A 115343-nucleotide genomic window follows, 5' to 3' on the forward strand; every position below is an offset into this window, starting at 1 on the left:
AGTTATGTCTAACTTCTCTGGGTCAGTTCACAGGCAGGGGCGATGCCGTTCGCGCGTATCGTTCGTTCAGGCCGCGCGCGTCAGCGCATCGTTCCCCAGCCACTCCAGCAGCGCCTGCGGCGCCAGCGGCCGCGCGAACAGGTAGCCCTGCGCCAGCGGGCAGCCGAGCGACTGCAGGATCTGCGCCTGGCGCTCGTCCTCGACGCCCTCGGCGATGATCGACAGGCCCAGGTTGCGGCCCAGCTCGATAACCATCTCGGCGATGCTGCTGCCGCGCGCCGATCCCGTGATCTCGGTGACGAAGGCGCGGTCGATCTTGAGCCGGTCCACCTGCAGGCGCTGCAGGTAGGACAGCGAGGAAAACCCCGTCCCGAAGTCGTCGATCGCGATCGATACGCCGGTACGCTTGATCTCGGCGAGGCGCTCGATCAGCAGGTCCGGCTCTTCCATGGCCATCGATTCCGTGATCTCAAGCTCGACCCGTTCCGGCGGGGCGCCCGTCTCGTGCAGGGCGCGGCGCAGCATGTCGATGAAGTGCGGATGGCGGAACTGCACCTGCGACACGTTGATCGACATCGTGAAGTCGAGGTGGCCGGCCGCGCGCACGCGCATCAGTTCGGCGCAGGCCTCGCGCAGCACCCAGGCGCCGATGTCGATGATCAGGCCGGAATACTCGGCGATCGGAATGAAGCGGTCCGGCGGCACGAAGCGGCCGTCCTCGGTGCGCCAGCGCAGCAGGGCCTCGGCGCCGAACGCGCGGCGCGCGCCCAGCTCCACCTGCGGCTGGTAGGCGAGGAACAGTTCACCGCGCGCGAAGCCGCTGCGCAGCGCATGCATCAGGCGCACGCGTTCGCGCGTCTCGACGCCCATCGCCCGCGAAAAATAGAAGTGGCCGCCGCGCTGCTTGGTCTTGGCGCGCTTGAGCGCGATGTCCGCATCCTTCAGGGCGTCCGTGCCGTTGCCGTCGTGCTCGCGCAGGCGCACGAGGCCCAGCGTGGCCGAGACCTGCACGTCCTGGCCCTCGATCGAGAACGGGGTATCGAACTGCGCGTGGAGCAGGGCCGGGTCGAGCTGGCAGCATGGGCCCAGCACGCAGAAGATGTCGCCGCCGATGCGCGCCAGCGCCAGGCGCGCGTCCAGGCGCGTACGCAGGCGCTGCGCCACGGCCACCAGCAGCGCGTCGCCGAACTGGTGGCCGAGCGCGTCGTTGGTTTCGGCGAAATGGTCGATGTCGACGAGGCACAGGGTGGCGTCGCTGTCCTGGCGCAGGCGCAGGCTGTCGTCGATCAGCTCGACAAGGCGGGTGCGGTTGGGCAGGCCGGTCAGGCCGTCGTAGAAGGCGGCGCGCTGCAGGTCCGTCATCAGCGCCACGTTGTCCAGGCCGACGGCGAGGCTGCTGGCGAACACGTCGAGCAGGCCGCGGCGCAGCGCGTCGACGGGGCGCTCCAGGCGCAGGTAGGCGGCGAAGTCGGCGTGCGACTTGCCGCGGAAGTACAAGGTCAGTTCGTGCGCGTCGTAGACGTTGGCCCGCCGCTCGAGCGTGCGCGCGATGGCGGCGGCGGGGCCGTGGGCCGTGCGTGCCAGCATCCCGTCGGCCACCAGGCCCGCGCAGTCGCCGCAGCTCGCCAGCACGTGCCAGGCTTCCGGACGGTCGCCGGGCGCGCTGGCGCACAGCAGGCCGTGCGCCGGCTGGCCCAGCAGCAGGGCCGCTTCGCGCAGGATGCCCTGGGTCATCTCGCTGATCGAGTGCAGCGCCATCAGCTCCGTATTCGCGCGCACCACCTGGGCCAGGCCGGCCCGGCTGTCCTCGAGCGCGTGGATCTGCTCGTAGGCGCGGATCGCCGCCGCCACGCTGGTGTACAGCTTGGTGCGGGTCAGTTCGGACTTGGTGCGGTAGTCGTTGATGTCGTAGCCGCGGATCGCATCCATTTCCGGCGCATAGCCGGGCTGGCCCGTGCGCAGCAGGATGCGCACGTCGTGCATGCCCAGCACGTCGCGGATGTGGCGTACCAGTTGCAGGCCGGCGTCGGCCTGTTCCATGACGACGTCGAGCAGGATCACGGCGATGTCGCGTTCGCGCTCGAGCAGGCGCTCGGCCTGGGCGCGCGAATAGGCATGCAGGAATTCCAGCGGGCGCCCGTGCAGCTCGAGGCTGCCGAGGGCGAAGGTCGTGGTCGAGTGGACGTCGGCATCGTCGTCCACGATCAGCACCCGCCATGCGCCTGCTGCGCCAGGTTGCGGCGCGGCAGGCGTTTCGTCGACGAATACCAGATCGTCGTCCTGCGCAGCGCCCGAGGGCGCGTTCGGTGCGGGCATGTGCTACTTCTCCAGTGAGCGCGGTTCTTTGAACCTAGTATATATGCAATACTCAAGGCCCAGGAAAAAATTCTTTGAGGCAACAGTTGCGATAGTGACAGGTGTTGTCAAATGACCGCGCCGGGCCCGATACTGTAGAATCTTCCTTTCCCTTCTTACAAGTCCAGAGTTCTCAATGTCCGGCAACACATTTGGCAAGCTGTTTTCCGTTACCACCTTCGGCGAGTCGCACGGTCCCGCGATCGGCTGCGTGATCGATGGCTGTCCCCCGGGGATGGCGCTGTCCGAGGCCGACATCCAGCCCGAGCTGGACCGTCGCAAGCCCGGCACGTCGCGCCATGTGACGCAGCGCCAGGAAGCGGACCGCGTGCAGATCCTGTCGGGCGTGTACGAGGGCGTCACCACCGGCACGCCGATCGCGCTGCTGATCCCCAACGAGGACCAGCGCAGCAAGGACTACGGCAACATCGCCGAGACCTTCCGTCCGGGCCACGCCGACTATACGTACTGGCACAAGTACGGCGTGCGCGACCCGCGCGGCGGCGGCCGTTCCTCCGCGCGCCTGACCGCGCCCGTGGTCGGCGCCGGCGCCATCGCCAAGAAGTGGCTGCGCGAGCGCTTCGGTACCGAATTCATGGGCTGCATGGGCGCGCTGGGCGACATCGACGTGCCGTTCCAGGGCTGGGAGCACGTGCATGCGAATCCCTTCTTCGCCGCCACCGGCGACGCGGCGCTGATCGCGCGGATGGAAGCCGCGATGGACGAGCTGCGCCGCGCCGGCGACTCGATCGGCGCGCGCATCGACGTGGTGGCGAAGAACGTCCCCGTGGGCCTGGGCCAGCCGCTGTACGACAAGCTCGATGCCGACATCGCCTATGCGATGATAGGGATTAACGCGGTCAAGGGCGTGGAGATCGGCGCCGGCTTCGCGTCGGTGGCGCAGAAGGGTTCCGAGCATGGCGACGAACTGACGCCGCAGGGCTTCGTCGGCAACAACGCCGGCGGCGTGCTGGGCGGGATCTCGACGGGGCAGGACATCACGGTCTCCATCGCCATCAAGCCGACGTCGTCGATCCGCACGCCGCGCCGCTCGATCGACAAGGCCGGCAATCCGGTGGAGGTCGAGACCTTCGGCCGCCACGATCCCTGCGTGGGCATCCGCGCCACGCCGATCGCCGAGGCGATGCTGGCGCTGGTGCTGATCGATCATGCGTTGATGCACCGGGCGCAGTGCGGGGATGTCAGGGTCGATACCCCGAAGCTGGCGTAAACAAACGGTCTAAACCAACGTCGTCCCTGCGCAGGCAGGGACGACGTCGTTGACGTTCAGGTCCTGAGCGCCGCCGCTTCCGCCTGCTGCCTGCGCTCGACCGTCTTCACGACCAGCCCGCGCAAGTCGTTCAGCATCGCGAACTCGGTCTGGCTCAGGTACACCGTCGGATAGCGGTCGTCCCAGTCGCCGTAGATGAAGCCGACCGGCTCGCCGTGCGTGCACAGCGGGATGATGACGAAGCAGCGCGCCTCCTGCAGCGACGCCTTCCACCAGTCGGGCAGCTTGCTCGAGAACTTGGGATCGCGCGCGTTCTCGATGAAGATCACGCGGTCGCTGCCGAGGGCGGCGAAGAACACGTTCGGGTCGTAGGCGTCGTCGAAGGCCAGTTGCGGCAGCAGGGCCTTGGCATGGTCGCCCAGGCCGATCTTGGCCGTGTACTTGCCGTCGCGGCGGCTGCGCAGGAAGCCGAAGGCGCGCGTGAACGACAGGCCGTGGTAGGCCGTCTCGATGGCCATCGACATCATCTGCCCCGGCGTGGCGCCGGCGGCAGCGTCGCGCATGTCGGCCACGCCGCTCATCAGGATCTTGTTGCCGGCCTCGCGCATGCGCGTGGCGGCCGCTTCGCGCGCGCGCTTCTCGGGCGGGTTGGCCAGCGGCGCGATCGACAGGTCGGCCGCCGCTTCTTCCTTGGCCTTCTCGATGGCGCCGACAATGGAGTCGGGCTCGATGCCGATCATGGGCGCGAAACTCTCCGCGATCTTCTGCACCTCGTCGGCGCCCGTGTCCTCGTCATGCCACAGCGAGTCCGCCGTCTGCGACGCCATGGTGCCCAGCGCGGCCAGCCAGTCGTCGTGGCCGAACTGCTCGCCGCGCTCGCCCGGCTCGACGCGGCGCATGCCGGCGATCAGGTTGCGCGGCAGGCCCCAGTGCTCGGCCGTCGCGCGGCCGATCTGTTCCAGCGGGAGGCCGAGCTGGGCGTGCGCCGCCGCGTCCTCGCCGCCGGCGCCGCCGGCCTGCTGCAGCAGCACCCATTGCTCGGGCAGGTAGAAGGTCACCATCATGCGGCCCAGCGAGTGCAGGATCGAGCACACCACGGCTTCCTCGGCGTCCTTCACGCGGGCCTGGGCCGCGACCTGGTGCGCGACCATGCCGGCCAGGACCGCCTTTTCCATCTCGATCTGGGCCTGCAGCGAATCCGGCGTCGACTTGCTCAGTTCCTCGATCAGCTTCAGGCCCAGCGCCAGGTGGCCGATCGCCTCGGTGCCCAGCACGAGGATCGCCTTCGACACCGTGTTGATGCGCTGGCCGAACGCCGAGTACATGCCGCTGTTGGCCAGGCGCAGCACCTTCTGCGTCAGCACGGGATCGGACAGCACCGTCTCGGCCATCGAGAAATCGGCCTCGTCCTCGCCGCGCATGGAGGCCAGGATGGCGTTGATCGCGCGGGTAAAGCCGGGCATGTCGCCGCGCCGGCGGACGCGTTCCCACAGCAGGGCGAGGGTGGCGTCGGCCTTCGGCGACCGTTCGAAGTTCAGTTGATTCATGGTTTGCCCACCCGTAGTTCGTCCGGCAGCAGTTCGGCGTACAGGTTTTCCCTGAGCGCGGCCATGGCCACGTGGGCCGGCATCGGCTTGCCGGTCAGGTAGCCCTGCACGTAATCGCAGCCGCGCGACTCGACATACGCGAGTTGTTCTTCGGTTTCCACGCCCTCGGCGACGACCGACAGGTCGAGGTGCTTGGCCAGGTCGAGCACGGCGTTGCAGATGGCGGCGTCCTTGGTCGACGCGGGCAGGTCCTTGATGAAGGCCCGGTCGATCTTCAGCACCGAGATCGGGAAGCGCTTCAGGTAGGCGAGGCTCGAGTAGCCGGTGCCGAAGTCGTCGATCGCGATGCGCGCGCGCCGCTCCGTCATCTTGGCCAGGATCGCCTCGGCGTGCAGCGGGTCGATCATCAGCGTGCCTTCGGTGATCTCGAGCACCAGCTTGTCGCCCGGGGTGCCGGAAAAGGCCAGCGCATCGTCGAGGACGGACAGGAATTTGTCGTTGCGGAACTGGCGCGGGCTGATGTTGACGGAGATGTACAGCTCGCGCTTGGCCACCTCCTCGAACTGGCGCAGCTGCACCAGCGCAGCCTTCAGTGCCCAGGCGCCCAGCAGGTTGATGAGGCCGTTGGTCTCGGCGATCGGGATGAAGCGCACGGGCGGCACCATGCCCAGCACCGGGTGCTTCCAGCGCATCAGCGTCTCGAAGCCTTCGATCTGGCGCGAGCGGCTGCTCACGATGGGCTGGTAGTACAGCAGGAATTCGCCTTCGCGCACGGCCTGGAACATCGCCGCTTCCAGCGAGATGTCGTGCTGCGGCGGGCCGCTGTCCTTCAGGTTGTAGACGACGCTCCTGCCGCCGCCGGTTTCCTTGCAGCGGCCCATGGCGGCATCGGCCATCGCCAGCAGGCGCACTTCGTCTTCCGCATGTTCCGGGTAGATCGACACGCCCACCGACGCGCCCAGGTAGATCGTGTGGCTGTCGATCTCGAACGGCGACTGCAGGGCCGCCAGCAGGCGGCCCGTCACGAGCTTGATCTGGGCCGCGGTATAGGTGCCGGGCAGCACCGCGACGAACTCGTCGCCGCCGACGCGGGCCAGCGTGTCGCTGTCGCGCAGCGTCTTGCGCAGGCGCGCCGCGGCCTGGCGCAGGATGGCGTCGCCGACCGGGTGGCCGAGGCCGTCGTTGACCTTCTTGAAGCCGTCCAGGCCGATGGTGGCGACCGAGAAGCCCTGGCCGGAGCGGCGCGCGCTGGCGATCACCATGCGGATGCGGTCGGACAGCAGCAGGCGGTTGGGCAGCTCCGTCAGCGCGTCGTGCGTGGCCATGTGGCGCAGGCGCTGCTCGGTGGCACGCTGGGCGGACATGTCGCGCCCGATGGCGAGCAGTTCATGGCTGCCGGGCAGGCTGCTGATGCGCAGCTCGTACCAGGTTTCCTTGTCGCCCATGTCCTTGTCTGCCGCGCGCAGCCGTACTTCGACCAGCACGGGGTCGGCGATGGCGACCGCGCTGGCGTCGATGATGGCATTGCGCAGCGCCGGCTGGTCCGCTTCCGGGGCCAGCGCGAGCATTGGCCTGCCGGCGAGCGGTGCGGCGTCGCTGCTGCCCAGCGTGCGCAGCGTGCGCTGGCTGGCGAACTGGATCAGTCCCCCCGGATCGAGCCGGAACACGATGTCGCCCGCCGCCTCCATGAAGCCGTCCAGGCTCGCGGCGGGAAGGGCATCGCGGGGCTCCTCGTGCGGTACTGCGGGTGAACTGGCACGCATTGTTGAAATATCTGCTTTCTGTTAGCTGGGCAGGAGCCTGGATTTCAGTGAAACCGTACGAGTGTACCAAATCGACAAACAATGTATCACTGAAAAATTCCGTGAAGCATCAAACATGACAATTTCCTCGTGGCGCGTTCACACCTGCTTGATGCATCGCAGTCGGGATTTTGGGACTGCCATGCTTGCCCGGCATGAGGCTTTGCGCTAGCCTTGTTGCCTTATCGTTAAGGCGAGGCAAGCGCGGAACTGGTGCATTGTCGCTGATATAGTGCAGCAAGGAAACTTTTTCATATTGAAGATGATGCTACGTTGCAACAAATATAGCCCCGCCCCCCGATCGATGGAGGAGACCGCCATGAACCGCTTCGACACCCACGACGTCATCAACCAGGCGCCGCCGTTCGGCGACGTCAACCTGTTCCGCTGCGACGCGGCGCTGCGCGAAGGGCTGGAGCGGGAGGGCGGCGGCTGGGCCGCGGCCGAACTCGACCGCCTGGGCGAACGGCTGGGCGCGCGCGACCTGCAGGAACTCGCGCGGCTCGCCAACGAACACGGTCCGCGCCTGGTCGGCTACGACCGCCAGGGCCGGCGCGTCGACGAGATCGAGTTCCATCCGGCCTGGCACGCGCTGATGGCGCTGCTGGTCGAGAACGGCGCCCATTCGCTGCCGTGGGAAGCCCCGCGCGGCGGCGCCCAGGTGGCGCGTGCCACCGCTTACCTGATGTTCGGCCAGGTCGAGAACGGCAGCCAGTGCCCGGTGACCATGACCTACGCGGCCGTGCCGGCCCTGCGCCAGGCGCCGGCGCTGGCCGCGCGCTGGCTGCCGAAGATCCTGTCGCGCGATTACGATCCGCGTTCGCTGCCCGTCGAGCAGAAGCGCGGCGCGCTGGTGGGCATGGGCATGACGGAAAAGCAGGGCGGCTCGGACGTGCGCGCCAACACGACGCGCGCCGCGCCGATCGATCCGGCGCAGGCACGGGAGCGCTTCGGCGACGAGCATGCGCAGGCCTGGAACATCGTCGGCCACAAGTGGTTCTTCTCGGCGCCGCAGGCCGACGCCCACCTGATCCTGGCGCAGACCGATGCGGGCGGCGGCGCGGGCCTCAGTTGCTTCTTCGTGCCGCGCTACCTGCCCGACGGCAGCCGCAACGCCGTGCGCGTCCAGCGCCTGAAGAACAAGCTGGGCAACCGCTCGAACGCGTCGTCGGAGGTGGAGTTCTGCGACGCCGTCGGCTGGATGATCGGCAAGGAGGGGCGCGGCATCCCGACGATCCTCGAGATGGGCAGCCACACGCGCCTCGATTGCGTGCTGGGCAGCGCCGGCACCATGCGCGCCGCGCTGACGCATGCGCTGCACCATGCGCGCGGACGCGTCGCGTTCGGCCGGCCGCTGGCCGAGCAGCCGCTGATGCAGAACGTGCTGGCCGACCTGGCGCTCGAGTCGGAGGCGGCGACGGCATTCGCGCTGCGCCTGGCGCGCTGCTTCGACCATGCCGACGATCCGCACGAGGCGCTGCTGGCGCGCGTGCTCACGCCGGCCGGCAAGTACTGGATCTGCAAGCGCGGCCCCGCGTTCGGCGCCGAGGCGATGGAAGTCATGGGCGGCAACGGCTACGTCGAGGACGGTCCGCTGGCGCGCCTGTACCGCGAACTGCCCGTCAATTCGATCTGGGAGGGGTCGGGCAACGTGATGTGCCTGGACGTGCTGCGCGCCCTGTCGAAGGGCCCGGAAGTGCGCGAGGCGCTGGCGGCCGAGCTGGCGCCGGCGGCCGGGCGCGACGGCCGCTACGATGCCTATTGCGCCGACCTGCTGGAAGCGCTGGCGCACGCGGCCGGCGACGAGGGCGGCGCGCGCCGGCTGGCCGAGCGTCTCGTGGTGGCCGTGCAGGCGGGCCTGCTGCTGCGCCATGCGCCCGCGAGCGTGGCGGACGCCTTCCTGGCGTCGCGCATCGCGCGCGACGCGGGCGGGGCGTTCGGGCGGCTGCCGGCGGGCGTCGACTGCGCGGCGATCCTGGCGCGGGCGCTGCCGGCGTAGCCATATGTCTTCGACAAAAAGGCGGGACAAACGGGCGCGCGGCTGGGATAATGGCGCCCTTCGCACCAACCAAGATTCCCATGTCGACAATGAAACAAGATCCGCGGTTTCCGAACCTGTTCATCACCAACCATCCCCTGATCCAGCATAAGCTGTCGCACATGCGCGACCGCGGCACGTCGACCCGCACGTTCCGCGAGCTGCTCAAGGAGATCACGCTGCTGATGGGCTACGAGATCACGCGCGACCTGCCGCTGACCACCCGCCAGATCGACACGCCGCTCGAAACCATCGACGCGCCCGTCATCGCGGGCAAGAAGCTGGCCATCGTCCCGATCCTGCGCGCCGGCGTCGGCATGAGCGACGGTCTGCTGGAACTGGTGCCGTCGGCACGCGTCGGCCACATCGGCGTGTTCCGCGACCCGGACACCCACCTGCCGGTCGAATACCTGGTGCGCCTGCCGGACACCAACGAGCGCACCTTCATCCTGTGCGACCCCATGGTGGCGACCGGCAACTCGGCCGTGTACGCCGTGGACGTGCTCAAGAAGCGCGGCGTGTCCGACGACCAGATCATCTTCCTGGCATTGGTGGCGGCGCCGGAAGGCGTGGAGGTGTTCCACAAGGCGCATCCGAACGTCAAGCTGTACGTCGCCTCGCTGGACAGCCACCTGAACGACCACGCCTACATCATCCCCGGCCTGGGCGACGCGGGCGACCGCATCTTCGGCACCAAGTAAGCCATGAGCAGCGGCGCGGACGAGGAATTCTTCGCACGCCTGGCGGAGCTGAACGGCAAGTTCGCCGCCAGCCTGCCGCAAACGCTGGGCCGCCTGTCGGCGGCGCGCGAGGCCTTCGACGTGGCGCGGCCGCAGGGGGCATTGATCGCGCAGCTGCAGGCGGTGCTGCACACGCTGGCCGGATCGTCGGCCACGTTCGGCTTCCGCGGCCTGGGCCAGCACGCGCGCGCCCTCGAGCAGCGCCTGCGCGTGCTGACCACCTTCGACTCCGTCAACCCGACGGAATGGCGCGCCTGGTTGGGCGAGCTCGACACGTTCGTGGCCTGGGGCCTGCGCGACCCGAAAGGGTCCTATCCCAACGATGAGCCCGGCATTTAGATCCTGAACAAAAATACTGTCCGGGAGTCGTTTGATCCAAGACAAACTTGGCAACCATCGATGACCTATATTTTCCGTACTGCCGAAGCAAAAAGAGCGCGTAAAAGTTGGCTTTAGGAATGTTACGTGATCAGGGGTTTTATTTTGCGAAAACTGTATACATTCGGTTTTATTCGGTATAATGCGGGATCGTTGGATTCGAGGTAGCAGTGCAGTTAGTCTGTCATTTGTTTCTTGCTTCTTCAAACGATCATAAACGGACGTTAAGTCCACTTTAACTGAAATAGGAAATTGTAATGGCAACTGGCATCGTAAAATGGTTCAATGACTCCAAGGGCTTCGGCTTCATCACCCCGGACGAAGGTGGCGAAGACCTGTTCGCTCACTTCTCGGCGATCCAAACCCAGGGCTTCAAGTCGCTGCAAGAAAACCAGCGCGTGTCGTTCGACGTGACCTCCGGTCCGAAGGGCAAGCAAGCATCGAACATCCAGCCGCTGTAATGCGCTGAATGACGTGCAAAAAAATCCTCGGAATTTCCGGGGATTTTTTTTGTCCAGCATCTGCAAATTGCTGAGCTGGAATGGCCTGGTTTGCGGATGTTGATTGCTTTTCAGGCGCCGCCGGTCTTGCGCCAATAATCCGGCTGGGCATAAGCCCGCCGCAGGAAATCGACGAATAAACGGATGCGTAGCGGCAAGTGACGCCGTTGTGCAAAGACCGCGAAGATGTCGTTGCCGGGCGCCGCGTATTCCTCCAGCACCGGCACCAGCCGGCCCGACTCGATCGCCACACCCACTTCCCACAGCGAGCGCCACGCCAGGCCGCGTCCCGCCAGCGCCCAGTCGTGCAGTACTTCGCCGTCGTTGCACTCCATATTGCCGGCCACCTTCACCGTGATGGTCTGGCCGCTCTCGCGGAAATTCCAGCCGCGCTGGCTGCCTTCGCTGCTGATCGCAAGGCAATTGTGACGTACCAGGTCGTCCGGCGTGCGCGGCGTACCGTGGCGTTTCAGGTACGCCGGCGCCGCCACGACCACGCGGCGGTTGTCGGCGAGTTTGACGCCAATCAGATTGGAGTCCGTCAGGCCGGCTATGCGCACGGCCACGTCGACGCCTTCGCCGACCACGTCGACGACGCGGTCGTTCAGGTTCAGGTTGACGGTGACGTCGCGGTGTTCGGCCAGGAAGGAGGGCAGGAGGGGCGCGACGTGCTGGCGCCCGAAGCCGGCCGGCGCCGACACCAGCAGGTGGCCGCTGGCGCGCGCGCTACGTTCCGAGACGGCGCTTTCCGCTTCCTCCAGCTCGGCCAGGATACGCTGGCAATCCTCGAGGAAGGCCGCGCCCTCGTCGGTGAGCGCCAGGCGCCGCGTCGTGCGCTGCAGCAGCTTGACGCCGAGGCGGGCTTCCAGCGCATCCAGGCGGCGTCCGATCATGGCCGGGGCGATGCCCTCGGCCCGTGCCGCGGCCGACAGGCTGCCGCGGGCGACGACCTCGACGAAGGTGGAAATCTGGCGGAACTGTCCCATGCTGTCTCCTTCATCTGTGATAAAAACGCACAGATGAATGTATTTTTTGTCTCGTTTAGGTAGGCTGGAGTGAATATACTTGACCGTATAGCAAACGCCAAGCCGCGTTGAACGATTTCAACACTACAGAGGAGCACGCCATGACCATCGCCACCCCCGCCGGAATGGAGATCCGCGCCGAGATCAAGCCGGGATACGACCAGATCCTGACCCCGGACGCGCTCGCGCTGGTAGCCAAGCTGAGCCGCGAATTCGAGCCGCGCCGCCAGCAATTGCTGGCAGCCCGCACCGAGCGCGCGAAGCGCCTGGATGCCGGCGAGCGTCCGGACTTCCTGGCCGAGACGGCCCCTATCCGCGGCGGCGACTGGAAGATCGCCCCGATCCCGAAGGCGCTGGAGTGCCGTCGCGTGGAGATCACGGGCCCCGTCGAACGCAAGATGGTCATCAATGCGCTGAACTCGGGCGCGGACAGCTACATGACCGACTTCGAGGATTCGAACACGCCGAACTGGGACAACCAGATCACGGGCCAGCTGAACATGCGCGACGCCGTGCGCGGCACGATCTCCCTGGAACAGAACGGCAAGCAGTACAAGCTGAACGAGAAGGTCGCCACGCTGGTCGTGCGCCCGCGCGGCTGGCACCTGGACGAAAAGCACGTGCTGGTGGACGGCAAGCGCGTCTCGGGCGGCATCTTCGACTTCGCGCTGTTCATGTTCCACAACGCCAAGGAGCAAATGGCGCGCGGCGCCGGCCCGTATTTCTACCTGCCGAAGATGGAATCGCACCTGGAAGCGCGCCTGTGGAACGACATCTTCGTCATGACGCAACGCGAGCTGGGCCTGCCGCAGGGCACCATCAAGGCCACCGTGCTGATCGAGACGATCCTGGCCGCCTTCGAGATGGACGAGATCCTGTACGAACTGCGCGAGCACAGCGCCGGCCTGAACGCGGGCCGTTGGGACTACATCTTCTCGTGCATCAAGAAGTTCAAGCTGGACAAGGACTTCTGCCTGGCCGACCGCCCCAAGGTGACGATGACGGCGCCGTTCATGCGCGCCTATGCCTTGCTGCTGCTGCAGACCTGCCACAAGCGCGGCGCGCCGGCGATCGGCGGCATGTCGGCCCTCATCCCCATCAAGAACGACCCGGAAAAGAATGCGGTCGCCATGGCCGGCGTGATCGGCGACAAATCGCGCGACGCGACCGACGGCTACGACGGCGGCTGGGTCGCCCACCCGGGCCTCGTCGAGCCGGCGATGACGGAATTCAGGAAAGTGCTGGGCGACCGCCCGAACCAGATCGACAAGCTGCGCCCGGACGTCGACGTCTCCGCCGCCGACCTGCTCGACTTCAAGCCGGAGGCGCCCATCACGGAGGCGGGCCTGCGCTACAACATCAATGTCGGCATCCACTACCTGGGTGCCTGGCTGGCCGGCAACGGCTGCGTGCCGATCCACAACCTGATGGAAGATGCGGCCACGGCCGAGATCAGCCGCTCCCAGGTGTGGCAATGGATCCGTACGCCGAAGGGCGTGCTGGACGACGGCCGCAAGGTCACGGCCGAGATGGTGCGCGCGATGATCCCGGAAGAACTGGCCAAGGTGAAGGACGTGGCGCCGAACGGCGACAACCCGAGCTATGCGCGCGCGGCGGAGATCTTCGAACAGATGTCGACGTCGGAAGACTTCGCGGAATTCCTGACCTTGCCGCTGTACGAGGAAATCTGAGGTTGGTCGGACGGTGGGCAGGTGGTGCCCACCGTCAGAATGCCGGGTACGGTAGAAGTCACCACGCAGGTGGGCATGACTGGCCCACCATGCGCGTCAGAACACGTTCTTCCATTCGCGCAGCGCCGCGAACGCGCTGACGGCGTCCGGCGCCGCGTCCGCGCCCGCCGGCAAGCGTCCCGCCGCGACCAGGCTCGCCAGGATCGCCGGTTGCGTCGCACGCAGGAAGGGATTCGTCGCCTTTTCGATCGCGATATTCGACGGCACCGTCGGCAGGTGGGTGCCGCGCAGCTTGCTGTCGTTCTCCACGCGCATCTGCAAGGCCCGGTTGTCCGGTTCCAGGGCCTGGGCAAACCGCAGGTTCGACAGCGTGTATTCGTGGGCGCAATACACGAGCGTGTCGTCGGGCAGGGCGGCCAGCTTGTCCAGCGACGCCTTCATTTGCGCCGGCGTGCCTTCGAACAGGCGGCCGCAGCCGGCGCCGAACAGCGTATCCCCGCAGAACAGCCACCGTTCCCCCGGCGTTTCCCGCACATAGGCGATATGGCCCAGCGTGTGGCCGGGCACGTCCAGCACCGAGCATTCCAGCGCCAGTCCCGGCACGGCGACGCGGTCGCCTTCGCCCAGCGGATGCGTGACGGCGTCGATGCCGTCGTTGCGCGGGCCGAACACGGGGACCTGATATTCTTGCAGCAGGCGCGGCACGCCGCCGATGTGGTCAGCGTGATGATGGGTGAGTAGAATGGCGGTCAGGGTGAGTCCATGCGCGCGCAGGGCGTCCAGGATCGGCTCGCCGTCGCCCGGATCGACGACCGCCGCGCTGTCGCCGTCGTGGATGAGCCAGAGGTAATTGTCCTGGAAAGCAGGCACCGTCAATACGGCAAGTTCAGGACGTAATGGAGTCATCGTCTGGGTCATATGAGGGATCGAAAAGGGTTAGTCATGGATAGCGCGTCATCCGAAAAATCCATTATAGCGCTCGACCACTGGCTGCAATCGCCGGCGGGAGCCTATGTGCGCGCCTGGGAGCAGGCCTGCCTGGACGAGTTGACGGTCGATATCTTCGGCTTCAATGCGGTGCAGATCGGCCTGCCGCAGATCGACGCCCTGGCCGCCAGCCGCATGCCCAACAAATGGGTCGCGGCCACGCGCACGTCCACCGAGGACGAGCTGGCCATCGCCACGAGCGGCAAGCAGATCTCGGTGGCGCTGGATTTCGCCGACCTGCCGTTCGCCTCGCAGAGCCTGGACCTGGTCGTGCTGCCGCATGTGCTCGAGTTCGCCGAAGAGCCGCACCAGGTGCTGCGCGAGGTCGAGCGGGTCCTGATCCCGGAGGGGCAATTGATCATCTGCGGCTTCAACCCGGCCAGCATGTGGGGCATGCGCCAGGGGATGGGGCGGATCACGAGCAGCGACTACCTGCCGGCGGCCGGCGAGTTCATTTCTTTGCCACGTCTCAAAGACTGGTTAAAATTGCTCAATCTGGGGGCCACGCGCAGCCATTTCGGCTGTTACGCGCCACCGTTCCGCACCGCGCAATGGCTGAACCGCTTCGCCTTCGTCGAAGGCGCGGGGCAGCGCTGGTGGCCCTACCTGGGCGCCGTCTACATCGTCCACGCCATCAAGCGCGTCAAGGGCATGCACCTGATCGGCCCGGCCTGGAACAAGAAAAAGGCCAAGGCGCCGCAAGCGGTGCCGGCCACGAATCGCAACGAACGACATAAATAAAAGTCAACACGAGGGAAACGAACAGCATGACCAAAGTAGAAATCTTCACCGACGGTGCCTGCAAGGGAAATCCGGGCACCGGCGGCTGGGGCGCGCTGTTGACGGCCGAAGGCGGCCACCAGAAGGAAATCTATGGTGGCGAAGCCAATACCACCAACAACCGCATGGAATTGCGCGCCGTGATCGAGGCGTTGACCACGCTGAACCGTCCCTGCCAGGTCGTCCTGCACACGGACAGCCAGTACGTGCAGAAGGGCATCTCCGAGTGGATCCACGGCTGGAAGGCGCGCGGCTGGAAGACCTCGACCAAGGAACCCGTCAAGAACGACGACCTGTGGAAGGCGCTCGACGCCGCCCAGCAGCAGCACGCCGTCGAATGGCGCTGGGTACGCGGCCACAACGGCCATCCGGGCAACGAGCGCGCCGACGTGCTCGCCAATATGGGCTGCGCGTCCGTCAAGCGCTGACCGCTGCCGCCGGCCCGCACTGCGTTCCCCCGACCCCTTTGGTATACTGAGGGGTCTTCCTTTCACGTTTGAGAATCCCCACGCGCATGCGCCAAATCGTCCTCGATACCGAAACCACGGGCCTGAATCCGCGCACCGGCGACCGCATCGTCGAAGTCGGCTGCGTCGAAATCGTCGACCGCAAGCTGACCGGCAATAACTACCACCGCTACATCAATCCCGAGCGCGACTCGGACGAGGCGGCGCTGGCGGTGCACGGTCTGACCACCGAATTCCTGAGCGATAAGCCGAAGTTCCATGAAATCGCCGAAGAGCTGCGCGACTTCATCAAGGACGCGGAAATCATCATCCACAACGCGCCGTTCGACCTGGGCTTCCTGAACCACGAATTCCAGCGCATCGGCATGCCGCCGTTCGTCGAGCATTGCACCAACGTGATCGACACCCTGGTCCAGGCCAAGGAACTGCACCCGGGCAAGCGCAACTCGCTGGATGCCCTGTGCGACCGCTACGGTATCTCGAATGCCCACCGCAAGCTGCACGGCGCATTGCTGGACTCGGAGCTGCTGGCCGACGTCTACCTGGCCATGACGCGCGGCCAGAACACGCTGTCGATGGACGTCGAGGTCGAGACGAGCGCCGGCGGCATCGTGCTGGAAGCGGGTCCGCTGGGCGAGATCCTCGTCGTCGCGGCAGCCGAGGACGAGCTCGCCGAGCACGAGAATGTGCTCGCCGCACTCGACAAAGGGGTGAAGGGAGAATGCGTTTGGAGAAAATATTCTCCGCAGGGGTGACAGAACGCAAATTTCCCCCTATAATGCTCGTCATTGCAGCGATGCATTCGCAGCAAAGCAGGAAAAGTAGGGCGGTTAGCTCAGGGGTAGAGCACAGCATTCACACTGCTGGGGTCGCAAGTTCGAAACTTGCACCGCCCACCAGGATTAGGACAAGAAAGCCAGCTTGATAGCTGGCTTTTTTGCTTTGTGCATCCATCGTGAGTCGGACCCTGTCGTAGTAGAGGCCTCCGCGAGCTCTCCACGTCGGCCGGCATGCCAAGCTGTACACTGGCGGTCTTGCCCTCAAGGAGAAACTATATGATGCACAACTCCCATAAACGCCTTCCGGCATGCGCCGTGTTCGTACTGGCATGCGCGGGCGCGGTCGTTCCTTTCGCCCGCGCGGCCGATACCGATGCCGCCTCGCGCTACCAGGCGGCCATCGCCAGTCCGGCACGCACCGACGCCGATCGGGCCGCCGACGGCAAGCGCAAGCCGGCCGAGTTCCTCGCGTTCGCCCAGGTCCGTCCCGGCATGAAGGTGCTGGACCTGGTGGCCGCCGGCGGCGCGACGTCGGAATTGCTGGCCCTGGCCGTCGCGCCGGGCGGCGAAGTCTGGGCGCATAACCCGAAGGCATCGGACTCGCTGGGCCAGCGCCTGGCGCAGCATCCGCAGGCCAACCTGCATCCGTTCGTGGCTTCGTTCGACGATCCGGTACCGAAGGACGCAGGCCCCTTCGACCTGATCACGCTGGTGATGAATTACCACGACATCGTCAACGCCGGCACCGACCGCGAAGCGATGAACCGGCGCCTGTTCGCCGCGCTCAAGCCCGGCGGCCGCTTCGTCGTGATCGACAATGCCGCCAGGGAGGGTAGCGGCCTCGGCGCGACCAAGACCCTGCATCGCATCGACCGCGCCGCCGTGATCGCGGAAGTCATCAAGGCCGGTTTCGTGCTCGATGGCTCCAGCGACTACCTGCACGTCGCCGACGACCCGCGCGACCAGCCCTTCTTCAAGATGGACGGGCGCCCCGACGACAAGTTCGCGCTGCGCTTCGTGAAGAAATAAGGCGCATCCGGCGAGAATCCGCCGGCGGCCCGCCCGTCATCCGAGGCCGCCGGGGAATACTCAACGGAACGCGTACGTCGCGCTCGCGTAGAACCGCCTTCCGCGCGGATCCGTATAGCTCGGATCGTACCCCGACAGGAAGTAATAGGCCTGGTTCGAATACGGCGGACTGCGATCGAACATGTTCTGGATGCCCAGGCGCAGTTTCAGGTGCGGGTTGAACACGTAGGCGCCCGACAGGTCCCACAATGAATACGACTTGACGTGGTTCTTCGCCACCACGCTGCCGTCGTCGATGTTGATCGCCGTGTTCTGGTCCTCGTAGCCGCTCGAGAAGGTGTTCGACAGGCTGGCCGAGAACGGGCCGCGGTCCCAGTCGAACGTGACCGTATGGCGCCAGCGCTGCACCACGCCGTCCGTGACGAAGTGGTTCAGGTTGCTGACGTAGGGGTCGCCCGGGGCATTCTGGATCTTGGACGACAGCACGTAGGTGCCGTTCAGGCGTCCGCCGAAGCGGCCCACCGGCGTGTCCACGCCGCGCACGGTGATGGCCAGGTCCAGGCCCTTGGCCAGCTGGGCGCCGCGGTTTTCCTTGCGCAGGTCGATGTAGTCGATCAGGCCGTCCTCGTCGCGGTGCACCAGGTCGCCGTACTTGTCGAGGTTCGAGAGGATGATGTCGTCGCCGATCTCGCTGATCAAGTCGGTGCGCTTGATGTTCCAGTAGTCGAGCGAGGCGTTGACGTGGCTGCCGATGGCGGCCACGGCGCCCAGCGAGAACTGGCGGCTGCGCTCCGGCTTCAGGTCCGGGTTGCTGTAGCGGCGCGTGTCCCAGTTGTCGGCGCAGTCGGCGTAGTTGTTCTCGACCGTCGCGCAGTACACGGGGTCGGGCAGGGTGGCCGTGCTGCTGTAGACGGTGGGACGGTGCAGCTCCGTCATCGACGGCGCGCGAAAGCCGCGGCCGGCCGATCCGCGCAGCAGCACGCCGGCTGCGGGGCGGTAGGACAGGCCGATCTTCGGGCTGGCCGCGCCACCCACCTGCTGGTAGTGGTCGTAGCGCGCGGACAGCTGCGCTTCCCATTGCTTGGCGAAGGGCAGCAGCATCTCTCCGTAGACGGCGCCGATGGTGCGGCTGTCGTGGGTGGCGCGGCCGCCTTCCGGCGCCGCGTCGTTGTTGATGTTGTCGCTCAGGAGGAGGGCGGACGGCGTGAAATCGTTGCGCTCGCGCCGCGCCTCGCCGCCGATGGCCACGGCCAGGTCGCCGCCCGCCATCGGGGCCAGGGCGCGCGAGAACTTGAAGTCCCACGAATCCATCGTGCCGCGCGCGTGGCGCACGTCGTCGTTGACCTGGATGCTGTCGATCAGCGCGCGGCCTTCGGCGCTGGAGGGGCCGAACGGGTTGATGCGGCCGTCCGCGATGCCGGCCAGCAACTGGTCGTACAGCAGGTAGCCGTGGGTGTCCTTGTCCTTGACGGTGTTGACGCTGTGGTTCAGCGCCGTGTCGTAGTCCCAGCCGCCGATGGTGCCGGTCAAGCCCACGACGATGCGCACGCCTTCGCTGGTCAGGCTGCTGGTGCGCTGGCCCGCTTCGTTCAGGCGCATGCGCAGTTCGAGTTCGCCGGGGATGTCGTCGTCGAGCTGGTCCAGTCCCGTGCCGGCCAGCTGCGGCACGCGGCTATAGTCGATGTAGCCCGTCACGCGCGCGGACGAACCCGTGTAGTCCGTCTTGGAGCGCGACAGCGCCACCTCGGCATAGGCCTGGTGGCCGTCGCCCAGCTTGATCACGCCGCGGCTGAGGAGGCTGGCCTTCTCCGACTTCGGATACAGCTCCGTGTCCCCCATGTAGTTATACGTGCAGGCGTCGACGCCGCCCGTGCCGGCCGGCAGGTAGACGTTGGCCGGCGGCGCGCAGTTCGGTACCGACAGGTTGATCAGGCGGTTCGTGATCGGCTGGCCGTTGATCGTGAAGCCGATGTCCTGCAGGTGGTCGCGCTGCGCGGACGTCAGGCGGATGTTGGCCGGGCTCGTATAGCCGGACAGCAGGTGGCCCAGGCGCTGTTCGACCTGCAGGCCGGGAATGAAGCTGCGCTGCGACGTGCTGAGCGCGTTCGTGCGCTGGAAGTCGGCGACGGCGAACACGTTGTAGCCGTCGCGCTCGATGTCGCCCTTGCCCACGCCGATGCTGGCCGTGCGCTTGCCGGCGCCGCCTTCGCGGGTCTTGCCGCCGTAGACGTTCAGCTCGAGGCCCTGGAAGTCCTTGCGCGTGATGAAGTTGATGACGCCGCCGATGGCGTCCGTGCCGTACAGGGCGGAGGCGCCGTCCAGCAGCACCTCCACGCGTTCCAGCGCGGCGGCCGGGATGTTGTTCAGGTCGACGCCCGTGTCGTCGCCGGGCGACGCGAAGTTGGCCATGCGCCGGCCGTTCAGCAGCACGAGCGTGGACGAGGTGCCGATGCCGCGCAGGTTGGCGCTGTTGAAGCCGCGCTGGTCGCCGCCGACGTTGATGCTGGCGCCGTCCGTCAGGCCGTTGACGTTGGCGGAGATGCGCGTCATGAGTTCCGACGCCGTGGTCACGCCGGCCTTCTCGATCTCCGCGCGGGTCACGGTCTGCACGGGCAGCGCCGTTTCCGCCTGCACGCGCCGGATCGCGGAGCCCGTGATTTCGACGGTCGGCATCGGAGTTGCAGTATCCGCCGTCTTTTCCGCCGCCGCTTGCGCCGTCGCCACCCCGTCCTGGGCCGCCGCCGGGTTGGCCAATACGCCGGCCGCCATCCATCCACCTGCCAGCAGCACGCCCCGCACGGCGCGCGCCGCCACCTTCATCCTTGGTTTCATTCACTCTCCCTGTCATGGCCCGGTGTCGTCATTCTCTTGGCCGGACGCCTTGGGTTCCGATCATAGTGGAGAGCGTAATTACTTTGTCATTTTTGACAGTGTCCCTTATAACTATGCAGCAATTTAGCAACGCTTCACGGCACGGGAGCAGACATTGTTTACGGCAGCAGCACGGCCAGCTCCTGCGCGCCCCGCTGCAGCACGGGCAGGAATTCCTCCACCATCCGTTCGTGCGACACCCGCGCCGCCTGGGCGCCCACGTTCAGCGCGGCGAGCACGCGCCCGGAGGCGCCGCGCACGGGCACGGCGATCGAGCGCAGGCCCAGCTCCAGTTCCTGGTCGTTGACCGCATGGCCGTCGCGGCGCACTTCGCCCAGCACCGCGCGCAGGCGGTCCGGATCGGTGATCGTGCGTTCCGTCCGGGGCAGCAGCGTCGTGCGGGCCAGGTAGGCATCCAGTTCGCCTTGCGGCAGGTGCGCCAGCAGCACGCGGCCCAGCGAGGTGCAATAGGCCGGCAGGCGGCTGCCGGCGCTGAGCGACACCGACATCACGCGCGAGGTCGCCGCGCGCGCCACGTACAGCACCTGGTCTTCTTCCAGCACGGCGAGCGAGCTCGATTCCCCCAGCGTCTTGCTGACGCCGTCCAGGCAGGGCTGCGCCGCCAGCGTCAGCGGCGTCGACGACAGGTAGGAATAGCCCAGCGTCAGGACCTTCGGTCGCAGGGTGAAGTTGTTGAGCTGCGCATCGACGTAGCCGAGCTGGCGCAGCGTGTGCAGGCAGCGGCGCACGGCGGCGCGCGGGATGCCGGTCTGCTGGCTGATCTGGGCGATGGTCTGCGGCTGGCGCGAATCGGCGAAGGCGCGGATCACGGCCAGGCCGCGCGCGAACGAGGTCATGAAGTCCGGGTCCGTCAACGCGTCGATCTCGTCGGCGATGGTGAGGGCGCCTGGCCGTGCGGGAGTGGTGTCGTTGGTCGATGGCATGGTCGAATTGTAAGCGAATGCGGGTGCCCGGCTGGAGGCGCGCTTGACCGCCCGCCGGGACGGGCGTAGACTTTTTGTGCGGTTAGCGAATATGTGTTCGATAATCGCACACCTTGGGCGAATACGCCATACGGAAGGCACACCATGATCGACAAGACATTCGAATCGCTCCAGCAGGCCGTCGCCGACATTCCGGACGGGGCCACCGTCATGATCGGCGGCTTCGGCAACGCCGGCATGCCGTCGGCGCTGATCGACGCGCTGCTGGAGCAGGGCGCGCGCGAGCTCACCATCGTCAACAATAATGCAGGCAACGGCGAGACGGGACTCGCGGCGCTCATCAAGGCCAAGCGCGTGCGCAAGATCGTCTGCTCTTTCCCGCGCCAGGCCGACTCCTGGCACTTCGACGCGGCCTACCGCGCCGGCGAGATCGAGCTGGAACTCACCCCGCAGGGCAACCTGGCCGAGCGCATCCGCGCCGCCGGCGCCGGCATCGGCGGCTTCTTCTCTCCCACCGGCTACGGCACGCTGCTGGCCGAGGGCAAGGAGACCCGCGTCATCGACGGCAAGCATTATGTCTTCGAGACGCCCATCCATGCCGACTTCGCGCTCATCAAGGCGCTGCGCGGCGACCGCTGGGGCAACCTCGTGTACCGCAAGACGGCGCGCAACTTCGGCCCGATCATGGCGATGGCCGCCAAGACCACCATCGCCCAGGTGGCCGAGATCGTGCCGCTGGGCGAGCTCGATCCGGAAGCGATCGTCACGCCGGGCATCTTCGTACAACGCGTCGTCAAGGAGGCAGCATGAACAACGCGAGCAGATTCACCCGCGACCAGATGGCCGAGCGGGTCGCGCAGGACATTCCCGAAGGCGCCTACGTCAACCTGGGCATCGGCTTGCCGACCAAGGTGGCGAACTACCTGCCGCCCGAGCGCGAAGTCTTCCTGCACAGCGAGAACGGGGTGCTGGGCATGGGCCCGGCGCCGGCGCCCGGGGAGGAAGACGAGGACCTGATCAACGCCGGCAAGCAGCCGGTGACGCTGCTCACGGGCGGCGCCTACTTCCACCATGCCGACTCGTTCGCGATGATGCGCGGCGGCCACCTGGACATCTGCGTGCTGGGCGCGTTCCAGGTATCGAAAAAGGGCGACCTGGCCAACTGGCACACGGGGGCGCCGGACGCGATTCCGGCCGTGGGCGGCGCCATGGACCTGGCGATCGGCGCCAAGCAGGTATTCGTCATGATGGAACACCAGACCAAGACGGGCGAGAGCAAGATCGTCGAGGCCTGCACCTATCCGCTCACGGGCATCGGCTGCGTCAGCCGCATCTATACTGACCTTGCCGTGCTCGACGTGACGCCGGACGGCCTGCGCGTGCGCGAACTGGCGCCGGGCCTGACGCTGGCCGACGTGCAGGCGGTGACGGCGGCGCCGCTGCTGCCCGCATCAAACTGAACAAGGAGATCACCATGCAAGATGCTTTCATCGTCGATGCAGTGCGCACCCCGATCGGCCGCTACGGCGGCGCCCTGAAGGACGTGCGCGCCGACGACCTCGGCGCCATTCCCATCCGCGAACTCGTGCGCCGCAACCCGGACGTCGACTGGAAGGCCGTCGACGACGTCCTCTACGGCTGCGCCAACCAGGCCGGCGAGGACAACCGCAACGTGGCGCGCATGGCGCTGCTGCTGGCCGGGCTGCCGCAGGAGGTGCCGGGCACCACCGTCAACCGCCTGTGCGGCTCGGGCCTGGACGCCGTCGGCAGCGCCGCGCGCGCGATCCGTACCGGCGAGGCTCGCCTCGTCATCGCCGGCGGCGTCGAGTCGATGACGCGCGCGCCGTTCGTGATGGGCAAGGCCGATTCCGCGTTCTCGCGCAGCGCCACCATGTACGACACGACGATGGGCTGGCGCTTCCCGAACCCCCTGATGGAACAGCTGTACGGCACCGATTCGATGCCGGAGACGGCCGAGAACGTGGCGGACGACTACGGCATCAGCCGCGCCGACCAGGACGCGTTCGCCCTCGCCAGCCAGGCCAAGGCCGCGCGCGCCCAGGCCGACGGCAGCTTCGACCAGGAGATCGTGCCCGTGCTGGTCCCCCAGAAGAAAGGCGACCCGGTCCGCTTCGCACGCGACGAGCACCCGCGCGAGACGAGCCTCGAAGTGCTGGCCAAGCTCAAGCCCGTCGTCCGTGCGGGCGGCACGGTCACCGCGGGCAATGCGTCCGGCATCAACGACGGCGCCTGCGCGCTGCTGCTGGCGAATGCCGAGGCGGTGGCGCAATACGGCTTGACGCCGCGCGCCCGCGTCCTCGGCATGGCGACCGCCGGCGTGGCGCCGCGCGTGATGGGCATGGGCCCGGTCCCGGCCGTGCAGAAGCTGCTGCGCCAGCTCGACATGCGCCTCGAGCAGTTCGACGTCATCGAGCTGAACGAAGCGTTCGCGGCCCAGGGCCTGGCAGTGCTGCGCCAGCTCGGCATCGCCGACGACGATGCGCGCGTCAATCCGAACGGCGGCGCCATCGCGCTCGGCCACCCGCTCGGCATGAGCGGTGCGCGCCTGGCCACCGCGGCCACCTGGCAGCTGCAGCGCACGGGCGGGCGCTACGCGCTGTGCACGATGTGCATCGGCGTGGGGCAGGGCATCGCCGTCGCCATCGAGCGGGTCTGAGCGACCGGCCGGCGCCGCGCGGCGCGCCCGCGGGCGCGTCGCTGATGCCGACGCCGATGCCGATGCCGATGTTCGCCCGGCGCGGCCGTGTGCGCATGCGGAGGCGCGGTCCGCCCTATAATCGTGGTTTTGCTGCATCACGTCCCCATCCACCCGGCCGGGGACTGCGGGGCTCCACGCCATGTTCTTGCGCTTTTTCATCGCCATGTTTCTCGCGTCGACCGTCGGCATGACGGCCTTCGGCGCCGGCCTGCATTACCTCGACAACCGGCGCACGCGCGCGACGCTCGCCTCCGAGGAGTTCATGGACCACGCGCGCCAGGCCTTCGACGCGGCCGCGCCGCTGCTGCGTTTCGCTGCCGCGAATCCCGCCACCTGCGAGGATGCGCTGCGCCTGTTCATGTCCGACTTGTTCCCCCAGGGGAGCCTGCCCAACACGGGCGCCAACGCGCTGCGCCAGCTGCTGGCCGACGGCCGCGCGGCGTTCTCGTATGCGAACGCGGACGGCGTCGGCTGCAGCTATCCGCATGGCGCCAAGGTCGACGCGTCGGCCGCCCGCGTGGATGGCGTCGCCCAGCCCGCCAAGCGCAACTACCAGGTGCTGCTGGGCGCCGGCGGCGACCGCCTGGCGCTGCGCCTGCGCCTGCACGGGCCGTTGGGGGCGCTCGCGCATTCGCCCACGTCGGCCTGGACCGTCGGCTTCTCGCTGATCGTCGTGCTGAACCTGGCCTGCGCGGCGACGCTGGTACCGCTGCTCGTGCGGCGCATCCGCCGCGCCCAGCGCGCCGCCCGCGCCTGGACCCAGGGGGACACGCGCATGCGCATCGTCGACACGATCAATGACGAATTCGGCGACCTGGCGCGTTCCTTCAACCGCCTGGCCGATTCGTTCGCGGAAGTCATCCGCGTCAAGCAGCACCTGGCCGCCGCCGACGAGCGCAACCGCCTGGCGCGCGAATTGCACGACACGGCCAAGCAGCGCGCCTTTGCCCTCAGCCTGCAACTGACGGCGCTGAAGTCGAAGGCCGCGCAGGATCCGGAACGGCGCGAGCGCATCGTCGCCACGTCCGTGACGCTGGTGCGGCAGTTGCAGAGCGACCTGGCGGGCGTGATCCAGCGCCTGTCCGGCTCGACCTTGGCCGAAGCGGGCGTACGGGCGGTGCTGGCCGAAGAGGTGCCGGCGCTGCTGGACGGTTCGGGCATCGGCTGGACCGTCGACATCGCGGACGACGTCGACGCGGCGCTGCGCGAGGCGCCCGAGATCTCGCAGCAGGTGCTCCTGATCGCCATCGAGGCCGTCGCCAACGCCCGGGAGCATGCGCGCGCGCGGCGCGTGGCGATCGCGCTGGCCGGCGATCCGTCGGGCTTTGTGTTGGACGTCAGCGACGACGGCGAGGGCTTCGACGTGCGCAATCCCGCGCGCGTGGGGATGGGCCTGGTGAACATGCGGGCCCGTGCACGCGCCCTGCCGCACGGGGCGTTCGAGATCGCCAGCGCGCCGACGTCCGGCACGCGGGTGTCGGTGACGTTCCGGCTCGCGCATGCGGCGACACCGGAACGAACGAAGGAAGGAGCCCCGGCATGAAGCCAAGCGTCCTGCTGGTCGACGACCACGCCGTCGTGCGCGACGGCCTCGCCAGCCTGCTCACCATCGCCGGGAACTACGGCGAGATTCATCACGCGGCCGACGGCGACGCCGCCATCGCCGTCGCCCAGGACACGAAGCCGGACATCGTCGTCATCGACCTGCTGATGCCGAACATGCCGACGGCGGGCGCCATCCGCATCCTGCGCACGGTAGCGCCGGATGCCGCCATCGTCGTGCTGACGTCGAGCCAGGACGAGAAGGCGGCGTTCGCCGCGCTGGAGGCGGGCGCCCATTCCTTCCTGCTGAAGTCGATGTCGGGCGACGAGATCCTGGAAGCGATGGAGCGCATCGCCGCCGGCACCCCCGTGATCCACCCGGCGGTGACATCGCGCATGGTCGACATGCTGCGCACGCGCGGCAGCACGCGCCAGGACCCCTTCCACGCGCTGACGGCGCGCGAGCTCGACGTCCTGGTCGAACTGGCCAAGGGCGCCAGCAACGGCAAGATCGCCACCACGCTGGACATCACGGAACGCACCGTCAAGGCCCACATCAGCAGCGTGTTTGCCAAGCTGGGATTGAACGACCGCACGGAAGCCGTGGCGTTCGCGTGGCGTCACCGCCTCATCACCCCGTCAGACCTCGACTAGGCCACGCCCCATCGACAGGCTGTTGCACCGCACAAGCGGGCACGCATGGGCCGCACGACCGAGGCGGCCTAGTACTTTCGTACAAGGCCGCATTCAATCGTGCGCATTAGCATAATGTCATCAATTCCGCATCGACCTGGATCCATGCGGTGTGTTGACTTAACCAAGAGGCTAATACATCATGACGCGCACCAGCGGTACCCCATCCGTTTCCACCACCTTCCGCATCCTTCCCGTGGCCCTGGCCATCGCTTCGGCCACCCTGAGCCTGGCCAGCGGCTCGGCCGCCGCCCAGGCTTCGCCGGCGCTGGACCGCATCAGCGTGTCGGCCGGCGGCTTCTACGTCGAACCGAAGGTGCGCGCCGAGGGCGATACCGACTATGGCCGCGTGCGCACGCCGGAAGGCGAGGATGGCCACACCACGCTGCCGCGCGTGAAGGCCGAACTGCTGATCGGCGACTCGCACGGCCTGTCGTTCGATTACTTCCGCTACCACAAATCGTATTCGCCGGAATTCGCCGGCAGCACCGTGGTCGACGGCCAGAACGTCTCGGCCACCGCCCGCGCCGACGCCAAGCTGGAACTGGACCTGGCCAAGCTGGCCTATAAATTCTGGATGGGCAAGGGCAACGACGTATTCGGCGTGGGCCTGGGCGCCGCCTACTACCGCGCCGCCATCAAGGGCAGCGGCACCGTGACCGCCAGCGCCACCGGCGTGCCGTCGCAGTCCGTGGACTTCCGCGGCGACGAGAGCGAAAGCGCGTTCGCGCCGCTGGTCGAACTGGCCTGGCGCCATGCGTTCTCGCCGGAGTGGCGCATGGTCGCGGAAGCGTCGGGCATCAAGAAGAACGGCGGCAACGTCAACGGCCATATCTACGGCGGCTCGATCGGCGCCGAGTGGTTCCCGGCCAAGAACGTCGGCCTGGCGCTCGACTACGGCATCCAGAAGATCTCGCTGAACCACGACTCCGACCATGACGCCAGCGTCGACGTGCGCCTGAAAGGCCCGTCGGCCTACCTCAAAGTGCGCTTCTGACGCGCGCGCTCCCGGCCCGCTTGCCGGGAGCCGTTCTCCACTTCGCCGCGCCTCGCATCCGCCATACGGCAGATGCGCGCGTGCCCCCTCATCTGCTGTAATGCCGGTTGCCGACGCGGCCGCGCCCTCTCGCACGTTCCGCTGCGGCCGTATCCACCGTCGAGGCAGAACATGCGCAGGTCCGAACACTCCCTTTCCATGCTCGTCGTGGCCGCCCTGTTGGCCGGCTGCGCGGGCATGGGCCCGCACACGCCGCGTGCCGCGCTGGCCGGCACGGCGGCGTTGCCGGCCGCCGGCGCGATCGCCGAGGCGAGCCTTCCGTCCGCCGGCTGGCCCGGGCAGGACTGGTGGCGTGCCTATGGCGACCCGCAACTGGACCGGCTGGTCGAGCGGGCCCGCGCCGACAGCCCGACGGTGGCTGCGGCCCTGGCCCGCGTGCGCCAGGCCGCGGCGCTGGAAGGCGTGGCCGAGGCCGCGCTGGGCCCGCAGGCAAACCTGTCGGCGCGCAGCAGCCGCCAGCACTTCAGCGCCAACAGCAATATCCCGAAGCCGCTGGCCGGATCCTGGCGCTGGTTCAACGACGCCAGCGTGGGCCTGAGCTACGAGGTCGACTTCTGGGACAAGAACCAGGCCGCCGTGCGCGCCGCCGCGGGCCGCGTCGACGCCCAGGCGGCCGAGGCGCAGTCGGCCGCGCTGGCGCTGTCGGTGTCCGTCGTGCAGGCCTACCTGCGCCTGGACCAGCTCCATGCCCAGCGCGACCTGGCGGAACGGGCGCTGCGCCAGCGCGAGCAGACGCGCGACCTCGTGGCCCGGCGCGTGGCCGCCCAACTGGATGCGCGCGCCGACCTGAAACAGGCGGAGATCGCCGTGCCGCAGGCCCGCGGCCAGCTCGCCGCCCTCGACGAGGCGATCGCCCTGACGCGCGGCCAACTGGCGGCGCTCGCCGGGCAGGGACCGGATGCGGGCCTGGCGCTCGAGCGCCCGCATATCGTCTTGCAGCGCGTGCCCGGCGTCCCGCCCGACCTGCCCGCGGCCCTGCTGGGGCGCCGTCCCGACCTGGTGGCGCTGCGCTGGCGCGTGGAGGCGGCCAGCGGCGACATCGACGTCGCCAAGGCCCAGTTCTACCCGAGCGTCAACCTGAGCGCGCTGGTGGGCGTGCAGAGCCTGGGCTTCGACCGCCTGCTGGAAGGAAGCAGCCGCTCGCTCGCGGCCGGCCCGCTGGTGACGCTGCCGCTGTTCGACGGCGGCCGCCTGCGCAGCAACCTGCAGGGACGCCATGCCGACTACGACCTGGCCGTGGAGCAGTACAACGGCGCCGTCATCGAAGCGCTGCGCGACGTGGTCGCGCAACTGACGTCGCTGCACTGGCTCGAGGCGCGCATGCGCGAGCAGGACGAGGCGCTGGCCGCGGCCGAGCAGGCATGGCAGCTGGCCGACGAGCGTTATCGCGCCGGCCTCGGCAACTTCCTGCAGGTGCTGGTGGCCGACGCGCAGGTGATCGCCGAGCGGCGCAACCGTACCGACCTGGCCGCCCGCGCCAACGAGCTGGACCTGAACCTGGTGCGCGCCCTGGGCGGGGGCTACGGCGCGGCCGACCCCGCGCCGGCGGCCGCCGGCGCACCGTAATGAGGAGCACGATGGAACCGAAGTCGCAAGAAGGACCCGCATCCGCCAACCCCGCACCCGCACCGACGCCCGCACCCGCGGCCGCGCCGACCCGGGCGCGCCGCTACGCCGGCCTGGCGCTGAGGGCGGCGTTGCCGCTCGTCGTGGTCGGCGTCGCCCTGTCGGCGCCCGGCCTGCTGCACTGGCAGCCGCACGGCGAGGCGACCGAGGATGCCTACGTGGAGGGCAACCTGGTGCAGGTCACGCCGCAGGTGGCCGGCACCGTGGTGCGCATCGGCGCCGACGACACGGACTATGTGCGCGCCGGCGACCCGCTCGTGCAACTGAACCCGCTCGACGCCCAGCTCGCGCTCGCGCGCGCCGAGGCGGGGCTGGCGAAGACGGCGCGCCAAGTGCGTGCCCAGTTCGCGAACGTGGAGCAATGGCGCGCCACCGTGGCGCTGCGCGCGACCGACCTGGCACGCGCCGAGAGCGACGTGGCGCGCCGCTACGGCCTGGTGGACAGCGGCGCCGTCTCGGGCGAGGACCTGCGCCACGCGAAAGACGCCACGGCCGCCGCGCGCGCCGCGCTGGCGGCCGCGCGCCAGCAGGAGCAGGCGGCGCGCGTGCTCGTGGACGGCACCACGGTCGAGGACCATCCGGAGGTGGCGGCTGCGATCGCCCAGGTGCGCGACGCCGCCGTGGCATTGTCGCGCACGGCGCTGGCGGCGCCCGTGGGCGGCATCGTGGCGCGCCGCAACGTGCAGATCGGGCAGCGCGTGGGCCAGGGCAGCCCCCTGATGGCGATCGTGCCGCTGGACCAGATGTGGGTCACGGCCAACCTCAAGGAAAACCAGCTGGCCGGGGTGCGCATCGGCCAGCCGGCCACCATGACCGCCGACGTCTACGGCAGCGAGGTCGTGTTCCACGGGCGCGTGGTCGGCCAGGAAGCGGGTACGGGCAGCGCCTTCGCCGCCGTGCCGGCGCAGAACGCGACCGGCAACTGGATCAAGGTGGTGCAGCGGGTGCCGGTGCGCATCGCGCTGGATCCGGCCGAGCTGCGCCGCCATCCGCTGCGCCTGGGCCTGTCGATGCGGGTGGAAGTGGATACCCGCGACCGCGGCGGACCGGCGCTGCTGCAGGCGGGCGTGCAGCGCACCGAATACGCGACTGCCGTGTTCGCGCGCGAGGACGCGGGCGCCGAGGCGATCATCGCGCGCGCCCTCGGCAAGCCGCAGGCGCACGCTCCCTCCGTGGCCGCGCGCTGAGCCGGCCATGCGCGCGCAAGCGATCCCGCGGCCGGCGCTGCTGGCCACGATCTTCGTCTTCAACTTCATCGAATTCCTGCAGTCCGGGATGGTGGTGTTCGCCTCCGCCGCGACCATGGGGCACGTCGGCGCTTCGCCCGAGGAGTACGCGCTGGCGACCGGGCTGTACGCGGCCGTCGCCGTCGTCGCGATCTCGCAGATGTCGGCGTGCGTGCAGCGCTTCGGCTGGCGCGACTTCATGCTCGGGTCGGCCCTGGTGTCGGCGCTGGGCGCCTGGACGTGCGCGGCGAGCACCTCGCTGTTCGGCTTCGCCGCCGGGCGCGTGCTGATGGCGGCGGGCGGCGGCGTCTTCATGACGGCCGCGCGCATGATGGTGAACTTCATTCCGCCGTCGCCGGCGCGCATCATCGGCATCGCGTCGTTCGGCGCCGCGCTGTCCGGCGGGCTCGCGCTGGCCTCGCTGGCGGCGGGCACCCTCGTCGGCGCGGAGGCCTGGAGCGGCATCTTCCTGCTGCTCGCGACGCTGGCGCTGCTGGGCGGCGCGCTGGCGTGGCGCTGGCTGCCGAACGGCGCCGATACCCTCGACGCGTCGCCCAGCCGCTTCGACCTGGGCGACAGCCTGGCGCTGGGCGGCGCCGCCTTCCTGCTGCTGTACGGCCTGCAGCGCCTGGTCTACGACTGGCACCGCGAGCGCGCCGACGTGTTGGCGCTCGTCGGCTGCGGCCTGCTGCTGGCCGTGCTGTTCTACGCGCGCCACCGGCGCCGGCCCGCGCGCTTCCTGCGCCTGGAGATGCTGCGCAGTCCGCGCTACCGCACGGGCTTGCTGATCTTCGCGAGCTGCTACACGCTGCTGGGCATGTTCAACACGGTGCTGCCGCAGCTGGTGCAGCGGGTGCTGGGCGTTCCGCTGCAGCAGGCGGGAGAACTGCAGGCGGCCGGGATGGCGCTCGGCATTCCCGTGTTCGCGGCAATGCTGCTGGTGGTGCGCAAGCATCCGCACGCGACCAAGTTCTACGTCACGGGCTTCCTCGCGCTGGCGGCGTTCGGCTGGCATTTCGCCCATCTCGATCCGGCCGCGCAACCCTGGCGCAGCGTGGCGCCGTGGATCGGCCTGTTCGGCACGTTCGTCATCCTCGCCATGGCGACGACGGCGCTGCACTCGTTCACGGACTTCCAGCACGACAACGTGCTGTTCTCCAATGCCCAGCAGCTGAAGAACATGCTGGGCCAGGTCGGCACGGCGCTCGGGGCGGGGTATGGGGGCGTGCTGCTGCAGGACCGCGGGGCGCTGCATGGAGAACGCCTGGCGGAGCAAGCCTCCGTCGGCGGCGCCGTGCTGCTGCAGCAGGGCAGCCTGCTGGCCGGCATCGACGTGTTCCTGCTGCTGGCCGTGACGGGCGTCGTCGGCGCCGTCCTGCTGGCCGTGCAGCGGCGCTTCGACTAAATAGATCGCTGAATCGATCGCCGAATCGATCGGCGGCAGGCGCCGTGGCCTTGCCGAAGCGGCGATGTTTGCGCAGAATAGGGTCGGGGACACCAGGGACGGCGACGCAGCCGTCCATACGACAACGACACCGGCGCGACGCCGCGACACGCCATGATCATTTCTTCCGCCACCGACTACCGCGAGGCGGCACGCCGCAAGCTGCCGCCGTTCCTGTTCCATTACCTCGACGGCGGCGCCGGCACCGAGACCACGCTACGCGCGAACGTCGACGACCTGCAGCAGGTGGCGCTGCGCCAGCGCGTGCTGAAGGGCTCCGCGCAGCTCGACCTGTCGACCGAATGGTTCGGCACGTCGCACCGGCTGCCGGTGGCGCTGGCGCCGATCGGCCTGGCGGGCATGTATGCGCGGCGCGGCGAGGTGCAGGCGGCGCGCGTGGCGGCGGAGCGCGGCATTCCCTTCATCCAGTCGACCGTGTCGGTGTGCGCGCTGAAGGAGGTGGCCGGCCGCTGCGACCAGCCCCTGTGGTGCCAGCTGTACGTGCTCAAGGACCGCGGCTTCATGCGCGACTACCTGCGGCGCGCCCGCGAACTGGGCATCGAGACGCTCGTGTTCACCGTCGACATGCCCGTGCCGGGCGCGCGCTACCGCGACGCCCATTCCGGCATGAGCGGCAGGAACGGTCCGCTGCGGCGCGTCGTGCAGGCCATGCTGCACCCGCGCTGGGCGCTGGACGTGGGCCTGCTGGGCCGTCCTCACGACCTGGGCAACATCTCGACCTACCGCGGCAACCCGACGGGCCTGGCCGACTACATCGGCTGGCTGGCCGCCAACTTCGATCCGGGCATCGACTGGGCCGACCTGCAGTGGATCCGCGACGAGTGGGACGGTCCGATGGTCATCAAGGGCATCCTCGACGCCGACGACGCGCGCGATGCCAGGGCCTTCGGCGCGGACGGCATCGTCGTCTCGAACCACGGCGGGCGCCAGCTGGACGGCGCGCTGTCGACGGCCAAGGCCTTGCCGGCGATCGCCGCCGCAGTCAAGGGCGACATGACGATCCTCGCCGACGGCGGCGTGCGCACGGGCCTGGACGTCGTGCGCATGCTGGCGCTGGGCGCGGACGGCGTGCTGCTGGGCCGCGCCTTCATCTACGCGCTGGCCGTCGCCGGCGGGGAGGGCGTGCGCAGGCTGCTGGACATCTTCGAGAAGGATATCCGGACCAGCATGGTGCTGACGGGCGTGAAGTCCGTGCGCGAGATCGGGCCGGAGATTCTCGCCTAGGGTCTACCCGACCGGTTTTTCGCTAACGGTAACACCGCCGCCCCTGCGAGAATACCGTCGCCCCTGCGAGAATACCGTCGCCCCTGCGAAGGCAGGGGCCCAAGTTCCTCGCGCCGCCACGTCCGCAAACCCGGGTCCCGGCCCTCATTCGGCAAAGCGTTCGACGCCAACCTGGCCTCCTTCGAACCGCTCCGCCTTCTGCTCGATCCTTGCCAGCTGGTCCAGCGCGGAAGAACAGGCGAAGCCGTATTTCGCCCTGACCCGCTCGCTGGCGATGTGCAAGGCTTCGCGGCTGCGCCGCACGAAATCGTCCACCGGATAGCGGCCGCCGACGTCGAGGTAATCCTTGATGACGAGCGAGGGCGAGTAGCAGTCGTCGACGGTGCCGTCCGGCCAGCGGACGGTGAAGCGCATTTCAGGCATGGGGTGCTCCCTGGGATGGGGTGGCGAGGCAGGCGCGATAGAGCGCGAGGTGGCGCACGGCCGAGCGGTGCCAGCTGTGCTGGGCGCACACGGCCTGGCCGCGTGCGCGCAGCCTCGTCGCCGTGGGCGGATCGCAGGCCTCGACGAGCGCGGCGGCGATCGACGCCGGATCGTCCGGATCGGCCCAGGCGCAGGCGCGTTCCGGCAGGTAGTCGGTAAATGGGGCGATGCGTGGGACGACGACCGGGGTGCCGCTCGCCATCGCTTCCAGCACGACGAGGCCGAAGCCTTCGCGCAGCGAGGGAAACGCCAGCACGTCGGCGCAGCGCAGCAGGGCGGGCATGTCCTTGTCGTCGATCCGGCCCAGCACTTGCAAAGGCCGGCCCGGCCCACGCTCGAGTCCCGCCGCGGCGACCCGGGCCTCGAATTCCCGCGCGTAGGCGCCGTGGTCCAGCAGGCTGGCGCCGCCCGCGATCACGAGCTGTGCGCGCGGCAGGCGGGCGCGCAGCAGCAGGAAGGCCTGCAAGATGCGCAGCGTGTTCTTGCGCGGCTCTATGCCGCCGACGGCCAGCACGACGGGTCCCGGACCCAGGCCCAGCCCGGCGCGCAGGGCCAGGTCGCGTTCGTTCGGCTCCGGCGTCCAGCGCGCCAGGTCGACGCCGTTGGATACCTGCAGCGCAGCGATGTCGTGTTCGCGTGCGAGCGTCTCGCACCACAGGCGGCTCACGCACAGCACGCGGTCGGCGGCGCGGTAGCCGCGCTCCTGCCAGGCGGCCAGCAGCGGATCGTCGAAGTCGTCCAGGTGGTGCACGGTGCGCACGAAGCCCGGGATGATGCCGCGCCCGCGCAGGACGGCGAGGGCGTTGGCGCTGATCGCATCCTGGGCGTGATAGATGTCGAATTGTGGCGCATCGGGACGGGCGAACCAGGCCACGTAGTCGTCGATGCCCTGCCGCACGCGCGCGGCGAGGTTTCCGTCCACGGCGCGCGCCGGCACGCCGGTCCAGCCGCAGCGCGTCTCGCGGAACAGCCCGCGTCCGTGCGGGTCGGGCGCCAGCACCGTCGCGTGCTGGCCCAGCGCATGCAGGGCGTCGCCCAGCTCGATGGCGTGCACGACGCCGCCGCGCGGATTCGTCGAGTGGGTCAGCAGGGCGATGCGCAGCGCCGCCTCCATCTCAGGCTCCCGGCGCGGCGCAGCCGATGAAGCGTTCTTCGGCGAAGTCCCACAGAGGGGCGCTCTCGCCGTCGTGGCGCAGCGTGACGCGCGTGCCGGGCATGACGCGCCCGAAGGCGGCGCAGGCGATGCCCCGCGCCGCGAAGCGCTGCCGCACGGCCTGCAGGTGCGCATCCGGGACGGCGAGCAGGAAGCCGTAGCTGGGAAAGGCGGCGAGCCAGCGTTCCAGCGCTACGCCATCCGGACGGGGCACGAGTGCCGGTTCGACCTCCGCGCCCACGCCGGAGCACTCCAGCAGCATCAGCGCCGTGCCGACGGCGCCGGCCATGCTGATGTCCTTGGCTGCCGCGCACAGGCCGTCCTCGGCCAGGCCGGGCAGGATCTCGAGGTCCGCGCGCAGGCGTTCGGGCGGCGCGCCCGTGCTGGCGTTCCAGTAGGCGTACGGTTCCTGGAAGCGGCCGCGCAGGTCGATGGCGGCGACGAGGTGGTCGCCGGGACGCGCATCGAAGCTGGTCAGGAGCTTGTTCGCCCGTCCCACGATGGCCACCGACAGCTGCTCGCGGTCGTTGCGCCGGTTGCTGTGGCCGCCCACGATGGGCACGCCGTACACGCGCGAGGCCTCGGCCAGGCCTTCCAGCACGGGCGCGGCCGCCGCGCCGCCACGGCTCCACAACGCGTCGACGACGGCCGTGGGCCGGCCGCCCATCGCATAGATGTCGCTCACGTTGACCATCACGCCGCAGTAGCCGGCGAACCACGGTTCGCGCTCGACGAATTCGTTGAGGAAGCCCTCGATGGCGAACAGCAGCCAGCCGTCGCCGTCGGGGATCGCCGCGCAATCGTCGCCCACGAGGACGGCGCTGGGCGCGCCGGCGGCCAGCAGGGGCAGCACGCCGTCGATGTCGCGCTTGTGGGCGAAGCCGCGGGTGTCGCGCAGGAAGCGCGCAAGGGCGCTGGCCGGGCCCTGGGGGAGGTCGGGAACGTTCATGCCGGCCTCTTTTCGTAGGTGGACAGCGTGGAGCAGGCGCCGCAGCGCCCGCAGCCGGCCTTGATCTCGCCGGAGCGCATGCCGTCCGCCTCCAGCATGCCGGCCAGCGGTTCTAGCACGCCGCGCATGAAGGCCGCATCCGGCGCCGGATGGTCTTCGAGCGGCGTGCCGGTGACGGGGACGAAGGGCACGACGAACGGGTACACGCCCATCTCGACGAGGCGCGCCGACGTGTCCAGGATCGCCTGCGGCGTGTCGCCCAGCCCGGCGAGGATATAGGTGCTGACCTGGCCGCGGCCGAACACGGCGACGGCGGCCTCGAAGGCGTCGAAGTAGCGCTCGAGGGGCACGCTGGCCTTGCCCGGCATGATGCGCGCGCGCACCTCCGGGGTGACGGCTTCCAGGTGCATGCCGAGCGCATCGATGCCGGCGTCGCGCATGCGCACGAACCAGGCGTCGTCGTCGGGCGGTTCGCACTGGCCCTGGATCGGCAGGTCGACAGCTGCTTTTACCCCAGCTGCGCTCTCGCACAGGATCTGGGCGCCGCGGTCGGTGGCGTTCGGCGTGCCCGTCGTCATGACCATGTGCCTGACGCCGTCAAGCTCCACGGCGGCGCGCGCCACCTCGGCCAGCTGCTGCGGGGTCTTGCGGGCGATGGTGCGGCCGGCGGCGAGCGACTGGCCGATGGCGCAGAACTGGCACATCTTGCGCCGGCTTTCGTAGCGGATGCAGGTCTGCAGCACGGTCGTCGCCAGCACGTCGGCGCCGTGCAGCGTGGCGATCTTGGAGTAGGGAATGCCGTCCGCGGTCTCCAGCTTGTAGAACCTGGGCTGGCGCGGGAAGGAGACGACGGCCAGCTCCACGCCGTCGCGCACGATGCGGCTGGTGCCGTCGGCCTGCGGCGCCTCGGCGACGTAGGGCGAGCTCCAGGAACCGGCCGTGTGCACGGGGATCATGACGGTGTGGCCGTCGATGGTGACGGCCTTGTGGTCGGTGGGGCCGGCGCCGCCGCGGCGGCTGGGCGCGCCGGCACCCGGGTCGGCCAGGCGCAGGCCGACGGACTGCAGTTCGGCGATCAGGTGGCTGTTCGTGGCGGGTTGCAATGCGAGATCGAGGGGGGCGTTCATGGCTGCTCCACGGGTTGGCGTTGCGGGAAGGCGGTTTCGGCCGGGGCGTCCTGCGCCGGCTCGCGCAGCGGATGCATCGTGGCGGCCGCGCGCCGGTCGATGGCGAGGCTGAGCAGTTCGGGGCGGGCGTAGTGCCCCACCGAATCCATCATGCGTTTGCGCTTCGTGATCAGGGACATGTCCAGGTCGGCGATGACGATGCCTTCGCCGCTGCGCATGGGTTCGGCCAGCAGCTTGCCCTCGGGGCTGACGATGGCCGTGCAGCAGCCTCCGCGCAGGGCGTTCTGGACGGCGGCGTCCGGCGTGATGGAGCGGATCTGCTCGTCGGTGAGCCAGCCGGTGGCGTTGACGACGAAGCAGCCCGATTCCAGCGCATGGTGGCGGATCGTCACCTCCATCTGGTCGGCGAAGATCTGGCCGACCATCGATCCGGGAAACTGGGCGCAGTGGATTTCCTCGTGCTGGGCCATGAGCGCATAGCGTGCCAGCGGGTTGTAGTGCTCCCAGCAGGCGAGCGCGCCGATGCGGCCGACCGCTGAATCGACGACGCGCAGGCCGCTGCCGTCGCCCTGGCCCCAGACCATGCGTTCGTGGTAGGTCGGGGTGATCTTGCGGCGCTTCAGGATCAACGTGCCGTCGGCGTCGAACACGAGCTGGGTGTTGTACAGCGAGCCGTGGTCGCGTTCGTTCACGCCCAGCACGACGACGACGCCCTGGCTGCGGGCCGCCGCGGCGACGGCATCCGTCACGGGGCCGGGCACGACGACGGCGCGCTCATACAGCAGCAGGTGCTCCGGACCCTGCTGGAAGGGCGGGCGGATGAACGAAAAGTAGGGATAGTAGGGGACGAAGGTCTCCGGGAATACGACCAGCCCGGCGCCCCGGGCCGCGGCGTCGGCGATCGCTTCGCACACCTTCGCCACGGTGCCGTCGCTGCTGTCCAGGTCCGGCGCGATCTGGACCGCCGCCGCCCGTACCACGTTCTTCCTTGCATTCATGGCCGCCCTCCAGGCTTACATGGTCCAGGTGTCGATGATCACCGCGTTGTCGCGGATGTGCAGCAGCTTGATGTCCAGCACGTCGAGGGGGCTGATGGGGCGGATGCCTTCGATCAGCGAGGACTCGCCGTGGCCGTACAGCGCCTGCAGCGCGAAGCGGCAGGCGTACACCTTGCCGCCCTCGGCCATGAACTTCATGATCTGGTTGCCGTAGTTCTGGTGGCCCGGGAAGGCGTCGTCGCCGATGGTCGGGAAGCCGCGCTGCACGCCCAGCTGCACGCCGGGGCCGTACAGCAGCACGGAGGTCTCGTAACCCTTGCGCTGCAGCCGGGTGGCCTGCAGCAGGTTGACGAAGCCGATCGAACCTTCGAACGCGACCGTGTGGAACGTCACCAGCGCCTTCTCGCCGGGCCGGGCCTTGACGTCCTCGAACACCTTCTCTTCGTAGTCCACGAAGAAGTCGCCTTTCTTGTGCAAGGGTTGGTTCACTGCTGGCATGGTCGTGCTCCTGTTGGTTGGTTGGAAAAGATCGGTACTGCATCCGGATTGATTGCATGCGGCGTGCCAGTCAATGCGCGACCGGCTCCGGATTGAATGGAGCCTTGTCCATTCAAGGAGGCCGTCCCGCAAGGGAAAGCGCGGGCCGGATTCTGCTGCTGCATACAAGTCATCCATTCAATCCGTGGCGGGCGCAGCGGCGTCCCTGCGCTGGCGCCCGCATTCGCGCGGTGCACGCTTGAAGCGCAGCGCACCGCATTCGTGCGCCGCACAGCGGCTCAAGCGTGCGCCAGCGCCGGCGCGGCATGCTGCTTGCCGGCCAGCGCCGCCGCGATGTGCTGGGCGAGGTAGTGCGCGTCGCGCGCCACGCCGGAAAAGCGGCCCGAGCCCCATGTGTGCAGCCAGGGCAGGCCGAGGAAGTACAGGCCCGGCTGCTCGCTGACGCCGCGCAGGTGCACGGGATGGCCGCGGCCGTCGAACACGGGCGCGTCGATCCAGCCGAAGTCCGGGCGCAGGCCGATGCACCAGACGATGGCGCCGATGCCCTCCGCTTCCAGGTCCAGGCTCGTGCGCTCCGCGTCCGGCTGCCACACGGGCGCATAGACGGAGGGCGGCGGCGCCGCGATGCCGCGCTCGTCGATGTACTTGTCGATGGCCGCGTTGATGCCGTTGTAGACCTTGTCGGCGGCATCCAGGTTGGCCTGCAGGTTCGGTGCGAACGCGAGCCGGCCGTCCTCGATGCCGGTGAGGGCGCCGTACAGCTGCATGCCCTCGCGGGCGAAGGCGCGCAGGTCGATGTCGCGGCCGCCGTCGCGCCCCGTCACGTAGTGGTTCGTGTTGTCGCGCACGCCCTCGCGCAGCGGGTGCTCGAGCACGGATTTCTCGTAGTAGCCCATGTCGGCCAGCCAGTCGACCACGTCGCGGCCGCGGTAGAAGCGGGCGCAGCGCGGCGCGTTGCCCGTCGCCAGGTGGACGCGGCGGCCGGCCAGGTGCAGGTCCTCGGCGATCTGGGCGCCGGACTGGCCGGAGCCGACGACGAGCACGGCCCCGTCGGGCAGCGCTTGCGGATTGCGGTAGTCGGCCGAATGGATCTGCGCGATCCCGGCCGGGAGCGCATCCGCGTAGTCGGGGACGATCGGATCCTGGTAGCAGCCGGATGCGACGACGACCTGGCGCGCCGTGGTCGGGCCCAGCGACGTCAGCACGGAGAATCCGGCGCCCGCCAGCAGGACGACCTTCAGCACCTCCACGCCTTCGCGCACGGGGGCGGCGACCTTGGCGACGAAGCGGTCCAGGTAGGCGACGATCTCGTCCTTCTTCATGAAGCCGTGCGGGTCGTCGCCGTCGTACGGGTGGCCGGGCAGCTGGCACTGCCAGTTGGGCGTGACGAGCGAGAACGCGTCCCAGCGCTGCGTGCGCCAGGCGTGGACCTGCGCATGCTTCTCGAACACGATGTGCCCGATGCCGGCCTGCTGCAGGTACCAGCTCATCGACAGGCCCGCCTGGCCGCCGCCGACGATGACGACGTCGTAGTGCGGCTGCAGCGGCGCGTGCGCGGCGGGCGTGGCGGACAGGGTGGCGGCGGTGCTCATTGCGGTTCTCCTTGGCGTTTGGATGGTTTGGCGAGGCCGCTGAAGCCGGCGTGCGGGTCGCGGCAGGGCGGGTAGCTGGCGAGCTTGGCCTGCATCAGGTGGTGCGGGCGGCCCAGCAGGGTTTCGGCATGCAGCACGTGCCAGTCGAGGCGCTCGAACAGGGGCACGTTCTGGCTCTGCACGTGGGCGCGGAAGGTCCGGCAGCCGAGCGCGTGGGCGCTGCACACGGCCAGGCGGATCAGGGTGACGCCGAGGCGCGCGTGATTGCGCCAGGCTGGATCCACGGCCAGGCGCGAGCCGAACCACAGGCCGTCGTCCGCATCGCCCTCCGCGTGGATGCGCACCGTGCCCACCACCTGGTCCGGCAGCCCGGCCACGCAGGACAGGGCGACGAGCAGCTGGGCGCGCTCGTCGACGGCGTCGCGGTCGTCGCCCGCGAAGATGCCCTGTTCCTCGCAGAACACGGCGCGGCGCAGGGCGTGCGCCTGCTCCGCCTCCCATGGCAGCGTCACCCATTTGACGCGGAATTCGCTGGGCAGGAAGGCCAGCGGCAAGTCACTCATCATGGCGTTACTCCTCGGTGCACATGCCGGGATTGAATGCAGGGGACGTGCCAATCAATGGGCCGTGGACCGCCATTTGTATGGAGGCGCTTGCGGTCAATCGGCCCGTCGCGGCGCATCCCGCACTGGCACGCCCCTTGCATCGATCCTGAGGTATCCGGCGGTTTTCCGGCCTCGGCACGGCCTCCATACAATCGCTGCAGTCAATCGCCGTTCGCCACCCGCACCCGCACGCATCACGGCGGTGCGTTCCATGCACTACAACGTATCGCCACGACCCGGAGCGCTGCATGAGCAAGAAGCACGAAGGCTGGATTCCCAAGCTCAAGAAGGGGACGACCCCCGTCTACCAGCAGATCGCCGGCGCGATCGCGGACGACATCACGACGGGGCGCCTGCTGCCCGAGCAGCGCCTGCCGCCGCAGCGCAAGCTGGCCGCACTGCTGGGCATCGACTTCACCACGGTGGCCCGCGCCTACGTCGAGGCGCAGCGCCGCGGCCTTGTCGATTCCACCGTGGGCCGCGGCACCTTCGTGTGCGGCCGGCGCCGCCCGGCGATCCCACGCGCCGTCGAGGGCCGGCCCAGCATCGACCTGTCGATGAACATGCCGCCCGAACCGGATTCGCCGGAGCTGGCGCAGCTGATGCAGGAAGGCTTCGCCCAGGTGGGCACGCGCCTGCGCGACCTGATGCGCTACCAGGACTTCTGCGGCTCGGCCGACGACCGCGCGGCCGGCGTGCTGTGGCTGCGCCGCCGCGGCCTGGTGGTGCCGGCCGAGCGCATGCTGGTCACGGCCGGCGCCCAGTGCGCGTTGCTGGCGGTGCTGGCCGCGCTGGCGCCGCCCGGTTCCGTGGTCTGTTGCGAGGAGCTGACCTATCCGGGCCTGCGCGCGCTGGCCGGGCAGCTTGGCCTGAAGCTGGTGGGGCTGCCGATGGATGGCCAGGGCATCGACGCCGTCGCCTTCGCCGCCGCCTGTGCCCAGTACGCACCCAAGGCCCTGTATTGCAATCCGACGCTGCTCAATCCCACGACATCCATCATCTCGGCCGAGCGCCGGCGCGCGCTGGTCGAGGTCGCGCGCTTCCATGGTGTGGCGATCATCGAGGACGATGCCTACGGCTTCCTGCCGCGCTCCGGGCCGCCGCCCATGGCCAGCATCGGTCCCGACATCACGTTCTATATCGCGGGTCTCGCCAAGTGCGTCGGCGCCGGCCTGCGCGTCGCGTTCCTGGTGGCGCCGGACGCGCAGCAGACGGCGCGGCTGACGGCATCGATCCGGGCGACGACGATGATGGTCTCGCCGATCACGGCGGCCCTGGCCACCCGCTGGATCCGCGACGGCACGGCCGACCTGATGCTGGGTGCGATCCGCAAGGAATGCGCCGTACGCCTGAAGATCGCGGCCAGGGCGCTGCCGGCCGGGAGCTACGATGCGGCGCCCGAGGGCTTTCACTTGTGGCTGCGCCTGCCCGCCAGCTGGGGCCGGCGCGAGTTCGCCGCGGCGATGGCGGCCGCCGGTGTCACCGTCGTCACCAGCGATGCGTTTACGGTGGGGCAGGGCGAGGGTCCCGATGCCGTACGGGTCTGCCTGGGCGGCACGGCCGACCGCTACGAAGTCCAGCACGCGCTGGAACTGATGGGGGATGCGCTGCGCCATGCGCCGCCGCTCCCGGCACATGGGGTATAAATAGGATCGAGCGTGATCGGACGATCATGACTGCGAGCAATATTTTCTTCGGTGCCAGGCGGTGGCGGCGATGGAAACGCTGTAGGTTAGCGATAACATCGTCCCTGATATCGTGTCGGTATTCCGGCCAGCCGTGGCACCACGTGTGTAATATAGCGGCCTCGGATGCGCCTGCCGCTACCTGCGGGCGCAGCCGCCGGTCCATTCGCAAGAGATCAAGGAGACACATGTTCAACCCATCAGACCATCCGCACCGGCGCTACAACCCCCTGACGGGCGAGTATGTGCTGGTGTCGCCCCATCGCGCCAAGCGTCCCTGGCAGGGCCAGCAGGAAAAGGTCGACAACAGCCCGCGCCCCGCGCACGATCCGACCTGCTACCTGTGCGCCGGCAATACCCGGGTGAACGGCGTGCACAACCCGGACTACAAGGGCACCTACGTATTCGAGAACGACTTCGCCGCGCTGCTGCCGGACACGCCCGACGCGCCGCCGCCCGCCGATCCGCTGTTCCAGGCCGAGAGCGCGCGCGGCACCAGCCGCGTGATCTGCTTCTCGCCGGACCACGGCAAGACGCTGCCGGAACTGGCGCTGCCCGCGATCGAACAGGTCGTCGACACCTGGTGCGACCAGGCCCAGGAGCTCGGCCGAAGCTACCGCTGGGTCCAGGTGTTCGAAAACAAGGGCACCGTGATGGGCTGCTCGAACCCGCACCCGCACGGCCAGATCTGGGCGTCCAGCTTCGTGCCGAACCTGCCCGCCGCCGAGGACCGCAACCAGCGCGCCTATTTCGCCGAGCAGGGCCGTCCCATGCTGCTCGACTATGCCGAGCGCGAAGCGGCGGCCGGCGAGCGCGTGGTGGTGCAGACGGCCCACTGGCTGGCCGTCGTCCCGTACTGGGCCGCCTGGCCGTTCGAGACGCTGCTGCTGCCGCGCTTCGCCGTGCGCCGCCTGGAAGACCTGACGCGGGAACAGCGCGCCGACCTGGCGAAGGCCTTGAAGCTCCTGACGATCAAGTACGACAACCTGTTCCAGACCTCGTTCCCGTATTCGATGGGCTGGCACGGCGCCCCGTACGACGGTTCCGACGGCGCGCCCTGGCAGCTGCATGCCCACTTCTACCCGCCGCTGCTGCGCTCCGCCACCGTCCGCAAATTCATGGTCGGCTTCGAGATGCTGGCCGAGGCCCAGCGCGACTTGACCGCCGAACAGGCGGCCGAGCGCCTGCGCGCCCTGCCGGACGAGCACTACCTCCACCCTTCGAACCCGACGCAACCTTGAAGCCATCCATGAGCGAAACCCTGATTTCCCGTACCCGCGCCGCCTTCGAATCCGCCTTCGGCGCCGCCCCGGCGCTCGTCGTGCAGGCGCCGGGACGCGTGAACCTGATCGGCGAGCATACCGACTACAACGGCGGCTTCGTGCTGCCGTGCGCCATCGACTACCGCACCGTGATCGCGGCCCTTCCGCGCGCCGACCGGCTCGTGCGCGTCGTGGCCGCCGACTACGGCGGCGCGATCGACGAATACTCCCTCGACGCGCCGATCGAGCGGCGCGACGACGCCATGTGGGCCAACTACGTGCGCGGCGTCGTGCGCGAACTGCAGCGCCGCGGCCTGCCGCTGACGGGCATGGACATGGCCATCTCGGGCGACGTGCCGCAGGGCGCGGGCCTGTCCTCGTCGGCCTCGCTGACGGTGGCCGTCGGGCGCCTGTTCGCCACGCTGCCGGGCATGGACGCCCTGACGCCCATCGAGACGGCGCTGGCGGCCCAGCATTCGGAGAACGACTTCGTCGGCACCCAGTGCGGCAACATGGACCAGATCATCTCGGCCTGCGGCGTCGAGGGGCACGCGCTGCTGATCGACTGCCGTTCGCTGGAAACGCGTCCCGTCGAGATTCCCGCCGGCGTCGCGATCATGATCCTGCACTCGCACGTCAAGCGCGGCCTCGTCGACAGCGAATACAACACCCGCCGCCAGCAGTGCGAAGCGGCTGCCCGCCATTTCGGCGTACCGGCGCTGCGCGACGTCGATCCCGCCATGCTCGCCGAGCGCGGCGCGGGCCTGGACGAAGTGACCTTCAAGCGGGCGCGCCACGTCGTGACGGAGGACGCGCGCGTGCTGCAGGCGACCCAGGCGCTGGCTTCCGGCGACCTCGCGCGCATGGGCCGCCTGATGGCCGAATCGCATGCGTCGATGCGCGACGACTTCGAGATCACCGTGCCGCCGGTCGACCGCCTGGTCGAGATCGTGGCGGGCGTGGTCCAGGAACGGGGCGGCGTGCGCATGACGGGGGGCGGGTTCGGCGGCTGCATCGTGGCCGTGGTGCCGGAAGACCTGGTCGAACCGGTGCGGGAAGCCGTGCTGCGGGACTACCGCGCGCCGGGCGGCGAACAGTCGACGATCTACGTCTGCCGCGCCGCCGCCGGCGCGGGCGTGGTCTCGCAGTAGGCGTCGCCGGGCCGGCCGGCTCCTAGTTGATGCTGCGCGTGCGGGCCACGCGCAGGACGCTGGCGGCGCAGGGAACGGCGCGGGCGCCCGGCACGCCGGCCAGGTGGAAGGTGGTGCGCGGCAGCGCCTCCAGGCGCGCGCCGAGCGGATCGGACTGGGATCCGGGCTGCGCTTCCGACCCCAGCATCCAGACGAGCGGCAGGTCCAGCGTGGCCGGCAGCACGGTGTCGAGCATCGACGCCGTGCTCCAGTCGGCGCATTGGACATCGTCGACCACGAGCGCCAGCGGCTGGCGCCGGGCGCGCTGGCGGATCAGCGCGCACAAGGCGGCGGCCTGCAGGACTTGCGTTCCCGGCAGCGGCCAGGACGAGAGCCCGGCTAGCATGCCGAGGCAGGCGTCGACGTGTTCCGCGCACAGGTCGAGCGCGCGGCAGCGGCTGCGTACCAGTTCGTCCATGTCCGCCGCATCTTCGCCAGGACCGATATACAGCAGCGCGCGCACCAGCTGGGCCAGCGGGTGCAGCGCCCGCGCATTGGCCCGCGCCAGCTCGACGACGACGGCGGAAAAGCCGCGCTGGCGCGCATCTTCCGTGCACTCGGCCAGCATCGTCGACTTGTTCGAGCCGGGCGCGCCGCGCACGTCCGCCAGGCGGCCGTGGCCCGTCGCCAGCACGGCGTCGAACAGCGCCGCGCATTGCAGGCGCTCGACCCCGAACGCGCCGCCCTTTGCGGCCGGCACGGCATGGCGCGCCGCCGGCGCGATCAGGGCTTCGACGCCGATCCCGTAGAACGCCGCCAGGTGGCGCACGGTGCGAAAGCGCACCGGCCGGCCCGAGGCGGCGCGCTTCAATGCGGCCCGTGTCAGGCATTGGCGCCGGTCCAGGAATTTCTCCGAGATGGCCGCCGCGCCATCGGCGGGCCGCTGGCGCAGCAGGTTCAGGCGCTGGACGTCGAGCGTGACGCGGACGTCGGGTGCCAGCATGTTCGGGGCGGATTCGGGCTTGTGCATGGTCGTGATTCGCTGGGTCGGTGGGCCGCGGGGCAGGGGCGGCACGGTCTCTGTTGCAAGCGTCATGCCATGCCTGTTTGCCCCGTAAAATGGGGCCTCCCGCTCCCCGCCGCGCGCCGCAGCGTGTAAAATTGCCACGTTTTTTACATGTCAACATTCGCCGCGGCCTTCACCATGCACGATTCCGACTTCACGCTGACTTCGCCGCTGTCCGACCCCGGCGTGTCCGAACGGCCGCTGCTGGCGCTCACGATCGTCTGGCATCCCGACTCGGCGCGCATCGGCGAGCAGTACGTGGGCGACGCCGGCATGCTGGAGCTGAACCGCTACGCGCCGCAGTTCAGCCGCCCGGGCCACGAAGGCCTGCCCTTGGGCCACGGCGGCATCTCGCGCGAGCCGCTGCGCTTCACGCGCAACCGCGACGACGAGGTGACGATCGCGCTGCCGGCGAGCCGCATGACGGTCGACCTGAACGGCCGGGCCGTGGAGGGCAGCGTGCGCCTGGACGCCGATGCCGTGGCCGCGGGCCAGATCCTCACGCTGGGCCGCGCCGTGGTGCTGTGCCTGCACTGGATGAACTGCCTGCCGAAGGATAACCCGGTCCCGGGCCTCGCGGGCGTGGGCAGCGCGGCCATCGCGTTGCGCGACCAGATCCGCATGGTCGCGCCGACCGACCTGACCGTGCTGCTGCTGGGCGAGACGGGCACCGGCAAGGAGATCGCCGCGCGGGGCATCCACGCGCTGGGGCGGCGCAGTGCCGACCGCCTGGTGGCCGTGAACATGGCCGCGCTGAACGAAGCGCTGGCCGCCGCCGACCTGTTCGGCGCGGCGAAGGGCGCCTACACGGGCGCCCAGGCCGAACGCCGCGGCCTGTTCGCGGAAGCCGACGGCGCCACGCTGTTCATGGACGAAATCGGCAACGCGCCGCCGAGCGTGCAGCCGATGCTGCTGCGCGTCCTCGAAGGCGGCGACTACCGCCCGCTGGGCGCGGCCCAGGACCGCCGTTCGACGGCGCGCCTGATCGCCGCCACCGACCAGGACCTGGACAGCGCCTCGTTCAACCATGCGCTGCTGCGCCGCCTGGAAGGCTTCACGATCCAGCTGCCGCCGCTGCGTGCGCGGCGCGAGGACATCGGCGTCCTGATCGTGCACCTGTTGGGGAAGCAGGGCGCGCTGCCGCCGCTGCCGGCGCGCCTGGTGACGGAGATCGCCTGCTACGACTGGCCCGGCAACATCCGCCAGCTGGGCCACACGCTCAAACGCATCGCCCTGCTGGTGGAAAACGGCGGCACGCCGCAACTGGAGCAATTGGTGCGCATGGCGCCCGTCCCGCCGAGCAGCGTCGCGCGCCTGGTGGCCGAGGCGGCGCCGGCGTCGTCCGCATTGTCGGCGGGACCGCGCCGCAAACCTTCGCAATTGACCGAACAGGACGTGACGGACGCGATGGTCGCCAGCGACTGGAATATCCAGGCGGCGTCGCGCATGCTGGGGATTTCGCGTCCGAGCCTCTACAAGCTGCTCGATACGCACGGCGAGATTCGCTGGGCCGAGAAGATCCCGGCCGAGGAAATCGCGCGCGCCATGGCCGCCCACGGGGACGACGTGACGCGCGCGGCGGCTGCGCTCAGGACGCCGACGGAGTCCTTGCGCAGGGAGGTGAGGAGGTTAGTCGTCTGAGCCGGGGCGGTTGCGGATGACGACCTCCGGATCCGGGAGGTAATAGAAAGAGCTGGTGCCGTCGGCGTTGCGAGCGCTGAACGCTAGCGAAAAGCCCCAGCGACCAAGGTTTTTACCAACCTGGAGGGTGGGCGTCTTCGTTAAATCGATCTGGTTGCCCTGGATGAAGGGCGACGAGATTTTCTCGTCACCCATCTGACCGCATAGCATGACAGCTTGATTGACGTCGCCGGGGCCGTTGAAAATGACGTCGACAAGGTCGCCCGGATGGGCGTCACAACATTCTTCGCGATCCACGTTATTGTAGGACCAAGTTGCCCGCTCCTGGTCCAAGGTATAGGTGACGGTGAGCGTGTAGGTATCTTGCATCGGTTTCTCGCTGGTTGTAGGGCGGTGGCCCATGGAAAAAATGTTATTCCGCCTGATATCCTGGATCTCGGCGCAACGCCGCGAGATCCGGCTCGGCATCTATGAAGTTCGATGGATAGCCCAGGCGCTTGGCTTTATTTATCGCCGCGAGCGCTAGCGAACGTTTGCCTAATAGTTCGTAAGCCATACCTGCCCGAAATTGCACTGTCGGGTCATTCGGCGCCAACGTCAGGGCACGTTGAACGAGCGGTGCAGCATCTACTGCCAGTCCTGCGCGTACCGCGTAGAGACCCATCCGCGAATTAAGTACCGGATCACTAGGGGCGCGTGCCAACTTCGGCGTCAGCAGCTGTCGCGCCTTGTCGTAAGCTTGCTTAGCTTGTTGTTCGCGACCTGGCAGCCAGAGAAGCGTGTCAGCGAGATTCGCCCAGTTCAGGTAGTCGCCAGGCGAACCGCGCGTGGGTGACACTGCGTTTTCGAATGCTTTTGCTGCGCCTACAAAATCACCGCGTACGAACAATGCGTTTCCAAGGTTGGTGTAAAGATGCGCGCTCGGGCGGATTTGCAGCCCTTCCTGCAGTACTTGTAGGGCCTCATCACTACGGTCTTGCATCAGGAGAACGCCGTTCAGGTTCGCGTATGGGAATACGGCATCCGGCTGCAGTGCGATACTGTGTCTAAAGGCCTGCTCCGCCGCCGCGTAGTCGCCTTGCGTTACCTTGAATGCACCGAGCTCGCCATAGAAAATCGCTTCTTGAGGGAAACGACGAATGCCTTCATCAATGGCCGCGATTGTCTGCGGCGTTCTTCGGGCATTGCGAAGGGACTCTACTTTGCCGCGCCATGCAAAATAATTGTTAGGATCAAGCCGAAGCGCGCGTTCATAGGCTTCGGACGCAGCTGCAAACTGTCCCTTACGGTCTAGAACGGCACCTTGCGCAACTTGGCTCAATGCCAATTGGTCATTGAGCTTGAGCGCCAACTGTGCGCCAGCGTCAGCTTTTTGTAGCCAGATTTCGTCCTTGTCGTCCGTTGCAAAACGCTGGCTATACACCAGCGAAATGCCTGCGACGGCTGCGGCGTTGTTTGGGCTGCGTACAAGAATCTCGTTGAACCGCTTTTCAGCATCTTGAAGCTCCCCCGAGAGATCACTGCGCTTCAGCGCGGTCAATGCCTGCTCCATTGCTGCTGCTTCCGAATACGGCGCCAGAGGATTTTGAAGCGACTTCATATTGGGCCCCGCCTGCCACCAAGCGACACCCGCTAGCGCTGCCAGCAAAATCGCTACGCTTCCGAACCCCGCAGGGCTCAATAAATGATAGCGACGGTCCTTGAGGTCGGAATCGACGCTCGGAAGGGCTCGTGGTGGATCGATCGACGACGAATCATACTGTTGCAAGATTCGCTTTCCGGCCTCGCCGATCGTCGCGATGCGTTGCTCGGGGACACGCGCCGTCATTCCCCGGACGAGCGCAATGAGCGCAGTATCGAGGCTATCCGGATAGTCCCAACTATCCGACGAAGACTGTATGTGTGCCGCAGCCAGTGCGAGGCCATTCAGCGTGGAGAACGGTCGCTTGCCGACCACCATCTCATAGAGCATCACACCCAGCGAGTAAATGTCGCCACGCGCATCGGGTAGCGCACCGAGCAAGCGCTCCGGCGCCATGTACGCGATCGTTCCCTGCGGCTCGGACTGCGTGATCGTGGTCGTCGCCAGCATGTCGTGGCGCAGCGCCAGCCCGAAGTCGAGGATGCGCACCTTCCCGCTTGGCTCGAGCATGATGTTCGATGGCTTCAGGTCGCCGTGGACCAGCCCGGACGCATGCGCGTCCTGCATCGCTTCGGCCACTTGGCGCGTCCAGTCGAGCGCATCGGCCAGGGCTGGTTTGCCCTCCGCCAGCACTCGCTTGAGCGTGCGGCCGGGAATCAGCTCCATGACGATGAACTGGCCGTCCTCCGTCTCTTCAATCGCATGGACCTTGACGAATGCCGGATGATGGAGCGAGGCGGCCATTCGTGCTTCGCGCATGAGGTCGGCGCCTGCCGCGACGGCATCGTGCTTGACGCGCTTGATCGCGACGCTGCGCTGCAGCTTCGTATCCCAGGACTCGTAGACTTCGCCATGCCCCCCTTCGCCCAGGCGGCCACGAAATGCATAATGTGCCGGCGCGGGAGGAAAGGCGGTGGACGGCACTGAGCTGGAAGGAAGAACGTCGTCGAGAACAGCCATGCCATTGGATACGGAACAAAGTGTTCCTGATTATAGCAATGGGGCAACTAAAAATGGATGCAGAGATGCAATTTTTAGTCGCGTCCCGGCGACACTTTTACACATCCATGGAGCGGGCTTCAGCCCCGCGCCGGCTTCTCCGGCGACACGAACGCCAGCGCTTCCTCGAACGACCTCAGCACGATATCGATATGGTTCTCGATCGCCGATTGCGGCACCGTCGAGCGGTCGAACGGCGGGCGGACCGTGGCCAGCAGCACGGTCGGCAGGCTGTTGCGCAGTTCCAGCGCCGCCGTCAGCCACGTGGCCAGGTGCTCTTCCATCGGGTAGGGCAGGAAGATGGTCGAGATCAGTTCGGCGTAATCGGGTCCCGGGCCTTTCGTTTCCAGCAGCGTGAAGCTGCGCGCGTCGATGTCGCCTTCGCGCAGCGCCCGCACCAGCAGTTCGCTCAGGATGCCGTCGCGCTCGGACGCCAGGCCGGCGCACAGGACGACCGAATGGGCCGGCACGTCGAGCGAACCCTGCCAGCGGCCCTGCCGCTCCTCGCGCATCTGGCGCAGGTGGGCGCCGAGGTTGGCGTCCAGGAGGGAGACGTTGCGCCGGCGCAGGCTGCGGATGGGGACGGGCATGTCCGGCGTCAGCTGCGACGCGACGTCGGCGATGGTGGCGCGGATGCGGGCCAGCTGGGTATCGTCGATCTGGCCGCTGCGGATGTCGGCGGAGGCCGTCGTCAGGCCCGGCAGCAGCACCTGGTCGCAGTAGCGCGCGAAGCTGGCGCGGCGCAGGTAGGCGCGGGCGTCGCGCAGGATGGTCTCCGTATCGCCGGCCAGCACGCGCTGGTACAGGCGCTGGGCGCCGCTGACGCTGGGGGCGTCGCCGAGCAGGATGGTCACCGGTTCGAGGCCGCGCACGTGGCGGCCGGCCACCACGAGGCACAGCGTCAGCGGCGTCGACAGCAGCAGGCCGATCGGTCCCCACATCGCGCCCCAGAATACGGCCGAGACGATCACCGCCAGCGGCGACAGGCCCGAGCTGTGGCCATAGACCTTGGGCTCGACGACGTTGGCGACGAACAATTCCAGCGCCAGGAACAGGGCGATGCACGAGACCGCCAGCTGCCAGCCCGGATCGATGGCGGCGACGAAGACGGCGATGGTGAGCCCGGCGGCCATCACGCCCAGGTAGGGCACGAAGCGCAGCATGGCGCTGAGGGCGCCCCATAGTCCGGCGTGCGGCACGCCGGCCAGCCATAGCAGCAGGCCGATCAGCGTGCCGAACGTCAGGTTGACGACGAATTGCGAGAAGAAGAAGCGCGACACGCCCTGGGCGGCATCGGACAGCGCACGGATCGTCCTGCCGACCTCGGCCTGGCCGGCCAGGCGGATCACGCGGTCGCGCAGCGATTCGTGCTCGAGCGTGATGAATACCAGCAGCACGAGCACGAGGCCCGCTTCGCCGATCGGTCCCCAGGCCACGGAGAACAGGCGCTGGATCTGGTCGCTGGTCGTCAGGCGCGGCTGGCGGATCTCGACGGGCAGCGGCTGCGTCGGGCTGACGGTGACGGTGGTGATGCCGCGCCGGGCCGTGACGGCGCCCCGTTCCTGCGGCGAAACGGCGGTCAGCTCGGCCTCCAGGCGGGCGAAGGGGCGTTCCGCGAATTCGCGCACGGCGGCGACCTTGGTGCGGATCGCGGCGCGGTACTTCGGCAGGTCGTGCGACACGGCGACCAGCTGGAAGGCGAGGATCGTGCCGACGCCGATCACGCAGCTCGCGACGATGATCACCGACAGCAGCGTGGCCGGCATGTGCGACAGGCCGAACCGGCGCATGCTGCGGATCAGCGGCGCGATGACAAGGCTCAGGATGGATGCGAGCGCGAGCGGTTGGATGACGTCGCGGCCGAAGTACAGCAGTCCGAGGACGCAACAGGCCGTGACGATCGAGCCGGAACCCAGGTACTTGAATAAGGATGAATCGCGCATTCGCGGGGTGCGGGGCGGATGGCGGGACGCTGTCGCTGCCATTCGTAAACATGAAACCTCCAATGTAACGAAAAAATGGCACCCAATCAAATTAGCTTATGGAAATAGAAAGGAAAGGACGTTTTGTACGTACGACACGGCCCTGAACCCGAGGAATCAGGCCCTGGACCGCCCGCCGTCCGCTGCCGGCGCCTTCTGGGCCGGTCCGATGGTCCACATATGGATGGTCCGGCCGCCGACGTCCTCCGTGCGCTCCGGCGGCCACTCGGGACCCATGTCGAAGGCGTGCGAGACGACGCGGCTGCCGACCTTGAGCTGTTGCCACAGCTTGGGGCGCAGCTTGACGTTCACGTCGGGCAGCAGGTACAGGGTGACGACCGAGGCGCGCGACAGGTCGGTCTCGAACAGGTTGGCGATGCGGAAGTCGACGCGGGTGCCCACGCCGGCCTTTTTCGCGTTGGCGCGCGCCTCCGTGATGCGTTCGGGATTCAGGTCGATGCCCAGTCCCTGCGCGCCGAATTCGCGCGCCGCGCTGACGACGATGCGGCCGTCGCCGCAGCCCAGGTCGATCAGGTAGTCGCTCTTGGCCACATGGGCCAGTTCCAGCATGCGGTCGACGACGTCCTGCGGCGTCGGCACATAGGGGACGTCCAGGCGCGCCGGCGGCCGCTTGTCCTGGGCGCAGGCGACCGGCGCGGGCAGCAGGGCGATGCCCCCGGCGGCGGCGGCGAGCAGGAAGTGGCGGCGGTGCATGATCGGGTTCATCTTCGCTTCTCCTCGGGTTCGAAGGCGGCGGGCGCCGCGCGCTGGCCGTCGTCGTGGCGCAGCACGACGAGCAGCAGCAGGCCGGCGGCAAGGACGGCGACGCCGATCCAGGCGGCATTCACGCCGCCCAGCGACTGGCTCGCCACGTGGGTCAGGCTGGCCCACAGCATTGCCGTGCAGCTGGCGCAAAAGACCAGCGGCAGCAGCGGATACCACGGTACGCGGAAGGGGCGCGGGCGGGCAGGGTCGCGCCGCCGCAGGACGAACAGCGCGATGCCCGTCAAGAGGAAGAACAGCCAGAAGACGGGCGCCGTGAATTCGACCATCGCACGAAAGCCGTCGCCGCTGCCGCTGCCGATGCCGACCAGCAGCAGCGCGGCCGCGGTCTGCAGCAGCATGGCGCTGGCCGGGCTGCCGCGTGCGCCATCCCAGCGGGCCAGACGGCGCAGGCGCGGCCAGTCGCGGCCGAGTGCATAGCCGGTGCGGGCGCCGACGATCATCGTGGCATTGATCGACGTGAGCGCGGACACCGCCACCAGCAGGGCGATGGCTTCGCTGCCCGCGTCGCCCAGGCCCAGGCGCAGCACGTCGGCGGCGGGCGCGCTCGACGCGGCCAGCGCGGCCATGCCCAGCGCATGCCAGTAGGCCCAGCACACCAGCAGGTACAGCGCCGTGATCAGGGCGACGGAGAGGACCAGCGCCCGCACCATGGCGCGTGGCCCTCCGCGCAGTTCGGCGCTGATGTAGGCGGCCTCGTTCCAGCCGCCGTAGGTGAGGAGCACGAATACCATCGCGAGGCCGAAGGCCGCGGGCGCGCCGCCGGCGGCTGCGGCTGCGGCGGCAGGGGACGGCGTGGCGCCGCCGGCCGCCAGCGCCAGCGGGACGCCGCCGACCAGCAGCAGCCCGCCCACCTCGACGAAGGTGAGCCAGTTCTGGGTGCGGCTGCCGCTGCGGATGCCGGCCAGGTTGACCGCTGCCAGCGCCACGACGGCGGCCGCGGCGTAGACGGTGGCGCCGGCGGCGGGCGCCAGCGACGCCAGCGGCAGCGCCTGTTGCGCGTAGTCGCCGAACACGAAGGCCAGCAGCGCGATCGAGCCCGTCGTGATCACGGCGTAGCGCGCCCAGCCGAACAGGAAGGCGAGCCCGCGCCCGTACGCTTCGCGCAGGTAGTGATAGTCGCCTCCGGCATGCGCATGGCTCGTCGCCAGCTCGGCGTAGCACAGGGCGCCGACGAGGGACAGGGCGCCGCCGAGTGTCCACGCGAGGAACATCCAGCCGGGACTGCCGGTCAGGCCGGCGACGGCGGCGGGCGCCTTGAAGATGCCGGCGCCGATGACGATGCCGACGATCAGCGTGACGGCTTCGCGCTGGCCCAGGGTGGGCCGCGGGGCGTCGCGGCATTCGACTTCGGCGTCGTGCGGTGCATCGGGCATGGTGGCGAACGGCTCGGGTGGCGGGGTCTTGTCCGGTAAGACGAGGCGGGCAGGACGAAGTTCCGGCGCAGGTGCCGGCATGGATACGTATCAAACGTGCGGCGCTGGACGTGGCCGTGACGCCCGGTAACGTGCGGGCCGGGCCCGGTACCCGATGCTAAGCTGGATGTTCGTGCCGGCCCCGGGGCGCGGCGCGCCGTTACCTCCACCCAACGTTACGCAGAGCATCGAAAGGATCGACATGAAAGCCGTTGTATTCCACGACGTCGGCGACATCCGCCTCGAAGACGTTCCCGAACCCCGCATCGAAGGACCGCAGGACGCCATCGTCCGCATCACCACCAGCGCCATCTGCGGCACGGACCTGCACTTCGTGCGCGGCAGCTTCAGCGGCATGGAAGCGGGGACGATCCTCGGGCACGAGGCGGTCGGCATCGTCGAGCAGCTCGGAAGCAACGTGCGCAACCTGTCGATCGGCGACCGGGTCGTGATCCCCTCGACCATCGCCTGCGGCTATTGCTCGTACTGCCGCGCCGGCTACTATGCCCAGTGCGACAACGCCAACCCCAACGGCCCGTCGGCTGGCACCGCCTTCTACGGCGGGCCGAAGGCGACCGGCCCGTTCAACGGCCTGCAGGCCGAGAAGGCGCGCGTCCCCTTCGCCAACGTGAACCTGATCCGCCTGCCGGACGAGGTCACGGACGACCAGGCGATCCTGCTGTCCGATATCTTCCCGACGGCCTGGTTCGGCGCCGACCTGGCGGACATCGAGCATGGCCACACGGTGGCCGTGTTCGGCTGCGGTCCGGTCGGCCAGTTCGCGATCGCCTCGGCCAAGCTGATGGGCGCGGCGCGCGTGCTGGCCGTCGACAACCTGCCGGACCGCCTGGAGGTCGCGCGGCGCCAGGGCGCGGAGGTGATCAATTTTGACGAGGAGGATCCCGTCAAGACCATTCTCGAGCTGACGGGCGGCATCGGCGTCGACGCCGTGATCGATGCCGTGGGCGTCGATGCCGCATGCCCGCACCATGGCCCGGCCGCGCAACAGGCGGCCGAGAAGAAGGAGCAGTTCGAGCGCGAGGTACAGGAAGTGGCGCCGCACCAGCATCCGGACGGCGACAACTGGCATCCGGGCCAGGCGCCGTCCCAGGCCCAGCAGTGGGCCGTGCAGGCGCTGGCGAAGGCAGGCACGCTGTCGATCATCGGCGTGTATCCGCCGTCGGACAACTCCTTCCCGATCGGCAGCGCCATGAACAAGAACCTCACCATCCGCATGGGCAACTGCAACCACCGCAAATACATTCCCGACCTGATCGAACTGGTGCGTACGGGGGCCTTCGACCCGACCTCGATCATCACCCAACGCGAAGGCATGGAATCCGTGATCGACGCCTACAAGGAATTCGACCTGCACCGCCCCGGCTGGCTGAAGGTCGAGCTGATCGAGTCGCGCGACGGCCGGCGCGGCTGACCGGGCCCGCCGGGATCGGCGGGCGGTGGCCGGCGCCGTCGATCAGCGCGCCACGATCAGGCGCAGGCCCAGGCCGATGAACACGGCTCCGGCGATGCGGTCGAGCCACATGCCCGCCGCCGGGCGGCGCCCCAGCCAGGCGCCGATCGTCCCCGAAAAGAAGCCGAGCAGGCCGAACAGCACGGCGGCCTGCAGGGTGAAGGTCAGGCCCAGCAGCGCGATCTGCACGTTGGCGTCACCGCGGCCGGCAGCCACGAACTGCGGCAGGAAGGAGAGGAAGAACAGGGCGACCTTCGGATTGATCGCGTTGGCCAGCATGCCCTTGAAGAACAGCGTGCGCGCGGATTCCGCCACGCCCTCGGCCCGATCGACGCGAGCGCCGCCCCGGCTGCGGATCGCATGCCAGCCCATCCAGGCCAGGTACAGGCCGCCGCACACCTTCAATGCCGTGAACGCCACCGGCGACGCCGCGATCAGGGCGCTGACGCCGACCACGGCCAGCAGCGTATGGCTCAGGCAGCCGAACGCGCAGCCCAGGCCGAAGGCGATCCCGCGCAGGCGTCCCTTGGCGATGCCGATGCTCAGGACCATCATATTGTCCGGCCCCGGCGACAGGGTCAGCAGGACGGCGGCGGCGAGGAAGGCGAGGAATTGGTCGAGGGTCAGCATCGGCGTTGTGATAAAAGTGGAGGCCAATCTTAGCGGCTCTTGATCTAGCGCACTAGTCCATGCACGCCCGGCGGCTAATCTGCGCCGTCCGCGGGACGCTTGGTGTAGAGTGCCAGTTTTACAAGTATCTTACGCATGAGCAAGAACAAGCACGGCCGCCCCATCCGCCACGCCACCGAACGCGTCCTGAACTTCCTGCTGCTGGGCGGCATGGTCGCAGGGCTCAGCTACCGGCTCGGCGGCCAGGGCAGGGTGCGCGTCGTGCGCCAGGACGTCGAGGTCAAGGGCGGCAGGCGCCTGCCGCAGCCGCTGCGCATCGGCTTCGCGTCCGACTTCCATGCGGGGCCGACGACGCACGGCGCCCTGTTCGACGATCTCCTGCTGCAGGTCGAGCGCGAGCGTCCGGACGTGCTGCTGCTGGGCGGAGACTACGTGTCCTTCGACGCGGGCAACGTCCAGGCGCTGGCGGCGTTCCTGCGCCGCGCCGCCGTCCTCGCGCCGCTCGGCGCCTACGCGGTGATGGGCAACCACGACGTCTGGAACGGCCGCGAGACCATCGAGCGGGTGCTGCGCGACGCCGGGGTGGGGGTGCTGGTCAACCGCAGCGTGGCGCTGCCCGGCCCGTTCGACGAGGTCAGCATCTGCGGCATCGACGACCCCTGGACGGGCCAGCCGTCCGCGCGCGACGCCTTCGCCGGCGCCGGGCCGGTGCGTATTTACCTCATGCATTCTCCGGATGGTTTGTGGCGCCTGGAGGGTCAGCATTTCGACGTCGGCTTCGCCGGCCATACCCACGGTGGGCAGATCGCGCTCCAAAATGGTGCGCCGCTATTCCGGCCCAGCGGACCCGTGTCGCGCGACTACTGTTATGGCCGCTACGACATTCCCGGCAACGGACCGTTGATCGTTAGCCGGGGCGTCGGTTGCGCGGGCATTCCCTTGCGCCTGAATGCGGATCCGGAACTGCTCATCTGCACCCTACGCTAGCAAACGTCGCGCTTCACAGGCGGATCGATCGTCATCCGAGGCGGCCGTCGCCAGCATTTCCATCCTAAACAAACGGATTTTTTAAGTAATCCTTTGATTCCCGTTAAGAGAATGGTGATAATGTCACGCCGCTAACGCTGCTGCCCGGCATTGTTTTTGCATGCCGGAAAGCCGCGCAAGCCCGTACCCAAGAGGAGACATCGCGCGTGTGTCGGTCGAGAACGACACGATCGCTCTGCGGCGGCGCACACAATAACGAGGGTCCGGGATCTATCTACTATCGATTGGAGAAAGCAGTGAGTCTTTTCAGAACCAAGAATCTCGACAACATGGTCGCGTCCGCCGCTACCCCTGGCGGACTGAAGAAGGTACTGGGTCCGACCGACCTGATCCTGATGGGCATCGGCGCCATCATCGGTACCGGTATCTTCGTGCTGACCGGCGCGGGCGCGCTGACTGCGGGCCCGGCACTGACGGTGTCCTTCATCGTCGCCGCCATCGCCTGCGGGTTCGCGGCGATGTGCTATGCCGAGTTCGCATCGACCGTGCCGATCGCCGGTTCGATCTATACCTACAGCTATGCGGTGCTGGGCGAACTGGTGGCGTGGATGATCGGCTGGGACCTGCTGCTCGAGTACGGCCTCGCCACGTCGACCGTCGCCAGCGGCTGGTCGGGCTATTTCCAATCGCTGATGGCCGGTTTCGGCCTCGAGATTCCCAAGGTGCTGTCGGCCGCGCCGGGCGCGCTGCCGGGCGTGCAGACCTATATGAACCTGCCGGCCCTGTGCATCATGCTGCTGCTGACCTGGATGCTGTCGCTGGGCGTGCGCGAATCGGCGCGCGTGAACAACGTCATGGTGATCATCAAGACCGTGGTCGTGCTGCTGTTCATCTTCGTGGGCTTCAAGCACGTGGCGCCGGCCAACTGGCACCCGTTCGCCCCGTTCGGCGTGAACGGCATCATGAGCGCCGCCGCCGTCGTGTTCTTCGCCTTCATCGGCTTCGACGCCGTGACCTCGGCCGCCGAGGAAGTCAAGCGTCCGGAGCGTGACCTGCCGATCGGCATCATCGGTTCGCTGCTGATCTGCACCGTCCTGTACGTGATCGTGGCCGGCATCATGACCGGCATCGTCCCGTTCAAGCTGTTCGAAGGCGTCGACCATCCGGTCTCGCTGGCCCTGCAGCACGCGGGCGAGAACTGGTTCGCCGGCTGGATCGACCTGGGCGCGATCCTGGGCATGACCACCGTGATCCTGGTGATGGCCTACGGCCAGACCCGCATCATCTTCGCCATGTCGCGCGACGGCTTGCTGCCGGCCAAGCTGTCGACCGTGCATCCGAAATACGGTACCCCGTTCTTCGCCACCTGGATGGTCGGCATCGTGTTCGGCCTGATGGCCGCCTTCGTGCCCCTGAACGTGCTGGCCGAGCTGGTCAACATCGGCACGCTGGCCGCGTTCTGCCTGGTGTCGGTGGCCGTGATCGTGCTGCGCAAGAAGCGTCCGGACCTGAAGCGCGCCTTCCGCTGCCCGGGCGTGCCCGTCGTGCCGGCGATCGCCGTGATCTTCTGCCTGGCGCTGATGTCCTTCCTGTCGGCCATTACCTGGATCGCCTTCGGCATCTGGCTGGCGATCGGCCTGGTCGTGTATTTCGGCTACGCGCGTTCGCGCTCCAAGCTGCATGTCCAGCAATAAATAAAGTGTGTGCCGCGGCTGCCGCGGCGGACTCGGAAGGGCGGCCGCGAGCCGCCCTTTTTCATGGATTGACGCATTGCCATCAGGAATGAATATAAAAATATCTTTCTTGAAATGAATGCATTTTTTGTAATCATTGTCCGACAACGAGGAGGGGAGCGTACCGATTACGTCCTCATGCACCGGTCCGCATAATCGAGGTAGAACAGTTACCAAAAAGATTTGCCATGACCTCTACGTTTGCCATCGAGAGCACGAATGCGCGTACCACCCCGGAGACACGCGCCGCCATCCCCGCCCTGGATTCGAAAGCACTTTATTTTGCACTGCTGGACAATCCGGCCGAGCATGTGGAAGCCGCGCGCGCCTACCTGCGCGCGCAGATCGAGGCCACCCGCGCCGAACCGGACGAGCTGCCGGATGCGCCGTGGCAACTGCCGGGCTGGATCCAGGGCCGTTCCGAAGCCGTGGGCCTGTCCTACCGCGAATACCTGGCTGCGCGCAAGAACGGCGCGCCGCGCCGTTATTTTTCGAACAAATCGCACGCCCTGTACTTCCTGAAGGGCGCTGCGCCGACCAAGCTGGTCGACGGCGCCTGGCTGTACGGCGTGCTGTCGCGCTGGGAAAACCCGGACTACCACCCGCTGATCAAGACCTATCTCGAAGAGCTCGGCGACGGCGTGCCGGACAAGAACCACGTCACGCTGTACCGCCGCCTGCTGGCCGCCCACGGCTGCGAGCATTGGGAAGGCCTGTCCGACGACTACTTCGTCCAGGGCGCGATCCAGCTGGCGCTGGCCTACTGCGCCGACCAGTTCCTGCCGGAAGTCGTCGGCTTTAACCTGGGCTATGAACAGCTGCCGCTGCACCTCTTGATCACGTCCTACGAACTGAACGAGCTGGGCATCGACCCCTACTATTTCACGCTGCACGTCACCGTCGACAATGCCGGCAGCGGCCACGCCCACAAGGCCGTCCAGGCCGTGCGCAGCCTGGCGGCCCAGTCGAGCGACCCGGCCGCGTTCTGGCGCCGCGTGCTGGACGGCTACCGCCTGAACGACCTGGGCGCCTGCACCACCTCCATCATCGGCTCGTTCGACCTGGAGGCGGAGCTGGTCGAGATCTTCACGGCGAAGGCGGCCATCGGCAAGAACATGCATTCGGATTACTGCCGCGTGGCCGGCCGTTCCGTCAACGACTGGCTGTCCGAACCGGCCGATATTCCCGCCTTCCTGAAGGCGATGGAAGACGCGGGCTGGATCCAGCGCGGCGAACCGGTCGAGAACAGCCGCTTCTGGCGCCTGATCCAGGGCGAGCGCGCCGAGATGTTCGGCGTGTTCTCCGCCTACGAGCAGGAAGTGCTGCGCGACTGGATCACGAGCACCCGCGACGACGTCAAGACGAGCCGCACGGGCCGCGTCCTGTCCCACCGCGCGCGCCAGCGCACGCTGGACAAGCTGAACCAGCAGGGGGAGCGCAGCGGCTACCCCGAACGGGGCCTGATCCGGCGCCGTAGCGCCGGCACGGGCGGCGACAGCGAACTGATCCAGCTGGAAGAGCGCGTTGCCAACGCCGCGGGCAAATCCGAGGCGATGTCCATGCTGGCGCGCCTGATGTCGCCTTCCGTGCATCATACGGCTATCGGCCTCATGGCGACCCGCATGTATTCCAAACTGCTCGACGCCTGACGTTTACAACAGAAGCTTTACCCTGGGACGCGGCCGCCGGCACCACCGGCGGCCGCGTCCCGTTGTCCAGAACGAGGAATCCTGTGCACATACTTGAACAACGCTTCCTGCGTGGCCCGAACATCCACGCGGAATCCCCATGCCTGCTGTCCGTGCTCGACCTCGACGACTTGTACGGCGTCTCCACCCGCGATATCCCCCAGTTCACCGTCGCCTTGCTCGATCTGCTGCCGTCGCTGGCGGACTACCTGGTGCCGACCGGGCAACCGGGCGGCTTCGCGCAGCGCCTGCGCGAGGGCACCTATCTCGCCCGCGTCGTGGAACACGTGACCCTCGGCCTGCAATGCCTGGCCGGCGCGCCAGTCGCCTTCGGCCGCACGCGTCCCGTGACGGGCAAGCCGGGCCAGTACCGCGTGGTCGTCGCCTACCTGCAGGAAAAGGTGGCGCAGCCGGCCTTCGCCCTGGCCGTCGACATCGTCGACGCACTGGCCCACGGCAAGCCGTTCGACCTGGAGCCGCGCCTGCAGGAATTGCGCGACGTGGCCGAACACTATGCGATCGGCACCAGCACGGCAGCCGTGCTGGCGGCCGCGCAGGAACGCGGCATTCCCGTGCAGCGCATCACCGAGGATGCCAACCTGTTCCAGTTGGGCTGGGGTGCGAAGCAGAAGCGCATCCAGGCCACCGTCACGGGCGACACGAGCACCATCGCCGTGCGCATCGCCGGCGACAAGCAGCTGACCAAGCAATTGCTGCAGGAAGCGGGCGTGCCCGTGCCCCAGGGCGAAACCGTCACGACGATCGAGGATGCGCTGCGCGTGGCGCGCAAGCTGGCGGTGCCCGTCACCGTCAAGCCGCTCGACGCCAACCAGGGCAAGGGCGTGACCGTCGACTGCCGCACGGACAGCGAAGTCGAGCAGGCCTACGCGTTCGCGCGCAAGCATGGCCGCCGCGTCATCGTCGAACGCTTCGTCGAGGGCGCCGACTACCGCGTGCTGGTCGCCGGGGGCAAGGTGGCGGCCGCTTCGTGCCGGCGCCCGGCCCATGTCGTGGGCGACGGCATCAGCACCGTGCGTGACCTGGTCGACGCGGAAAACGCGAATCCCGCGCGCGGCGCCGGCCACACGAACATCCTGACGAAGATCGCGCTCGACGCCCACGCCGAGGACCTGCTGCGCAAGCAGGGCTACGTGCCGGACGCCGTCCCGCCGGCCGGCGCCACCGTCTATTTGCGCGGCAACGCCAACCTGTCGACTGGCGGCACCGCCGAGGACGTGACGGACCTGCTGCCGGAATCCACGCGCCGCCTGTGCGTGCGCGCCGCCGCCAAGATCGGCCTGGACGTGGCCGGCATCGACATCGTATGCCGCGACATCGCCGTGCCGCTGGACGAGCAGGGCGGCGCCGTCATCGAGGTCAATGCCGCGCCGGGCATCCGCATGCACCAGCATCCGAGCAGCGGCCAGGCGCGCGATGCGGGCGACGCCATCGTCGAGGGCATGTTCGGCCATGGCGACGGCCGCATTCCCGTCATCGCCCTGACCGGCACCAACGGCAAGACCACCACCACGCTGCTGATGGCGCACACGGTGCGCCTGGCCGGCCGCGTCACCGGGGTGACGACCACGCACGGCGTCTACATCGACGGCAAGCAGGTGGCGAGCGGCGATTGCACCGGCTACTGGTCGGCACGCACCGTGCTCGCCTCGCCCGACGTGGAATTCGCCGTGCTGGAAACGGCGCGCGGCGGCATCCTCAAGCGCGGCCTCGCGTTCGACCGCTGCGACGTCGGCATCGTGCTGAACGTGGCGGCCGACCACCTGGGCCTGGACGGCGTCGACACGATCGAGGACCTGGCCCAGGTGAAGGCCGTGGTGCCGATGTCGGCGTCGCGCGCCGTCGTGCTCAATGCGGAGGATCCGCTGTGCGTGGCCATGGCGCGCCGCATCCACCCGGACGTCGAGATCGTCTACTTCGCGATGGAGGCCGACAATCCCGTGCTGCTGCGCCACCTGGAAGAGGGCGGCCGCGCCACCTATTTCCAGGACAACGCCATCGTCGTCGCCGACGCGACCTACCACCAGGAGCTGCTGCGCGTGGAATCCATGCCCATCGCCTTCGGCGGCCGCGCGCGCTACAACATCGCCAACGCGCTGGCCGCGGCGGCGGGCCTGATGGCGTCCGGTTTCACCAACCTCCAGATCGCGACCGGCCTGTCGACCTTCGTCAGCGACGGCAAGACCAATCCGCTGCGTACCAACGTGTTCGACGTGCGCGGCGTGACGGTCATCGTCGACTATGCGCACAACAAGGCGGCGTATTCCGCCCTCGTCGAGATGGCGCGCGCGCTGCTGCCGGGCCAGTTGGTCGGCATCGTCACGGCGCCCGGCGACCGGCGCGACGCCGACCTGATGGACGTGGGCCGCGTGTGCGGGGCCGGCTTCGACGAACTGGTCGTCTACGATTCGGCGCCGCGCGGCCGGCCCGCTGGCGAGGCCGTGGACCTGATCCTGCGCGGCGCCGAGGAAGTGGTCGGCGTGTCGGACACGCTGCGCCGCGAACTGGACGTGGGCAAGGCGGTGCGCCTGGGCCTGTCGCTGTGCGAACGGGGCGACGTGCTGGTGTTCGCCTGCGGTTCCTCGCTGGACGTGTTCGTGGAAGCGATCCGGGAGATGGATCCGGAGAGTGCGCAAAAGATCGCGGCGCAGGTGGGATAAGGAAGATCGGCAATGAAAAGCCGCCCGTGCTTGCGCAGGGGCGGCTTTTTTTGTGACGCAACCGTTAAAAGACGTCGCCCCCACGCAGGCGGGGACCCAAGTTCCGCGCGCGCCATCGCTGCGCATGAAAACCGGGTCCCTGCCTGCGCAGGGACGACATGTCGGCGTTAACTCAGACCGCTTCGGCCGCAATCCTGCGCGCCGTCTCCGGCGACGTCGGCCGGATCGCCTCCGTCAGTTCCGTGATCGACGAGCCGCAGCCGAACACCAGCACGTCGCCGGGCTCGCAGCGCGCCAGCCCGGCGCGGATCGCCTTGTGCACGTCCAGCTCCACCTGCAGGTGGTCGGCCTCGAACTTGGCCAGTTGCGCGCCCTGCACCAGCAGCTGGGACACGGCGCCGGAGGCGCGGCCGCGGTTCTCCGTCTCGTAGACGACCAGCTCGTCGAAGCCGGCGGCGCAGGTCGCGCCGATGTCGACCAGGTCGCCGTCGCGGCGGTCGCCCGGCGCGGCGACGACGCCGACCAGGCGGCCCGGCGTCATCGCGCGCGCCGTCTCGGCCAGCGCGGCGTAGGCGGCCGCATTGTGGGCGTAGTCGACGATGACGGTAACGCCGTCCACGTCGAAGACGTTCGAGCGCAGCGGATTATGCTTCCAGTCCGAGACGAAGGTGCGCAGGCCGTCGGCGATTTCCAGGTTGCCGAAGCCGGTCGCGGCCAGCGCCGCCGCCGCCGCCAGGCTGTTTGCGATGTTGTAGCGGGCCGCGCCCTTGAGGGTGACGGGCATGGTGCGCACGTCCAGCAGCGCTTCATGGCGGCTGGCGCCGGCCAGCACGATGCTGTTGTCCTGCAGGTACACGGCGCGGCCGCCTTTTTCCAGGTGGCGCAGCAGCACAGGGTTGTCGGCGTCCAGCGCGAAGTACAGCACCTCGACGCCCGGATCCAGCTGGCCGGCCATCGCCACGCAATGGTCGTCCTCGGCATTCAGCACGACGGCGCGGCGCGCGCGCCGGGCGATGACGCTCTTCACGCGCGCCAGCTCCTCGACGCTGTCGATGCCGTCCAGGCCCAGGTGGTCGGCGGAGACGTTCAGGACGACGGCGACGTCGCACTGGTCGTAGGCGAGGCCGCGCTTGAGCAGGCCGCCGCGCGCCGTCTCCAGCACGGCGAAGTCAACGTCGGGGCTGGCGAGCACGGTGCCCGCCGAGCGGTAGCCCGTGCAATCGCCCTTGACGATGCGGTCGCCGTCGATGAACACGCCCTCGGTCGTGGTGACGCCCGTGCGCAGGCCGGCCATGCGGGCTGCGTGGGCCACCAGCAGCGTGGTCGTGGTCTTGCCGTTGGTGCCCGTGACGGCCACGACGGGGATGCGGCCGTCGTCCTGGCCGAACAGCGCCTCGACGATGGCGTCGCCGGCGTCGCGCGGCGTGCCGCGGCTCGGGTACTGGTGCATGCGGATGCCGGGCGCGGCGTTGACTTCGATGATGCCGCCGTCCTGTTCGCGCAGCGGCAGCGCGATGTCCTGGCACACGATGTCGATGCCGGCCACGTCCAGGCCGATGGTGCGCGCGGCGCGGATGCAGATGTCGCGGGTTTCCTCCGGCAGCAGGTCCGTGACGTCTTCGGCGGTGCCGCCGGTGGAGAGGTTGGCGTTGCCGCGCAGCTCGACCACGGCGCCTGCCGGCGGCACGGCGTCCAGGTCGTAGCCCTGCTTGGCCAGGACGTCCAGCGCGACGTCGTCGAGCGGGATTTTCGTGAGGATGTTGGTGTGGCCGGCGCCGCGCGCCGGATTGGCGTTTTCCAGCTCGACCAGCGCGCGCACGGTGGAGACGCCGTCGCCCACCACGTGCGGCGGGCGGCGCCAGGACGCGGCGGCGACCTTGCGGCCCGTGACGAGCACGCGGTAGTCGCGGCCTTGCAGGTGTTCCTCGACGATGATGCGGCGGCCGTACTGGCGCGCGAAGTCGTAGGCGCGCTCGACCTCCTCGGGCGTCGCGCAGTTGACGGTCACACCCTTGCCCTGGTTCGCGTCGAGCGGCTTGACGACGACGGGGCCCTTCATGCGGCGCGCCACGCGCAGCGCCTCGGCCAGCGTGGCGACGGTGGAGCCGCCCGGCACCGGCACGCCGGCCTGGTCGAGCAGGGTCTTGGTCAGCTGCTTGTCGCTGGCGATGCCCACGGCGATGTGGTTCGACGCGCCCGTGATGGTGGCCTGCAGGCGCTTCTGGCGGCTGCCCCAGCCGAGCTGGAACAGGTTCGCATCCTCGGTCAGGCGCAGGCTCGGGATGCCGCGCTTGTGCGCGGCGGCCAGCACGGCACCCGTGCTGGTGCCGATCGCGTGGCGGTGCGCCGTGTCGCGCAGTTCGTCCAGCAGCGCTTCCAGGTCCGGTGCGTCGTGGCGGACGCAGGCCTCGATCAGCGTGCGCGCCGCATCCAGGGCGGCGCGCGCGACCTGCTCGATGGCGTAGCCGCAGGCGATGCGTACCTTGTCCGGGCGGGCCTGGTCTTCGTGCGTCTGGCTGAAGGCGCCGGGCGCGCCGGCCAGGCGCTGCAATTCCATCAGCACGGGTTCCAGGGCATCGTGCGGGGCCTGGCAGGCGGACAGGCGCGCGGACGCTTCCGGGGGCATGCCGGGCAGCAGGGCCAGCAGGCGAGCGCCGAGGCCGGCGACGCCGGCGTCGTGTGCCGACGCGGCGTCGACCACGACCAGCATGCAGGGCGTCGCGGCGTACAGGTTCGGGCCGCGCAGGAAGCGTTGTTCAGTGATTCTCATGAGATCGGATTCCGTTTCGTTACATTTTCCAAAAACTCGAGCAGCGGCGCCGGGATGCGGCGCGCGCCTTCTTCTCGCGCGGCATGCGGCAACACGTACTTGCTGCCGGAGGGCAGCAGGTGCAGGCGCACGTCGATCAGTTCGGGGGTTTCGTTGTTGGCGATCTCGGCGACGTTGGACTCCATCGAGCGGCCGTCGACGATGGTGACGGCGCCCTGGCCCAGCACCTCGATCCCGGCGCCGCGCTCGACGACGAGGGCCGTGTCCTCGTCGATGCCGATGCCCTGCAGGTAGGGGTTCTGCGCGACCACCGTCAACAGGCGCGACAGGCGCTGGCGTTCCGAGAAGTGCTGGTCGATCACGACGCGGTGCAGGAATCCCAGGCCCGCGCCCAGGCTCACCGAACCTTTTTCCGGATGCAGCTCGACGCGTCCCGTGGCCAGCATGTGGCCGGACATCGCGGAAGCGCCCGCGCTGGTGCCGCCGATGCAGGCGCCGCGCAGCTTGAGGGCGGCGTGCATCTCCGCGTCCAGCGCCGTGCCGCCGATGATGGCGAGCAGGCGCTTCTGGTCGCCGCCCGTCATGAAGATGCCGGTGGCGTCGACCACGTCGCGGATGTGCTCCTCGTTGTTGGCATCCTGGCGGCTGGCCAGGTGCAGGTGGACGTGGCGCCGCACGCCAAGGTCGGCGAAGGCCTTGTCGTAGGTTTCCCACATGTCGTCGGCGACCGCGCTGGCCGCCGTGATCACGACGATCTTCGCATCGGCGCCGCCGGACAGCTCGACGAAGCGCTTCAGGATCTCCATGTCGTGCTGCTTGTCCTCGTGCCCGCCGATGATCACGAGGTGGCCGTGGCTGGTCGCCAGGCGGGCGGCCCGGTCCTGCATGTCCTGGTCTTGCGTCGTCATTGCTGGATGATCCTTGCCTGCGGCATGTCGCGGTTGGAGAAGGAACCCGCCTCGGTCTTGCTGACGGCGATCAGGCCGACGGGCACGGCCGGGTCGAACAGCCCGATGCCGCGTTCCAGCGCCTGCTGCAGCGGCATGCCGTCCTCGATCCAGCCGTAGACGGTGCGCGCCAGCAGGTGGCGCACGATCTGTTCGCCGATGCCGGTCGCGGCGACGGCGCCGGCCGGGCCGGCATAGAAGCCGCTGCCGATGATGGGCGTGTCACCCACGCGGCCGAGCAGGGACGGCGCCGAGCCGCCCGTGGACAGCGCCACGGCGAAGTGGCCGTCGGGGCCGCGCACGACGGCGCCGACGGTGTCGCAGGCCGCGTTTTCCGGCAGGTCGAGCGGCGTCTGGTAGTTCCAGAAGCGCAGGAATGCCTTGGCCTGCGGGTCGATGCCGGGCATGGCGGGCAGGGAGCCGGCCAGTTCCTTGACGACCTTGGCGTGGGCGTCGCGCTGGCGCTGCGAGATCTCGGTGTGCACCGGATGCTGGATCGCGGCGGCGAAGCGGTTGGCGCCGTCGCCGGCGAGCAGCCAGTGCGGCGTGTCGGCCACGGCGCGCGCCAGCAGCACGGGATTCTTGACGCCCTGCACGCAGGCGACGGCGCCCAGCCGGCCCTTCGTGTCCATGATCGAGGCGTCCATCTCGACGGTGGCGCCGTCCAGGCACAGCACGGAGCCCGTGCCTGCGTTGAAGCGGCCGTCGTCTTCCATGACGGCCACGGCCGCGATGGCGGCGTCCAGCGCGTCGGCGCTGATCGCCAGCTCTTGCGCGGCACGTTCGGCGGCGCGCTCGCAGCCGTCGTCGTAGTCGCGCGGGCTGCCGGCGCCGCCGTGCACGACGATCGCATATCCTTGTTGGGTAACGCTCATGTTTTTTTATTCTCCAATGCAGGGCCGGGCCACGTGACAAATAAAGTGTGGCCCGGCGAATACCGCATTATGCAAAACATAAAAAATTTGAAACATCGGTACCCTCGCCGTGTGGATGTAAGAGGCGGCTTACACGGATGGGGTCGTCGCCGGGCGGGAGCGGCGCTCAGCGCGCCGTCGTGGAGACGGCCCGCAAAGCCTGGCGCAACTCGTGCGCCACCTGGCGCTTGCGCGCGTCCGTGACGAATTGGCCGACCTCGACCTGCACACCGCGCGCTTCCAGCTGAACGAGCGCCCGTCCCGGTCCATCCGGCAGCAGGACGCGGGTAAGGCGCGGATCGAGGCGCGTGACGCGGCGGCGCTGGGCCTGCACGCACTCGACCACGAGGGCGCCGTCCGACAGGGCGATGCGCTCGTGGTCGGTGGCATGCCGTGCATACAACAGCAGTGCGAGCCCGACGGCGGCCAGCTCGGCCAGGCTGAAGGCGAGCACCAGCCAGACGCCGTTCACGAGGAAGGCGACGGCCACGGCGAGGGACACGGTGCAGACGGCGGCGTAGGCGAGGGCGACCTGGCGCGGCGTCAGGGAGCAGTTGCGCTGCAGAGTCCATTCGCGCTGCATGGTCGCCTCGCGCCGGGGGAAGGTAGGCCGATGATACTGCAAGCCGGGCGTGGCGGCGCGGCCTCGCGGACTCGGCGCCAGGTGCCGTCCGGCCCGGAATCTGCTACACTCTCGCCCCTTTTCCACGAGAGGCTTCCATGGCGAACGCTTGCGGCGTCGACTTCGGCACGTCCAATTCCACCGTCGGCTGGGTACGCCCCGGCCATCCGACCCTCCTGACCCTGGAGGACGGCAAGCCGACCCTGCCTTCGGTCGTGTTCTTCAATGCCGACGAGGATGCGGTGCGCTATGGCCGCGCGGCCCTGGCGGACTACCTGGAGGGCTACGATGGCCGCCTGATGCGCTCGCTGAAGAGCCTGCTCGGCACGAGCCTGATGGAGGGGCAGACGGAGGTCGCCGGGCGCGCCTTGCCGTTCCGTCAACTGCTGGGCCACTTCATCGGCGAGGTCAAGCGCCGCGCCGAGCAGCAGGCCGGCCGCCCGTTCGACCATGCCGTGTTCGGCCGCCCCGTCTACTTCGTCGACGGCGATCCGGACGCCGACCGCCTGGCCGAGGACACGCTGGCCGACATCGCGCGCTCGGTGGGCTTCAAGGAGATCGGCTTCCAGTACGAGCCGATCGCCGCCGCGTTCGACTACGAGTCGCGCATCGGCGGCGAGGAGCTGGTGCTGATCGCCGACATCGGCGGCGGCACCTCGGACTTCTCGCTGGTGCGCCTGGGGCCGGAGCGCGCCGGCCGTCCCGACCGCCGCGAGGATTTGCTGGCCAACGGCGGCGTGCACATCGGCGGCACCGACTTCGACAAATACCTGAGCCTGGCGAGCGTGATGCCCTTGCTGGGCTACGGCAGCCAGCTCGTGTCGGGCGCAGCGATCCCGTCGAGCTATTATTTCAACCTGGCGACCTGGCACACGATCAACCAGGCCTATACCCGCAAGAGCGTCGCCCAGCTGGCCGAGCTCGTCCGCGACGCGGCCGAGCCCGACAAACTGCAGCGCCTGCGCCACCTGATCGACGAGCGCGCCGGCCACTGGCTCGCCATGCGCGTGGAGGAGGCCAAGATCGCGCTGTCCGACGCGCCCGAGGTCGTACTGGACCTGGACCGCCTGCGGCCGGCCGAGCAGCTGCGCATCGTGCGCGCCGGCTTCGACGAGGCCGCGGCCAGCCTCGTCGACCAGGTCGGCGCCACCGTGCAGCAATTGCTGGCGGATGCCGGCGTGGCGGCGGGGCGGGTGGACACGGTATTCTTCACGGGGGGCTCGAGCGGCGTGGCCGCGCTGCGCGAGCGCATCGCCGCCATCGTCCCGGACGCGCGCCGCGTCGAGGGCGACCTGTTCGGCAGCATCGGCGCGGGCCTGGCGCTGGACGCCGCGCGCCGTTACGGCTGAGCCGCGCCGCACACCATCACAGAAAGGATCATCGTGTTCGAACGCCCCATCGTCATGCTCGACTTCGAGACCACCGGCCTGTCGCCGGACACGGGCGACCGTATCACCGAAGTGGCCGCGCTGCGCATCGCCGGCGGCGAGATCGTCGAGCGCTACGTCTCGCTCGTCAATTGCGGCGTGCGCATCCCGTATTTCATCACCCAGCTGACCGGCATCACCCAGCAGATGGTCGACGGCGCGCCGCCGGCCGACGAGGTGGTGCCGGCGCTGCTGGACTTCATCGGTAGCGACACCCTGGCCGCCCACAACGCCAGCTTCGACGAGAAATTCCTCAAGGCCGAGGGGGCGCTGCTGGGCCGCGCTTGCCGCCACACGGGCCTGGTGTGTTCGCTGAAGCTGTCGCGCCGCGTGTTTCCGGGGCTGGCCAGCTACAAGCTGGGGCAGCTGTCGCAATCGCTGGGCATTGTGTTCGGCGGCCGCGCCCACCGCGCCGAGGCCGATGCCGAAGCCGCGGCCCAGGTACTGCTGCACATCGGCCGCCACCTGGGCGAGTCCTACGGGCTGCACCGCGTCGCGCCCGAGCTGCTGGTGTCGCTCAACGGCGTGGCGGCCGCCAAGGTCCCGCGCTTCATCGACGCCTACGTCGCGAGCCGCTCCGGCCACTGACGCCGCCGGCGCCGGCGCGTGGGCGCTTTCGCCGCTGTCCATCCCCTCCCGATTGGTGCAGGTCAAATCCGCAGCCCTGCTCAAATTTAAACTTTTGGCAAGTATCGAGTGCATGGCAAGCCGCTTGGCGCGGTTCGCCGGCCTTGTCCGTCCGAGTTCAACCACGTCAGTCCGGAGAGCGAACATGGAAGGCGACCCCTCACCGCACAAGCCCCCGCATATGCTGCCGAACACGCCGCCGCCTACGCTAACGCACACGTCGCCGCACAAGCCCGAGCTCCTGCTCTGGTTCGCGCGCGCCGCCGAGCGGGGCGATCCGTACGCGCAATTCAATCTCGCGCTGATGTACAAGAACGGCGACGGCACGCCGCGCGACGATGCCGCGGCCTGCCGCTGGCTGCGCCGCGCCGCCGGCCAGGGCCTGGCCTTCGCCCAGAACCACCTGGGCAGCATGCTGTTCCTGGGCCGCGGCCTGCCCCAGTCCGACACCGAGGCCGCGTACTGGTTCAAGCTGGCGGCGGAGCAGGGGGATCCGTCCGCCCAGCAGAATCTGGGCGACATGGCGCGCCACGGCCGCGGCATGCCGCGCGACGCCGAGCTGGCCGTCCATTGGTACGCGAAAGCGGCCGAGCAGGACCTGGCCAGTGCCCAGCAACGCCTGGGCGAATGCTACCTGCGCGGGGAAGGCGTGGCCGCCAGCCATCCGCTCGCGATGGCGTGGTTCCGCAAGGCCGCCATGCTCGAGGATGCTGCAGCCGAGGTCAGCCTGGGCCTGATGTACCGCCACGGCCAGGGCGTGGCGCCGGGCGAGGCCGAGGCCGTGCACTGGTTCCGCCGCGCCGCCGCGCGCGGCCACGCGCCGGGCCAGCGCCTGCTGGGCCAAGCCTGCCTGGAAGGCCGCGGCATGCCGCCGGACCGCACGGCGGGCATTTCCTGGCTGCGCTGCGCGGCCGAGCGGGGCGATGCGGAGGCCGCCTGGAGCCTGGGCCGGCTGCTGGCGGACGGGCCCGCGGGCCAGCGCGACGAGGCGGCGGCCCTCGCCTGGTACGAACAGGCGGCACGGCGCGGCCATGCGCCGTCGCAGTACCAGCTCGGCACCATGTATGCGCAGGGGCGCGGCACGCCACGCGACCCCCAGCGCGCCATGGTCTGGTACCGGCGTGCGGCGGACCAGGGCGCCGCCAACGCCCAATTCACCCTCGGCGTCATCTATGCCAACGGCCAGGGCGTGTGCCGCAACGAGGCCGTGGCCGCCGAATGGTACCGCCGCGCCGCGGAGCAGGGCGATGCCAGCGCGCAGAACAACCTCGGCGTCATGTATGCCAACGGCCAGGGCGTGCGCCAGGACGATGCGCTGGCCGTGCAGTGGTACGGCCTGGCGGCCGAGCAGGGCCATCCGCTGGCCCAGTACAACCTGGGCGGCATGTACGGCGCCGGCCGCGGCGTGGCGCGCGACAGCGTGCGCTCCTATATGTGGATGCTGCTGGCGGCCGACGCCGGCGACGCCGCCGCCAGCGCCACCAAGGCCATCGTCGCCCGCCGCCTGTCGCCGCGCGAGATCGACAGCGCGATCGACCTGCGCCGGCGCTGGCTGCGCGGGCGTTCGAGCGGCGGAACGGAGCGGCGCGCCGCCTGATCAGCCTGCAGTACGGCGTGCTGCGGATCGTGCCCCAACAGCGTCCCTGATTGCCATGAAGTCAACCGCTGGATACACTGGGTCGTGTCGATTCCGCGCTGCGGGCCAGCAGGGGAATATCAACGGCTAAGGTCAATCATCCAACCTCGAGGGTGGCTCTTGGAAACGCAGGAAGAAGTATGTTCAAGATTTGGGGTCGTCGGCATCCCGTCTCGTACTGGTGAACATCTCGGAATTGCGCTTGCAACCGTTGGGAAGCTGCCGATTAACGGGTTACGTGTGCGCCTCGCTGGTACGTGCGGATGGTTTATCTGGTGCGGAAAAGACGCTTCAACCGATCCCGACTTCTATCAGCCGCTGCACGTCCACCATGTCGTCGACTACCTGCCATCCGTAATGCCGTACCTGTCACTGCCTCCTGGCTACCGATTCCAAATCGCGGACGCCTACGAGGATGTGTGGTTCGACTCGACATTATTGTCGGAAAACTGACAGTAGCCGTCGTGACGGATACGCTCGCACCTTGTCCGCCGGCCCCTCGTCGAAAACAGTCATCCGCCTATTCAATGAATGCGATTGCGCTCAGCAATGCCCTGTCATTAAGATGACATCGGAATATCGGCGTCTTGGCGCAACGCCTTGGCTCCGGTTGCGAAGCGCAGACGCTGACGCGCGGGTTGGCAGCACCAAGCAATACCATTCGGTGCATCTTCCAGGACGTCGCGAACAACCAGGTCAATTTCGCGTATTAATTGCATACTGGCCTTGTGCTGGCTTTTGCAGCTCAGCCGCGAGCATCGCTGGATTAAATGCACGGGCCTGTCGACGATCCAAACCGGGAGAGTAAATGAAGCATGTTTTCGTTCTTGCTGGCGCCCTTGCATTGACACCGCCAACGTTATTGGCGAGTGATTCAACCCTGTACGACTTGTCGGTGAAGGATGTCCCGGTGGAGAATGGGAAGCTGCTCGACATGGATTTTCGGGAAATCGAGCGAAGGACGGATTCATCGATTGTTCAGATCATACGTCGGTCCGGCGGGTCGGTTTCGTCATCGATGTTTGTTCTTCGAGGCATGTGCGGGCTAGCACGTTCACGACACGCTCAGTATTTCATACCGCGTCGAATACCAGACGAGAAAATTGAACGCTACCTAGTCACATTTCCAAGTGATGAGCCGGAACCCGGAAAAGGCTTCACCATGACGCAATGCGATCTGATGCGGTACTGATCGCGGAATTACCGATTCGCCGTGCCGTGGTCCGCTACGGATCGGTTTTTCGTGCTGCCTGAGATCCTCGATGTTGCGGCCGTAGCGCTTTGCGGTGCTGAGCATAACGGTCGGTTACCGCGAACATTTCGTGCCGTTGGTGCACGATTTACCTCTCATATCCAGCGGCCAGGCGGCGTCCATGCGACTGTGGCCTTGCAGGCCATGTATTCGAACTCTTACCAAAGGGAACTCACCAACATTCCCATTCGCGCAGCCCGCAACGCGTTTATTCGACGCGCCTTTAGGTCGCATTGGCGATATCGTCGTATTAGCGATTTCGTTCCCAGTATGTCGGATACGAATGTCGGGCGCTTCGAAGTTTCCGCAGATGGGGATCTAAAATATCTGATTTTCATCTTCCATTCCCGGCGCTACACTTTATTTGTCGTCATCGAACAAGACGACCTGCCGGAGAAAATACATCGTCCGGCAGAACCATGAGAAAGGAAAAGAATAATGAAAACCCTGCCGTTGAAAGTGTTCGGCATCATCGTCCTGCTGATCCTGCTATGGTCGCTCGCGCCATTCGGCACGGTTCCGGCCGGGCACCGGGGCGTGATGACGACGTTCGGCAGCCCGAGCGACCAGGTGCTGAGCGAGGGTATCCATTTCCGCATCCCGCTGGCGCAGAAGCTCAACCTGGTGAATGTCTCGATCCAGAAAGGCGAGGGCGATGGCGACGCCGCGTCGCGCGACCTGCAGACCGTCCATACGCGGGTGGCGCTGAACTACCACGTGCTGCCGCAGGGCACCGTGTCCGTGTTCCGCGACCTCGGCAACGAGCCCGGCACGCGCATCATCCTGCCGGCCGTGCAGGAAGCCGTGAAGGCCGTCACGGCACGCTTCACGGCGGAGGAACTGGTGGCCAAGCGTACCGACGTGCGCGACCAGATTGTCGCCCAGCTGCGCGAGCGCCTGGGACGGCACGGCATCGTCGTGGACGAGTTCTCGATCGTGAACTTCAACTTCTCGAAGTCGTTCAACGACGCGATCGAAGCCAAGACGACGGCCGAGCAGTTGAAGCTCAAGGCCGAGCGTGACCTGCAGCGCATCGAGGTCGAGGCCAAGCAGCGCGTCGCCCAGGCCCGCGCCGAGGCGGAATCGCTGGCCGTGCAGCGCCAGCAGGTGACGCCCGAGTTGATCCGCCTGCGCGAGATGGAGAACCAGCGCATGGCGATCGAGAAGTGGGACGGCAAGCTGCCGAACGTCGCCGGCGGCGCGGTGCCTTTCATCAATGTGAAGTGACATGACGTGAAGCAGGGTGAGGTGATGCACGTCATTCAATGAATTCGGGCTAAGATGCTTTGTGGTATTTCCGATAAGCGTTCATCGACTCCGATATTGACAACCATATGCACCTGAGACACCTCACCCTGGCCGCCGCGCTGGCCGCCGCTTTCGGCGCCGGCCCGGCGCTCGCCCAAGCGCAGGCACCGGCCTGCAACGGCACGCCGCTGGCCTATCCGGTCGCCAAGAAGGTCGACCAGACCGACGATTATTTCGGCACCAGGGTCGCCGACCCGTACCGCTGGCTGGAAGATGCGAACAGCGCCGAGACGAAGGCCTGGGTCGATGCCGAGAACAAGGTGACGCAGGCCTATCTCGCGCAGATCCCGCAGCGCGGCGCGATCCGCGAGCGCCTCACCCAGCTGTGGAACTACGAGCGCTACACGGTGCCGTACAAGGAGGGCGGACGCTACTTCTACAGCCGCAACGACGGCCTGCAGAACCAGAGCGTGCTGTACACGATGACGTCGCTGGACGACACGCCCCGGATGCTGCTGGACCCGAACACGCTGGCGGCGGACGGCACCGTCGCGCTGGCCGGCACCGCCGTGAGCCCGGACGGCAAACTGCTCGCCTATTCGACGGCGGCCTCGGGCTCGGACTGGAACCAGATCCGCGTGCGCGACATCGAGACGGGCAAGGACCTGGACGACCACATCAAGTGGGTCAAGTTCTCCAGCACCGCCTGGACCCACGACGGCAAGGGTTTCTTCTACAGCCGCTACGACGAGCCGAAGGAAGCGACCAAGCTGGCCGACGTCAACTACTTCCAGAAGCTGTATTACCACAAGGTCGGCACGCCGCAGAGCGCCGACACGCTCGTCTACGACCGGCCGGACGAAAAGGAATGGGGCTTCCAGGCCATGACGACGGACGACGGCCGCTACCTGATCATCCAGGCCAGCAAGGGGACTGCGCACAAATACCGTATCTTCTACAAGGACCTCTCCAAACCCGGCGCCAAGGTGCTGCCGCTGATCGACAATTTCGACGCGGCCTATGAATTCGTCGACAACGTCGGCCCCGTGTTCTACTTCGTCACCGACCGCAAGGCACCTCGCCAGCGCATCGTCGCCATCGACACCCGCAAGCCGCGGGAAGGCGCGTGGAAGACCGTGGTGCCCGAAGGCCGCGACACGCTCGTGGCCAGCCACCTCATCGACAACCAGCTCGTCAACGAATACCTGGTCGATGCGCGCAGCAGCGTGCGCATCGTCGACCTGGACGGCAAGCCCGTGCGCGAGCTGGCGCTGCCGGGCATCGGCAGCGTGTCCGGCTTCGGCGGCAAGCGGAGCGAGGGCGAAACCTTCTTCGCCTTCACCAGCTACACGATGCCGACGACGATCTACCGCCTCGACATGCAGCGCGGCGCCAGCACGGTGTTCCGCCAGCCGAAGGTGGCGTTCGACCCGGCCGCCTACGAGACGCGCCAGCAGTTCTATACAAGCCGCGACGGTACCAGGGTGCCGATGTTCATCGTGTCGAAGAAGGGCCTGAAGCTGGACGGCGGCAATCCAACCTACTTGTACGGCTACGGCGGCTTCAATATCTCGCTCACGCCCGCGTTCTCGCCGGCCAACCTGGCCTGGATGGAGATGGGCGGCGTGTACGTGGTCGCCAACCTGCGCGGCGGCGGCGAATACGGCGAGGCCTGGCACGAGGCGGGGACGAAGCTCAAGAAGCAGAACGTGTTCGACGACTTCATCGGCGCGGCCGAATGGCTGGTGGCCAACAAGGTCACGTCGCCCGGCAAGCTGGCGATCGGCGGGGGCAGCAACGGCGGCCTGCTGGTGGGCGCCGCGATGACGCAGCGTCCCGATTTGTTCGGCGCCGCGATCCCGCAGGTGGGCGTGATGGACATGCTGCGCTTCCACAAGTTCACCATCGGCTGGGCCTGGACCTCGGACTACGGCTCGTCCGAGAACGCGGACGAGTTCAAGGCGCTGGTCAAGTACTCGCCGCTGCACAACATCAAGTCCGGCACCTGCTATCCGGCGACGATGATCACGACGGCCGACCACGACGACCGCGTGGTCCCGGCGCACAGCTTCAAGTTCGCCGCGGCGGCCCAGGCGGCGCAGGCGGGCGGCAATCCGGTGATCATCCGCATCGACACCAAGGCGGGCCACGGCGCGGGCAAGCCGACGGCCAAGCAGATCGAGGAAGTCGCGGACCGCTGGGGTTTCCTGGCCCGGGCGCTGAAGATGGACGAACCGGCCACCGTGGCGAGCGGCGCGCAATAGGCGATTGTTGTACGCTGCCGACGCCACGGGATGCGCCGGCAGCGAAATCGCCGGCCGGAATGGCAAGCCTTGGCGGACGAGGGCGTCCGCTGAGGCATAATGCAGGAAGTGCATTTGTCCAAATATATCCTGTCGCCCCGAGCGGCGGAATCCCGCATGAAAATCCGCGCGTATTTACTGATCATGGTCGGCGCCATCGTCCTGCCGATCTGCTTGTTCGCCGCCGTCGCCCTGCAGACGCTGTTGCGTGCCGAGCGCGAAGCCGCGCTGCAGGCGCTCACGGAGACCGTCAGCGCCACCGCGCTGCTGGTGGACCGTGAACTGAGCAGCGCGGAAGCCGCGCTGCGCGTGCTGGCGCGCTCGCCGCACCTGGCCAGCGGCGACATCCGCGCCTTCTACGACCACGCCAGGAGCGCCGACCGCGGCGAAGGGGGCAGGACGATCCTGTTCGACGCCGAGGGCCAGCAGATCATCAATACGGTGGCGCCGTATGGGCAGCCGCTGCGGCCCGCGCCGGACTACGTGCGGGCGCGCACGCGCCGCGTCATCGAGACCCAGCAGACGGTGGTATCGGACCTGATCATCGGCGCGCTGCAGCAGATCCCCGTCACGACGATCAACGTCCCCGTGCCGCTCGACGGCGGGCGGCGCTACGTGCTGGGGTCCGTGTTCGCGCCGGATTATTTCAGCAAGCTGATCGCGCGCCGCACCATGCCGCCGAGCTGGACCTTGTCCGTGATCGACCGCGCCGGCCACTACGTCGCCCGCTCGCGCTTGCCGACGCGGCTGGGCACGCATGCCAATCCCGCGCTGATGGACGCGGCGAACGCGCACGCCGAGGGCCAGATCCGCTACAGCAACCGTTCGGGCGTGGACTCCTACCATGCCTATACGCGCTCGCCGATGTCGGGGTGGATCGTCGCCGTCAGCGTGCCCGCGGGCGAGATCGAAGGCGCCGCGCGCCGCGCGACGACGCTGGCGGCCGCCGGCATGCTGGTGGCGCTGCTGTGCGCGAGCGGGGCCGCCGTGTTCTTCGGGCGCCGGCTGCTGCGTTCGATCGCCGGGGCGGCCGCGACGGCCGCCATGCTGGGCCGCGGCGAAGAACCCCGGCATTCCGCCACCGGGATCGCCGAAGTGGACGCCTTGCAGGATGCGATGCGCGACGCCGGACGCAAGCTGGCCGAGGCGGACCGGGAGCGCGGCCGCCTGCTGGCGCGCGAGCAGGACGCGCGCCGGCTGGCCGAGGAGCAGGTGCGCATCCGCGACGACTTCCTCGCCATGCTGAGCCACGAGCTGCGCAATCCGCTCAGCGGCATCGTGGGCGCCGCCCAGCTGTTGGGGATGGAGAGCCCGAACCCGGCCATGAAACGCAACGCCCAGGACATCCTGGTGCGCCAGAGCCGGCACCTGACGCGCATCGTCGACGACCTGCTGGACCTGGCGCGCCTGGCGCGCGGCAAGATCAAGCTGGAGATGCAGCCGGTCGAGCTGTCGGCGGTGGTCGAATCGACGGTGTCCGCGCTGCGGGTGGCGGGCCGGGTCGAGCACGTGCTCGCGTCCCGCCTGCAGCGCCTGTGGGTGCGGGGCGACCGCACCCGTATCGAGCAGGTGGTCGGCAACCTCGTGACGAATGCCCTGAAGTACACGCCGCCCGGCGGGCGCATCGATATCGTGCTGGAGGCGCGCGAGGGCATGGCCTGCCTGGACGTGGCCGATACGGGCGTGGGCATCGCGCCGGAGCTGATGCCGAAGCTGTTCGACATCTTCGTGCAGGGGGCGGTGTCGCTCGACCGCGCGCAGGGCGGCCTGGGCATCGGCCTCGCGCTGGTGCAGCGCCTGGCCGCGCTGCACGGCGGCACCATCGAGGCCGACAGCGCGGGCAGCGGGAAGGGCAGCACGTTCCGCTTGCGCCTGCCCCTGCTGGCCGCGCTGCCGCATGAGGCCGTTCCCGCGGGCGAAAAGGTGCCCGTGGCGCCGGCGCGCAGCTTCTCGACCGTGCTGCTGGTCGACGACAACGACGACGCGCGGCGCATGCTGGCGGGGCAGTTCGAGGCTGCCGGCTGGCGCGTGTCCGAAGCGGCCGACGGCATCGCCGGCCTGGCGCTGGCGCAGCGCGTGCGTCCCGACCTGGCCGTCGTCGATATCGGCCTGCCGGGCATCGATGGCTACCAGGTGGCGCGCGCGTTGCGCGCCGACGCGTCGTTCGACGGCCTGCGCCTGGTCGCCCTGACGGGCTACGGCCAGGAGGCCGACCGCCTGCGCGCGCTGGATGCCGGCTTCGATGCGCACTACGTGAAACCGCCCGATTTCGAGGTGCTGACGCGCAGCCTGGCCGCAGCCTGACCCCCGCCCGGCCGCCGCGAGGGGAGCAGCGCCGCCGATTGACCGAATTCGAGGGATATCGGTCCCAACGCATGGGCTCCGTTTTGGGAAGATCTTCCTGTGACAACGACAGGAGTGCTTCCATGATTCGCGATATCGCGATTGTTGCCTTTCCCGGTTTCCAGCTGGTCGACCTGGCCGCGCTGAACGTCTTCGAGCTCGCCAACCGCCAGCCCGGCGGCCCCCGTTACCGCTTGCACGTGCTGTCGCGCCAGGGCGGGCCAGTGCCCAGCTCGGCGGGCGTCAGCGTCGGCACCGTCGCCTTCGACACGCTCGACGGCCCGCCCGATACCATGATCGTGTTCGGCGGCGACGACCTCGACGCCCAGCCGCGCGCGCTGCTCGACTTCCTGGCGCAGGCCGGCAGCCGGGCGCGCCGCACGGCCAGCATCTGCAGCGGCGTGTTCCTGCTGGCCGCGGCCGGCCTCGTCGAAGGCCGCAGCGTGACCACCCACTGGAACCTCGCCGCCGAGCTGCAGCGCCGCCATCCCGGCGTGCGCGTGGAGCCGGACCGCATCTTCATCAACGACGGCCCGTACTGGACCTCGGCGGGCATGACGGCCGGCGTCGACCTGGCGCTGGCGCTGGTCGAGCAAGACCTGGGCAGCGAGGCGGCACGCGAGATCGCACGCCACATGGTCGTGTACTACCGGCGCAGCGGCGGGCAGTCGCAGTTTTCCAGCCCGGTGGACCTGGCGCCGCGCTCCGAGCGCATCCAGGCCGCGCTGGCCTACGCGCGCGGCAACCTGTGCCGCCCGCTGTCGCTGGAAGAGCTGGCGGATGCGGCGCGCCTGTCGCGGCGCCAGTTCAGCCGCAGCTTCCGCGCCGAGACGGGACAGACGCCGGCGCGCGCCGTCGAGCAGCTGCGGGTGCAGGCCGCGCGCGAGCTCATCGAAACCACCAGCCAGCCCATCGAGGCGGTCGCCCGCGAGAGCGGCTTCCTCGACCCCGAGCGCATGCGCCGCGCCTTCCTGCGCGCCTTCGGCCATCCGCCGCAGGCGATCAAGCGCCAGGCCCGCGCCGGCCGCCTTCCCACCTGAACCTTCACACACTACCGAGGACTCGACCATGACGAACAACGATACTTTCCTGCTCGGCGGCAGCACCCCGATCCGGCGCCTGGGCTACGGCGCGATGCGCATCACGGGCCCCGGCGTGTGGGGCGATCCGCCCGACCGCGACGGCGCCATCGCGCTGCTGCGCAGCCTGCCCGAACTGGGCGTGGACTTCATCGACACGGCCGATTCCTATGGCCCCAACGTGTCCGAGGAACTGATCCGCGACGCCCTCGCGCCGTACCGCGCCGGCACCGTCGTCGCCACCAAGGCCGGCCTGGCGCGCACGGGGCCGGGCAACTGGGTACCGCTGGGCCGCCCCGAATACCTGATCCAGCAGGCCTACGCCAGCCTGCGCCGGCTGGGCGTGGAGCAGATCGACTTGTGGCAGCTGCACCGCATCGACCCGGCGGTGCCGCGCGGCGAACAGTTCGGCGCCATCGCCTGGCTGCTGGAGCAGGGCGTGATCCGGCACGCGGGCCTGTCCGAGGTGGGCGTGGAGGAGATCGCGGAAGCGCGCCGGTATTTTCCCGTGGCGACGGTGCAGAACCGCTACAACCTGGCCGAGCGCCAGAGCGAGGACGTGCTGGCGTATGCGGAGGACCACGGCATCGGCTTCATCCCCTGGTTCCCGCTGGCGGCAGGCAGCCTGCTGCAGCCGGGCGGCGTGCTCGACGCCATCGCGCGCCGCCACGGCGCCACGCCGGGCCAGGTGGCGCTGGCCTGGCTGCTCCGGCGCAGCCCCGTGATGCTGCCGATTCCCGGCACGTCGAGCCTGGCGCACCTGCGCGAGAACCTGGGGGCGTGGCAGGTGGCCTTGTCGGACGAGGAATTCGCGGCGCTGTCGCAACTGGGCCGCTAGTCGTAGCACGTCGTCCCGGCGAAGGCAGGGACCCAATCTTGCAAGCGTTGCCGTGATATTACATTGGGCCCCTGCCTCCGCAGGGGCGACGGCAGCGGCTCAGCGGTGCACCACCACCATCAGCGCCTTCGCCTCGGCCTTGCCCGCGTTGCGGATCACGTGATCCTGGTCGGCCGGATAGCGCGCCGTCGCGCCGTGCTTGATTTTCTTCTTTTCTCCCCCCACCTCGAGTTCCACCGTGCCCGTGACGATGGTGAGGTGCTCCGTGGTGCCGGGGTCGTGCGCCTGCGAGGCCAGTTCGCCGCCCGGCTGCAGCGTCAGTTCGTACCATTCGTACTTGCCCGCCAGCTCCATGGGCCCCAGGATGCGCAGCGAGTAGCCGGCGTGGGCGCCGGGCAGGGTCGGGATCTCGTGGGCTTCCACCACGCGGATATGCTCGGCGGTGCGCACCTCGGACGACAGCAGCTCGCCGATCTGCACGCCCAGCGCATTGGCCAGGCGCCAGGTGATGGCGATGGTCGGGTTGGCCTTCTCGCGCTCGATCTGCGACAGCATCGACTTGGAGACGCCGGCGATGCGCGACAGGTCTTCCAGCGTCAGGCCGCGCGCCAGGCGCAGGCGCTGCAGCGTGGCGCCCACTTCCGGAGGTGCATTATTGGTAACGACGGTATTCATCTAAGCTTATATATTCTTGCTTGCCAAGTTCAATGGCCAGGGGTAAGATTCGATATATTGAATTCGCGTTCGACATAGAGAACAAGTTCAAGACATCGAACGACCCACGGTACAACATCCGCCAACCCCCGGTCAAGCCGGACAGTAAAAAGGACGAAGGTTATGAGCGACCAGGCTTTTTATAGCGCCCTCCAGCAGAAACTCGACACGCTCCAGTGCGAGGGCCTGTTCAAGCCCGAGCGCGTGCTCGCTTCGCGCCAGGGCGCGGAAGTGGTCGCCCAGGACGGCCGCACGCTGATCAATATGTGCGCCAACAATTACCTGGGCCTGTCCGGCGACCTCGAGACGCAGAAGGCGGCGGAAGCCGCGCTGCAGAAATACGGCTACGGCCTGTCGTCGGTGCGCTTCATCTGCGGCACCCAGACCGTGCACAAGGAACTGGAGCAGGCGCTGTCGCGCTTCCTGGGCACCGAGGACACGATCCTGTACGCGGCCGCCTTCGACGCCAACGGCGGCGTGTTCGAGCCCCTGTTCGACGAGAACGACGCGATCATCTCGGACGCGCTGAACCACGCGTCGATCATCGACGGCGTACGTCTGTGCAAGGCGGCGCGTTATCGCTACGCCAACAACGACATGGCCGACCTGGAAAAGCAGCTGCAGGCGGCCACCGACGCCGGCAAGCGCCACAAGATCATCGTCACCGACGGCGTGTTCTCGATGGACGGCACCATCGCCAAGCTGGACGAGATCGTGGCGCTGGCCGAGAAATACGGCGCACTGACCATGATCGACGAATCGCACGCCTCCGGCTTCATGGGCGCGACGGGCCGCGGCACGCACGAGCACTGCGGCGTGATGGGCAAGATCGACATCATCACGGGCACGCTGGGCAAGGCCCTGGGCGGCGCCATGGGCGGCTTCACGTCGGGCCGCAAGGAAGTCATCGAAATGCTGCGCCAGAAGTCGCGTCCCTACCTGTTCTCGAACACGCTGGCCCCGATGATCGCCGGCGCCTCGCTGGCCGTGCTGGAGCGCATCAGCAAGAGCACCGAGCTGCGCGACCGCCTGCACGAGAACACCGCCTATTTCCGCAAGGAGATCGAGCGCATCGGCTTCACCATCAAGCCGGGCACGCACCCGGTGGTGCCGGTGATGCTGTTCGAGGCGCCGGTCGCGCAGAAATTCGCGGCCCGCATGTTCGAACTGGGCGTGCTGCTGTCGGGCTTCTTCTACCCGGTGGTGCCGATGGGCCAGGCGCGCGTGCGCGTCCAGCTGTCCGCCGCCCACACCCGCGAGCAGCTCGACACGGTGCTGGCCGCCTTCGAACAGGCCGGCCGCGAGCTGGGCATCCTCAAGACGCAATAAGAACATCGGAATAATCCAGAAAGACAGGACCAACAGCATGGAACGCATCCTCATCATCGGCGCCAACGGCCAGATCGGCAGCGAACTCGTGACCGCCCTGGCGGACAAGCACGGCGCGGACAACGTCATCGCCTCGGACATCGGCGCCGACAACGTCTACGGCGCCAAGCGCTACACCCGCGTCGACGTGCTCGACAAGGACGCCGTGGCGCGCCTCGTCGCGGACGAGAACATCACCCAGGTCTACCAGCTGGCGGCGCTGCTGTCGGCCACCGGCGAGAAGGCGCCGCTGAAAGCCTGGACGCTGAACATGGACGGCCTGCTGAACATCCTGGAAATCGCGCGCGAGCGCGGCGAGGCCGGCAAGCCGCTGAAGGTGTTCTGGCCCTCGTCGATCGCTGCCTTCGGCCCGAACACGCCGTCGGACGCGCCCCAGTACGCGATCATGGACCCGACCTCGATCTACGGCATCAGCAAGCTGGCGGGCGAGCGCCTGTGCGAGTACTACCACGCCAAGTATGGCGTCGACGTGCGCAGCATCCGCTATCCGGGCATCATCAGCTTCAAGTCGCCTCCGGGCGGCGGCACCACCGACTACGCGATCGCGATCTTCCACGCGGCGCTGCGCGGCGAAGTCTACGAATGCTTCCTGGGCCCGGAAACCACGCTGCCGATGATCTACATGCCGGACGCGATCCGCGCCACCGTCGAGCTGATGGAAGCGCCGGCGGAACAGGTCGGGATCCGCTCCTCGTACAACGTGGCCGGCGTGTCGTTCAACCCGCGCGAGCTGGCCGCCGCCATCGCCGCCAAGCTGCCCTCGTTCCGCATCGACTACAAGCCCGACAGCCGCCAGCAGATCGCCGACTCGTGGCCGAAGAGCCTCGACGACGCCCGTGCCACCGCCGACTGGGGCTGGAAGGCGGCCATCGGCGTGGATGCGATGGTGACGGACATGCTGGCCAATGTCGACGTCGGCCTCGGCAAAGCCGCCTGAAATAACAAATAACGTATAACATCGTCGTTCCCGCGCAGGCGGTAACCCATGCTGAAGGTGATTAGCCCGCCCAGTATGGGTTCCTGCCTGCGCGGGAACGACGTTTGTATCAACACGAGAAACACAGGAGACAGCTCATGGACATGAGCGTATTTGACCTCTTCAAGATCGGCATCGGACCGTCCAGCTCCCACACGGTGGGTCCGATGGTCGCTGCGCGCCGCTTCCTGAACGATTACCAGGCGGAGGCAGGCTCGCTGGACGACGTCGTCGGCGTGGAAGCGCACCTGTACGGCTCGCTGGCGCTGACGGGCGTGGGCCACGCGACCGACAAGGCGGTGATCCTCGGCCTGATGGGCGAGACGCCGCAGGACGTCGATCCGGACCGCGTCGAGGACAAGCTGGCCGAAGCGGAGCTGGACGGCGCATTGCGCCTGCTCGGCACGAAGACGGTGCCGTTCACGCAGCGCGAGAACCTCGTCTGGCACAAGCAGTCGACGCTGCCCGAGCACCCGAACGGCATGCGCTTCGTGCTGCACCTGGCGGACGGCAGCCTGGTCGAGCGCATCTATTATTCGGTCGGCGGCGGTTTCATTACCGCGGCCGGCGAATCGCAGGCGGCCAAGGAGGCGCAGCCCGCCGCCAACGTGCCGTTCCCCTTCAACACGATGGGCGAGCTGCTGGAGCAGGGCCGCCGCCACGACCTGTCGATTCCCGCGATGCTGCGCGCGAACGAGTGCGCGCGCATGAGCAACGAGGAGCTCGATGCGGGCCTGGACCGCATCTGGCACGTGATGCGCGACTGCATCGCCCACGGCCTCGTCACCGAGGGCCAGCTGCCGGGCGGCTTGAACGTCAAGCGCCGCGCGGCCAAGCTGTGGCGCCAGGAGCAGGAAGCGAAGCACGCCGCCAACCACCTGCCGCACGACGCCGTGAACCAGGTCAGCCTGTACGCGATGGCCGTCAACGAAGAGAACGCGGCCGGCGGCCGGGTCGTCACGGCACCGACGAACGGCGCCGCCGGCATCATTCCCGCCGTGCTGCGCTACTACGCCGAGGATTGCCGGCCCAGCGACCCGCAGCGCGGCATCCGCGACTTCCTGCTGACGTCCGCCGCCATCGGCATGCTGTGCAAGAAGAACGCGTCGATCTCGGGCGCGGAGATCGGCTGCCAGGGCGAAGTCGGCGTCGCCTGCGCGATGGCGGCGGCGGGCCTCGTGGCGGCGCTGGGCGGCAGCAACGGCAAGATCGAGAATGCCGCGGAAATCGGCATCGAGCACCACCTGGGCATGACCTGCGACCCGATCGGCGGCCTGGTGCAGATTCCCTGCATCGAGCGCAACGGCATGGGCGCGATCAAGGCCATCACGGCGGCCTCGCTGGCGCTCAAGGGCGACGGCACGCACTTCGTCAGCCTCGACGACGTGATCGAGACGATGCGCCAGACGGGGGCGGACATGCAGGCGAAGTACAAGGAGACGTCGCTGGGCGGCCTGGCGATCCACGTCGTGACGGTCAACCACGCCGCCTGCTGATCCAGCGCCGATGGTGGGCACGGGGCGCCCACCCTAGGTCCCGTGGCGTCCGCACAACGCGGGCCCCTGCCGTAGGGGGAGGGGTCAGAGCCCGGTTTTGTTTCTGAAGGGCTCTGACCCCGGTGTTCCGTCGCGCCGCCCTTCTCTCCGACGATACCAAACAATATTCGGTAAAAGACAATATTTCCGCGGCGGGACTATAATTAACCTCCCACGCCAGCCAACCCGGAATCTTTCTACCGTATGCATTATGTGTCCACCCGCGCGACGAGCGCGTCCGCAGCACGCAATCCCCAAACGTTCTCGAGCATCCTGCTGGGCGGCCTGGCGCCGGACGGCGGCCTGTATCTCCCCAGCGACTACCCCCAAGTGACGTCCGCCGAGCTCGATGCCTGGCGCAGCCTGTCGTATGCGGAACTCGCGTACGAAATCCTGCGCAAGTTCGCCACCGACATCCCGGACGCCGATCTGCGCGCCCTGACGGCCAACACCTATACGGCCGACGTGTACCGCAACGCGCGCGCCGACGAATCGAGCAGCGAGATCACGCCGCTGCGCGTGCTGGAGAAAGGCGGGCAGGGCACGCTGATCCTGCAAGGCCTGTCGAACGGTCCGACGCTGGCGTTCAAGGACATGGCGATGCAGCTGCTGGGCAACCTGTTCGAATATGCGCTTGCGCAGAACGGCGACGAGTTGAACATCTTCGGCGCCACCTCGGGCGACACGGGCAGCGCCGCGGAATACGCGATGCGCGGCAAGCGCGGCATCCGCGTGTTCATGCTGTCGCCGCACCAGAAGATGAGCGCCTTCCAGACCGCGCAGATGTTCAGCCTGCAGGACCCGAACATCTTCAACATCGCCGTCGAGGGCGTGTTCGACGATTGCCAGGACATGGTCAAGGCGGTGTCCTCCGACCTCGAGTTCAAGGCGCGCCAGAAGATCGGCACCGTCAACTCGATCAACTGGGCGCGCGTGGTCGCCCAGGTCGTGTACTACTTCCGCGGCTACCTGAAGACCACCACGTCGAACGACCAGAAGGTCTCGTTCACGGTCCCCTCGGGGAACTTCGGCAATATCTGCGCGGGCCACATCGCGCGCATGATGGGTCTGCCGATCGACAAGCTGGTCGTCGCCACCAACGAGAACAACGTGCTCGACGAATTCTTCCGCACGGGTGTGTACCGCGTGCGGAAGAGCAGCGAAACGTACCACACGAGCAGCCCGTCGATGGACATCTCGAAGGCCTCGAACTTCGAGCGCTTCGTCTACGACCTGGTCGGCCGCGACGCCGAGCGTACCCACGCGCTGTTCCGCAAGGTGGAAACGCACGGCGGCTTCGACCTGTCCGGCGGCCCGGGCAGCGACGGCGACGAATTCAAGCTGGTCGCGAACTACGGCTTCCAGTCCGGCACCTCGCGCCACGAGGACCGCCTGGCGACGATCCGCTCCGTGTTCGACGACTACGGCATCACCATCGACACCCACACGGCCGACGGCATCAAGGTCGCGCGCGAGTACCTCGACCCGGCCGTGCCGATGATCGTGCTGGAGACGGCGCTGGCGGCCAAGTTCAACGAAACGATCCTGGAAGCGCTGGGCACGGACGCCGCGCGCCCGGCCGGCTTCGAGAACATCGAGTCGCTGCCGCAGCGCTTCGTGGTGATGCATCCGAACGTCGCGCAGATGAAGGAATTCATCGCGGCGCACACGGGGTTGGCCGTATGAGCGCCCAGAACCAGGCGCCGGCGCGCAAGCCCATGCTGACCGTGCGCGAGGCGCTGGACTTCCTGCTGGCCGGCGCGCGTCCCGTCGACGGCGTGGAGGTCGTCGACACGCTGGCGGCGAACGGCCGCGTGCTGGCCGAGGACCAGGTCTCGCTGCTGGACGTGCCCTCGGCCGACAACACGCAGATGGACGGCTATGCCGTGCGCGCGGCCGATTGCGCGAGCGGCGCCGCGGTGCTCCGCGTCGCCCAGCGCATCCCGGCCGGCAGCGTCGGCCAGCCGCTCGAACCCGGCACCGCGGCGCGCATCTTCACGGGCGCCTTGATCCCGCCAGGAGCCGATGCCGTCGTGATGCAGGAACAATGCGAGGCGGACGGCGGCCACGTGACCGTCCGGCATGCGCCGAAGGCGGGCGAATGGATCCGCCGCGCCGGCGAGGACGTGCGCGCCGGCAGCGTGATCCTGCCGGCCGGAACCCGCTTGCGCGCCCAGGAACTGGGCCTCGCGGCGTCCGTCGGCCTGGCCACGCTCCCCGTGCGCCGGCGCCTGCGCGTGGCCGTGTTCTTCACCGGCGACGAACTGGCCATGCCGGGCGAGCCGCTGAAGCCGGGCGCCATCTACAACTCGAACCGCTTCGCCCTGCGCGGCCTGCTGGAAAACCTCGGCTGCGCATTCACCGACTACGGCATCGTGCCGGATTCGCTGCAGGCCACGCGCGACACGCTGCGCAAGGCGGCGCGCGAACACGACCTGATCATCACCTCGGGCGGCGTGTCGGTCGGCGAGGAAGACCATATCAAGCCGGCCGTGGAAGCGGAAGGACGCCTGAACATGTGGCAGATCGCCGTCAAGCCGGGCAAGCCGCTGGCATTCGGCGCCGTGCGCCGCGAGGCTGGCGAGGAAGGCGGCGACGGCGAAGCGTTCTTCATCGGCCTGCCTGGCAATCCCGTGTCGAGCTTCATCACCTTCCTGCTGTTCGTGCGGCCCTTCCTGCTGCGCCTGCAAGGCGTGACGGGCACCGTGGAGCCGCGCACGATCGCCATGCGCGCCGACTTCGACTGGCCCAAGGGCGACCGCCGCAATGAATTCCTGCGCGCCCGCATGAACGACGCGGGCGGCCTGGAACTGTTCCCGAACCAGGGCTCGGGCGTGCTGACGTCCACCGCCTGGGCCGATGGCCTGATCGACAACCCGCCGGGGCAAAGCATCGCGCGTGGCGACACGGTGCGCTTCATCCCGTTCGCTTCACTCCAGTACTGAATACCGACATGAACATCAACCTGCGTTTCTTCGCCAGCGTGCGCGAAGCCCTCGGCACCCCGGGCGAGACGGTGGCGCTGCCGGACGGCGTGGCCACCGTCGGCGCCGTGCGCGACTTCCTCATCGCGCGCGGCGGCGCCTGGGCCGACGCCCTGGCCCACGACCGTGCACTGCGCATGGCCTTCGACCACGTCATGTGCGCGCCCGAGACGCCCGTCAAGGAAGGTGGCGAAGTGGCGTTCTTCCCGCCGGTGACGGGCGGCTGATTCACTTCCGCTAAAAAGACCGTCGCCCCTGCGCAGACAGGGGCCCAATTTCTCGGCGCTGCGACTGCGCCGGCAAACTTGGGCCCCTGCCTGCGCAGGGACGACGCATTTGTGGTGCTTTTATCGACCGTGATCAACCGTGATGCGCTTCCTCGCGCACCGCATGCGCCTGGACCGCTGCGCCGTGGCGCATTGCCGCGACGATGACCAGCACCAGCGCCAGCACCGTCAACGCCGCCCCGCCGAACATCACGGCCGCATAGCCCGCGCCTGCGTTCAGCACGGCCGCGCCCAGCGCCGCGCCGATCGCATTGCCCAGGTTGAACGCGCCGATGTTCACTGACGAGGCCAGGCCCGGCGCTTCCGTCGCGGCGCGCATCACGCGCATCTGCACGGGCGGCACCAGGGCGAAGGACGCGATGCCCCAGACCAGCAGGCCGATCGCGGCGCCGGCCTGGCTCTGGGCCAGCCAGGGGAAGGCGATCATGGTCGCCGCTTCCAGGGCCAGGAAGAACACCAGCGTCTTGTCGATCGAACGGTCGGCCAGCTTGCCGCCGACCGAGTTACCGATCGTGAAGCCGATGCCGACGACGGCCAGCATCAGGGTGATGAAGCCCGGCGAGGCCTGGGTAAACGTCTTCAGCGCGGGATTGATGTAGGTGTACAGCGCGAACATGGCGCCCGAGGCCAGCACGGTCGTCAGCAGCGCCTGCAGCACGACGGGACGCATCAGCACCTTCAGTTCCTTGCGCACGTCCGGTGCCTCGCCCTTGCTGCCCTTGGGCAGGAACATCAGCAGCGAAGCCATCGCCAGCACGCCCAGCATGCCGATCGCGCCAAACGACTCGCGCCAGCCCAGGCTGTCGCTGACCCAGGTGGCGGCCGGCACGCCGCCGATATTGGCGATGGTCAGGCCCGTGAACATCGCCGCGACGGCGCTGGCCTGCTTTTCGCGCGGCACGAGGCTGGCGGCGACGACGGAACCGATGCCGAAGAAGGCGCCGTGCGTGAGACTCGTGATGACGCGCGCCGCCATCAGGCTGGCGTAGTTCGGCGCCAGCGCCGAGAGGATATTACCGATGGTGAAGATCGCCATCAGGGCGATCAGCGCGTTGCGTCGCGGCCAGCGCGCCAGCAGCAGGGTCATGATCGGTGCGCCGACCATGACGCCGATGGCGTAGGCCGAGACGAGCATGCCGGCCGACGGGATCGACACGTTCACGCCCTGGGCAATGGTGAGGAGCATGCCCATGGGCCCGAATTCGGTGGTGCCGATGCCGAAGGCGCCGATGGCCAGGGCGAGCAGGGGCAGGGCGGCGCTGTGCGGCTGCCCAGTGGAGGAAGTGCGGGAGGAAGTGCTGGAGGATGGTGTGGATGCGTGCATATTATTCTCGCGTGGTTCGGCCGGGACCCATGTCCGGCCCGATGAACCCGCATTATGCACGCGATCACTTTTTCAGATAAAGCGCCTAATCCTCAAAACACTTTTGAAAATAACGCGAGAATTGACGCGCAAAGCCCGTCACCCCTGCGATGGCAGGGGCGACGCGGTCACGCCAGCGTCTTTTCCGCCAGCGCCATCAGGCGTGCGCAATTGGCATTGCGGTCGGCATAGTCCTTCCACGCCGTCGTGCGGGCCAGGTCCTGCCATTTGCGCAGCGAGACGTCGGTGAGGTCGATCGTGCGGCCGCCGTTGCCCTGGAAGAGCGCGGCCACCGAGGCATCGTCCATCTGGGCCGACTTGCGCGCGAAGCTTTCCAGGTCGGCGCCCACGGCCAGCAGCGTCTTCTGCTGGTCCTTCGTCAGGCGGTCGAACGAGGCCTTGGAGATCAGCAGGGGCTCGAGCATGAACCAGTAGGCGCCGCTGCGCGCCGTCGTCACCGACTTGCTCACCTCGTCCAGGCGGAAGGAGATCAGCGACGACGACGAGGTCATGGCGGCGTCGATGCGGCCCTGCTGCATGGCGCCGCGGATCTCGTTCGAGGGCATGGCGACGACGCTGGCGCCGGCTTCCTTGAGGATCAGGTCCATCTCGTGCGAGCCGCCGCGCACCTTCAGGCCGGCCGCGTCTTCCGGATCGACGATGGGCCGGGCGCGCGACGCCATGCCGCCCGCTTGCCAGATCCAGCTGAGGATCACGATGCCCTTGTCGGCCAGGATGCGGTTGAATTCCCGGCCGATTTCGGCGCTCTTCCAGGCGTAACCCTGTTCGTAGGATGTCACCAGGCCCGGCATCAGGCCGATATTGGCCTCGGGCAGGTCGGCGGCGGCGTAGGACAGGGGTACCAGCGACATGTCCAGGCGGCCCGCGGCCAGCGCCCCGATCTGCGCCTCGCTCTTCATGAGCGTGGAGCGCGGGTAGATCGAGAATTTGACCTTGCCCCTGGTGCGGCGCTCCGTCTCGGCGGCGAACATGCGGCACAGCCGGTCGCGGAAATCGCCTTCGGCAACGCTGCCGCCGGGGAACTGATGGGAGATCTTGAGGTGCGTGGGCTGGGCCCACGCCGTCTGGAGCCAGAGCGGACTGGTCGCGATCGCGCCCAGTAATGTCCTACGGGTCATTACCGACATATTCATCCTCCAAGATGATCAGATCGACGTGTCGAATCGTGCCTCCGTGTCGCATGGCGCCGGCTGCATCGTTCGTATTGTTGTGCGTATAAGAATAGGCTGAGCCAGTGGCATGTCAAGACGAAAATTGAATTTATGCCAAAGCTTTTTGCCACGAACCGTGCCGGCGGCATGCGGCAATGCAGCGCAAGTATCTGCCTTGCGAACGCAGCATTGTTTGCGCTAGCTCTAATGGTGGCCCGGTTCGCTACGTATTGCGGTGCATCGCCCGTACCAGCTGCGGTGTTGCACGAAAAGCACGTCGCCCCGGCGTAGGCCGGGGCCCAATTTCGCCACGCCGCCGGAGCGCACGGAACTTGGGCCCCGGCCTGCGCCGTGGCGACGGTGGCAGGGGATGCGGAAGCTCAGAGGCCGCGCAGGAAAGCGCGGATCGCGTCGCGCACCTTGTCCGGCTGGTCGAACATGGCGAAGTGGCGCGCCGGCGCGATGCCCGTCACCTGCAGGCGCGGCACGCCCTCCAGCAGCGCGCGGTAGTAGTCGAGCTTGGCCGCTTCCGTCAGGCCCTGCTGCTGGCTGTCGAGGTCGAAGTAGGGCGCCAGCACGAGGACCGGCGCGGCGATCGACTTCAGCCCCGGGCGCAGGTCCAGCGCCAGCACGTCCGCCGTGTAGCGGCCCACCGACGCCGGGTCGCTGCGGCCCGTCAGCTTGGCCAGCTCGTCGGCCTTGTCCATGTCCAGCACGCCGATCGTGCGCATATAGCCCTGCTGCTGTGCGGCGAAGGCGCCAGCCGGGATGCCCGCCAGGCGCTGGCGCATCGTGGCGGCTTGCTGGGTGCGCTGCTGGGGCGGGAAGTCCTCGGTGCCGGGGAAGACGGGCAGGCCGTCGATGCTGACGATGCCGCCCAGCAGCTGCGGCCCGTCTTCGGCGAGCGCGAAGCCGAGGATGCCGCCCAGGCTGTGGCCGATCAGCACGGGCTTGTCCAGGCGCCGCTGGGCGATCAGCTTCTTGACGGCGGCCTGCGCGGCGGCGAACGGTTGGTCGCCGGCGGCCGGGCGGCCGTCGAAGCCCGGCAGCGTCAGCACGTACAGCGTGTAGTCGCCGGCAAAGGCGCGGATCGTGTCCTGCCATACCCAGCTGCCGCTCGCCAGGCCCGGCACGAGGATCAGGGGCCGGCCGCGCGACCCGTGGCGTTCGACCAGCACGCCGTCGACCTCGAAGCGTTCTGCCGGGGCGATCGTGGCTGCGTAGCGGCTCGGCGCGGCAGCGGCCGGTGCCGGTTCGATGGCGCGGACTTCCTGGCCGATGCAGAGGACAACGACCAGCAGGGCGGCGATGCGGGATTTCGTGCACTTCATACGGACTCCTCGGGGAAAAAGATGGTTTCGATCGGCTGGGCGAACAGCCGGGATATCGCGAACGCCAGCGGCAGGCTGGGGTCGTACTTGCCCGTCTCGATGGCGATGACGGTCTGGCGCGACACGTCCAGCAGCTCGGCCAGGTGGGCCTGGCTCCAGCCGCGCGCGCCGCGCAGGTCGCGGATCAGGTTCTTCATGGTTCCGGGCGCCGCTCCACGCGCGCCCTGGCGAGCGAGGCCAGCGCCCAGCTCGCGCCCATCACGATCCAGACGGAGAACATCGACAGGCGCGGGAAGCCGGCCGTCTCCAGGAAGCCGTAGCTGAACGTGACGGCGCCCGTGATGGCGAACGCGAGGCCCAGGGTCTCGAGCATGCGCAGGCGCTGGTATTCGTCGATGCGGCGCACGTGGCGGGCGATGGCGCGGATCATCAGGCCGAAACCGGCCATGGGCAGCAGCAGCACGGCCGTGCGCAGCGGACCTTCGGGCAGCGGGCGGCCGAACGCGATCGACGCGCTCAACAGGACCACGTAGACGGCAAGCGCCGTGAACAGCTCGCGGTGATACGCTTTCGTGACGCGTCGTTCGTGCATGGGAGACTCCTCGTCGTGGCGGTGAATGTAAAGGATGCTTGACATCGTAGGCCGATGCCTCCCAGATGTCAAGCTCCCTTTACATCGACCGGCGCGCCGGCATTCGACTACAATGCACGCCTTTCCTCGCACACGCCGCTTCCTGCCATGATCCAGACTCCCGACCCTTCGCGCCGCGCCATCGTCGTCGGCGGCGGCCCCGCCGGCCTGATGGCGGCCGAGGTGCTGGCCGCGGGCGGCGCATCCGTCGACGTGTACGACGCCATGCCGTCGGTCGGGCGCAAATTCCTCCTGGCGGGCAAGGGCGGCATGAACATCACCCACTCGGAACCGCTGGACGCGTTCGCGGGCCGCTACGGCAGCCGCCGCGCCGACGTCGCGCCGTGGCTGGACGGCTTTGCGCCGGACGCCGTGCGCGCCTGGATCCACGACCTGGGTGTCGATACCTTCGTCGGCACGTCCGGCCGCGTCTTCCCCACCGACATGAAAGCCGCGCCGCTGCTGCGCGCCTGGCTGCACCGGCTGCGCGAGGGGGGCGTGCGCTTCCACATGCGGCACCGCTGGCTGGGGTGGGACGGTAGTCCGGCCGCCGGCGCGCTGCGCTTCGCCACGCCCGAGGGGGAGCGCGTCGAGCGGGCCGATGCCGTCGTGCTGGCGCTGGGCGGCGCCAGCTGGGCGCGGCTCGGCTCGGACGGCGCCTGGGTGCCGCTGCTGCGGCAGGCGGGCGTGGACGTCGCGCCGCTCGTTCCCGCCAACTGCGGCTTCGACGCCGACTGGAGCGCGCATTTCGCAGAGCGCCATGCGGGCGCCCCGCTGACCACCGTGGCGCTGGCGCTGGACGACGTCGATGGTGTCCCGCTGGCGCGCAAGGGCCAGTTCGTCGTCACGGCGACGGGCATCGAGGGCAGCCTCGTGTACGCCTTGTCGGCGCCCATCCGCGAACGCATCGCACGCGATGGCCAGGCCACGGTGTTCGTCGACTTGCTGCCGGACCACGACGCCGCGCGCGTGCTGGACGAGGTGGCGCGGCCGCGCGGCACGCGCTCGATGTCCAGCCACCTGCAGAGCCGCCTCGGCATCAAGGGCGTGAAATCGGGCTTGCTGCACGAGTGCCTGTCGAAGGAAGCCTACGCCGACCCGGCGCGGCTGGCGCGGGCGATCAAGGCGCTGCCGCTGGTCGTCAAGCGGCCGCGCCCCATCGACGAGGCGATCAGCAGCGCCGGCGGCGTGCGCTTCGCGGACCTGGACGCCGGCGGCATGCTGCGCGCCGTCCCCGGCACCTTCGCCGCCGGCGAGATGGTGGATTGGGAAGCGCCGACGGGCGGCTATCTGCTGACGGCCTGCTTCGGCAGCGGCCGCGCGGCGGGCCGCGGCGCGCTGGCCTGGCTGGAGCGCACGCGCCCCTGAGGTCGATCATGTTAGGATGGCAATGTTTCGTCACGACCGTCATTCCATGAACAAGACCTTGTCCTGCATCCTTGCCGCACTGGCGGCACTGGCCGCGCATGCCGCCTCGGCTGCCTCGGCCGCCGAACCCTCGTGCGCCCGGCAGCTGGGCGCGAAGCCCGCGGCCCTGCTCGTGGCCCAGTGCACCCGCGTGTCGCCCGCCACCCATCCGCCCTGCAACGTCGCCAACAGCTGCGCCATGGTCGTGGGCGAGATCGAGCGCAGCTGCAACCTGCTCGAGGGCGAATCGTATGCGCCGAAGTTCTGCAAGGTGGCCGACATGCGCAAGGGCACGGCGCGCGCGACGGGCGTGCTGATGCCGTCCGACAGCGGCGACTACCCGCACCTGCGCGTGATGACGGACCAGGGTGTCCAGATGGGCGGTTTTTGCGTGGGCGACAAGGGCTGCGCCGCCTGGTTCGTGGATGGCAAGGAGGGCGAGGCGCCGCTGGCGCTCGACCCGAAGCTGCGCGGCCGCCGCGTGGAAGTGGAATTCGTCACCGAGCCGAATCGCGGCCGGATCGAGAGCGACGAGGAGAACGCCATCCTCACGTTCGTCAAGCGGGCGGCCTTGCTCAAGTAGGCGTCAATCCTTGAACACGACGCTGCCGCTGCCGTGGCGCGTCACGCTGCGCTCGTCCGGATTGCCGTAGACGACGGCGTCGCCGCTGCCCGTGAGCGACACGTTGACGGCGCGGCTGGCGTACACGGCGCTGTCGCCGGAACCCTCCTGCACGAGCGCGGCCTCCTCGGCGCGCAGGTGGCGCGCATCGATATCGCCCGAACCGCGCAAGGTGGCCGCGAGCGAGCGGCTGGAACCGACGAGGGTCAGCCGTCCCGAGCCCTCGACGTCGCCCGTCACCGTGTCGCTACTGCCGCCCGTGACCTCGAGGTCGCCGCTGCCGTGCACATTGGCCGCGATGTCGCGGTAGCGGCCGTTGAAGCGCACGGTGCCCGAGCCGCCCAGCGTGATGACGATGCGCTCGCCGCCGAAGCCGCTGACGGCATGCTCGCCGCTGCCGTTGACGGCCAGGTTGTCCAGCGTCGGCAGCGTGACGGCGACCTCGATCGGCTGGCGGTGGCGCAACAGGATGCCGCGCGGGCCGATGCGCAGCGTATCGCCGTCGAGCGCCGTGTCGATGTTCGCCAGCAGGCGCTGCTCGCCCCGCACTTCCAGGCTGGGGACGGGGCCCTGGCGCAGCGTCAGGTTGACGGGGCCGCTGACCTCGACGCTGGTCGCCGCCCGCGCGAGCGTGCGCTTGTCGGTGGCGACGAGGCGGCTTCCCGGGCTGGACGGGCCGTTGCCGCCGTGGGCGCGCAGCATGCTGTACGAGACGCCGATCAGGACGAAGGCCAGCAGCAGCAGGGCGAAGCCGATTTTCAGGAGTGCGCGCATCGCCGCCTTTCAGCTGCCCTTGAGCAGGGACCGGTTCATCTGCAGGTAGCGCTTGAAGCCCACCCATGTATAGCGCGTGACGACGAGCGAGGCCAGCAGCAGCGCGATCCCGCCCAGCACCATGCCGCCGCCCAGCAGGGTCTGCGTGGTGCGCGATTCCGCGTCCATGTCCGTGCTGATGCGCAGCGTGCTGTCGGCCACCGCCTCGGCGCCGCGCAGCACGCGCGAGCGCCGCGAGGCGGAGGCGGCGTCGGTCTCGCTGCCATCGCCGTCGTCGCCGGCCGGCTCGGCGCGTTCCTGGCGCACGTGGATGCCCTGGTCGCCGATGGTGATCAGCATCTGGCGCTCGCCGCGGTCCTCGTCGATCGTGACGAAGCGGCTCGGCCAGTCGAGCACCAGCTCGTTGGTGCCGGCCAGGCCGCTGGCGGTGGTGGCGATGCCCGCCAGGTAGAACGCGAGCGCGCTCACGTACAGGGCGCACAGCAGCGAGGCGTAGACCATCGCCGGCACGAGCATGAACAGGTTGAAGATGGCCAGGCCGAACGCGGACACGACCATGCGCGCCGCCCCGGCCGGGCTTTTCCGGACCGACAGGCTCGCCATGTGGGCGCTGGCGCGCAGCGTCATCGCGATCTTCTTCGGCTCGTCCAGCTCGCCCGCCACGTCCTGCTCGCTGCGGCCGGCGGCGACGCCGTCGACGAAGCGCTGTTCGTAGTAGGCGAGCGTCCTGGCCTGCACGTCCGGCTGCAGGCCCATCATGGCCCGCTTGAGCGCGTCGAGATATTCCAGCTTGCCCATGCGTTATCCTCCGGCCCCGGCGTCAGTGGTGGCCGATGACCGGCATGGCGTAGAAGGCCGGGTCCGGGGCCGCGCCGGCGCCGACCAGGCCCGGATGGACGAGCGCGACGGTCGCCAGGGCGACGACGGCCAGGAGGGCCAGGGTACGCAAGCCGAGTACGAGGTTCATGTGCATGTCCGCCAACATTCTTGTCGATGCTCCCACTCTACGCAGCGGCGCCCGGGCAGGCCAGCGCGGTGCGACGGACTGCCGTTTTTGCGGGATAGTCCGCACGGGGCTGCGACAGCCGGATGGCAGGAATCGGGACCCGGCTCACGGCGCGCGCCCCTTCAGCAGCGCCTGCGCGGCCTGCACGCCGCTGCGCACGGCCGCTTCCAGCGTGGCCGGATAGTCGCTGGCCGTGTAGTCGCCGGCCAGGAACAGCCCGGGCAGGGCCGTCGCGTTCGCGGGGCGGGCGAGGCCGGGGGCGCAGGCGAAGGTGGCGCGCTTTTCCGTGATGACCTGGCTCCAGCGCGACGCCGCCAGGCCCGGCATGGCGAAGGCGTCCGCCAGCTGCGCCGCCACGGCGCGCGCAAGCGCCTCCTGCGGCTGGGCCGCGGCATCGCCGGCGGCGCTGACGACGACGGCCAGCAGGCCGTCCTGGCCGTCTTTGCCACCTTCGTCGTCGGCGTCGAGCTGGCCGCGGTCGAACGCGAACTGGCCCCACAGGCCCCGCTCGGGGGCATCGAGCAAGGCGCAGAACGGCAGCGGCAGGCGGGTGCCCGGATCGTACTGCAGGTAGACGGTGGAAATCGGCTCGTAGGCGAAGGCGTCGAGCTGCGCGCAGGTCTGTTCCAGCCCCGGCAGCGCGCGCAGCAGGCTGGCGGCCTGCCAGGGCGGCGCGGCGACGACGAGCGCATCGTGGACCAGGCAGCCGGCATCGTTGCCCACGCGCCAGCGCGTGCCGTCCTGCGCGATGCTGCCCACCCGGGTACCCGTCAACACGCGGGCGCCGCGGCCTTCCAGCCAGCCGCGCGCGGCGTCGGGAAACAGCGCGTCGAGCAGCACGCGCGGGAGCAGCATGTCGGAAGCGGCGCGCTTGGCGCCCAGGCTGTCGCGCAGCACGGCCAGGAAGACCCGGGCCGAGGCGCGCTCGGGCGGGGTGTTCAACGCGGCGATGCACAGCGGCGCCCACAGCAGGCGCTGCAGGCGCGGGGTCTGGTCGAAGCGCTCGAGCAGCTCCGTGACGCTGCAGTCGGCGTGCAGCTGCCAGCCCATCCAGCGCGCGCTCGTCGAAAAACGCGCGAGCGCCAGCTTGTCCTCGCGCGCGAGACCCTTGGCGCGCAGCAGTGCCGCCAGCACGTGCAGCGGCGCCGGCAGGCGCGGGGCCACGAAATCCATCAGCCCCGAGGCGGGCGGATAGCGCATCTGCAGCGGCAGGCGCAGGAAGGCGGCGCGCGGGTCGACGCCGACGCGGCGCAGCAGCTTCAGGCTGTCCTTGTAGGCGCCCAGCAGGATGTGCTGGCCGTTGTCCAGCCGCCGTTCTCCGGTCGGGCCCTTGACCTCGACGGCGCGCGCGCGGCCGCCCAGCGTGCGCGCCGCTTCGTACAGCGTGACGCGGCAGCCGGCGGCGGCCAGCTCGACGGCGGCGGCACAACCGGCCCAGCCGCCGCCGACCACCGCCACGTCGGCGCCGTCAGCCGCGCAGTCAGCCTCGCTGTCAGCCTCGCTGTCAGCCTTTAACATACGTCTTCCACGCCAGCCACAGCTTGCGCAGCGGCGTCAGCGAAATCTTCTGGTTCAGCACGTGGTAGCCGTCGCGCGCGATCTCGTCGAGCAGCGTGCGGTAGATCGCGGCCATCATCAGGCCGGGACGCTGGGCGCGCCGGTCGGCCTTGGGCAGCAGGGCGAAGGCCTCGTCGTAGATGCCCTGGGCGCGCTCGGTCTGGAACTTCATGAGCGCCTCGAACTTCTCGCTGTGGCGCGCGTTGAGGATGTCGGCCGCCGTCACGCCGAACTGCTGCAGCTCGTTGACGGGCAGGTAGATGCGGCCCTTGCGCGCGTCCTCGCCCACGTCGCGGATGATGTTGGTGAGCTGGAACGCCAGTCCCAGCTTCTCGGCGTACTCGAGGGTCCGGGGATCGGTCACGCCGAAGATGCTGGCCGACAGGATGCCGACGACGCCGGCCACGTGCCAGCAGTACTTGCGCAGGCCGGCGTAATCGAGGTAGCGCGACTGGTCCAGGTCCATCTCCATGCCGTCGATGATCGCCAGCAGGTGCGCTTCCTTCAGGTCGTACACGGCCAGGTGGGGCTGCAACGCGAGCATCACGGGGTGCGTGGGCGGGTTGCCGTCGCCGTGGCCGTACATGCTCGACACTTCCTTGCGCCACCAGGCCAGCTTGATGCGGGCGACGGAGCCGTCGCTGGTCTCGTCCACGGTGTCGTCGACTTCCCGGCAGAACGCGTACAGCGCCGTGATCGCGCGCCGGCGTTCCGGCGGCAGGAACAGGAAGCTGTAGTAGAAGCTGGAGCCGCTCTGGACGGTCTTTTGTTGGCAGTATTCGTCGGGGGACATAATCAAATTCGGGTCATGCGGCGCGGGGCCGCGCGGTGAGTCCGCTATCTTATCCGATGGTGCGCAATTCCGGTCCACTACATGCGGAGGGCGCGCCAGGCGACGACGATCCAGTCGCGGCGCTTCAGTTGGGGACGGCGCCGGAACACGTCGTACTGCACGCGCTCGATGGCGTCGAGGATGCGCAGGCCGCCCTGCACGATGAAGCGCAGTTCCCAGCCGATGCGGCCCGGCAGGCGCGTGGCCAGCGGCGCGCCCTGCAGCATCAGCGCCCTGGCACGTTCGACCTGGAAGTCCATCAGGGCGCGCCAGGCAGGGCCGGTGCGGCCGTGGGCGATGTCGTCCTCGGACACGCCGAAGCGCGCCAGGTCTTCCCGCGGCAGGTAGATGCGGCCCTTGTCGATGTCGATCGCGACGTCCTGCCAGAAATTGATGAGCTGCAGGGCCGTGCAGATGGCGTCGGCGTCGCGCAGGCTGGCCTCGTCGTCGACCTCGTACAGGCCCAGCATCAGGCGCCCGACGGGGTTGGCGGAACGGCGGCAGTAGTCGAGCAGGGCGCCGTAGTCTGCATAGCGGGTCGTCACGACGTCCTGGCGGAAGGCGCTGAGCAGGTCGCGCAGCGGCTGCAGCGGCAGGCGGTGCGCGCGCAGGGCCGCGGCCAGGCGCGCGAACATGGGGTCGACGCTCGGCTGGTCGACGGCGATCACGTCGAGCTGGGCCTCGTAGGCCTGCAGCGCGGCCAGGCGCTGCTCGGGCGTCGCGTCGCCCTCGTCGGCCAGGTCGTCGGCGCTGCGCGCGAACGCATAGATCGCCTCGACCGCCGGCACCAGGCGGCGCGGCATCAGGAGCGAGGCGACGGGGAAGTTTTCGTAGTGGTCGACAGCCATGGATGAGGAACGGAGCGGGGACCCAAGCAGGATCTAGATTGCTGACTCTAAAGTCATTTATTTCGCATTGTTGCATGATTATAATTGCTCAGCTTCATGCCAAGTAATAAATCGACGCAATGCCCGGCGCGGACCGTCACGCGCGCCGCGTCGCCCATGTGCAGGATCGACCGAGGACTCCATCGTGCTCCACTCGTTTGTGCTTGACCCGTTTTCCCCTCGCTGCGCCCAGCCGCGCGCAGCCATGCTGTCCGCCGTACTCCTGGCGGTATTCCTTGCCGCGCTGCTGGGCGGCTGCTCGAAAGCGCCGCCGCCGGCGCCCGACGTGCGCCCCGTACGGGCGCTGACGCTGGCGGCCGGCAACGGCGGCGCCAGCGCCGAGTTTTCCGGCGATGTGCGGCCGCGCTACGAATCGCGCCTAGGCTTTCGCGTGGGCGGCAAGATCAGCGCGCGCCAGGTCGACGTCGGCACCGTCGTCAAGCGCGGCCAGGTGCTGATGCAGCTCGACCCGCAGGATCTGCGCCTAGGCCAGGCCCAGGCAGACGCCAGCCTGCGCGCGGCGCAGACGACTGCGGAACTGGCGCGCGCGGAGCTGAAGCGCTACCAGGACCTGCGCGCCCAGAACTTCGTCAGCCAGGCCGTGCTCGACGAGAAGATCGCCGCGGCCCGCTCCACCCAGGCCCAGGCAGAGGCGGCGCGCGCGGCCCTGCGCAACCAGGCCAACCAGACGGGCTATGCGCGCCTGCTCGCGGACGCCGACGGCGTCGTCACGGGCATCGACGCGGAAGTGGGCCAGGTCGTGCAGGCCGGCACCCCCGTCGTGCGGGTGGCGCGCACCGACGAGAAGGAGGTCGTGATCGGCGTGCCCGAGGACCAGGTCGACGCGCTGCGCGAGGTGGCCGACGTCAGGGTGCGGCTGTGGGCCGACCCGGGCGCCAGCATTCCGGGCAAGATCCGCGAAGTGTCGCCGGTGGCCGACCCGGCCACGCGCACCTACACGGTCAAGGTCACGGTGCCTGCGCGCGAGGATATCCGCCTGGGCATGACGGCCGTGGTGGCGCTGCAGAAGAAAGGCGACAAGCAGGGCGGCGTCCGCGTGCCGTTGCCGGCCCTGGTCCAGAACGGGGGCGCGACCTCGGTGTGGGTCGTGGAAAACGGGGCTGTGCGCTTGGTGCCCGTGAAGGTCGGCGGCGTGTCCGGCAACGACGTGGTGCTGGTGGACGGGGTGCGTCCGGGCCAGACGATCGTCACGGCCGGCGTCAACCTGCTCAAGAGCGGCCAGAAGGTCAGGATCCTCGCGGCCGACGTGGCGCGCCGCGGCGATGCCGAGCAGGAGGCCATCGGCGGCGCGGCGAACGGTGGCGCAGCGGCGGCCGGGGTCAAGCAATGAGGCACTTCAACCTGTCGCGCTGGGTCCTCGAGAACATACCCCTCACGCGCTACCTGATCGCCGCGCTGCTGATCGGCGGCATCCTCAGCTACCAGCAGCTGGGCCAGGACGAGGATCCGCCGTTCACCTTCCGCATCATGGTCGTCACGGCCTACTGGCCCGGCGCCACCGGCGTCCAGATGGCCCAGCAGGTCACGGACAAGCTGGAGAGGAAGCTGCAGGAAACGCCGCACGTCGACAAGATCCGCAGCTTTTCCAAGCCGGGCGAGACGACGATCCTGATCGAGCTGCGCGAATCGACGCCGCCCCAGGACGTGCCGTCTACCTGGTACCAGGTGCGCAAGAAGGTCGGCGACATCGCGAACACGCTGCCGCAGGGCGTGGTCGGGCCGTTCTTCAACGACGAATTCGGCGACACCTACGGCTCGATCTTCGCGCTGTCCGGCGACGGCTTCACCTACGCCGAGATGCGCGACTACGCCGACTTCGTGCGCCAGCAGCTGCTGGCGGTTCCGCTCGTCGCCAAGGTCGAGCAGTTCGGCGTGCAGGAAGAAAAGATCAACATCTTGTTCTCGCAGCAGAAGTTCGCCCAGCTGGGCGTGCCGTTCGAACAGATCGTGAACCAGATCGCGACGCAGAACGGCATCGAGTCGGCCGGCATGCTGGTGACGCCGCTGGAAAACCTGCAGGTGCGCGTGACGGGCGGCCTGAAGACCGTCAAGCAGCTGGAAGACCTGAGCCTGCGCGCCGGCGGCACCACGTTCCGCCTGGGCGACTTCGCGAAGGTGGAGCGCGCCTACGAGGATCCGCCGCGCGAGAAGATGCGCTACAACGGCCACGAGGTGATCGGCCTGGGCGTGTCGATGGAAAAGGGCGGCAACATCATCGCGCTGGGCAAGGGGCTGGAAGCGACGGTGGAGCGGATCCGCGCCCAGCTCCCCGTCGGCATCGAGCTGGAACGGGTGTCGAACCAGCCGGCCGCCGTCACCGAGTCCGTCGACGAGTTCATGCACACGCTGGTCGAGGCGGTGGTGATCGTGCTCGTCGTGTCCTTCCTCGCGCTGGGGCTGCACAGGAAGCCCAGGCTGCGCCTGGACATCTGGCCCGGCCTCGTCGTGGCGCTGACGATCCCGCTGGTGCTGGCGATCACCTTCCTGTTCATGCACATCTTCGACATCTCGCTGCACAAGGTGTCGCTGGGCGCCCTGATCATCGCGCTGGGCCTGCTGGTCGACGACGCCATCATCGCCGTCGAGATGATGGTCCGGAAAATGGAGGAGGGCATGTCGCGCTTCGAGGCGGCGACCTTCGCCTACACGTCGACCGCCTTCCCCATGCTGACGGGCACGCTGATCACGGCCGCCGGCTTCCTGCCGATCGGCCTGGCGAAGTCCGCCGCCGGCGAATACACGTTCACGATGTTCTCGGTGAACGCCATCGCCCTGCTCGTGTCGTGGCTCGTGGCCGTGAGTTTCACGCCCTACATCGGCTTCATCCTGCTGAAGGTGAGTCCGCATGCGGACGGCGAGGGCGGGGCGCATGCCCACGACGTCTTCGACACGCCCGCCTACCGTCGCCTGCGCCGCACCGTCGACTGGTGCGTCACATGGCGCAAGACGACGATCGCGCTGTCGCTGGGCGTGTTCGCGCTGGGCGTGTTCGGCTTCAAGTTCATCGAGAAGCAGTTCTTCCCCGATTCCAGCCGTCCCGAACTGATGGTCGAAATGTGGCTGCCCGAGGGCACGAGCTTCGCGACCAACGAGGCGCTGGTCAAGAAATTCGAGCGCTTCGTGCGCGCCCAGCCTGAGCTGCACAGCGTGACGAGCTACGTCGGCACGGGCAGCCCGCGCTTCTACCTGCCGCTGGACCAGATCTTCCCGCAGTCGAACGTGTCGCAGTTCGTCGTGCTGCCCAAGGACCTGGCGCAGCGCGAGACCCTGCGGCGCAAGATCGAGGAGGCGTTCAAGACCGACTTCCCGGAAGTGCGTGGACGCGTGAAACTGCTGCCGAACGGGCCCCCGGTGCCGTATCCCGTGCAGTTCCAGGTGGCCGGACCGGATATCGCCGTCGTGCGCGGCGTCGCCGACCGGGTCAAGGACATCCTGCGCGCGAACCCGAACGCCGTCGGCGTCAACGACAACTGGAACGAATCGGTGAAGGTGCTGCGCCTGGACCTCGACCAGGACAAGCTGCGCGCGCTGGGCGTGACGTCCCAGGCCGTGCGGCGCACGGTGGCGACCGTGCTGTCCGGGACGACGGTGGGCCAGTTCCGCGAGAGCAACCGCCTGATCGACATCGTCGTGCGCCAGCCCGTCGAAGAGCGCTCGACCATGTCGGTGCTCGCGAACACCAACGTGGCGACGCCGGCGGGCCGTCCCGTGCCGCTGTCGCAGCTGGCCCGCATCGAGTTCGTGTGGGAGCCGGGCGTCGTGTGGCGCGAAGGGCGCGAGTGGGCGATCATGGTCCAGGCGGACGTGGTCGAGGGCATCCAGGGCCCGACCGTGTCGGCGCAGGTGGGCGACAAGCTGGCGGCGCTGCGCGCCGGGCTGCCGGCCGGCTACCGCATCACGCTGGAAGGGGCGGCGGCCGACAGTTCCGAGGCGGAAGCCTCGATCGCCGCCAACGTGCCGCTGGTGCTGTTCATCGTGTTCACGCTGCTGATGCTGCAATTGAAGAGCTTCTCGCGCGCGCTGCTCGTGTTCCTCACGGGACCGCTGGGCGTGGCCGGCGCGGCGATGGCGCTGCTGGCGCTGCACCGGCCGTTCGGCTTCGTCGCCAACCTGGGCGTGATCGCGCTGTTCGGCATGATCATCCGCAATTCCGTGATCCTCGTCGACCAGATCGAGAAGGACATCGCGGCCGGACATCCGGCCTGGGACGCGATCGTCGACAGCGCCGTGCGCCGCGCCCGACCGATCCTGCTGACGGCCGCCGCGGCGGCGCTGGCGATGATCCCGCTGTCGCGTTCCGTTTTCTGGGGGCCGATGGCGGTGGCGATCATGGGTGGCCTGCTGGTGGCGACGGCGCTGACGCTGCTGTTCCTGCCGGCGCTGTATGCGGCGTGGTTCCGGGTGCGCAGGGCGGACGGCTCGCCGTCCACGCGTTCGACCGGCGCATGAACGCTCCAGCCCCAGCCCTAGGTGGGCATGGCATGCCCACCGTTCGCTGCGGCGCACCATCTGCGTAAACGATTGAAATTTCGCGAGAAAATGGCCGAGTTACGTCATAACGGGGCAAAAACGCGGCCATATGCGCTTCGCACGGATTAAAAATCGCCCAATGGTGTCAGAAAATCCAGTAAAATATCGTGTTGAAGTTGTAGCCCCTAATCAAGCGCATGGCAGGGCGGCCGGTTTCACCGTCGGGCGCCCTTTGTTTTTGCGGGTAGATATGGGGCAAGATGCAGCATCCTGAGCGAGGATGGCGAAATTGGTAGACGCACCAGGTTTAGGTCCTGACGCCAGCAATGGTGTGGGGGTTCGAGTCCCCCTCCTCGCACCACGAATAATTATTTTTTTGGACGATTTTTACAATGGCAACTGCAGTCGAAAACCTGGGTAAACTCGAGCGCCGCTTGACTCTCTCTTTTCCGCTGAGCGACGTACGTACGGAAGTCGAAAAGCGCCTCAAGCAGCAGGCCAAGACCGCACGTGCGCCGGGCTTCCGTCCGGGTAAGGTGCCGCTCAAGATGGTCGCCGCCCAGTACGGCTACCAGATCGAGTCCGACGTCCTGAACGACAAGGTTGGCCAGGCCTTCAACGACGCCGCCAACGAAGCGCAGCTGCGCGTGGCCGGCATGCCGAAAATCGAGCCGAAGCAGGAAGCCCCGGAAGGCATGCTGGCATTCGACGCGACCTTCGAAGTCTACCCGGAAGTCGTGCTGCCGGCGCTGGACGGCATCGAAGTCGAGACCGTCAAGACCGACGTGTCGGACGCCGAGATCGACAAGACCATCGACATCCTGCGCAAGCAGCGCGTGCACTTCCACACCAAGGGTGAGGCAGGCGAGCACGGCGACGGCGGCGAAGCCGTCGCGGCCAACGGCGACCGCGTGACCGTCGACTTCGTCGGCAAGATCGACGGCGTCGAGTTCGAAGGCGGCAAGGCCGAGGACTATCCGTTCGTGCTGGGCGAAGGCCGCATGCTGCCGGAATTCGAAGCCGCGACCGTGGGCCTGAAAGTGGGCGAGAGCAAGACCTTCCCGCTGCCGTTCCCCGAGGACTACCATGGCAAGGACGTGGCCGGCAAGACCGCCGAGTTCACCATCACGCTGAAGAAGCTGGAGTGGGCGCACCTGCCGGAAGTCGACGCCGAGTTCGCCAAGTCGCTGGGCATCGAAGACGGCAGCGTCGAGAAAATGCGCGAAGACATCAAGGTCAACCTGGAGCGCGAAGTCAATGCCCGCATCAAGGCCCGCAACAAGGAAGCCGTGATGGACGCCCTGGTCAAGCACACCGAGATGGACGTGCCGAAGGTCATGGTCGAGCAGGATTCGGAACGCCTGGCCGAGCAGACCCGCCAGGACATGGCCCAGCGCGGCATGGACGTCAAGAGCCTGCCGTTCCCGGCCGATTTGTTCGCGACCAAGGCCGAGCGCCGCGTGCGCCTGGGCCTGATCCTGTCGCAACTGGTCCAGGACAATAACCTGCAAGCTACCCAAGAGCAGGTGAAGGCCCAGATCGAGGACTTCGCGCAAAGCTACGAGGATCCGAAGGAAGTCCTGAAGTACTACTACAGCGACCGTCGCCGCCTGGGCGAGGTGGAAGCTCTTGTATTGGAAGAAAACGTCGTTAACTATGTGCTTGGCAAGGCGAAGGTGACTGCCAAGGACATCGCCTTTGACGAACTGATGGGAAGCACCGCGCAGGCGTAAGCTTCCTTGAGGGAGCCGTGCGACAATACCCTTGCTGTTTTGGGATAGTACGGCTCCGTAATCTTCATTAAGGAAAGTGACAGGTATGAATCGTAATCCGGCATTGGATACCCAAGCCCTCGGCCTCGTGCCGATGGTGATCGAGCAGAGCGGTCGCGGCGAACGCGCCTACGACATCTACTCGCGCCTGCTGAAGGAGCGCGTGATTTTCCTGGTCGGTCCTGTCAACGACCAGATGGCCAACCTCATCGTGGCCCAGATGCTGTTCCTGGAAAGCGAGAACCCGGACAAGGATATTTCGCTGTACATCAACTCGCCGGGTGGTTCCGTGTCGGCTGGCCTGGCCATCTTCGACACCATGAACTTCATCAAGCCGGACGTGTCGACCCTGTGCACGGGCCTGGCCGCGTCGATGGGCGCCTTCCTGCTGGCCGCTGGCGCCAAGGGCAAGCGCTTCTCGCTGCCGAACTCGCGCGTGATGATCCACCAGCCGTCCGGCGGTTCGCAGGGCATGGCATCGGACATCGAGATCCAGGCCAAGGAAATCCTGTACCTGCGCGAGCGCCTGGCCCGCATCATGGCGGACAACACCGGCCAGACGATCGAACAGATCCACAAGGACACGGACCGCGACCGCTTCATGTCGGCCGAGGAATCCGTCGAGTACGGCCTGATCGACAGGGTCTTGACGAACCGCGGTTAAGCATTCGACAAGATGTTGCCCGTACGACGCCCGGACGCGACAGCGCTTCGGGCGTTTTGTTTTCAAATCGGGTAGCATGGAGCCGTGCACGGTTGTTGCACGTACTTGTTGCATACTTGTATTAGCGTTATATTCATAGCAATTCAACGAAAATCTGCCCCATGTCAGACAAAAAATCCTCCAGCGGCGAAAAACTCCTGTACTGCTCGTTCTGCGGAAAGAGCCAGCACGAGGTGAAGAAGCTCATCGCGGGACCATCGGTTTTCATCTGCGACGAGTGCATCGACCTGTGTAACGACATCATCCGCGACGAGACCTCGAACGTGGAATCGGTGGCCGGCGCCAAGTCCGACCTGCCCACGCCGCACGAGATCGCCGAGCTGCTCGACCAGTACGTGATCGGCCAGCAGACGGCCAAGCGCATCCTGTCCGTGGCGGTGTACAACCACTACAAGCGCCTGAAGCACATGGGCAAGAAGGACGAGGTCGAGCTGGCCAAGTCCAACATCCTGCTCGTGGGCCCGACCGGTTCCGGCAAGACCCTGCTGGCGCAGACGCTGGCGCGCATGCTGAACGTCCCGTTCGTCATCGCCGACGCCACCACGCTGACGGAAGCAGGCTATGTCGGCGAAGACGTCGAGAACATCATCCAGAAGCTGCTGCAGAGCTGCAACTACGAAGTCGAGAAGGCGCAGCGCGGCATCGTCTACATCGACGAGATCGACAAGATCTCGCGCAAGTCGGACAACCCGTCGATCACCCGCGACGTGTCGGGCGAGGGCGTGCAGCAGGCGCTGCTCAAGCTCATCGAGGGCACCATGGCCTCGGTGCCGCCGCAGGGCGGCCGCAAGCACCCGAACCAGGACTTCGTGCAGATCGACACGACCAACATCCTGTTCATCTGCGGCGGCGCCTTCGACGGCCTCGACAAGGTGATCCAGAGCCGCTCGGAGAAGTCCGGCATCGGCTTCGGCGCCAGCGTCAAGAGCCAGTCGCAGCGTTCGGTGTCGGACGTGCTGATGGAAGCGGAACCGGAAGACCTGATCAAGTTCGGCCTGATCCCGGAACTGGTCGGCCGCCTGCCGGTCGTCGCCACCCTCAGCGAGCTGACCGAAGACGCCCTGATCCAGATCCTGGTCGAGCCGAAGAACGCCCTGATCAAGCAGTACACCAAGCTGCTCGACATGGAAGGCGCGGAACTCGAGATCCGTCCCGCGGCCCTGCATGCGATCGCCAAGAAGGCGCTGGCGCGCAAGACCGGCGCGCGCGGCCTGCGTTCGATCCTGGAACACGCGCTGCTCGACGTGATGTACGAATTGCCGAGCCAGCAAAACGTGGTGAAAGTCGTGATCGATGAAAATACGATCACGAACGGCGCGAAACCTTTGCTGATTTACAGCGAATCGCCGAAAGCGGCTGGCGAAAACTAAAATTTCCGGGCGCAACCACAACAAAGGTCTTGAAACGCTGAGTTGAGGGCGTACAATCAATCTCAACAAAAGCCGGCTTCAACCGAAAAGCCACTCGCGGCCTGCGCCGCGAAGTGGCTTTTTTGTTTGAATCTCCCGTTTTTGTAGAAACGGCTATTATTTGATTCAAGCGATGTTTTTTTGCTTGCAGAAAATTTTTATTCGGCCGGGCTTGTGTTTTCGTAGGAAGCTCCCACATCGAAAACACGCTTTCTATAAGGTATGCCATGACAACTTCTAAATTGACCGAGCAAATGACGCTGCCCCTCCTGCCCTTGCGCGACGTGGTGGTGTTTCCGCATATGGTGATACCGCTGTTCGTCGGCCGCCCGAAATCGATCAAGGCACTCGAGGCTGCGATGGAACAGGGCAAGAGCATCATGCTCGCCGCCCAAAAGGCAGCCGCCAAGGACGAACCCTCCGCCGCAGACATCTACGAGATCGGCTGCGTGGCCAATATTCTGCAAATGCTGAAGCTGCCCGACGGTACCGTGAAGGTGCTGGTCGAAGGCGCGCAGCGTGCCCGTATCAATCACATCACCGACGGTCCCAGCCACTTCGTGGCCGAGCTCTCGCCCATCAATTCGGAAATCGGCGACGATTCCGAAGTCGAGGCGATGCGCCGCGCGATCGTCCAGCAGTTCGACCAGTACGTCAAACTGAACAAGAAAATCCCGCCCGAGATCCTGGCTTCGCTGGCCGGCATCGACGACGCCGGCCGCCTGGCCGATACCGTCGCCGCCCACCTGCCGCTGAAACTCGAGCAGAAACAGGTCATCCTGGAGATCTTCAACGTCGCCAAGCGCCTGGAGCACCTGCTCGGCCAGCTGGAAGGCGAACTGGATATCCTGCAGGTCGAAAAGCGCATCCGCGGCCGCGTCAAGCGCCAGATGGAGAAATCGCAGCGCGAGTACTACCTGAACGAGCAAGTCAAGGCCATCCAGAAGGAACTGGGCGAGGGCGAAGACGGTGCCGACATCGAGGAACTCGAAAAGAAAGTCATCGCCGCCAAGATGCCGAAGGAAGCCCTGGAAAAGGCCCAGTCGGAAATCAAGAAGCTCAAGCTGATGTCGCCGATGTCGGCCGAAGCCACCGTCGTGCGCAACTACATCGACACGCTGATCGGCCTGCCGTGGAAAAAGAAATCCAAAGTCGTCATCGACCTGGAAAAGGCCCAGCAGGTGCTGGAAGCCGACCACTACGGCCTGGACAAGATCAAGGAACGCATCCTGGAATACCTCGCTGTGCAACAGCGCGTCGACAAGCTGAAGGCGCCGATCCTGTGCTTCGTTGGTCCTCCGGGCGTGGGTAAAACCTCGCTGGGTGAGTCGATCGCCCGCGCGACCGGCCGCAAGTACGTGCGCATGGCGCTCGGCGGCGTGCGCGACGAAGCCGAGATCCGCGGCCACCGCCGCACCTATATCGGCTCGATGCCGGGCAAGGTGCTGCAGTCGCTGACCAAGGTCGGCGTGCGCAACCCGCTGTTCCTGCTCGACGAGATCGACAAGATGGGCGCGGACTTCCGCGGCGATCCGTCCTCGGCCCTGCTCGAGGTGCTGGACCCGGCGCAGAACCACACGTTCAGCGACCACTACGTCGAAGTCGACTTCGACCTGTCGGACGTGATGTTCGTGGCGACCTCGAACTCGTTCAACATCCCGCCGGCGCTGCTGGACCGGATGGAAGTGATCCGCCTGTCGGGCTACACCGAGGACGAGAAGACCAGCATCGCGCAGCGCTACCTGCTGCCGAAGCAGATCAAGAACAACGGCCTGAAGGAAGACGAGATCAAGGTGGACGAGTCGGCGATCCGCGACATCATCCGCTACTACACCCGTGAAGCGGGCGTGCGTTCGCTCGAGCGCGAGATCTCGAAGATCTGCCGCAAGGTCGTCAAGATGCTGCTGCTGAAGAAGGACAACAAGCGCGTGCTGGTGAACGCCAAGAACCTCGACAAGTTCCTGGGCGTGCGCCGCTACGACTTCGGCGTGGCCGAGAAGGAAAACCAGGTGGGCCAGGTGGCCGGCCTGGCATGGACCGAAGTGGGCGGCGACCTGCTGACCATCGAAGCCGTGCAGGTGCCGGGCAAGGGCGCCGTGATCCGTACCGGTACGCTGGGCGACGTGATGAAGGAATCGATCGAGGCGGCCCGCACCGTGGTGCGCTCCCGCGCGAACCGCCTGGGCATCAAGAACGAGGCGTTCGAAAAGACCGACATCCACATCCACCTTCCCGAAGGTGCGACGCCGAAGGACGGTCCGTCCGCCGGTATCGGCCTGACGACGGCGCTGGTGTCCGTGTTCACCGGCATCCCGGTGCGCGCCGACGTGGCGATGACGGGCGAGATCACGCTGCGCGGCGAAGTCCTGCCGATCGGCGGCCTGAAGGAGAAACTGCTGGCGGCGCAGCGCGGCGGCATCAAGACCGTCCTGATCCCCGAGCAGAACGTGAAGGACCTGGCCGAGATCCCGGACAACGTCAAGAACAAGCTCGAGATCGTGCCCGTGCGCTGGATCGAGAAGGTGCTGGAAGTTGCGCTGGAACGCCAGCCCGAGGCGATCGTCGACGTGCCGGCCGTGCCGGTCGCGCCGGCGACGGCGGCCGAGGGGCAGGGCGGCGTGGTCAAGCACTGACCGGGCAGCACTCGTAACACACCGTCGTCCCCGCGTCGGCGGGGATCCAAGCTGCGCTTGCGTATCGACACGCTCGCGGCATTGGGTCCCTGCCTGCGCGGGGACGATGCTTTTGTGGGCCGCGATGACATCGATTTGTTCGGTCCGCGCCCGAATAATCGCTCTATTGTTGCTCGCGAGAAGCATGTTGGCTTGACACAAGGCGGGGCGCGCTTGTCTAATACGCGCTTGCGGTTTTTGCCTGATGTCCGGGTCAGCCGCTTTCAGAACGCACAACGAGGGAAAAGAGTGAACAAAACTGAACTGATCGAAGAAATCGCGAAGTCCGCGGACCTGACCAAAGCTTCTGCGGCACGCGCCCTCGACGCGATGATCGATGCCGTGACCACGACCCTGAAGAACAACGACAGCGTGACCCTGGTCGGCTTCGGCACCTTCACCGTGGGCGAACGCGCTGCCCGTACCGGCCGCGATCCGCGCACCAAGGAAGCCATCACCATCAAGGCCGCGAAGGTCCCGAAATTTAAGGCTGGTAAAGCCCTGAAAGATGCAGTAAACTAATGCCTCGCTGCGCTGACACGCAGCAAGCAGTGCCTGATATTTCGTGGAGCGGTAGTTCAGTTGGTTAGAATACCGGCCTGTCACGCCGGGGGTCGCGGGTGCGAGCCCCGTCCGCTCCGCCCACCCACGGTTGGGTTGCGAAATACAAGAATTTGGAGCGGTAGTTCAGGTGGTGAGAATACCGGCCTGTCACGCCGGGGGTCGCGGGTTCGAGCCCCGTCCGCTCCGCCAACCAACGGTTGGGTTGCGAAATAAAAGAATTTGGAGCGGTAGTTCAGTTGGTTAGAATACCGGCCTGTCACGCCGGGGGTCGCGGGTTCGAGCCCCGTCCGCTCCGCCACCCACCGGTTGGGTTGCGAAATAAAAGACTTTGGAGCGGTAGTTCAGGTGGTTAGAATACCGGCCTGTCACGCCGGGGGTCGCGGGTTCGAGCCCCGTCCGCTCCGCCAAATAGAAGCAAGAAGGAGGGTCGCCCCTGCGGGCGACACGGGCTAGGGCTCGAAGGGATTCGCTTGCAAGCGAATCCGCGGCCTGCAGGATGTAGGCGAGCCCCGTCCGCTCCGCCAGATGCAAAAGAAGAGGCGAACGAGAGTTCGCCTTTTTTTTTAAGGTTTTTTGATAACGCATTTTCAACCTTGAATGGCTGACCATGTTTGAATTTATTCGTAAGCACCAGCGCCTCATGCAACTGCTGTTGCTGCTGCTGATCCTGCCGTCCTTCGTCCTGGTCGGCGTCAGCAGCTACCAGGAGCGCGGCGGCGGCGACGGCGTCGCCACCGTGGCCGGCAAGACCATCACGCAGCAGCAGTGGGAAGAAGCGCAGCGCCGCCAGATCGACCAGGCGCGCCAGCAGATGGGTGCGCAGTTCGACCAGAAGCTGTTCGAGACCCCGGAAGCCAAGCAGGCGATCCTCGACCAGCTGGTGGCGGAACGCGCCGTCAACGCGGAAGTCGAGCGTGGCCACCTGACCGTGAGCGACGCCGTGCTGGCCAAGGCCATCGGCGACATCCAGATGTTCCGCAAGGCCGACGGCAGCTTCGACAAGGACCAGTACATCGCGGCGCTCGCCGCCCAGGGCATGACGCCGGAGATGTTCGACGCGCGCATGCGCCACGACATGGCCGTGCAGCAGCTGGCCGGCGCCGTCAGCCAGACCGCGTTCGCGCCGCGCAGCGTGGCGAACCGCCTGTCGGACATCAACGACCAGGAACGCGAAGTGCAGGAGCTGATGTTCCCGCTCGCGACCTACGCCGCGCAGGTGAAGGTCACCGACGACATGGTGAAGGCCTATTACGACAAGCACGCCGCGCTGTTCCAGGTGCCGGAATCCGTCAAGGCCGAATACGTCGTGTTCAACGCCGACGTGGTGCAGAAGCAGGTCACCGTCTCGGACGCCGAAGTGGCCGACGTGTACAACAAGAACAAGGCCCGCTTCTCGACGCCGGAAAAGCGTAGCGCGAGCCACATCCTGTTCAACGTCGCCAAGGACGCCAAGCCGGCCGACGACGCCGCCGCCAAGGCCAAAGCCGAAGCCGCGCTGGCCGAGGTGCGCAAGAACCCGGGCGACTTCGCGAAGATCGCCAAGGCGCAGTCGCAGGATCCCGGCTCGGCCGAGCTGGGCGGCGACCTGGGCGTGGTCGAGAAGGGCGTGTTCGTCAAGCCCGTCGAGGACGCGATCTATGGCCTGAAGGAAGGCGAAACCAGCGGCCTCGTGCGCTCGGAATTCGGCTACCACATCATCAAGGTCACCAAGGTCGTGCCGACTACCCAGAAGTCGCTGGAAGAAGCGAAGCCGGAGATCGTCGCCGAACTGCAGAAGACCAAGATGTCGGCCAAGTACTCGGAACTGGCCGAGACCTTCTCGAACACCGTGTACGAGCAGGCGGACAGCCTGAAGCCGGTCGCCGACAAGCTGGGGCTGCAGATCCAGACCGCCGATGGCCTGGGCCGCACGCCGAATCCGGCGCTGGGCAACTCGCCCGTCAATAACGACAAGTTCCTGAAGGCGATCTTCTCGAACGACGCGATCAAGAACAAGCGCAATACCGAAGCCGTTGAAGTGGCGCCGAGCACCCTGGTGGCCGGCCGCGTCGTCGAGTTCAGGCCCGCGACCAAGCGTCCGCTGGCCGAGGTCGAAGCGCAGATCCGCCAGCGCGTCACGCAGGAAGAAGCGCTGCGCCTGGCCAAGCAGGCCGGCGAAGCCAAGCTGGCCGCCGCCAGGGCGTCGGGCGACGCCACCGGCTTCGGCGAACCCAAGATCGTCTCGCGCACCAAGGAGCCGCCGTTCAGCGAGACCGCCGCGCTGGCCGTGCTGAAGGCCGACACGAGCAAGCTGCCGGCCTACGTCGGCGTGGACGTGCCGGGCCAGGGTTATGGCGTGTACCGCATCGTCAAGGTGTCGCAGCCGGCCCAGCCCGACCAGGCGCGCCGCAAGCAGGAAGCGGAGCAGATCGGCCGCGCCATTGGCGGCGCCGAGACCTACGGCTACGTCGAGGCCCTGAAGCAGAAGGCGAAGGCGAAGATCAACGTCAAGCCGGCCGACCTGGGCGCCAACGCCGCCCAGTAAGCCAGCAGGCGACGAACAAAAAGCCCGGCCGCGAAAGCGGACCGGGCTTTTTTATTGGCGGCAGGTGTCGGGTAGGGTGGACGGCTCGCCGTCCACGCGTTCGGGCGGCGCTTGCTTCGCCACGCCGCATGCGATGGCGGGACGCGTGGACGGCGGAGCCGTCCACCCTACGGATGCGGTTACGGCACGGCACGGTGGGCACCACGTGCCCACCATGATCACGCCGCGGCGTCTGCGCCGTGAAGCTGGCGCGCCGCCGCGAGGAAATCGTCGGGCGCGATGCCGGACAGCGAGACGACCCGCGCCTGCGGATACTGCGTGAAATTGCGGTCGATCGATTTCAGGTAGGCCGGATCATAGTGCTCCACTAGCAGCTGGTCGACCAGCTCCGGCATGCGGCCCGTATTCGCCATCTCGTGCCAGGCATCGATCTTGGCGCGGCCGTGCAGCTGCACCAGGTGTTCGAGCTGGCCGTTCAGCGCCGCCGCGTCGCGCGCAAAGTGGCGGTAGTCTTCCATCAGCAGGTCCACGCGCTTGGGACGGTCCAGCTCCAGGCGGATGCAGGGCGAGGCGCGCATTCTCTCCATGACGGCATCGGGCACGCGCAGGTTGCCCACCTTCTTGCTTTCCGATTCGACGAATACGGGGCGGCGCGGATCGAAGCGGCGCAGCCGGTCCCAGATGGCGCTCTCGAAGGCTTTCTGGGTCGGCTGCGGCGCGTCCGGCAGGTGGCCCAGCACGGAGCCGCGGTGGGCGGCCAGGGCTTCCAGGTCGAGCACTTGGGCGCCGATCGCGGCCAAG

Annotated in this window: 95 protein-coding genes and 6 tRNA genes (1 of these 101 running past the window's edge); 62 read left to right on the forward strand and 39 right to left on the reverse strand. The window is 68.0% G+C overall.

Going from position 1 to position 115343, the window contains the following annotated elements; all coding sequences use genetic code 11:
• Positions 1 to 66 precede the first annotated feature (66 nt).
• Positions 67 to 2316: an EAL domain-containing protein gene (locus QPK32_RS17275; protein WP_290414035.1), complete on the reverse strand. Its 2250-nt coding sequence runs from the start codon at positions 2314 to 2316 to the stop codon at positions 67 to 69.
• Between the two features lie 175 nt (positions 2317 to 2491).
• Here QPK32_RS17275 and aroC point away from each other — a divergent pair, with 175 nt between their 5' ends.
• A complete protein-coding gene (gene aroC, locus QPK32_RS17280; RefSeq protein WP_290414036.1) occupies positions 2492 to 3586 on the forward strand; it encodes a chorismate synthase in 1095 nt (364 codons plus the stop codon).
• 56 nt (positions 3587 to 3642) lie between these two features.
• Here aroC and QPK32_RS17285 read toward each other — a convergent pair whose 3' ends face one another.
• Positions 3643 to 5133 (reverse strand): HDOD domain-containing protein, encoded by a 1491-nt coding sequence (locus QPK32_RS17285; RefSeq protein WP_290414037.1) that lies wholly within the window; start codon positions 5131 to 5133, stop codon positions 3643 to 3645.
• Positions 5130 to 6896 carry a bifunctional diguanylate cyclase/phosphodiesterase gene (locus QPK32_RS17290; protein WP_290414038.1) on the reverse strand — a complete coding sequence of 589 codons (1767 nt, stop codon included), beginning with the start codon at positions 6894 to 6896 and terminating at the stop codon, positions 5130 to 5132. The genes QPK32_RS17285 and QPK32_RS17290 overlap by 4 nt, the downstream gene beginning before the upstream one ends.
• Positions 6897 to 7254: 358 nt before the next feature.
• On the opposite strand from QPK32_RS17290, the gene QPK32_RS17295 reads away from it, so the two are divergent.
• The 4 genes from QPK32_RS17295 (at position 7255) to QPK32_RS17310 (ending at position 10552) form a co-directional block, all read left to right on the forward strand.
• Positions 7255 to 8934, forward strand: a complete 1680-nt coding sequence (locus tag QPK32_RS17295; RefSeq protein WP_290414039.1) for an isovaleryl-CoA dehydrogenase — start codon at positions 7255 to 7257, stop codon at positions 8932 to 8934.
• 89 nt (positions 8935 to 9023) lie between these two features.
• Positions 9024 to 9674, forward strand: a complete 651-nt coding sequence (upp, locus tag QPK32_RS17300) for a uracil phosphoribosyltransferase (protein WP_290414040.1) — start codon at positions 9024 to 9026, stop codon at positions 9672 to 9674.
• Positions 9675 to 9677: 3 nt separating this feature from the next.
• Positions 9678 to 10052 carry an Hpt domain-containing protein gene (locus tag QPK32_RS17305; RefSeq protein ID WP_290414041.1) on the forward strand — a complete coding sequence of 125 codons (375 nt, stop codon included), beginning with the start codon at positions 9678 to 9680 and terminating at the stop codon, positions 10050 to 10052.
• 296 nt (positions 10053 to 10348) lie between these two features.
• A complete protein-coding gene (locus QPK32_RS17310; RefSeq protein ID WP_036231758.1) occupies positions 10349 to 10552 on the forward strand; it encodes a cold-shock protein in 204 nt (67 codons plus the stop codon).
• 110 nt (positions 10553 to 10662) lie between these two features.
• Here QPK32_RS17310 and QPK32_RS17315 read toward each other — a convergent pair whose 3' ends face one another.
• Positions 10663 to 11577: a LysR family transcriptional regulator gene (locus QPK32_RS17315; RefSeq protein WP_290414042.1), complete on the reverse strand. Its 915-nt coding sequence runs from the start codon at positions 11575 to 11577 to the stop codon at positions 10663 to 10665.
• A 140-nt stretch (positions 11578 to 11717) separates the two neighbouring features.
• Here QPK32_RS17315 and aceB point away from each other — a divergent pair, with 140 nt between their 5' ends.
• Positions 11718 to 13307: a malate synthase A gene (gene aceB, locus QPK32_RS17320; protein ID WP_290414043.1), complete on the forward strand. Its 1590-nt coding sequence runs from the start codon at positions 11718 to 11720 to the stop codon at positions 13305 to 13307.
• A gap of 96 nt (positions 13308 to 13403) precedes the next feature.
• On the opposite strand, the gene gloB is transcribed toward aceB, so the two are convergent.
• On the reverse strand, positions 13404 to 14225 hold the full coding sequence (gene gloB / locus QPK32_RS17325; RefSeq protein WP_290414044.1) for a hydroxyacylglutathione hydrolase: 822 nt from the start codon (positions 14223 to 14225) through the stop codon (positions 13404 to 13406).
• A gap of 24 nt (positions 14226 to 14249) precedes the next feature.
• Here gloB and QPK32_RS17330 point away from each other — a divergent pair, with 24 nt between their 5' ends.
• The 5 genes from QPK32_RS17330 (at position 14250) to QPK32_RS17350 (ending at position 17349) form a co-directional block, all read left to right on the forward strand.
• Positions 14250 to 15035, forward strand: a complete 786-nt coding sequence (locus QPK32_RS17330; RefSeq protein WP_290414045.1) for a class I SAM-dependent methyltransferase — start codon at positions 14250 to 14252, stop codon at positions 15033 to 15035.
• Between the two features lie 26 nt (positions 15036 to 15061).
• Positions 15062 to 15502, forward strand: coding sequence for a ribonuclease HI (gene rnhA / locus QPK32_RS17335; RefSeq protein WP_290414046.1), 441 nt, complete (start codon positions 15062 to 15064; stop codon positions 15500 to 15502).
• An 86-nt stretch (positions 15503 to 15588) separates the two neighbouring features.
• Positions 15589 to 16296 (forward strand): DNA polymerase III subunit epsilon, encoded by a 708-nt coding sequence (gene dnaQ, locus QPK32_RS17340; protein ID WP_290414047.1) that lies wholly within the window; start codon positions 15589 to 15591, stop codon positions 16294 to 16296.
• A gap of 69 nt (positions 16297 to 16365) precedes the next feature.
• Positions 16366 to 16440: transfer RNA gene (locus QPK32_RS17345), tRNA-Val, on the forward strand.
• A 156-nt stretch (positions 16441 to 16596) separates the two neighbouring features.
• A complete protein-coding gene (locus tag QPK32_RS17350; protein WP_290414048.1) occupies positions 16597 to 17349 on the forward strand; it encodes a class I SAM-dependent methyltransferase in 753 nt (250 codons plus the stop codon).
• Positions 17350 to 17409: 60 nt separating this feature from the next.
• Here QPK32_RS17350 and QPK32_RS17355 read toward each other — a convergent pair whose 3' ends face one another.
• Together QPK32_RS17355 and QPK32_RS17360 are read right to left on the reverse strand one after the other, a co-directional pair.
• The gene (locus QPK32_RS17355) at positions 17410 to 20181 is read right to left on the reverse strand and encodes a TonB-dependent receptor (protein WP_290414049.1); all 2772 of its coding nucleotides are present in this window, start codon (positions 20179 to 20181) and stop codon (positions 17410 to 17412) included.
• 158 nt (positions 20182 to 20339) lie between these two features.
• Positions 20340 to 21164: an IclR family transcriptional regulator C-terminal domain-containing protein gene (locus QPK32_RS17360; RefSeq protein WP_290414050.1), complete on the reverse strand. Its 825-nt coding sequence runs from the start codon at positions 21162 to 21164 to the stop codon at positions 20340 to 20342.
• 144 nt (positions 21165 to 21308) lie between these two features.
• On the opposite strand from QPK32_RS17360, the gene QPK32_RS17365 reads away from it, so the two are divergent.
• From QPK32_RS17365 to lldD, 10 genes are all read left to right on the forward strand, one after another.
• A complete protein-coding gene (locus QPK32_RS17365; protein WP_290414051.1) occupies positions 21309 to 21974 on the forward strand; it encodes a 3-oxoacid CoA-transferase subunit A in 666 nt (221 codons plus the stop codon).
• Positions 21971 to 22624, forward strand: a complete 654-nt coding sequence (locus QPK32_RS17370; RefSeq protein WP_290414052.1) for a CoA transferase subunit B — start codon at positions 21971 to 21973, stop codon at positions 22622 to 22624. Before QPK32_RS17365 ends, QPK32_RS17370 begins: the two co-directional genes overlap by 4 nt.
• Before the next feature lie 14 nt (positions 22625 to 22638).
• The gene (pcaF, locus tag QPK32_RS17375; protein WP_290414053.1) at positions 22639 to 23841 is read left to right on the forward strand and encodes a 3-oxoadipyl-CoA thiolase; all 1203 of its coding nucleotides are present in this window, start codon (positions 22639 to 22641) and stop codon (positions 23839 to 23841) included.
• Between the two features lie 181 nt (positions 23842 to 24022).
• Positions 24023 to 25426, forward strand: a complete 1404-nt coding sequence (locus QPK32_RS17380) for a histidine kinase (RefSeq protein WP_290414054.1) — start codon at positions 24023 to 24025, stop codon at positions 25424 to 25426.
• Positions 25423 to 26079, forward strand: a complete 657-nt coding sequence (locus QPK32_RS17385) for a response regulator transcription factor (protein WP_290414055.1) — start codon at positions 25423 to 25425, stop codon at positions 26077 to 26079. Before QPK32_RS17380 ends, QPK32_RS17385 begins: the two co-directional genes overlap by 4 nt.
• Positions 26080 to 26260: 181 nt before the next feature.
• Entirely contained in the window at positions 26261 to 27115 is an 855-nt protein-coding gene (locus QPK32_RS17390; protein WP_290414056.1) for a hypothetical protein, read from the forward strand.
• Between the two features lie 171 nt (positions 27116 to 27286).
• On the forward strand, positions 27287 to 28741 hold the full coding sequence (locus tag QPK32_RS17395; RefSeq protein ID WP_290414057.1) for an efflux transporter outer membrane subunit: 1455 nt from the start codon (positions 27287 to 27289) through the stop codon (positions 28739 to 28741).
• 11 nt (positions 28742 to 28752) lie between these two features.
• Positions 28753 to 29988: an efflux RND transporter periplasmic adaptor subunit gene (locus QPK32_RS17400; RefSeq protein ID WP_290414058.1), complete on the forward strand. Its 1236-nt coding sequence runs from the start codon at positions 28753 to 28755 to the stop codon at positions 29986 to 29988.
• Between the two features lie 7 nt (positions 29989 to 29995).
• A complete protein-coding gene (locus QPK32_RS17405; protein WP_290414059.1) occupies positions 29996 to 31432 on the forward strand; it encodes an MFS transporter in 1437 nt (478 codons plus the stop codon).
• 153 nt (positions 31433 to 31585) lie between these two features.
• Positions 31586 to 32716 (forward strand): FMN-dependent L-lactate dehydrogenase LldD, encoded by a 1131-nt coding sequence (gene lldD / locus QPK32_RS17410; protein ID WP_290414060.1) that lies wholly within the window; start codon positions 31586 to 31588, stop codon positions 32714 to 32716.
• Positions 32717 to 32860: 144 nt separating this feature from the next.
• Here lldD and QPK32_RS17415 read toward each other — a convergent pair whose 3' ends face one another.
• The 8 genes from QPK32_RS17415 to QPK32_RS17450 form a co-directional block, all read right to left on the reverse strand.
• Entirely contained in the window at positions 32861 to 33139 is a 279-nt protein-coding gene (locus QPK32_RS17415) for an MSMEG_0570 family nitrogen starvation response protein (protein WP_290414061.1), read from the reverse strand.
• Entirely contained in the window at positions 33132 to 34313 is a 1182-nt protein-coding gene (locus QPK32_RS17420; protein WP_290414062.1) for an MSMEG_0565 family glycosyltransferase, read from the reverse strand. The genes QPK32_RS17415 and QPK32_RS17420 overlap by 8 nt, the downstream gene beginning before the upstream one ends.
• Before the next feature lies 1 nt (position 34314).
• Positions 34315 to 35301, reverse strand: coding sequence for a sll0787 family AIR synthase-like protein (locus QPK32_RS17425; protein ID WP_290414063.1), 987 nt, complete (start codon positions 35299 to 35301; stop codon positions 34315 to 34317).
• Positions 35298 to 36428: an MSMEG_0568 family radical SAM protein gene (locus QPK32_RS17430; protein ID WP_290414064.1), complete on the reverse strand. Its 1131-nt coding sequence runs from the start codon at positions 36426 to 36428 to the stop codon at positions 35298 to 35300. The genes QPK32_RS17425 and QPK32_RS17430 overlap by 4 nt, the downstream gene beginning before the upstream one ends.
• Positions 36425 to 37426: a Nit6803 family nitrilase gene (locus QPK32_RS17435; protein ID WP_290414065.1), complete on the reverse strand. Its 1002-nt coding sequence runs from the start codon at positions 37424 to 37426 to the stop codon at positions 36425 to 36427. Before QPK32_RS17435 ends, QPK32_RS17430 begins: the two co-directional genes overlap by 4 nt.
• Positions 37427 to 37441: 15 nt before the next feature.
• On the reverse strand, positions 37442 to 37924 hold the full coding sequence (locus QPK32_RS17440; protein WP_290414066.1) for an MSMEG_0572/Sll0783 family nitrogen starvation response protein: 483 nt from the start codon (positions 37922 to 37924) through the stop codon (positions 37442 to 37444).
• A 278-nt stretch (positions 37925 to 38202) separates the two neighbouring features.
• Positions 38203 to 39516, reverse strand: a complete 1314-nt coding sequence (locus tag QPK32_RS17445; RefSeq protein ID WP_290414067.1) for an MSMEG_0569 family flavin-dependent oxidoreductase — start codon at positions 39514 to 39516, stop codon at positions 38203 to 38205.
• The gene (locus QPK32_RS17450; protein WP_290414068.1) at positions 39513 to 40082 is read right to left on the reverse strand and encodes an MSMEG_0567/Sll0786 family nitrogen starvation N-acetyltransferase; all 570 of its coding nucleotides are present in this window, start codon (positions 40080 to 40082) and stop codon (positions 39513 to 39515) included. The genes QPK32_RS17445 and QPK32_RS17450 overlap by 4 nt, the downstream gene beginning before the upstream one ends.
• Positions 40083 to 40369: 287 nt before the next feature.
• Between QPK32_RS17450 and QPK32_RS17455 the strand changes: the two genes are divergently transcribed.
• The 3 genes from QPK32_RS17455 (at position 40370) to galK (ending at position 44219) form a co-directional block, all read left to right on the forward strand.
• Complete coding sequence (locus QPK32_RS17455) at positions 40370 to 41767, forward strand: PLP-dependent aminotransferase family protein (RefSeq protein ID WP_290414069.1); 1398 nt, start codon at positions 40370 to 40372, stop codon at positions 41765 to 41767.
• 227 nt (positions 41768 to 41994) lie between these two features.
• Positions 41995 to 43047, forward strand: coding sequence for a UDP-glucose--hexose-1-phosphate uridylyltransferase (locus QPK32_RS17460; RefSeq protein ID WP_290414070.1), 1053 nt, complete (start codon positions 41995 to 41997; stop codon positions 43045 to 43047).
• A gap of 8 nt (positions 43048 to 43055) precedes the next feature.
• The gene (gene galK / locus QPK32_RS17465; RefSeq protein WP_290414071.1) at positions 43056 to 44219 is read left to right on the forward strand and encodes a galactokinase; all 1164 of its coding nucleotides are present in this window, start codon (positions 43056 to 43058) and stop codon (positions 44217 to 44219) included.
• Between the two features lie 22 nt (positions 44220 to 44241).
• Here the strand turns inward: galK and QPK32_RS17470 are convergent, their stop codons facing one another.
• Positions 44242 to 45228: an AAA family ATPase gene (locus QPK32_RS17470; protein WP_290414072.1), complete on the reverse strand. Its 987-nt coding sequence runs from the start codon at positions 45226 to 45228 to the stop codon at positions 44242 to 44244.
• Between the two features lie 147 nt (positions 45229 to 45375).
• Between QPK32_RS17470 and QPK32_RS17475 the strand changes: the two genes are divergently transcribed.
• Positions 45376 to 46905, forward strand: a complete 1530-nt coding sequence (locus QPK32_RS17475) for a sigma-54 dependent transcriptional regulator (RefSeq protein WP_290414073.1) — start codon at positions 45376 to 45378, stop codon at positions 46903 to 46905.
• Here QPK32_RS17475 and QPK32_RS17480 read toward each other — a convergent pair.
• The 5 genes from QPK32_RS17480 to QPK32_RS17500 form a co-directional block, all read right to left on the reverse strand.
• Entirely contained in the window at positions 46894 to 47274 is a 381-nt protein-coding gene (locus tag QPK32_RS17480) for a hypothetical protein (protein ID WP_290414074.1), read from the reverse strand. The two genes, QPK32_RS17475 and QPK32_RS17480, sit on opposite strands and share 12 nt — an antisense overlap.
• 43 nt (positions 47275 to 47317) lie before the next feature.
• Entirely contained in the window at positions 47318 to 49507 is a 2190-nt protein-coding gene (locus QPK32_RS17485; RefSeq protein WP_290414075.1) for a serine/threonine-protein kinase, read from the reverse strand.
• A 119-nt stretch (positions 49508 to 49626) separates the two neighbouring features.
• On the reverse strand, positions 49627 to 51489 hold the full coding sequence (locus QPK32_RS17490) for an AI-2E family transporter (protein WP_290414076.1): 1863 nt from the start codon (positions 51487 to 51489) through the stop codon (positions 49627 to 49629).
• 156 nt (positions 51490 to 51645) lie between these two features.
• Positions 51646 to 52254, reverse strand: coding sequence for a cyclopropane-fatty-acyl-phospholipid synthase family protein (locus QPK32_RS17495; RefSeq protein WP_290414077.1), 609 nt, complete (start codon positions 52252 to 52254; stop codon positions 51646 to 51648).
• Complete coding sequence (locus QPK32_RS17500) at positions 52251 to 53768, reverse strand: APC family permease (RefSeq protein ID WP_290414078.1); 1518 nt, start codon at positions 53766 to 53768, stop codon at positions 52251 to 52253. The genes QPK32_RS17495 and QPK32_RS17500 overlap by 4 nt, the downstream gene beginning before the upstream one ends.
• A 160-nt stretch (positions 53769 to 53928) precedes the next feature.
• Between QPK32_RS17500 and QPK32_RS17505 the strand changes: the two genes are divergently transcribed.
• Positions 53929 to 55158 (forward strand): zinc-dependent alcohol dehydrogenase, encoded by a 1230-nt coding sequence (locus QPK32_RS17505; protein ID WP_290414079.1) that lies wholly within the window; start codon positions 53929 to 53931, stop codon positions 55156 to 55158.
• A gap of 42 nt (positions 55159 to 55200) precedes the next feature.
• Here the strand turns inward: QPK32_RS17505 and QPK32_RS17510 are convergent, their stop codons facing one another.
• Positions 55201 to 55827, reverse strand: coding sequence for a LysE family translocator (locus QPK32_RS17510; RefSeq protein WP_290414080.1), 627 nt, complete (start codon positions 55825 to 55827; stop codon positions 55201 to 55203).
• A 135-nt stretch (positions 55828 to 55962) separates the two neighbouring features.
• Between QPK32_RS17510 and QPK32_RS17515 the strand changes: the two genes are divergently transcribed.
• From QPK32_RS17515 to cphA (QPK32_RS17530), 4 genes are all read left to right on the forward strand, one after another.
• On the forward strand, positions 55963 to 56814 hold the full coding sequence (locus QPK32_RS17515; protein WP_290414081.1) for a metallophosphoesterase: 852 nt from the start codon (positions 55963 to 55965) through the stop codon (positions 56812 to 56814).
• Positions 56815 to 57110: 296 nt separating this feature from the next.
• Complete coding sequence (locus tag QPK32_RS17520; protein WP_290414082.1) at positions 57111 to 58508, forward strand: amino acid permease; 1398 nt, start codon at positions 57111 to 57113, stop codon at positions 58506 to 58508.
• Positions 58509 to 58735: 227 nt separating this feature from the next.
• Positions 58736 to 60196, forward strand: a complete 1461-nt coding sequence (locus QPK32_RS17525) for an iron-containing redox enzyme family protein (protein WP_290414083.1) — start codon at positions 58736 to 58738, stop codon at positions 60194 to 60196.
• A gap of 83 nt (positions 60197 to 60279) precedes the next feature.
• Positions 60280 to 62913: a cyanophycin synthetase gene (cphA, locus tag QPK32_RS17530; RefSeq protein ID WP_290414084.1), complete on the forward strand. Its 2634-nt coding sequence runs from the start codon at positions 60280 to 60282 to the stop codon at positions 62911 to 62913.
• A 172-nt stretch (positions 62914 to 63085) separates the two neighbouring features.
• Here cphA (QPK32_RS17530) and cphA (QPK32_RS17535) read toward each other — a convergent pair whose 3' ends face one another.
• The 4 genes from cphA (QPK32_RS17535) to QPK32_RS17550 all read right to left on the reverse strand — a co-directional run bounded on the left by cphA (QPK32_RS17535) (position 63086) and on the right by QPK32_RS17550 (position 68127).
• Positions 63086 to 65683: a cyanophycin synthetase gene (cphA, locus tag QPK32_RS17535; protein WP_290414085.1), complete on the reverse strand. Its 2598-nt coding sequence runs from the start codon at positions 65681 to 65683 to the stop codon at positions 63086 to 63088.
• Positions 65680 to 66591 carry a cyanophycinase gene (locus QPK32_RS17540; RefSeq protein ID WP_290414086.1) on the reverse strand — a complete coding sequence of 304 codons (912 nt, stop codon included), beginning with the start codon at positions 66589 to 66591 and terminating at the stop codon, positions 65680 to 65682. Before QPK32_RS17540 ends, cphA (QPK32_RS17535) begins: the two co-directional genes overlap by 4 nt.
• A complete protein-coding gene (locus QPK32_RS17545) occupies positions 66588 to 67505 on the reverse strand; it encodes an isoaspartyl peptidase/L-asparaginase (protein WP_290414087.1) in 918 nt (305 codons plus the stop codon). Before QPK32_RS17545 ends, QPK32_RS17540 begins: the two co-directional genes overlap by 4 nt.
• A 166-nt stretch (positions 67506 to 67671) precedes the next feature.
• Positions 67672 to 68127: a DUF2244 domain-containing protein gene (locus tag QPK32_RS17550; protein WP_290414088.1), complete on the reverse strand. Its 456-nt coding sequence runs from the start codon at positions 68125 to 68127 to the stop codon at positions 67672 to 67674.
• 137 nt (positions 68128 to 68264) lie between these two features.
• Between QPK32_RS17550 and QPK32_RS17555 the strand changes: the two genes are divergently transcribed.
• The 11 genes from QPK32_RS17555 (at position 68265) to QPK32_RS17605 (ending at position 80919) form a co-directional block, all read left to right on the forward strand.
• Positions 68265 to 69515, forward strand: a complete 1251-nt coding sequence (locus QPK32_RS17555; RefSeq protein ID WP_290414089.1) for an Hsp70 family protein — start codon at positions 68265 to 68267, stop codon at positions 69513 to 69515.
• Between the two features lie 33 nt (positions 69516 to 69548).
• The gene (locus tag QPK32_RS17560) at positions 69549 to 70181 is read left to right on the forward strand and encodes a 3'-5' exonuclease (RefSeq protein ID WP_290414090.1); all 633 of its coding nucleotides are present in this window, start codon (positions 69549 to 69551) and stop codon (positions 70179 to 70181) included.
• A 184-nt stretch (positions 70182 to 70365) separates the two neighbouring features.
• Positions 70366 to 71817 (forward strand): tetratricopeptide repeat protein, encoded by a 1452-nt coding sequence (locus QPK32_RS17565; protein ID WP_290414091.1) that lies wholly within the window; start codon positions 70366 to 70368, stop codon positions 71815 to 71817.
• A 159-nt stretch (positions 71818 to 71976) separates the two neighbouring features.
• Positions 71977 to 72309: a hypothetical protein gene (locus tag QPK32_RS17570; protein WP_290414092.1), complete on the forward strand. Its 333-nt coding sequence runs from the start codon at positions 71977 to 71979 to the stop codon at positions 72307 to 72309.
• Between the two features lie 355 nt (positions 72310 to 72664).
• Positions 72665 to 73048: a hypothetical protein gene (locus tag QPK32_RS17575; protein WP_290414093.1), complete on the forward strand. Its 384-nt coding sequence runs from the start codon at positions 72665 to 72667 to the stop codon at positions 73046 to 73048.
• A gap of 51 nt (positions 73049 to 73099) precedes the next feature.
• A complete protein-coding gene (locus QPK32_RS17580; protein ID WP_290414094.1) occupies positions 73100 to 73531 on the forward strand; it encodes a hypothetical protein in 432 nt (143 codons plus the stop codon).
• Positions 73532 to 73546: 15 nt separating this feature from the next.
• Complete coding sequence (locus QPK32_RS17585; RefSeq protein WP_290414095.1) at positions 73547 to 74335, forward strand: prohibitin family protein; 789 nt, start codon at positions 73547 to 73549, stop codon at positions 74333 to 74335.
• Positions 74336 to 74442: 107 nt separating this feature from the next.
• Positions 74443 to 76620: a prolyl oligopeptidase family protein gene (locus tag QPK32_RS17590; protein WP_290414096.1), complete on the forward strand. Its 2178-nt coding sequence runs from the start codon at positions 74443 to 74445 to the stop codon at positions 76618 to 76620.
• Positions 76621 to 76776: 156 nt separating this feature from the next.
• A complete protein-coding gene (locus QPK32_RS17595; RefSeq protein WP_290414097.1) occupies positions 76777 to 78963 on the forward strand; it encodes an ATP-binding protein in 2187 nt (728 codons plus the stop codon).
• Positions 78964 to 79085: 122 nt separating this feature from the next.
• Positions 79086 to 80042, forward strand: a complete 957-nt coding sequence (locus QPK32_RS17600; protein ID WP_290414098.1) for a GlxA family transcriptional regulator — start codon at positions 79086 to 79088, stop codon at positions 80040 to 80042.
• Positions 80043 to 80070: 28 nt separating this feature from the next.
• The gene (locus QPK32_RS17605; protein WP_290414099.1) at positions 80071 to 80919 is read left to right on the forward strand and encodes an aldo/keto reductase; all 849 of its coding nucleotides are present in this window, start codon (positions 80071 to 80073) and stop codon (positions 80917 to 80919) included.
• A gap of 99 nt (positions 80920 to 81018) precedes the next feature.
• On the opposite strand, the gene QPK32_RS17610 is transcribed toward QPK32_RS17605, so the two are convergent.
• Positions 81019 to 81594: a helix-turn-helix domain-containing protein gene (locus tag QPK32_RS17610; RefSeq protein WP_290414100.1), complete on the reverse strand. Its 576-nt coding sequence runs from the start codon at positions 81592 to 81594 to the stop codon at positions 81019 to 81021.
• A 162-nt stretch (positions 81595 to 81756) separates the two neighbouring features.
• On the opposite strand from QPK32_RS17610, the gene QPK32_RS17615 reads away from it, so the two are divergent.
• The 6 genes from QPK32_RS17615 (at position 81757) to moaD (ending at position 88744) form a co-directional block, all read left to right on the forward strand.
• Entirely contained in the window at positions 81757 to 82962 is a 1206-nt protein-coding gene (locus tag QPK32_RS17615) for a glycine C-acetyltransferase (protein WP_290414101.1), read from the forward strand.
• Between the two features lie 37 nt (positions 82963 to 82999).
• A complete protein-coding gene (locus QPK32_RS17620) occupies positions 83000 to 83959 on the forward strand; it encodes an NAD-dependent epimerase/dehydratase family protein (RefSeq protein ID WP_290414102.1) in 960 nt (319 codons plus the stop codon).
• Positions 83960 to 84096: 137 nt separating this feature from the next.
• The gene (locus tag QPK32_RS17625) at positions 84097 to 85494 is read left to right on the forward strand and encodes an L-serine ammonia-lyase (protein ID WP_290414103.1); all 1398 of its coding nucleotides are present in this window, start codon (positions 84097 to 84099) and stop codon (positions 85492 to 85494) included.
• A 243-nt stretch (positions 85495 to 85737) separates the two neighbouring features.
• Entirely contained in the window at positions 85738 to 87219 is a 1482-nt protein-coding gene (gene thrC, locus QPK32_RS17630) for a threonine synthase (RefSeq protein WP_290414104.1), read from the forward strand.
• A gap of 32 nt (positions 87220 to 87251) precedes the next feature.
• Complete coding sequence (gene glp, locus QPK32_RS17635; protein ID WP_374046763.1) at positions 87252 to 88478, forward strand: gephyrin-like molybdotransferase Glp; 1227 nt, start codon at positions 87252 to 87254, stop codon at positions 88476 to 88478.
• A gap of 8 nt (positions 88479 to 88486) precedes the next feature.
• Entirely contained in the window at positions 88487 to 88744 is a 258-nt protein-coding gene (gene moaD, locus QPK32_RS17640) for a molybdopterin converting factor subunit 1 (protein ID WP_290414106.1), read from the forward strand.
• Between the two features lie 133 nt (positions 88745 to 88877).
• Here moaD and QPK32_RS17645 read toward each other — a convergent pair whose 3' ends face one another.
• From QPK32_RS17645 to QPK32_RS17665, 5 genes are all read right to left on the reverse strand, one after another.
• Positions 88878 to 90128 (reverse strand): MFS transporter, encoded by a 1251-nt coding sequence (locus QPK32_RS17645; RefSeq protein ID WP_290414107.1) that lies wholly within the window; start codon positions 90126 to 90128, stop codon positions 88878 to 88880.
• Between the two features lie 167 nt (positions 90129 to 90295).
• Entirely contained in the window at positions 90296 to 91315 is a 1020-nt protein-coding gene (dctP, locus tag QPK32_RS17650; protein WP_290414108.1) for a TRAP transporter substrate-binding protein DctP, read from the reverse strand.
• A 404-nt stretch (positions 91316 to 91719) separates the two neighbouring features.
• The gene (locus QPK32_RS17655; RefSeq protein WP_290414109.1) at positions 91720 to 92670 is read right to left on the reverse strand and encodes an alpha/beta fold hydrolase; all 951 of its coding nucleotides are present in this window, start codon (positions 92668 to 92670) and stop codon (positions 91720 to 91722) included.
• Positions 92667 to 92867 carry a helix-turn-helix transcriptional regulator gene (locus QPK32_RS17660; protein ID WP_290414110.1) on the reverse strand — a complete coding sequence of 67 codons (201 nt, stop codon included), beginning with the start codon at positions 92865 to 92867 and terminating at the stop codon, positions 92667 to 92669. Before QPK32_RS17660 ends, QPK32_RS17655 begins: the two co-directional genes overlap by 4 nt.
• Complete coding sequence (locus QPK32_RS17665; RefSeq protein ID WP_290414111.1) at positions 92864 to 93262, reverse strand: hypothetical protein; 399 nt, start codon at positions 93260 to 93262, stop codon at positions 92864 to 92866. Before QPK32_RS17665 ends, QPK32_RS17660 begins: the two co-directional genes overlap by 4 nt.
• Positions 93263 to 93409: 147 nt before the next feature.
• On the opposite strand from QPK32_RS17665, the gene QPK32_RS17670 reads away from it, so the two are divergent.
• Positions 93410 to 94669, forward strand: a complete 1260-nt coding sequence (locus QPK32_RS17670) for a TIGR03862 family flavoprotein (RefSeq protein ID WP_290414112.1) — start codon at positions 93410 to 93412, stop codon at positions 94667 to 94669.
• Positions 94670 to 94715: 46 nt separating this feature from the next.
• Positions 94716 to 95291 carry a hypothetical protein gene (locus QPK32_RS17675; protein ID WP_290414113.1) on the forward strand — a complete coding sequence of 192 codons (576 nt, stop codon included), beginning with the start codon at positions 94716 to 94718 and terminating at the stop codon, positions 95289 to 95291.
• A gap of 3 nt (positions 95292 to 95294) precedes the next feature.
• On the opposite strand, the gene QPK32_RS17680 is transcribed toward QPK32_RS17675, so the two are convergent.
• The 6 genes from QPK32_RS17680 to hpnC all read right to left on the reverse strand — a co-directional run bounded on the left by QPK32_RS17680 (position 95295) and on the right by hpnC (position 100347).
• A complete protein-coding gene (locus tag QPK32_RS17680; protein WP_290414114.1) occupies positions 95295 to 96104 on the reverse strand; it encodes a GIN domain-containing protein in 810 nt (269 codons plus the stop codon).
• A 9-nt stretch (positions 96105 to 96113) separates the two neighbouring features.
• A complete protein-coding gene (locus QPK32_RS17685; protein WP_290414115.1) occupies positions 96114 to 96902 on the reverse strand; it encodes a DUF1700 domain-containing protein in 789 nt (262 codons plus the stop codon).
• A gap of 22 nt (positions 96903 to 96924) precedes the next feature.
• Positions 96925 to 97071, reverse strand: coding sequence for a hypothetical protein (locus tag QPK32_RS17690; protein WP_290414116.1), 147 nt, complete (start codon positions 97069 to 97071; stop codon positions 96925 to 96927).
• 144 nt (positions 97072 to 97215) lie between these two features.
• Positions 97216 to 98628, reverse strand: coding sequence for a hydroxysqualene dehydroxylase HpnE (gene hpnE, locus QPK32_RS17695; RefSeq protein WP_290414117.1), 1413 nt, complete (start codon positions 98626 to 98628; stop codon positions 97216 to 97218).
• Entirely contained in the window at positions 98615 to 99460 is an 846-nt protein-coding gene (gene hpnD / locus QPK32_RS17700) for a presqualene diphosphate synthase HpnD (protein WP_290414118.1), read from the reverse strand. Before hpnD ends, hpnE begins: the two co-directional genes overlap by 14 nt.
• A gap of 77 nt (positions 99461 to 99537) precedes the next feature.
• On the reverse strand, positions 99538 to 100347 hold the full coding sequence (hpnC, locus tag QPK32_RS17705) for a squalene synthase HpnC (RefSeq protein WP_290414119.1): 810 nt from the start codon (positions 100345 to 100347) through the stop codon (positions 99538 to 99540).
• Between the two features lie 244 nt (positions 100348 to 100591).
• Between hpnC and QPK32_RS17710 the strand changes: the two genes are divergently transcribed.
• The 13 genes from QPK32_RS17710 to QPK32_RS17770 all read left to right on the forward strand — a co-directional run bounded on the left by QPK32_RS17710 (position 100592) and on the right by QPK32_RS17770 (position 114542).
• A complete protein-coding gene (locus QPK32_RS17710; RefSeq protein WP_308632593.1) occupies positions 100592 to 101737 on the forward strand; it encodes an efflux RND transporter periplasmic adaptor subunit in 1146 nt (381 codons plus the stop codon).
• Entirely contained in the window at positions 101734 to 104856 is a 3123-nt protein-coding gene (locus QPK32_RS17715; RefSeq protein WP_290414121.1) for an efflux RND transporter permease subunit, read from the forward strand. Before QPK32_RS17710 ends, QPK32_RS17715 begins: the two co-directional genes overlap by 4 nt.
• A 295-nt stretch (positions 104857 to 105151) precedes the next feature.
• A tRNA-Leu gene (locus tag QPK32_RS17720) sits at positions 105152 to 105238 on the forward strand.
• Between the two features lie 31 nt (positions 105239 to 105269).
• A complete protein-coding gene (tig, locus tag QPK32_RS17725; protein WP_290414122.1) occupies positions 105270 to 106610 on the forward strand; it encodes a trigger factor in 1341 nt (446 codons plus the stop codon).
• 85 nt (positions 106611 to 106695) lie between these two features.
• Positions 106696 to 107313, forward strand: coding sequence for an ATP-dependent Clp endopeptidase proteolytic subunit ClpP (gene clpP, locus QPK32_RS17730; protein ID WP_290414123.1), 618 nt, complete (start codon positions 106696 to 106698; stop codon positions 107311 to 107313).
• Positions 107314 to 107474: 161 nt separating this feature from the next.
• Positions 107475 to 108743, forward strand: coding sequence for an ATP-dependent Clp protease ATP-binding subunit ClpX (gene clpX, locus QPK32_RS17735; protein WP_290414124.1), 1269 nt, complete (start codon positions 107475 to 107477; stop codon positions 108741 to 108743).
• Positions 108744 to 109009: 266 nt separating this feature from the next.
• Positions 109010 to 111415 carry an endopeptidase La gene (lon, locus tag QPK32_RS17740; protein ID WP_290414125.1) on the forward strand — a complete coding sequence of 802 codons (2406 nt, stop codon included), beginning with the start codon at positions 109010 to 109012 and terminating at the stop codon, positions 111413 to 111415.
• Positions 111416 to 111652: 237 nt separating this feature from the next.
• The gene (locus tag QPK32_RS17745) at positions 111653 to 111976 is read left to right on the forward strand and encodes an HU family DNA-binding protein (RefSeq protein WP_290414168.1); all 324 of its coding nucleotides are present in this window, start codon (positions 111653 to 111655) and stop codon (positions 111974 to 111976) included.
• 45 nt (positions 111977 to 112021) lie between these two features.
• A tRNA-Asp gene (locus QPK32_RS17750) sits at positions 112022 to 112095 on the forward strand.
• A 35-nt stretch (positions 112096 to 112130) separates the two neighbouring features.
• Positions 112131 to 112207: transfer RNA gene (locus tag QPK32_RS17755), tRNA-Asp, on the forward strand.
• 32 nt (positions 112208 to 112239) lie between these two features.
• Positions 112240 to 112316 (forward strand) — tRNA-Asp (locus QPK32_RS17760).
• Between the two features lie 32 nt (positions 112317 to 112348).
• Positions 112349 to 112425: transfer RNA gene (locus QPK32_RS17765), tRNA-Asp, on the forward strand.
• Positions 112426 to 112625: 200 nt separating this feature from the next.
• Positions 112626 to 114542 carry a SurA N-terminal domain-containing protein gene (locus QPK32_RS17770; RefSeq protein WP_290414126.1) on the forward strand — a complete coding sequence of 639 codons (1917 nt, stop codon included), beginning with the start codon at positions 112626 to 112628 and terminating at the stop codon, positions 114540 to 114542.
• Positions 114543 to 114760: 218 nt separating this feature from the next.
• On the opposite strand, the gene mnmH is transcribed toward QPK32_RS17770, so the two are convergent.
• Positions 114761 to 115343, reverse strand: partial view of a tRNA 2-selenouridine(34) synthase MnmH gene (gene mnmH, locus QPK32_RS17775; protein WP_290414127.1) — the 3' portion only. It continues 485 nt past the right edge of the window; the window shows 583 of its 1068 coding nt (coding positions 486-1068); its start codon lies off the right edge, out of view — the gene reads right to left on this strand; its stop codon occupies positions 114761 to 114763.

Origin of the sequence: Massilia sp. YIM B02763 (assembly GCF_030412015.1) — a bacterium.
GTDB lineage: Bacteria > Pseudomonadota > Gammaproteobacteria > Burkholderiales > Burkholderiaceae_D > Telluria.

Excerpts from the sequence above, each read along its gene's own strand:
- QPK32_RS17275 (WP_290414035.1), bottom strand. The coding sequence starts at position 2,316 with ATGCCCGCACCGAACGCGCCCTCGGGCGCTGCGCAGGACGACGATCTG.
- aroC (WP_290414036.1), top strand. The coding sequence starts at position 2,492 with ATGTCCGGCAACACATTTGGCAAGCTGTTTTCCGTTACCACCTTCGGC.
- QPK32_RS17285 (WP_290414037.1), bottom strand. The coding sequence starts at position 5,133 with ATGAATCAACTGAACTTCGAACGGTCGCCGAAGGCCGACGCCACCCTC.
- QPK32_RS17290 (WP_290414038.1), bottom strand. The coding sequence starts at position 6,896 with ATGCGTGCCAGTTCACCCGCAGTACCGCACGAGGAGCCCCGCGATGCC.
- QPK32_RS17295 (WP_290414039.1), top strand. The coding sequence starts at position 7,255 with ATGAACCGCTTCGACACCCACGACGTCATCAACCAGGCGCCGCCGTTC.
- upp (WP_290414040.1), top strand. The coding sequence starts at position 9,024 with ATGAAACAAGATCCGCGGTTTCCGAACCTGTTCATCACCAACCATCCC.
- QPK32_RS17305 (WP_290414041.1), top strand. The coding sequence starts at position 9,678 with ATGAGCAGCGGCGCGGACGAGGAATTCTTCGCACGCCTGGCGGAGCTG.
- QPK32_RS17310 (WP_036231758.1), top strand. The coding sequence starts at position 10,349 with ATGGCAACTGGCATCGTAAAATGGTTCAATGACTCCAAGGGCTTCGGC.
- QPK32_RS17315 (WP_290414042.1), bottom strand. The coding sequence starts at position 11,577 with ATGGGACAGTTCCGCCAGATTTCCACCTTCGTCGAGGTCGTCGCCCGC.
- aceB (WP_290414043.1), top strand. The coding sequence starts at position 11,718 with ATGACCATCGCCACCCCCGCCGGAATGGAGATCCGCGCCGAGATCAAG.
- gloB (WP_290414044.1), bottom strand. The coding sequence starts at position 14,225 with ATGACCCAGACGATGACTCCATTACGTCCTGAACTTGCCGTATTGACG.
- QPK32_RS17330 (WP_290414045.1), top strand. The coding sequence starts at position 14,250 with ATGGATAGCGCGTCATCCGAAAAATCCATTATAGCGCTCGACCACTGG.
- rnhA (WP_290414046.1), top strand. The coding sequence starts at position 15,062 with ATGACCAAAGTAGAAATCTTCACCGACGGTGCCTGCAAGGGAAATCCG.
- dnaQ (WP_290414047.1), top strand. The coding sequence starts at position 15,589 with ATGCGCCAAATCGTCCTCGATACCGAAACCACGGGCCTGAATCCGCGC.
- QPK32_RS17350 (WP_290414048.1), top strand. The coding sequence starts at position 16,597 with ATGATGCACAACTCCCATAAACGCCTTCCGGCATGCGCCGTGTTCGTA.
- QPK32_RS17355 (WP_290414049.1), bottom strand. The coding sequence starts at position 20,181 with ATGAAACCAAGGATGAAGGTGGCGGCGCGCGCCGTGCGGGGCGTGCTG.
- QPK32_RS17360 (WP_290414050.1), bottom strand. The coding sequence starts at position 21,164 with ATGCCATCGACCAACGACACCACTCCCGCACGGCCAGGCGCCCTCACC.
- QPK32_RS17365 (WP_290414051.1), top strand. The coding sequence starts at position 21,309 with ATGATCGACAAGACATTCGAATCGCTCCAGCAGGCCGTCGCCGACATT.
- QPK32_RS17370 (WP_290414052.1), top strand. The coding sequence starts at position 21,971 with ATGAACAACGCGAGCAGATTCACCCGCGACCAGATGGCCGAGCGGGTC.
- pcaF (WP_290414053.1), top strand. The coding sequence starts at position 22,639 with ATGCAAGATGCTTTCATCGTCGATGCAGTGCGCACCCCGATCGGCCGC.
- QPK32_RS17380 (WP_290414054.1), top strand. The coding sequence starts at position 24,023 with ATGTTCTTGCGCTTTTTCATCGCCATGTTTCTCGCGTCGACCGTCGGC.
- QPK32_RS17385 (WP_290414055.1), top strand. The coding sequence starts at position 25,423 with ATGAAGCCAAGCGTCCTGCTGGTCGACGACCACGCCGTCGTGCGCGAC.
- QPK32_RS17390 (WP_290414056.1), top strand. The coding sequence starts at position 26,261 with ATGACGCGCACCAGCGGTACCCCATCCGTTTCCACCACCTTCCGCATC.
- QPK32_RS17395 (WP_290414057.1), top strand. The coding sequence starts at position 27,287 with ATGCGCAGGTCCGAACACTCCCTTTCCATGCTCGTCGTGGCCGCCCTG.
- QPK32_RS17400 (WP_290414058.1), top strand. The coding sequence starts at position 28,753 with ATGGAACCGAAGTCGCAAGAAGGACCCGCATCCGCCAACCCCGCACCC.
- QPK32_RS17405 (WP_290414059.1), top strand. The coding sequence starts at position 29,996 with ATGCGCGCGCAAGCGATCCCGCGGCCGGCGCTGCTGGCCACGATCTTC.
- lldD (WP_290414060.1), top strand. The coding sequence starts at position 31,586 with ATGATCATTTCTTCCGCCACCGACTACCGCGAGGCGGCACGCCGCAAG.
- QPK32_RS17415 (WP_290414061.1), bottom strand. The coding sequence starts at position 33,139 with ATGCCTGAAATGCGCTTCACCGTCCGCTGGCCGGACGGCACCGTCGAC.
- QPK32_RS17420 (WP_290414062.1), bottom strand. The coding sequence starts at position 34,313 with ATGGAGGCGGCGCTGCGCATCGCCCTGCTGACCCACTCGACGAATCCG.
- QPK32_RS17425 (WP_290414063.1), bottom strand. The coding sequence starts at position 35,301 with ATGAACGTTCCCGACCTCCCCCAGGGCCCGGCCAGCGCCCTTGCGCGC.
- QPK32_RS17430 (WP_290414064.1), bottom strand. The coding sequence starts at position 36,428 with ATGAACGCCCCCCTCGATCTCGCATTGCAACCCGCCACGAACAGCCAC.
- QPK32_RS17435 (WP_290414065.1), bottom strand. The coding sequence starts at position 37,426 with ATGAATGCAAGGAAGAACGTGGTACGGGCGGCGGCGGTCCAGATCGCG.
- QPK32_RS17440 (WP_290414066.1), bottom strand. The coding sequence starts at position 37,924 with ATGCCAGCAGTGAACCAACCCTTGCACAAGAAAGGCGACTTCTTCGTG.
- QPK32_RS17445 (WP_290414067.1), bottom strand. The coding sequence starts at position 39,516 with ATGAGCACCGCCGCCACCCTGTCCGCCACGCCCGCCGCGCACGCGCCG.
- QPK32_RS17450 (WP_290414068.1), bottom strand. The coding sequence starts at position 40,082 with ATGATGAGTGACTTGCCGCTGGCCTTCCTGCCCAGCGAATTCCGCGTC.
- QPK32_RS17455 (WP_290414069.1), top strand. The coding sequence starts at position 40,370 with ATGAGCAAGAAGCACGAAGGCTGGATTCCCAAGCTCAAGAAGGGGACG.
- QPK32_RS17460 (WP_290414070.1), top strand. The coding sequence starts at position 41,995 with ATGTTCAACCCATCAGACCATCCGCACCGGCGCTACAACCCCCTGACG.
- galK (WP_290414071.1), top strand. The coding sequence starts at position 43,056 with ATGAGCGAAACCCTGATTTCCCGTACCCGCGCCGCCTTCGAATCCGCC.
- QPK32_RS17470 (WP_290414072.1), bottom strand. The coding sequence starts at position 45,228 with ATGCACAAGCCCGAATCCGCCCCGAACATGCTGGCACCCGACGTCCGC.
- QPK32_RS17475 (WP_290414073.1), top strand. The coding sequence starts at position 45,376 with ATGTCAACATTCGCCGCGGCCTTCACCATGCACGATTCCGACTTCACG.
- QPK32_RS17480 (WP_290414074.1), bottom strand. The coding sequence starts at position 47,274 with ATGCAAGATACCTACACGCTCACCGTCACCTATACCTTGGACCAGGAG.
- QPK32_RS17485 (WP_290414075.1), bottom strand. The coding sequence starts at position 49,507 with ATGGCTGTTCTCGACGACGTTCTTCCTTCCAGCTCAGTGCCGTCCACC.
- QPK32_RS17490 (WP_290414076.1), bottom strand. The coding sequence starts at position 51,489 with ATGCGCGATTCATCCTTATTCAAGTACCTGGGTTCCGGCTCGATCGTC.
- QPK32_RS17495 (WP_290414077.1), bottom strand. The coding sequence starts at position 52,254 with ATGAACCCGATCATGCACCGCCGCCACTTCCTGCTCGCCGCCGCCGCC.
- QPK32_RS17500 (WP_290414078.1), bottom strand. The coding sequence starts at position 53,768 with ATGCCGGCACCTGCGCCGGAACTTCGTCCTGCCCGCCTCGTCTTACCG.
- QPK32_RS17505 (WP_290414079.1), top strand. The coding sequence starts at position 53,929 with ATGAAAGCCGTTGTATTCCACGACGTCGGCGACATCCGCCTCGAAGAC.
- QPK32_RS17510 (WP_290414080.1), bottom strand. The coding sequence starts at position 55,827 with ATGCTGACCCTCGACCAATTCCTCGCCTTCCTCGCCGCCGCCGTCCTG.
- QPK32_RS17515 (WP_290414081.1), top strand. The coding sequence starts at position 55,963 with ATGAGCAAGAACAAGCACGGCCGCCCCATCCGCCACGCCACCGAACGC.
- QPK32_RS17525 (WP_290414083.1), top strand. The coding sequence starts at position 58,736 with ATGACCTCTACGTTTGCCATCGAGAGCACGAATGCGCGTACCACCCCG.
- cphA (WP_290414085.1), bottom strand. The coding sequence starts at position 65,683 with ATGAGAATCACTGAACAACGCTTCCTGCGCGGCCCGAACCTGTACGCC.
- QPK32_RS17540 (WP_290414086.1), bottom strand. The coding sequence starts at position 66,591 with ATGACGACGCAAGACCAGGACATGCAGGACCGGGCCGCCCGCCTGGCG.
- QPK32_RS17545 (WP_290414087.1), bottom strand. The coding sequence starts at position 67,505 with ATGAGCGTTACCCAACAAGGATATGCGATCGTCGTGCACGGCGGCGCC.
- QPK32_RS17550 (WP_290414088.1), bottom strand. The coding sequence starts at position 68,127 with ATGCAGCGCGAATGGACTCTGCAGCGCAACTGCTCCCTGACGCCGCGC.
- QPK32_RS17555 (WP_290414089.1), top strand. The coding sequence starts at position 68,265 with ATGGCGAACGCTTGCGGCGTCGACTTCGGCACGTCCAATTCCACCGTC.
- QPK32_RS17565 (WP_290414091.1), top strand. The coding sequence starts at position 70,366 with ATGGAAGGCGACCCCTCACCGCACAAGCCCCCGCATATGCTGCCGAAC.
- QPK32_RS17575 (WP_290414093.1), top strand. The coding sequence starts at position 72,665 with ATGAAGCATGTTTTCGTTCTTGCTGGCGCCCTTGCATTGACACCGCCA.
- QPK32_RS17585 (WP_290414095.1), top strand. The coding sequence starts at position 73,547 with ATGAAAACCCTGCCGTTGAAAGTGTTCGGCATCATCGTCCTGCTGATC.
- QPK32_RS17590 (WP_290414096.1), top strand. The coding sequence starts at position 74,443 with ATGCACCTGAGACACCTCACCCTGGCCGCCGCGCTGGCCGCCGCTTTC.
- QPK32_RS17595 (WP_290414097.1), top strand. The coding sequence starts at position 76,777 with ATGAAAATCCGCGCGTATTTACTGATCATGGTCGGCGCCATCGTCCTG.
- QPK32_RS17600 (WP_290414098.1), top strand. The coding sequence starts at position 79,086 with ATGATTCGCGATATCGCGATTGTTGCCTTTCCCGGTTTCCAGCTGGTC.
- QPK32_RS17605 (WP_290414099.1), top strand. The coding sequence starts at position 80,071 with ATGACGAACAACGATACTTTCCTGCTCGGCGGCAGCACCCCGATCCGG.
- QPK32_RS17610 (WP_290414100.1), bottom strand. The coding sequence starts at position 81,594 with ATGAATACCGTCGTTACCAATAATGCACCTCCGGAAGTGGGCGCCACG.
- QPK32_RS17615 (WP_290414101.1), top strand. The coding sequence starts at position 81,757 with ATGAGCGACCAGGCTTTTTATAGCGCCCTCCAGCAGAAACTCGACACG.
- QPK32_RS17620 (WP_290414102.1), top strand. The coding sequence starts at position 83,000 with ATGGAACGCATCCTCATCATCGGCGCCAACGGCCAGATCGGCAGCGAA.
- QPK32_RS17625 (WP_290414103.1), top strand. The coding sequence starts at position 84,097 with ATGGACATGAGCGTATTTGACCTCTTCAAGATCGGCATCGGACCGTCC.
- thrC (WP_290414104.1), top strand. The coding sequence starts at position 85,738 with ATGCATTATGTGTCCACCCGCGCGACGAGCGCGTCCGCAGCACGCAAT.
- glp (WP_374046763.1), top strand. The coding sequence starts at position 87,252 with ATGCTGACCGTGCGCGAGGCGCTGGACTTCCTGCTGGCCGGCGCGCGT.
- moaD (WP_290414106.1), top strand. The coding sequence starts at position 88,487 with ATGAACATCAACCTGCGTTTCTTCGCCAGCGTGCGCGAAGCCCTCGGC.
- QPK32_RS17645 (WP_290414107.1), bottom strand. The coding sequence starts at position 90,128 with ATGCACGCATCCACACCATCCTCCAGCACTTCCTCCCGCACTTCCTCC.
- dctP (WP_290414108.1), bottom strand. The coding sequence starts at position 91,315 with ATGTCGGTAATGACCCGTAGGACATTACTGGGCGCGATCGCGACCAGT.
- QPK32_RS17655 (WP_290414109.1), bottom strand. The coding sequence starts at position 92,670 with ATGAAGTGCACGAAATCCCGCATCGCCGCCCTGCTGGTCGTTGTCCTC.
- QPK32_RS17660 (WP_290414110.1), bottom strand. The coding sequence starts at position 92,867 with ATGAAGAACCTGATCCGCGACCTGCGCGGCGCGCGCGGCTGGAGCCAG.
- QPK32_RS17665 (WP_290414111.1), bottom strand. The coding sequence starts at position 93,262 with ATGCACGAACGACGCGTCACGAAAGCGTATCACCGCGAGCTGTTCACG.
- QPK32_RS17670 (WP_290414112.1), top strand. The coding sequence starts at position 93,410 with ATGATCCAGACTCCCGACCCTTCGCGCCGCGCCATCGTCGTCGGCGGC.
- QPK32_RS17675 (WP_290414113.1), top strand. The coding sequence starts at position 94,716 with ATGAACAAGACCTTGTCCTGCATCCTTGCCGCACTGGCGGCACTGGCC.
- QPK32_RS17680 (WP_290414114.1), bottom strand. The coding sequence starts at position 96,104 with ATGCGCGCACTCCTGAAAATCGGCTTCGCCCTGCTGCTGCTGGCCTTC.
- QPK32_RS17685 (WP_290414115.1), bottom strand. The coding sequence starts at position 96,902 with ATGGGCAAGCTGGAATATCTCGACGCGCTCAAGCGGGCCATGATGGGC.
- QPK32_RS17690 (WP_290414116.1), bottom strand. The coding sequence starts at position 97,071 with ATGAACCTCGTACTCGGCTTGCGTACCCTGGCCCTCCTGGCCGTCGTC.
- hpnE (WP_290414117.1), bottom strand. The coding sequence starts at position 98,628 with ATGTTAAAGGCTGACAGCGAGGCTGACAGCGAGGCTGACTGCGCGGCT.
- hpnD (WP_290414118.1), bottom strand. The coding sequence starts at position 99,460 with ATGTCCCCCGACGAATACTGCCAACAAAAGACCGTCCAGAGCGGCTCC.
- hpnC (WP_290414119.1), bottom strand. The coding sequence starts at position 100,347 with ATGGCTGTCGACCACTACGAAAACTTCCCCGTCGCCTCGCTCCTGATG.
- QPK32_RS17710 (WP_308632593.1), top strand. The coding sequence starts at position 100,592 with ATGCTGTCCGCCGTACTCCTGGCGGTATTCCTTGCCGCGCTGCTGGGC.
- QPK32_RS17715 (WP_290414121.1), top strand. The coding sequence starts at position 101,734 with ATGAGGCACTTCAACCTGTCGCGCTGGGTCCTCGAGAACATACCCCTC.
- tig (WP_290414122.1), top strand. The coding sequence starts at position 105,270 with ATGGCAACTGCAGTCGAAAACCTGGGTAAACTCGAGCGCCGCTTGACT.
- clpP (WP_290414123.1), top strand. The coding sequence starts at position 106,696 with ATGAATCGTAATCCGGCATTGGATACCCAAGCCCTCGGCCTCGTGCCG.
- clpX (WP_290414124.1), top strand. The coding sequence starts at position 107,475 with ATGTCAGACAAAAAATCCTCCAGCGGCGAAAAACTCCTGTACTGCTCG.
- lon (WP_290414125.1), top strand. The coding sequence starts at position 109,010 with ATGACAACTTCTAAATTGACCGAGCAAATGACGCTGCCCCTCCTGCCC.
- QPK32_RS17770 (WP_290414126.1), top strand. The coding sequence starts at position 112,626 with ATGTTTGAATTTATTCGTAAGCACCAGCGCCTCATGCAACTGCTGTTG.